At 44.3% G+C, this 115343-nt stretch carries 92 protein-coding genes, 3 tRNA genes and 3 pseudogenes (2 of these 98 running past the window's edge); 38 read left to right on the top strand and 60 right to left on the bottom strand.

Translation table 11 applies throughout. The features are described 5' to 3' along the window. Both DWB79_RS06910 and DWB79_RS06905 read right to left on the bottom strand, forming a co-directional pair. On the bottom strand, nt 1-300 hold the start of the coding sequence (locus DWB79_RS06910; protein WP_206180987.1) for a hypothetical protein. It extends 4644 nt beyond the left edge of the window; only the first 300 of its 4944 coding nucleotides appear in the window; its start codon is at nt 298-300; the stop codon falls past the left edge of the window. A 477-nt stretch (nt 301-777) separates the two neighbouring features. Continuing rightward, nucleotides 778-1935, bottom strand: coding sequence for an ISAs1 family transposase (locus DWB79_RS06905; RefSeq protein WP_016523315.1), 1158 nt, complete (start codon nt 1933-1935; stop codon nt 778-780). 295 nt (nt 1936-2230) lie between these two features. Between DWB79_RS06905 and DWB79_RS06900 the strand changes: the two genes are divergently transcribed. Continuing rightward, a complete protein-coding gene (locus tag DWB79_RS06900; RefSeq protein ID WP_016523314.1) occupies nt 2231-3502 on the top strand; it encodes a glucose-1-phosphate adenylyltransferase in 1272 nt (423 codons plus the stop codon). A 179-nt stretch (nt 3503-3681) separates the two neighbouring features. Here DWB79_RS06900 and DWB79_RS06895 read toward each other — a convergent pair whose 3' ends face one another. Continuing rightward, nucleotides 3682-3840, bottom strand: a complete 159-nt coding sequence (locus DWB79_RS06895) for a hypothetical protein (RefSeq protein ID WP_016523313.1) — start codon at nt 3838-3840, stop codon at nt 3682-3684. A gap of 35 nt (nt 3841-3875) precedes the next feature. Here DWB79_RS06895 and DWB79_RS06890 point away from each other — a divergent pair, with 35 nt between their 5' ends. Continuing rightward, nucleotides 3876-4154 (top strand): BrnT family toxin, encoded by a 279-nt coding sequence (locus tag DWB79_RS06890; RefSeq protein WP_016523312.1) that lies wholly within the window; start codon nt 3876-3878, stop codon nt 4152-4154. Beyond that, nucleotides 4120-4422, top strand: coding sequence for a BrnA antitoxin family protein (locus DWB79_RS06885; protein WP_016523311.1), 303 nt, complete (start codon nt 4120-4122; stop codon nt 4420-4422). The genes DWB79_RS06890 and DWB79_RS06885 overlap by 35 nt, the downstream gene beginning before the upstream one ends. A 516-nt stretch (nt 4423-4938) precedes the next feature. Here DWB79_RS06885 and DWB79_RS06880 read toward each other — a convergent pair. Continuing rightward, nucleotides 4939-5808, bottom strand: coding sequence for an alpha/beta hydrolase family protein (locus DWB79_RS06880; RefSeq protein WP_016523310.1), 870 nt, complete (start codon nt 5806-5808; stop codon nt 4939-4941). A gap of 97 nt (nt 5809-5905) precedes the next feature. Continuing rightward, a pseudogene (locus tag DWB79_RS12300) lies at nt 5906-6778 on the bottom strand (nuclease/transposase family protein). 194 nt (nt 6779-6972) lie between these two features. On the opposite strand from DWB79_RS12300, the gene uvrC reads away from it, so the two are divergent. Next, the gene (gene uvrC, locus DWB79_RS06865; RefSeq protein ID WP_016523306.1) at nt 6973-9120 is read left to right on the top strand and encodes an excinuclease ABC subunit UvrC; all 2148 of its coding nucleotides are present in this window, start codon (nt 6973-6975) and stop codon (nt 9118-9120) included. Between the two features lie 45 nt (nt 9121-9165). Here uvrC and DWB79_RS06860 read toward each other — a convergent pair whose 3' ends face one another. After that, nucleotides 9166-10065, bottom strand: a complete 900-nt coding sequence (locus DWB79_RS06860) for a radical SAM protein (RefSeq protein WP_016523305.1) — start codon at nt 10063-10065, stop codon at nt 9166-9168. 6 nt (nt 10066-10071) lie between these two features. Beyond that, entirely contained in the window at nt 10072-10854 is a 783-nt protein-coding gene (locus DWB79_RS06855) for a sulfite exporter TauE/SafE family protein (RefSeq protein ID WP_040859537.1), read from the bottom strand. A 542-nt stretch (nt 10855-11396) separates the two neighbouring features. On the opposite strand from DWB79_RS06855, the gene DWB79_RS06850 reads away from it, so the two are divergent. Beyond that, complete coding sequence (locus tag DWB79_RS06850; protein ID WP_016523303.1) at nt 11397-12581, top strand: hypothetical protein; 1185 nt, start codon at nt 11397-11399, stop codon at nt 12579-12581. On the opposite strand, the gene DWB79_RS06845 is transcribed toward DWB79_RS06850, so the two are convergent. The 4 genes from DWB79_RS06845 to asnA form a co-directional block, all read right to left on the bottom strand. Then, the gene (locus DWB79_RS06845; RefSeq protein ID WP_016523302.1) at nt 12563-13225 is read right to left on the bottom strand and encodes a hypothetical protein; all 663 of its coding nucleotides are present in this window, start codon (nt 13223-13225) and stop codon (nt 12563-12565) included. The two genes, DWB79_RS06850 and DWB79_RS06845, sit on opposite strands and share 19 nt — an antisense overlap. 25 nt (nt 13226-13250) lie before the next feature. Then, nucleotides 13251-14426, bottom strand: coding sequence for a tRNA uracil 4-sulfurtransferase ThiI (gene thiI / locus DWB79_RS06840; protein WP_016523301.1), 1176 nt, complete (start codon nt 14424-14426; stop codon nt 13251-13253). Nucleotides 14427-14487: 61 nt separating this feature from the next. After that, nucleotides 14488-15828: a hexokinase family protein gene (locus DWB79_RS06835; protein WP_016523300.1), complete on the bottom strand. Its 1341-nt coding sequence runs from the start codon at nt 15826-15828 to the stop codon at nt 14488-14490. A gap of 217 nt (nt 15829-16045) precedes the next feature. Next, nucleotides 16046-17083 carry an aspartate--ammonia ligase gene (asnA, locus tag DWB79_RS06830; protein ID WP_016523299.1) on the bottom strand — a complete coding sequence of 346 codons (1038 nt, stop codon included), beginning with the start codon at nt 17081-17083 and terminating at the stop codon, nt 16046-16048. A 198-nt stretch (nt 17084-17281) separates the two neighbouring features. On the opposite strand from asnA, the gene DWB79_RS12295 reads away from it, so the two are divergent. Next, nucleotides 17282-17407 carry a transposase gene (locus DWB79_RS12295; RefSeq protein ID WP_169558576.1) on the top strand — a complete coding sequence of 42 codons (126 nt, stop codon included), beginning with the start codon at nt 17282-17284 and terminating at the stop codon, nt 17405-17407. A 125-nt stretch (nt 17408-17532) separates the two neighbouring features. Here the strand turns inward: DWB79_RS12295 and DWB79_RS06820 are convergent, their stop codons facing one another. Next, nucleotides 17533-18612 carry an NAD(P)-dependent oxidoreductase gene (locus DWB79_RS06820; protein ID WP_016523298.1) on the bottom strand — a complete coding sequence of 360 codons (1080 nt, stop codon included), beginning with the start codon at nt 18610-18612 and terminating at the stop codon, nt 17533-17535. Between the two features lie 2 nt (nt 18613-18614). Then, nucleotides 18615-19970 carry a sodium/glutamate symporter gene (locus DWB79_RS06815; RefSeq protein WP_016523297.1) on the bottom strand — a complete coding sequence of 452 codons (1356 nt, stop codon included), beginning with the start codon at nt 19968-19970 and terminating at the stop codon, nt 18615-18617. A gap of 110 nt (nt 19971-20080) precedes the next feature. On the opposite strand from DWB79_RS06815, the gene DWB79_RS06810 reads away from it, so the two are divergent. Further along, entirely contained in the window at nt 20081-20392 is a 312-nt protein-coding gene (locus DWB79_RS06810; protein ID WP_016523296.1) for a helix-turn-helix domain-containing protein, read from the top strand. 351 nt (nt 20393-20743) lie between these two features. Then, on the top strand, nt 20744-21436 hold the full coding sequence (locus DWB79_RS06805) for a DUF2715 domain-containing protein (RefSeq protein WP_016523295.1): 693 nt from the start codon (nt 20744-20746) through the stop codon (nt 21434-21436). 201 nt (nt 21437-21637) lie between these two features. On the opposite strand, the gene DWB79_RS06800 is transcribed toward DWB79_RS06805, so the two are convergent. From DWB79_RS06800 to DWB79_RS06770, 7 genes are all read right to left on the bottom strand, one after another. Continuing rightward, on the bottom strand, nt 21638-22537 hold the full coding sequence (locus DWB79_RS06800; RefSeq protein WP_245541306.1) for a hypothetical protein: 900 nt from the start codon (nt 22535-22537) through the stop codon (nt 21638-21640). Between the two features lie 80 nt (nt 22538-22617). After that, on the bottom strand, nt 22618-23550 hold the full coding sequence (locus DWB79_RS06795; protein ID WP_016523293.1) for a LysM peptidoglycan-binding domain-containing M23 family metallopeptidase: 933 nt from the start codon (nt 23548-23550) through the stop codon (nt 22618-22620). 679 nt (nt 23551-24229) lie between these two features. Next, on the bottom strand, nt 24230-24400 hold the full coding sequence (locus DWB79_RS06790; protein ID WP_016523292.1) for a DUF362 domain-containing protein: 171 nt from the start codon (nt 24398-24400) through the stop codon (nt 24230-24232). A gap of 328 nt (nt 24401-24728) precedes the next feature. Continuing rightward, nucleotides 24729-27371, bottom strand: a complete 2643-nt coding sequence (mutS, locus tag DWB79_RS06785; protein ID WP_016523291.1) for a DNA mismatch repair protein MutS — start codon at nt 27369-27371, stop codon at nt 24729-24731. 1 nt (nt 27372) lies between these two features. Further along, on the bottom strand, nt 27373-27891 hold the full coding sequence (locus DWB79_RS06780) for an OmpH/Skp family outer membrane protein (protein ID WP_016523290.1): 519 nt from the start codon (nt 27889-27891) through the stop codon (nt 27373-27375). A gap of 12 nt (nt 27892-27903) precedes the next feature. After that, entirely contained in the window at nt 27904-30345 is a 2442-nt protein-coding gene (gene bamA, locus DWB79_RS06775) for an outer membrane protein assembly factor BamA (protein WP_016523289.1), read from the bottom strand. A gap of 152 nt (nt 30346-30497) precedes the next feature. After that, complete coding sequence (locus DWB79_RS06770) at nt 30498-34910, bottom strand: translocation/assembly module TamB domain-containing protein (protein WP_016523288.1); 4413 nt, start codon at nt 34908-34910, stop codon at nt 30498-30500. 531 nt (nt 34911-35441) lie between these two features. On the opposite strand from DWB79_RS06770, the gene tmk reads away from it, so the two are divergent. The 6 genes from tmk to DWB79_RS06740 all read left to right on the top strand — a co-directional run bounded on the left by tmk (nt 35442) and on the right by DWB79_RS06740 (nt 40130). Then, nucleotides 35442-36071 (top strand): dTMP kinase, encoded by a 630-nt coding sequence (gene tmk / locus DWB79_RS06765; RefSeq protein WP_016523287.1) that lies wholly within the window; start codon nt 35442-35444, stop codon nt 36069-36071. A gap of 3 nt (nt 36072-36074) precedes the next feature. Beyond that, nucleotides 36075-36689 (top strand): hypothetical protein, encoded by a 615-nt coding sequence (locus tag DWB79_RS06760; RefSeq protein ID WP_016523286.1) that lies wholly within the window; start codon nt 36075-36077, stop codon nt 36687-36689. A gap of 469 nt (nt 36690-37158) precedes the next feature. Beyond that, on the top strand, nt 37159-38184 hold the full coding sequence (locus tag DWB79_RS06755; RefSeq protein ID WP_016523285.1) for a M23 family metallopeptidase: 1026 nt from the start codon (nt 37159-37161) through the stop codon (nt 38182-38184). 2 nt (nt 38185-38186) lie between these two features. Continuing rightward, entirely contained in the window at nt 38187-38612 is a 426-nt protein-coding gene (locus DWB79_RS06750) for a bactofilin family protein (RefSeq protein ID WP_016523284.1), read from the top strand. A 9-nt stretch (nt 38613-38621) separates the two neighbouring features. Continuing rightward, the gene (locus DWB79_RS06745) at nt 38622-39149 is read left to right on the top strand and encodes a YaaR family protein (RefSeq protein ID WP_016523283.1); all 528 of its coding nucleotides are present in this window, start codon (nt 38622-38624) and stop codon (nt 39147-39149) included. A 51-nt stretch (nt 39150-39200) separates the two neighbouring features. Further along, on the top strand, nt 39201-40130 hold the full coding sequence (locus DWB79_RS06740; RefSeq protein ID WP_016523282.1) for a PSP1 domain-containing protein: 930 nt from the start codon (nt 39201-39203) through the stop codon (nt 40128-40130). Between the two features lie 33 nt (nt 40131-40163). Here DWB79_RS06740 and DWB79_RS06735 read toward each other — a convergent pair whose 3' ends face one another. Both DWB79_RS06735 and DWB79_RS06730 read right to left on the bottom strand, forming a co-directional pair. After that, complete coding sequence (locus DWB79_RS06735; protein ID WP_016523281.1) at nt 40164-43250, bottom strand: right-handed parallel beta-helix repeat-containing protein; 3087 nt, start codon at nt 43248-43250, stop codon at nt 40164-40166. 438 nt (nt 43251-43688) lie between these two features. Beyond that, nucleotides 43689-44138, bottom strand: a complete 450-nt coding sequence (locus DWB79_RS06730; RefSeq protein ID WP_016523280.1) for a metal-dependent transcriptional regulator — start codon at nt 44136-44138, stop codon at nt 43689-43691. Between the two features lie 265 nt (nt 44139-44403). Here DWB79_RS06730 and DWB79_RS06725 point away from each other — a divergent pair, with 265 nt between their 5' ends. The 3 genes from DWB79_RS06725 (at nt 44404) to DWB79_RS06715 (ending at nt 48048) form a co-directional block, all read left to right on the top strand. Then, complete coding sequence (locus tag DWB79_RS06725; protein WP_206180984.1) at nt 44404-45096, top strand: Crp/Fnr family transcriptional regulator; 693 nt, start codon at nt 44404-44406, stop codon at nt 45094-45096. Nucleotides 45097-45264: 168 nt separating this feature from the next. Continuing rightward, a complete protein-coding gene (locus DWB79_RS06720; protein ID WP_016523278.1) occupies nt 45265-46410 on the top strand; it encodes a hypothetical protein in 1146 nt (381 codons plus the stop codon). Nucleotides 46411-46605: 195 nt separating this feature from the next. Further along, nucleotides 46606-48048, top strand: a complete 1443-nt coding sequence (locus DWB79_RS06715) for a sodium:solute symporter family protein (protein WP_016523276.1) — start codon at nt 46606-46608, stop codon at nt 48046-48048. A 221-nt stretch (nt 48049-48269) separates the two neighbouring features. On the opposite strand, the gene DWB79_RS06705 is transcribed toward DWB79_RS06715, so the two are convergent. Genes DWB79_RS06705 through DWB79_RS06695 form a run of 3 tightly spaced genes read right to left on the bottom strand, consistent with a single transcriptional unit; the run spans nt 48270 to nt 51286 of the window. Beyond that, nucleotides 48270-49565, bottom strand: coding sequence for a glycine/betaine/sarcosine/D-proline family reductase selenoprotein B (locus DWB79_RS06705; RefSeq protein ID WP_084762283.1), 1296 nt, complete (start codon nt 49563-49565; stop codon nt 48270-48272). A 29-nt stretch (nt 49566-49594) separates the two neighbouring features. Beyond that, nucleotides 49595-50881: a glycine/sarcosine/betaine reductase component B subunit gene (locus DWB79_RS06700; protein ID WP_016523273.1), complete on the bottom strand. Its 1287-nt coding sequence runs from the start codon at nt 50879-50881 to the stop codon at nt 49595-49597. A gap of 15 nt (nt 50882-50896) precedes the next feature. After that, entirely contained in the window at nt 50897-51286 is a 390-nt protein-coding gene (locus tag DWB79_RS06695) for a GrdX family protein (RefSeq protein WP_016523272.1), read from the bottom strand. 530 nt (nt 51287-51816) lie between these two features. On the opposite strand from DWB79_RS06695, the gene DWB79_RS06690 reads away from it, so the two are divergent. The 5 genes from DWB79_RS06690 (at nt 51817) to DWB79_RS06670 (ending at nt 57864) form a co-directional block, all read left to right on the top strand. Continuing rightward, on the top strand, nt 51817-53292 hold the full coding sequence (locus DWB79_RS06690; protein ID WP_040859525.1) for a type I 3-dehydroquinate dehydratase: 1476 nt from the start codon (nt 51817-51819) through the stop codon (nt 53290-53292). Then, nucleotides 53285-54016, top strand: a complete 732-nt coding sequence (gene rpiA / locus DWB79_RS06685; RefSeq protein WP_016523270.1) for a ribose-5-phosphate isomerase RpiA — start codon at nt 53285-53287, stop codon at nt 54014-54016. Before DWB79_RS06690 ends, rpiA begins: the two co-directional genes overlap by 8 nt. A gap of 263 nt (nt 54017-54279) precedes the next feature. Further along, nucleotides 54280-54996, top strand: a complete 717-nt coding sequence (locus DWB79_RS06680; protein ID WP_016523269.1) for a 5'-methylthioadenosine/adenosylhomocysteine nucleosidase — start codon at nt 54280-54282, stop codon at nt 54994-54996. A 435-nt stretch (nt 54997-55431) separates the two neighbouring features. Further along, entirely contained in the window at nt 55432-56022 is a 591-nt protein-coding gene (locus DWB79_RS06675; protein WP_016523267.1) for a YggT family protein, read from the top strand. Between the two features lie 84 nt (nt 56023-56106). Beyond that, nucleotides 56107-57864: an ATP-binding protein gene (locus DWB79_RS06670; RefSeq protein WP_016523266.1), complete on the top strand. Its 1758-nt coding sequence runs from the start codon at nt 56107-56109 to the stop codon at nt 57862-57864. 688 nt (nt 57865-58552) lie between these two features. Here the strand turns inward: DWB79_RS06670 and dnaE are convergent. From dnaE to DWB79_RS06645, 5 genes and pseudogenes are all read right to left on the bottom strand, one after another. Then, nucleotides 58553-61984: a DNA polymerase III subunit alpha gene (dnaE, locus tag DWB79_RS06665; protein ID WP_016523265.1), complete on the bottom strand. Its 3432-nt coding sequence runs from the start codon at nt 61982-61984 to the stop codon at nt 58553-58555. 94 nt (nt 61985-62078) lie between these two features. Then, nucleotides 62079-63065, bottom strand: a complete 987-nt coding sequence (locus DWB79_RS06660; RefSeq protein ID WP_016523264.1) for a glycosyltransferase family 2 protein — start codon at nt 63063-63065, stop codon at nt 62079-62081. Nucleotides 63066-63073: 8 nt separating this feature from the next. Beyond that, on the bottom strand, nt 63074-65587 hold the full coding sequence (locus DWB79_RS06655; protein WP_016523263.1) for a hypothetical protein: 2514 nt from the start codon (nt 65585-65587) through the stop codon (nt 63074-63076). Between the two features lie 269 nt (nt 65588-65856). Then, a pseudogene (locus DWB79_RS06650) lies at nt 65857-65997 on the bottom strand (glycosyltransferase family 2 protein); the annotation flags it as partial. A 9-nt stretch (nt 65998-66006) separates the two neighbouring features. Then, nucleotides 66007-69606 (bottom strand): hypothetical protein, encoded by a 3600-nt coding sequence (locus DWB79_RS06645; RefSeq protein WP_016523262.1) that lies wholly within the window; start codon nt 69604-69606, stop codon nt 66007-66009. Between the two features lie 264 nt (nt 69607-69870). Between DWB79_RS06645 and DWB79_RS12290 the strand changes: the two are divergent. Further along, nucleotides 69871-70104 (top strand): annotated as a pseudogene (locus DWB79_RS12290) (hypothetical protein); the annotation flags it as partial. Nucleotides 70105-70482: 378 nt separating this feature from the next. On the opposite strand, the gene DWB79_RS06635 reads toward DWB79_RS12290, so the two are convergent. Then, nucleotides 70483-71649, bottom strand: coding sequence for an ISAs1 family transposase (locus DWB79_RS06635; protein ID WP_016522120.1), 1167 nt, complete (start codon nt 71647-71649; stop codon nt 70483-70485). A gap of 81 nt (nt 71650-71730) precedes the next feature. On the opposite strand from DWB79_RS06635, the gene DWB79_RS06630 reads away from it, so the two are divergent. Next, nucleotides 71731-71943 (top strand): hypothetical protein, encoded by a 213-nt coding sequence (locus tag DWB79_RS06630; RefSeq protein WP_016523259.1) that lies wholly within the window; start codon nt 71731-71733, stop codon nt 71941-71943. Nucleotides 71944-72103: 160 nt separating this feature from the next. Here DWB79_RS06630 and DWB79_RS06625 read toward each other — a convergent pair whose 3' ends face one another. From DWB79_RS06625 to ligA, 3 genes are all read right to left on the bottom strand, one after another. Further along, a complete protein-coding gene (locus DWB79_RS06625) occupies nt 72104-72847 on the bottom strand; it encodes a YebC/PmpR family DNA-binding transcriptional regulator (protein ID WP_016523258.1) in 744 nt (247 codons plus the stop codon). A 270-nt stretch (nt 72848-73117) separates the two neighbouring features. Then, nucleotides 73118-73291, bottom strand: a complete 174-nt coding sequence (locus tag DWB79_RS06620; protein ID WP_206180982.1) for a hypothetical protein — start codon at nt 73289-73291, stop codon at nt 73118-73120. A gap of 65 nt (nt 73292-73356) precedes the next feature. After that, nucleotides 73357-75282 carry an NAD-dependent DNA ligase LigA gene (gene ligA, locus DWB79_RS06615; protein ID WP_040859110.1) on the bottom strand — a complete coding sequence of 642 codons (1926 nt, stop codon included), beginning with the start codon at nt 75280-75282 and terminating at the stop codon, nt 73357-73359. Nucleotides 75283-75909: 627 nt separating this feature from the next. Here ligA and DWB79_RS06610 point away from each other — a divergent pair. Both DWB79_RS06610 and DWB79_RS06605 read left to right on the top strand, forming a co-directional pair. Continuing rightward, a complete protein-coding gene (locus DWB79_RS06610) occupies nt 75910-76728 on the top strand; it encodes a transporter substrate-binding domain-containing protein (protein WP_040859523.1) in 819 nt (272 codons plus the stop codon). A 16-nt stretch (nt 76729-76744) separates the two neighbouring features. Continuing rightward, complete coding sequence (locus tag DWB79_RS06605; protein ID WP_016523255.1) at nt 76745-77575, top strand: substrate-binding periplasmic protein; 831 nt, start codon at nt 76745-76747, stop codon at nt 77573-77575. A 27-nt stretch (nt 77576-77602) separates the two neighbouring features. On the opposite strand, the gene DWB79_RS06600 is transcribed toward DWB79_RS06605, so the two are convergent. Beyond that, complete coding sequence (locus tag DWB79_RS06600) at nt 77603-78994, bottom strand: MFS transporter (RefSeq protein WP_016523254.1); 1392 nt, start codon at nt 78992-78994, stop codon at nt 77603-77605. 130 nt (nt 78995-79124) lie between these two features. Here DWB79_RS06600 and DWB79_RS06595 point away from each other — a divergent pair, with 130 nt between their 5' ends. Next, nucleotides 79125-79811, top strand: a complete 687-nt coding sequence (locus DWB79_RS06595) for a class II aldolase/adducin family protein (protein ID WP_016523253.1) — start codon at nt 79125-79127, stop codon at nt 79809-79811. An 84-nt stretch (nt 79812-79895) separates the two neighbouring features. On the opposite strand, the gene rpsG is transcribed toward DWB79_RS06595, so the two are convergent. The 20 genes from rpsG to DWB79_RS06495 form a co-directional block, all read right to left on the bottom strand. Then, nucleotides 79896-80366 (bottom strand): 30S ribosomal protein S7, encoded by a 471-nt coding sequence (rpsG, locus tag DWB79_RS06590; RefSeq protein ID WP_016523252.1) that lies wholly within the window; start codon nt 80364-80366, stop codon nt 79896-79898. 12 nt (nt 80367-80378) lie between these two features. After that, the gene (gene rpsL / locus DWB79_RS06585; protein WP_016523251.1) at nt 80379-80753 is read right to left on the bottom strand and encodes a 30S ribosomal protein S12; all 375 of its coding nucleotides are present in this window, start codon (nt 80751-80753) and stop codon (nt 80379-80381) included. A gap of 87 nt (nt 80754-80840) precedes the next feature. Then, nucleotides 80841-85175, bottom strand: coding sequence for a DNA-directed RNA polymerase subunit beta' (rpoC, locus tag DWB79_RS06580; RefSeq protein ID WP_016523250.1), 4335 nt, complete (start codon nt 85173-85175; stop codon nt 80841-80843). A gap of 18 nt (nt 85176-85193) precedes the next feature. Beyond that, nucleotides 85194-88691: a DNA-directed RNA polymerase subunit beta gene (gene rpoB, locus DWB79_RS06575; RefSeq protein WP_016523249.1), complete on the bottom strand. Its 3498-nt coding sequence runs from the start codon at nt 88689-88691 to the stop codon at nt 85194-85196. 276 nt (nt 88692-88967) lie between these two features. Continuing rightward, complete coding sequence (rplL, locus tag DWB79_RS06570; protein ID WP_016523248.1) at nt 88968-89357, bottom strand: 50S ribosomal protein L7/L12; 390 nt, start codon at nt 89355-89357, stop codon at nt 88968-88970. A 140-nt stretch (nt 89358-89497) separates the two neighbouring features. Next, the gene (gene rplJ, locus DWB79_RS06565; protein WP_016523247.1) at nt 89498-90031 is read right to left on the bottom strand and encodes a 50S ribosomal protein L10; all 534 of its coding nucleotides are present in this window, start codon (nt 90029-90031) and stop codon (nt 89498-89500) included. 1 nt (nt 90032) lies between these two features. After that, nucleotides 90033-90713, bottom strand: a complete 681-nt coding sequence (gene rplA / locus DWB79_RS06560) for a 50S ribosomal protein L1 (RefSeq protein ID WP_016523246.1) — start codon at nt 90711-90713, stop codon at nt 90033-90035. Continuing rightward, nucleotides 90713-91144, bottom strand: coding sequence for a 50S ribosomal protein L11 (rplK, locus tag DWB79_RS06555; RefSeq protein WP_016523245.1), 432 nt, complete (start codon nt 91142-91144; stop codon nt 90713-90715). The genes rplA and rplK overlap by 1 nt, the downstream gene beginning before the upstream one ends. A gap of 100 nt (nt 91145-91244) precedes the next feature. Next, nucleotides 91245-91799 carry a transcription termination/antitermination protein NusG gene (gene nusG, locus DWB79_RS06550; RefSeq protein WP_016523244.1) on the bottom strand — a complete coding sequence of 185 codons (555 nt, stop codon included), beginning with the start codon at nt 91797-91799 and terminating at the stop codon, nt 91245-91247. A gap of 9 nt (nt 91800-91808) precedes the next feature. Then, nucleotides 91809-91988, bottom strand: a complete 180-nt coding sequence (gene secE / locus DWB79_RS06545) for a preprotein translocase subunit SecE (protein WP_016523243.1) — start codon at nt 91986-91988, stop codon at nt 91809-91811. A 21-nt stretch (nt 91989-92009) separates the two neighbouring features. Beyond that, nucleotides 92010-92082 (bottom strand) — tRNA-Trp (locus tag DWB79_RS06540). 46 nt (nt 92083-92128) lie between these two features. Further along, nucleotides 92129-92299, bottom strand: coding sequence for a 50S ribosomal protein L33 (gene rpmG / locus DWB79_RS06535; protein ID WP_016523242.1), 171 nt, complete (start codon nt 92297-92299; stop codon nt 92129-92131). A 25-nt stretch (nt 92300-92324) separates the two neighbouring features. Then, a tRNA-Thr gene (locus tag DWB79_RS06530) sits at nt 92325-92397 on the bottom strand. Nucleotides 92398-92906: 509 nt separating this feature from the next. Continuing rightward, entirely contained in the window at nt 92907-93704 is a 798-nt protein-coding gene (locus DWB79_RS06525) for an Rpn family recombination-promoting nuclease/putative transposase (protein ID WP_016523241.1), read from the bottom strand. Nucleotides 93705-94191: 487 nt separating this feature from the next. Next, on the bottom strand, nt 94192-94401 hold the full coding sequence (locus DWB79_RS06520) for a hypothetical protein (protein ID WP_245541302.1): 210 nt from the start codon (nt 94399-94401) through the stop codon (nt 94192-94194). Nucleotides 94402-94743: 342 nt separating this feature from the next. After that, nucleotides 94744-96558, bottom strand: coding sequence for an SUMF1/EgtB/PvdO family nonheme iron enzyme (locus DWB79_RS06515; RefSeq protein ID WP_016523238.1), 1815 nt, complete (start codon nt 96556-96558; stop codon nt 94744-94746). Between the two features lie 784 nt (nt 96559-97342). Then, nucleotides 97343-98872 (bottom strand): hypothetical protein, encoded by a 1530-nt coding sequence (locus tag DWB79_RS06510; RefSeq protein WP_016523237.1) that lies wholly within the window; start codon nt 98870-98872, stop codon nt 97343-97345. An 87-nt stretch (nt 98873-98959) separates the two neighbouring features. Then, nucleotides 98960-99433: an arginine repressor gene (locus DWB79_RS06505; RefSeq protein ID WP_016523236.1), complete on the bottom strand. Its 474-nt coding sequence runs from the start codon at nt 99431-99433 to the stop codon at nt 98960-98962. 284 nt (nt 99434-99717) lie between these two features. Continuing rightward, entirely contained in the window at nt 99718-100758 is a 1041-nt protein-coding gene (queA, locus tag DWB79_RS06500; RefSeq protein ID WP_016523235.1) for a tRNA preQ1(34) S-adenosylmethionine ribosyltransferase-isomerase QueA, read from the bottom strand. Nucleotides 100759-101129: 371 nt separating this feature from the next. Beyond that, on the bottom strand, nt 101130-102035 hold the full coding sequence (locus tag DWB79_RS06495) for an RluA family pseudouridine synthase (protein WP_016523234.1): 906 nt from the start codon (nt 102033-102035) through the stop codon (nt 101130-101132). A 176-nt stretch (nt 102036-102211) separates the two neighbouring features. Between DWB79_RS06495 and DWB79_RS06490 the strand changes: the two genes are divergently transcribed. Both DWB79_RS06490 and DWB79_RS06485 read left to right on the top strand, forming a co-directional pair. After that, entirely contained in the window at nt 102212-102631 is a 420-nt protein-coding gene (locus tag DWB79_RS06490; protein WP_016523233.1) for a hypothetical protein, read from the top strand. 284 nt (nt 102632-102915) lie between these two features. Next, nucleotides 102916-103908 carry a DHH family phosphoesterase gene (locus tag DWB79_RS06485; RefSeq protein WP_016523232.1) on the top strand — a complete coding sequence of 331 codons (993 nt, stop codon included), beginning with the start codon at nt 102916-102918 and terminating at the stop codon, nt 103906-103908. A 562-nt stretch (nt 103909-104470) separates the two neighbouring features. On the opposite strand, the gene DWB79_RS06480 is transcribed toward DWB79_RS06485, so the two are convergent. Beyond that, nucleotides 104471-105670 (bottom strand): integrase catalytic domain-containing protein, encoded by a 1200-nt coding sequence (locus DWB79_RS06480; RefSeq protein WP_016523231.1) that lies wholly within the window; start codon nt 105668-105670, stop codon nt 104471-104473. 174 nt (nt 105671-105844) lie between these two features. On the opposite strand from DWB79_RS06480, the gene rpmB reads away from it, so the two are divergent. From rpmB to DWB79_RS06445, 7 genes are all read left to right on the top strand, one after another. After that, nucleotides 105845-106036 (top strand): 50S ribosomal protein L28, encoded by a 192-nt coding sequence (gene rpmB / locus DWB79_RS06475; protein ID WP_006189625.1) that lies wholly within the window; start codon nt 105845-105847, stop codon nt 106034-106036. A 96-nt stretch (nt 106037-106132) separates the two neighbouring features. Then, entirely contained in the window at nt 106133-106789 is a 657-nt protein-coding gene (locus DWB79_RS06470; RefSeq protein ID WP_016523230.1) for a DUF1007 family protein, read from the top strand. A 64-nt stretch (nt 106790-106853) separates the two neighbouring features. Then, nucleotides 106854-107852 (top strand): nickel/cobalt transporter, encoded by a 999-nt coding sequence (locus DWB79_RS06465; RefSeq protein ID WP_245541301.1) that lies wholly within the window; start codon nt 106854-106856, stop codon nt 107850-107852. A gap of 4 nt (nt 107853-107856) precedes the next feature. Further along, the gene (locus DWB79_RS06460; protein ID WP_016523228.1) at nt 107857-108828 is read left to right on the top strand and encodes a helix-turn-helix domain-containing protein; all 972 of its coding nucleotides are present in this window, start codon (nt 107857-107859) and stop codon (nt 108826-108828) included. Between the two features lie 91 nt (nt 108829-108919). Beyond that, entirely contained in the window at nt 108920-109507 is a 588-nt protein-coding gene (locus DWB79_RS06455; RefSeq protein ID WP_016518357.1) for an MptD family putative ECF transporter S component, read from the top strand. Between the two features lie 2 nt (nt 109508-109509). After that, nucleotides 109510-110169 carry an energy-coupling factor transporter transmembrane component T family protein gene (locus tag DWB79_RS06450; RefSeq protein WP_016523227.1) on the top strand — a complete coding sequence of 220 codons (660 nt, stop codon included), beginning with the start codon at nt 109510-109512 and terminating at the stop codon, nt 110167-110169. A 2-nt stretch (nt 110170-110171) separates the two neighbouring features. Further along, nucleotides 110172-111629 (top strand): ABC transporter ATP-binding protein, encoded by a 1458-nt coding sequence (locus DWB79_RS06445; protein WP_016523226.1) that lies wholly within the window; start codon nt 110172-110174, stop codon nt 111627-111629. 136 nt (nt 111630-111765) lie between these two features. Here the strand turns inward: DWB79_RS06445 and DWB79_RS06440 are convergent, their stop codons facing one another. The 4 genes from DWB79_RS06440 to DWB79_RS06425 all read right to left on the bottom strand — a co-directional run bounded on the left by DWB79_RS06440 (nt 111766) and on the right by DWB79_RS06425 (nt 113835). Continuing rightward, nucleotides 111766-112242: a hypothetical protein gene (locus DWB79_RS06440; protein WP_016523225.1), complete on the bottom strand. Its 477-nt coding sequence runs from the start codon at nt 112240-112242 to the stop codon at nt 111766-111768. A gap of 21 nt (nt 112243-112263) precedes the next feature. Next, nucleotides 112264-112911: an RNA polymerase sigma factor gene (locus DWB79_RS06435; RefSeq protein WP_016523224.1), complete on the bottom strand. Its 648-nt coding sequence runs from the start codon at nt 112909-112911 to the stop codon at nt 112264-112266. Between the two features lie 3 nt (nt 112912-112914). Then, entirely contained in the window at nt 112915-113286 is a 372-nt protein-coding gene (locus tag DWB79_RS06430) for a hypothetical protein (protein ID WP_016523223.1), read from the bottom strand. Nucleotides 113287-113352: 66 nt separating this feature from the next. Next, a complete protein-coding gene (locus tag DWB79_RS06425) occupies nt 113353-113835 on the bottom strand; it encodes a flagellar basal body-associated FliL family protein (protein WP_016523222.1) in 483 nt (160 codons plus the stop codon). 81 nt (nt 113836-113916) lie between these two features. Here DWB79_RS06425 and DWB79_RS06420 point away from each other — a divergent pair. Both DWB79_RS06420 and sppA read left to right on the top strand, forming a co-directional pair. Continuing rightward, nucleotides 113917-114000 (top strand) — tRNA-Leu (locus DWB79_RS06420). Nucleotides 114001-114159: 159 nt separating this feature from the next. Continuing rightward, a protein-coding gene (sppA, locus tag DWB79_RS06415) for a signal peptide peptidase SppA (protein ID WP_016523221.1) crosses the window boundary here: on the top strand, nt 114160-115343 show its 5' portion. 637 nt of this gene lie beyond the right edge of the window; only the first 1184 of its 1821 coding nucleotides appear in the window; its start codon is at nt 114160-114162; its stop codon lies beyond the right edge, outside the window.

Here is a 115343-nt window from a genome sequence, read left to right as displayed (position 1 = left end):
CCACTCTACCGAGGCGCTGCCTTTGCTAAATCCTCCGACGTCATATACTTGGCTCTTTTGTTTCGTTTTGATGTTTTCAAAAACAACCGAAATCGATTGGATACCATCGTCATCGCTCGCTGTCCCCTTTAAGACAAATGAACCGCGTATTGCCCCTCCCCCATCAGGATAGGTAATTTCCCCAATCGGCGGAAGAATATCTATCTGACCGCCTAAACCGATATTGTTCTTACAAGCAAAGCCTGTAATAGCCGCTAATACAATCAGTACAAGGAATACTGCACGATCCATCTTTTTCATAAGCATTTTCTCCACTTCATTTAGCAAGCATTCTTAACACACTCCGGTGGTAAAAACGCACTATAATAGACCTATTCGATAAATGCGCTTTCGAATAGGTCGACGAGTTCTAAATCGCACAAATAGCACGATTTAGAACATCGCATTTCAAGGTACCCTGTTCAGAAACGGAAGTTTCCGAACAGGTTTAATTTCTTCTGCTTCGCTTCTCTGCGACAGACTTTACCGTCTTGCTTTCCCGTTTGAGCGGTAACGACATGACCGGCACAACTTTCTGCTATCCCACCTCTCATATCGACAGTAAGACCTTAGAACTTTATTCTTGTTAATGATAGACTTTTTGTACAATTACGTTTATGGATAACTTTTAGAGGACGGCACAATACCGCATAGATTACTAAATATCATTTAATGATATATCGATAATTCAATACTTTGTCAAGCGCAGGGATTCCGCATTATAACGACTGCAATACTCTATCGAGGCAATCTTCTCGTTTGTTGCTTATGGAGAAGCGGCATTTTCTTTGCTTTTATGATATCCGAAAAGTCAACCTGTTTGAGTATATTCAAGACAATTTTTCGTAAGACGCTTAAGTTTGCTGCCGCATTGTCTTTTCGTACAAGACAATAATCCTCATCGAGAATTGCATCGAGAACCCAATGCAGGTTATTTTCTATCCCCCAATGAGCCCTCATCGCAAATGCTGCCTTGTGCACATCTGTCAGTGAGGTCAAAAAATATCTTTGTTCAACGGATTTCTTCCCAGTCTTCTTTACCGTTCTTTCGCACACGAGCATTCCAACGCCATTGAGATTCTTCCATTCATCTTTTTCTGAAAGCCAATCAATATTCCCGCAAAGATAACAGGTGCGTTTTTCAATTCGTCCGTGTCCAATTTCAAGGCTATATTCTCCTCGCTGAATATTGTAATACTGACAATAAGCGTCATCACAAGGGTGCTCAAAAAACTCTTTTACATCCCGATGGATCGATTGCTGATTTCCTTTCAGAGAAATGACATACTCCGCTTCCTTTTCTGCTATTTTCTCAACGATTTTTTTCTGGCAACCCATCGCATCTATAGTAATAATCATCCCTTTTAAGTCTAACAGATCCAGAAGTTCAGGAATGGCGGTGATTTCATTTGATTTTTCTTCTGTTTTCACCTGCCCAAAACACACACCCAGAGAGTGCGCCCAAGCCGAAACAACATGAGCGGCTTTATGGGCTCTTTTATCTTCGCCGGTTGGTGCATATTCAGAGCGCCGGATAGTTTTTCCGTCAATCGCCAATACTTCATTTTCTGCAATATGCTTGCCGAATGTCTCTCGTGCATATTCTATGAATACTTTTTCAAGCTGCTTTGCATCAATCCTTGCAAGCACTCGCAGAATCGTATCGCTGCTGGGGATGCCATTTTCCAGTTTCAGATATTTTTTAAGGGTTTGTTCGCTTAATGTCGCATAAAATTGTATTTGTTCTATGCTTTTATACCCGCACAACACTCCCACAAACACGAGCATCAGTATATCGACGAGATTGTGTTTCTTGCATCTTTCGATTCTTTCGTCTTTAATGTTCTCAAATGATTCTTGTAATGTCATTGTTCCACCCCAAGAACATTTTACCATCTTTTATACCGTGTGAGCTACTGTTTTTTTGACACTATTTATAATGCGGAATCCCTGTTGTCAAGCGGGCGCATTGCATCACGTTAAATCTAACCGAAAAAGAAGCGGTGCATCACATAAAAATCAAACCGAATTTTTAAAGATAGCCAAGAATAATTCTTATTTATTTTATGGCAAAAAATAAAAAACTCGTTTATACTTATAGTAGAACAACGCTTAAATCTCAGTGTGTTCATAGATACTTCTCTCGGTTTTTGCGGAATGCGCCCCTGCAAATATCATAAAAGGAGGATATATGCCGAAAGTATTATCGATTATCTTGGGAGGCGGAAAAGGAACCCGTTTATACCCGCTTACTCAATCCCGTTCAAAGCCGGCTGTACCGTTCGGAGGGAAACACCGTATTGTCGATATACCTATCTCCAACTGTATTAACTCTGGTCTTAGGCAAATTTATGTATTGACTCAATTTAACTCCGCATCGCTGCATCTGCACATTGCACGGGCATACCGTTTTGACAGTTTTTCAAACGGTTTTGTTGAAATCCTTGCTGCAGAACAGACATTTGAGCATTCGGGTTGGTACGAAGGAACCGCGGATGCAGTAAGAAAAAACTTTCCTCACTTTAAAACGCAAGATCCGAAATACTATATCATCCTTTCAGGCGATCAATTATACCGTATGAACTTAAAAGAGTTTTTAGCGCAGCACGAAGCTTCCGGTGCAGACATTACCATCGCCTGTACGGCAGTAAACCGCCGCGACGCTTCCGGATTCGGTATTATGCAGATTGATAAAAAATCGAATATTACCGCTTTTATGGAAAAGCCCGGTCCCGATAGAAACATTGATGAATGGAAGATCCCTGCACAGTCGGGTATTTCGGTCGCAAGCCCCGATAAAGAATATCTCGCGTCGATGGGTATTTATATCTTTAATGCAAAGGCGATGGAAGACTGCTTAAACAACAACATGACCGATTTCGGAAAAGAAATTATTCCCGCTTCAATTAAAGATCATAAGGTTTCGGCGTTTGTGCATAACGGTTATTGGGAAGACATTGGTACTATCCGCAGTTTTTACGAAGCAAACCTCGATTTAACGGAAATTACTCCACAGTTTAACTTTTATGATGCGGAAGCGCCGATTTATACTCACTACCGAAATCTGCCGGCTTCAAAAATCAACGGGGCGCAGTTGGATCGCGTTACCTGTAGTGAAGGCTGTGTTATTACCTATGCGACAATTACCCGCTCCGTAATCGGTATCCGAACCATTATCGAATCGGGCAGCGTATTGGAAGGGGTTGTCTGTATGGGAGCGGACTACTACGAATCCGAAAGCAGCAAGGCAGGAGATGAAAAGGCCGACATTCCATGTGTCGGTATCGGAAAGAACTGCCATATTAAAAAAGCGATTATCGATAAAAACGCACGTATCGGGCATAATGTCTCTATCGGTATGGGAGAAATCCCGCCCGACGGCGATTACGGCTATTATCACGTTGTTGACCGCATTTACGTTATCACCAAGAACGCAATTATTCCCGACAACACCGTCATTTAACAAAAAGGGCAGCCGCATCAGGCCGTTTTTAGTAGCCCCGCAGAATAATTGAGGTTGTTCAAGTAGAGTTGAACCTCTTCGCGGTTCAAATGGTCTCACAGCCTCACTCATTCTGCGATTCTTATCTAATCTACCTGATTCGACTGCCCTATTCTGTGCGACCTTTTGCTTTTATGCGTTTATAACGTCTTTTTAAACCATGCAATCGTTTCACCGGTAAGGGTATGCAGCATACTTAAATCGCCGGAGAATACAAGGAACGTATGATCAGCGCCTTCCAGAATAAGGGCGCGGCTTTTTTTGTTCTTGGCACTGTTTACGATATTGACAACACCCATTTCATGATGTACATTATTTTATGGAGTAACCTTTCATGTATTTTGAATGGGACGAGAAGAAAAATAAGACAAATATTAAAAAACATGGCATCTCTTTTGAAGAGGCGTGTCAGATATTTACTGATCCTCACCTTCTTCTTATTCCAGATCCATGTGATTCTGAAGAACGGTGGAATGCCATTGGGTTTGTCGAGACTATCCTGTTTGTTGTCTATACAGAGAGGAATGACGGTACACTGAGGATTATATCAGCTCGCAAGGCGAACAAGGAGGAAATAAATGGCTATAAAAACAATGACTTTAGACGAAATTAATAAATCACCTAAACTATCAAAAGAGCGTATAGAAGAAATAATAGCTTTCGATGAAAAATTTGATGATCCTGACTGCCCTCCGCTCACGTCGGAGCAGCTGGCACAAATGAAACCAGCCCATGTAATACATCCAGAATGGTACAAAGTGAAAAAAGCTGATGTTCATATCAAAATTGATATTGATGTTTTGGAAGCGTTAAAAGCAGGCGGTAAAGGGTATCAAACAAGAATCAACGAAATTTTGCGCCGTGCTGTTATGCCTCAGTAAATCACTCTTGAGATACATCAACAGGCAGATTTAATAGGGTTTAATAGGGTATGAATTTGGAAGATCGAAAAGAACCGTCATTTAACAAAAAGGGCAGCCGCATCAGGCCGTTTTTAGTAGCCCCGCAGAATAAGTGAGGTTGTTCAACCAGAACTGCCAAGGATGGCATCGCTAAAAAATGTACATCCTTGTACATTTTTTAGCTTCGAGTTTTCCTGATGAAAAACTCGATACTGTTTGGAACCACTGACTTCCTGTCAGTACAGCGAGATTTGTGTACGCACAAATCTCGCCTTCAATGCGCCCAAGGATGGGCGTGGGATAGGTCAGAAACAAGTTTTGGAACAAAACTTGTCCTCAACCGATGTACATGGACGTACATCGGTTGAGAGGTACACGGATGTACAACAGTCGAAGATGGTTCAAATGGTCTCATAGCCTCACTCATTCTGCGATTCTTATCTAATCTACCTGATGCGACTGTCCTATTCTGTGCGACCTTTTGCTTTTATGCGTTTATAAAGTCTTTTTAAACCATGCAATCGTTTCGCCGGTAAGGGTATGCAGCATACTTAAATCGCCGGAGAATACAAGGAACGTATGATCAGCGCCTTCCAGAATAAGGGCGCGGCTTTTTTTGTTCTTGGCGCCGGCGGCTATCGTCTGCGCTACGGAAGGCAACACTACATCATCTTTGGAGCCTGCGATGGCTAAAATCGGGGCTTTAATCGCAGCAAGTTCCGCCGGATAATTGATTGCTATTGCATTTTCATAATAAGCGGGGCTTTGTTTAAGCGGCGGCCGCCATGAATAGGTTACTTCATAATAACCGTTTTTCTTTGCTATTTCGTATTGTTCTTGTTCTCCGCTTTTCTGATCGTAGGCACCTGCCCATGTAAGCACACTTTTAAAGACATCATTCCGTGCAGCCGCTAAAAGAGCGAGCCTTCCGCCTTGACTCCATCCCATAATCCCGATTCTTTTTGCATCGATATTCTTCAGTGCGCAAAGATATTGATAGCAGCTCAGAGCGTCTTCGATACCTTTATCATAGGTAAAGTCGATATAATCGCCCTTGCTGTCGCCGTTTCCGATGTAATCGAACCGAATCGTCGCAATACCGGCACGTGCCATTTCAGGCGCAGTGTAATCGTAAGCCATACCTGCCTCATGGCGGTTTGAACCGTTTCCATGCAGCATCACCACTGCAGGAAATTTTTCGTCGGCTTTTCCTTTAGGAAGTGTCAGCGTAGCAGGAATTTCATGATCTCCTGCGGTGATAAATATATCTTGTTCGGTATATTCATACTCTTTCGCACCCGCAGAGGCAAAAACCGGTATCAGCATTGCAGCCGATACACATACAACACAGAGCAATTTTTTCATAACATCTCCTATAAAAAATCGTTGCCGCGAATTGTAGCATATTTAATTATCGCTCTACAATATCGCGCTGCCATCTGCAATACTAGGTAAAGGTAGATTACAGTGCTTCAATATCTTCTTTGGTAAGCCCGGTTGCCTGTGCTATTTTTTGTACAGATAAGCCGAATTGCAATAAGTTCTTTGCCGTTTCAAGCGCTTTTTGGCGGGAACCTTCGGCAAGACCAAGAAATTTACCTCTCGCTTCTCCTTCGACTCTGCCTTGTTCAATACCTTCGTCAAAGGCATCCATCAGGGCTGCCGGTAATATGTGGTATTCTTTCCGTGCTAATTCGTTGTGTTTTACCGTCTGTATCATCTGCTCTATCCTCCTCGTGTAATCGGTTGTTGCTTTGCCTGTTTTCACATACTGTAAAAAACCTTGTAACTCTTGATTGTCTGTTTCTTTAAATGCTTTTGCGTTCTCAATATAATCTTTTTTGTATCTTTTGAAAATATGCGGGTATCTGCGTTGTCGCTTAACAAAAAACAGTCCTCGACGTACAGCAAGTACGCCTGCGGGTGTTTTTTGTACGCTCCTAGCATCTACTCCGCCTATTTACAAAAGGCTAACGGAAGGCTTTTTTAGACAAGTCTGTTTCAGCAGCGGCACGGATGCCGCTGGTTCCATGCAGCAGCGATGTTTTGACACAAGGCAAAACTCGTTTTTCCGATAGGCACGGATGTCTATCGGAAAAAACATTTCTATGTCGTAGGATGTACCGTCTTCATCTTTTACCAGTACATCAAGGCGGACTGTTTTTGCGCCCAAATGAGTCGTAACTGTATTTTGAGACGAAAGATATGTGATTTTATCGATCTGTGTACTAAAGAGCATTTCAAGAAACGGCCGGCACAGCGATTCGTGTTCCATGACTTTACAAAACATAAAGTCATCGGAAATGGTTAGTTCTTCAAAGGGTTTCCTAGTCATTCACATCTCCTACAGTCCTTATACGACCTTCGGAGGAAAATGGCTGGAAAAAGCACTATAATTCACATCAAAAATTCATCATTTCTTAATTAAATCTAACCGAGTATTTGGAATAATCCATAAATTATAAAAACATCCGATTATGTTCTATCAATATTGCCATTACGCACCGGTCTTAGTATTATCCTTACGATATGAGTGAACAAGCGGACGTACGTGAAGCGCTTCATCAATATGCGCTGTCGGCGCCTAAAACCAGCGGCGTGTATCTGTGGCGGGATGAAAAAGATATCGTTATTTATGTCGGAAAGGCGAAATCGCTCAAGAATAGATTGAGTTCATATTTTGCGTCAAAGCGGGATATTAAAACCCGTATTCTCGTTTCGCGTGCGCGCCGTATCGAGTATATTCAAACCGATAATGAGTATGAGGCGCTGCTGCTTGAAAATAATCTGATTAAAAAATACAAGCCGCGCTACAATATCAATCTCAAAGACGGGAAAACCTATCCCGTGCTCAAAATTACCAATGAACGCTATCCGCGGCTGTACCGAACGCGGCGGATACAAAACGACGGCGCCCGCTATTTCGGTCCCTTCCCCAATGTGCCGGCTGTTGATGATTTTTTGTCGCTCATTAAACGGACCTATACACTGCGGCAATGCAAGCGCTTAAAGAAGCGCGAGCCCTGTCTGTATTTTCATATCGGCCGATGCAGCGCTCCCTGTGCGGATAAAATTTCCGAAACCGATTATCGAAAGGATATTGATGAAATTGCGCTGCTGCTTGAAGGAGACTTGAAAAAACCGCTCGCCGAATTAACGGAAAAGATGAAAGCCGCAGCAGCAGCCCGTGAGTTTGAAAAGGCCGCCCGTATCAGAGACGGGATGCAAGCAGTACGGGCGCTTCGAGGCCAAAACTCCGTTGAAGATATGGATCCGGAAGCTCGCGACTATATCGGCTGGGCGGCTGAGGGAGCGCTGATTACGTTTACGGTATTTAAAATGCGGGGCGGCAAGGTTGTCGGACGGGACTTATACCGGACGGAAAGCCTCAAAGATGAAACCGAGGTATTACCTGAATTTTTAATTGCATACTATACCGACCCGAAGCAGATTCCGCCGCATATCTTTGTATGTGCAGGACAAGAATACGAACTCGCAGAACAATGGTTTGCCGACCGGCTCGGTGTTAAAGTTACTATCACGGCGATTCCGTTGGAAGATCGGAAACAAGCCTCTGCAACGGACACGGAAAGCCTCACCGCTGTGAACGAACATTCATATCATATTGATAACACCGAAGCGGCAGCCGCTGAAAAAACTCCGGTATATGGCGCCGTTACACCTGACATAAGTGATGCCGAAAGCAGTACTGCTAATAGTTTCAAAACAACCGGCACCCTAGGAGTATCCAGTACGGCTGAAACGGCACCGGTATCCGACAGTGCAAGCGAACCGAATGTATCAAAACAAACAACAGCTGCATCAGATGGTGTAGACCACCGAAACGTACCGGAGCGGTTTGCAGTAGACCGGCTGCCTCCTTCCGTACTTCGGCGGCATAAAGCGGCGCTTGCAATGGCACAGTTTAACGCAAAAGAGGACGCTGCCCGCCGCATAAAGGAGCTGGGAGACTTCCCTGCCTTGGAAGAACTCCAAAAGATATTATCGCTTGACCGGCCGCCCCACCGTATCGAAGGTTTCGATATCGCTCATTTGCACGGCAAGTACACGGTTGCAAGCCTCATCTCGTTTAAGGACGGCAATCCCGACAAAAAGAACTACCGGATTTTCAGGCTACGCACCACGGACGGCATTATCGACGACTATGCCTCCATGCGGGAAGCGGTGGCGCGGCGGTATACCCGTTTGCTGAACGAAGCGGCAGAGCTGCCCGACCTAATTATGATAGACGGCGGCATCGGGCAGGTAAATGCGGCCAAAGCGGTACTCGACGCACTGGAGCTGGATATTCCGTTGGTGGGGCTTGCAGAAAAAAATGAAGAACTCTACCGGCCGCATATCAACAAGCCGATTGTACTGCCGCGGCGGAGCGCAGCCTTACGGGTACTCCAGCGGGTACGCGACGAAACGCACCGGTTTGCCAACACTCGCAACAACCGGTTACGCTCAAAAGAAGAACTGCACTTACAGTTTGAACAGCTGCCCCACATCGGGGAAAAACGGGCTGCGCGTTTGCTGCGCAGCTTTTCAAGTATTGAAAAGCTTGCCGCCGCTTCCGTGGAAGCGGCGGCCGCCGCGGCGCGGATTACGCAGGCTCAAGCGGAAGAAGTCATTGCCGCCGCCCGGAAAACGGCTGCACGGTCGGCCACCTTATAAAGGAAATATACATTCGATCGCCGAAATGCGGCTCTTAAAGATGCCCTATAAATAATATTTCCGGTGTTCAGGATATACGCCCCGCTCCAAAACGCGGTTGACTTGCGCGAGCATCGCGTCCCTATCCTGCGGCAGCGTCCCTTTCAACGTTAAAAAGTTTGAGGCGTGGTTGGAGCGGAAAATCACCGGAGCGGTCATCTCTTCAACATGGATATTCTCTAAAATCAGCTTTAATTCTCTTACAACCTCTTCAATCCCGACAACCGTGTATTTTCCTTCGGCGGCGGCTTTGGTAAGATAGCTGCCGTCTTCAAGCCGCAAGGTGAGCAGCCCCGCATACGTCAAATACATTTTGGAGATAATCTCACCGGTTTTAATCGCATGCTGCGTATTATCCCGTTCGGCGCCATTAATCCCTAAAATAAAGGTTGCCGACAGTTCCATCCCCGCATCTTTCACCTTGTTGGAAAGTTTGATCAGCTCCACCGCCGTTGTTCCCTTCCGGATAAACTTGAGCGTTTCATCGTCGCCGCTTTCCACACCGAGATACAAAAGCGTCAACCCCTTTGAGGCCAGCAGCTTTAATTCTTCCGGAGATTTTTGTCTGATATTGAGATGAGTTGCATAGCAGGAAACCCGTTTGCACTGCGGAATAACGGCAGCAATCGCGTCCAACACCGCGGCCAAGTATTCCGTCGGGGCGGTTAACGCATCGCCGTCAGCCAAGAACACCTTATCAACACGGCGGTAGTGTTCGGCAAACATCACAAGTTCCTGCTTCACCGTTTCAATCGGCTTAATCCGGAATTTTTTTGTCTGATACATTCCGCAAAAGACGCAGCGGTTGTACGAACAGCCGAGTGTTACCTGTAAGATTAAAGAATAAGCCTCGCTCGGCGGACGATACAGTGGATAGTCATAAGGGTCGTAAAGCGTATAGTTCATAAGCGCCTATGAGAACAGAAATGTCCCGAAAACATCGTAAAAGAGTTTTCCGAACAGCAGGATAATAACACAGATCATCAACGGTTTGATAAACGCAGTGCCTTTTTTTATTGCAAACCCCGCCCCGATATAGTTTCCAATGATGCCGAATACGGCGGCAGGAATTGCAATGGAATAGATGACCTTGTTGCCGGTTATGACAGCAATGAGCGATGCATAATTCGATGCGAGATTCATAACTTTTGCATTACCGGAAGCGGTTTTGAGATCATATTTCATCCCTGCGGAAAAAACGATAATCGCAATGGTACCCGTTCCCGGCCCGATCAGTCCGTCGTAGAATCCGATCACTAGACCGGTACAGGCCGCCAAGATAAGCGCTTTCTTTTTCGGAATATCGGCTGATTTATTCTCAGTACCGAAGTTGCGTTTGAATAAAAGAAGCACAGCGACAATCGGGAGAACGATAACCAATACGGTTTTAAGCGTTTCCTGATTGATCATCAATGCGATTCTGATACCAAGATATGAAGCGACAAACGAACAGACAGCGGAAACTGCCGCGACCTGCCAGTCAACCGCGCCGTTTTTAAAAAACCGCGCTGCGGAAAGTGTGGTGCCGCACGCAGATGAAAACTTATTACACCCGATTGCGGTATGCGGTGGAAGCCCGACAAATAAATAAGCAGGCAACGAGATTAACCCTCCGCCCCCCGCCGCAGAATCGACAAAGCCCCCTAAAAAAACAAAAAACCACAGAGCTGCGAGCGCCCAAATACTTAAATGCATGATCATATTCTATCATCCTTTTGTTCTTTTGAAAATATACGGGTAATTACTTTGTCGCTTCATAAAAATTAATCCTCAACGTATCATTTCCGCCAAGGACGGCGGTAGTTCCAAGCAGCAGTAAGTTTTTCGGTAGAAAAACTTATCGTTGACCAGTGTACACGGACGTACACTGGTCAACAGCGCCACGGATGGCGGGGATGTAAAGCTGTAACGAGTTTAGGCGTAAGCTAAACTCGTAGCCACAGAATGTATAGGATGTACATTCTGTGGCGTGCCTCCGCTTTATTTTTGTTCGCGCCTTGTAGTTTCAGGACGGACACGGATGTCCGTGGTTATAAGCAGTAGCAACGTTTTTTTGCACAGCAAAAACTCGCGTTCAAAAATTGACAAGGAGGTCAACTTTTGAACTTGGCACTGATAGCGATGTTTCCAGTCAGTAGCGTGTTTGAACCGATGATATAGTATTTTTTACGATAAACGTATATATTGATAGTGTTCTCTTAATCTTATATTCACGGGATGAACAAAGGCGGTTTTGTATGGATAATCTGAAGAAAAATTTAGCGGACAGAAAAAAAGATCGGGAAAATTTACAAACAATGCTTAATTCATTGTACAGAGAATGCGGCGAAGCCCAATTCGAATATGTTTTACAGCGTAAAGAACCGACGCCTCACATCGACGAACAAGATTTTGAAGCGTGGAAAATGCTGAGGGAATCTCGCCGAAAGGATTCGGATACTATTTTGAGCATTAAGACAGCACAATCACGGCAAAATGAATTAAAAGTTTTTTCTAAAGAAGTTGATAAACTATTACATGAACAGCAGCGTACCTATCAGAACACGCGGAATGATTTTATTTTACTGTTCTTCCAAACCTATCAAAATAATTCACTTCCCCAAATTGCACACATTGCACAATCGATTGAACCGCTCAAAGAGTCTATCGAAAAGGTACAGCAAGAAAAACAAGAACTTGAACACAAAAAAAACGATGCACATTTTTTCAAAAAACTGACATTGAGTCCACAGTTGCTGTCTTTAAAAAATAAATTGACCAGCCTGCAGAAAAAAATGAACGAACAAATTATTGAGGCAGGAGAGGAGTCTCTAACAGATGAGGTTATAAAAGAAGTACGCGGTGCATCCTTTCCGGAACAACTCGAAACAGCATATCTTTCCTTACAAGCAATCGTTTCAAAACAAGATGAGATGGAAGACAGAAAGGAAACCCTGAATACCGAGCAGAAAAAACTTGAAGAAACGCTAACGGAATGCGGTGTTGCCGATACTCCTCAGAAACGGATCAATATTCTGACAGACATCATAAAAAATACGGATGAAAAAATTGAGGAAGCCGAAAGACAACAAGGTTCACAGTATAGCGATATCTTTTATACCGAGGCAGGAGAAAAAACCGACGAACCTCTTACCGGCATACCGGAACTGTTTAAACCGTATTTAGATGCTATTGCGGAGTATCGTGTAAAGCTTGGGAAAAATGCGATCGACATCGAATATATCGAAAACGAAATCGCCCTTGCCGGTGAGGTACATAAAATAGAAACCTTACAAAAAGCGATCGCCGGATATCGAGAAGGGATTACACAATATGAAAAATTAATTGAAACCGCTGAGCGAGATATTGCGCGCGAAGAAGAAATAAAACTGGGTCTTGAGGAAAGAAATAATGAGCTGAAATCTCAAGGTTCGGCGGACTGAGAAGGAATTCGACTGATAGCTCTCAGCTCCCATTTTTTCGGTTTAAAGAAGCCTTGAGCGTATACAGCGCCGAAGCCGGGTTCATACAGATGGATTTTTCGTATCTGTTTTGTAATGTTCCATTTTTTAATATACATACCATAAGATTCCAGAAAATTAAACGGCTGCAATTTAGTAAAACCGCATCGAGTATCATAGACAGCCGTTGCAATTTCAATGTAAACGCTGTAAGGGGCATCAAGCTCCATTTCAAGCGGATTTTGGTTTTGATTAAAACAAGCCCCAACCTGTACGCTCACGAGATTATCTATCGGTAAAAGCTGTTCGACAGGATATCCTCCATAACTAAACAATGTTCGTGCGTTACGGAAGAGTATCCCCGAAATTTCAAGCCGTTTGTTATTCATCGCAAGATAACGGTACATACAATCGATCAGTTCAAACAAGTTAATACTCGTCTCTGCTGCTGCGCCGAGTATGAGTTGTATATCTTCATCGTTTACATAATAGATACTGTTCTTCCGCATCGGCATAGTCGAAATTATTTTTTCAATAACAGGATATGCCTCATCAGCGCTCATGCCCACTAAGTGAACAGAAGAAAAAATCAAAAGATATAAAACAGGTAATAACTTTTTATGCATTAAATAATATCCTCTCTTCACGTTTTTATAGCAGCGTCCATTCTATTTTTTTTGTCTCACGCTGCTCGAAGGCTTCCATAAGCAGCGGCTCTATGTCTATACGCGCATAGATATCTTCGGCATCCTTCTGCCGTGTATGCAATACCGGATGCTTGGGAGAAAACAACACACAGCAATCTTCGTACGGCAATATGGAAGTTTGATAGGTACCGATATCAACCGCATAGCGTATGATTTCTTCCTTGTCCATACCGATAAGCGGACGTAGAATCGGAAGTTTTGCACAGCTGTCGGTAATTGTAAGGTTTTCGATTGTTTGGCTTGCCACCTGCGCGAGACTCTCTCCCGTAACCAAACACTGTGCATTGACCTTTTCGGCCAGCATTTCGGCCGTGTGCATCATACACATACGGAGCAGGAGCGTCAAATAGGCTTCCGGCACCGTCCGCTTTAGGTGCTGCTGTACCTTGGTAAACGATATGACGGTAATGTATCCGCCAAGCCCGTAACGAGCTAAAATACCGGCTAAGGTTTCTACCTTTTGCTGAGCTTCCGGCGATGTATACGGATGGGAATGAAAATACACGTAATCGACTTTCATACCACGGAAGAGCATTTTGTATCCGGCAACGGGGGAGTCGATTCCGCCCGAGAGCAGCAGCAGCGCCCGCCCCGAACAGCCGCATGGAAGACCTCTCCTGCCGATATGCTCAACGCCGTAAATGAAGGCTTGCTTTTCGCGCACTTCGATACTGATAACCGCATCGGGGTTATGCACATCGACGGTTAAAATCCCCGCCGTATGGATGGTGCCTCCTACTTCCCGCGCAATGTCATAGGAAGTAAGGGGAAATTGTTTATCGGCGCGGCGGGCTTCAATTTTAAAGGTGCGTGCACCTTGCGCCTGCAAAGCTTTTGCTTCGGCAACAGCCGTTTCGGAAATAGCTTCGAGTGTTTTATCTGCCGGTTTTGCCTGCGCCCAGCTCGTAATACCGAAAAGGTGATTTAAAGCCGCTTCTACCCGCGGCTGCAAGGCCTCATCAGCCCGTACATACATCCGTCCGGCGCGTACCTGTACGTTCGGCACCGCTCCGTCAAAATAGCTTCTGAAGTTTTGCGCAAGCCGCCGTTCAAAATCCTTTAGGTTCCCTTTTTTAAGATTGATTTCTCCGATTTTTGCCAGATAAAAAAGCTCCGCCATGTGAGTTTCGTTAAACCTCCGTTAAATCCGCTAAATTATTACATTATTATATATTATATTGTTAAATCGTGCCCGCGATGGCGGTACCGAACGTAATTGCATGGTCGAGGGATACCACATCAAAATAAAGGCCTCGCTCTTGCGTCAGCACCGTATAGAGATGCGCAATGACGGCATCATGCAACCGGTACGTTTTTAAAAACGTTGTACCCTCTGCAAGGATACAAACCGGCAGCGCAGGATTTTTTCCCTTGCCTGTTTTAATGACAGCCGCTGCGATATTTCCCGCAGCAAGCCGCGCCGTACGCATAATCAGCGCATCCAATATTCGGCAGAGAACCTCGCGGTCTTCTTCCGTGCCGCCTGCTAACAGCAGTCCGAGCGGAGTTTGATCGGAATATGGCGCTTGCAAAAAGCGGTTTACATCGATGAGCGGAAGGTCGGCAATGGAAGCAAACGCTTTTTTGACGCCTGCGGAAAAAAGATTGTCCGCAGCGGCTGCCCGTATCATCACCGAAGCAACCGATCCGAGGTAGGCGCCGGAGCACATTTTTTCAAACCAAAACATCTGCGGCTGGTCGGTCTTTTTGGCAAACGCTTCGTCAAAATCGCTGCGCGGCTGTTTGTTCGACTTTCCCGACTCGCAGACGACAATCTGCGCGGGCAAGGTGACCGTACCGGAGCTGTTCGACGCAATTTTCGGAATGTTCTGATATTCGATATACGCGGCGTTCATTCCGGTTCCGAGGATAAAGCCCACATACGAATCGTATTTTTTTCCGCCGACAGCAGTCGATGCCCCTGCGAGGAGCGCCGCGACCGTATCATTTAACAGCACAATGCGTTTCAGCTTATTCCAGCCCCGCTGCATCAGCGCCGCTTCCAGATTTTGACCGACTAATGAGCCGATCACTTCGGGCGCTTTGATTTCCTTAGAGAATTGCAGCACTTCGCCGTCGCCTGCCGGAGTAATTTTCATCGCATACGAAAAGCAAAATGCGATAGAATCCGCAGCGTTTTTCAAATGGTCTAAATAGGAGGCGATGGTGTCAAAAAACTCCGCTTTGGAATATTCACGATCGGTTGCCGGCATCGGCTTCCGCTCAAGCTGACTGATGGACGGGATGCTGTTTTCGTCAAAGGTAACCAAGCATGAGCGGAAATTGGTTCCGCCCGCATCGATAACGATAACCGAAGTATTTTTGGGCGGCTGTTGAGGCGGCATAAACCACGTAGGAATCATATCAAGAGCCGGTCCCGTACCGACGGGAATGCTCGGATCCCGTTTCAGCCCTTCTTCCATATCATACAGCAGCGTATCGATAACCGTATTGACCGTGGGGCCTTCCGCATCAAAATTATGCCGCCCGAAAAACGCAGCGACCGAATGCCGAATGTCCATCGTAATACCTCCCAATAAATTCATTCACAAATATTCGGGAACCTCTAAAAACTTCCGTTTTTAGAGGTGAGCTTTGCTCACCGGTTTTCCCTTAGATTTATTTGCGATGTATTTTTTATAAATTATTACAGTATAAAAATTTATAAAAAATACTCGTTATCAGCTATGCTGATGAAGCATCTTCTAAAAGCTAACCGAGTTTTTAGAGATGCCCATTCTATAATAACAGAATACTTCGTCCCGCGCACTGTGCCCGCATATCATCGGGCCATACCGAAACCTGCGTTTCACCGATATGGGCTTTCCGCAAGAAGAACATACAGAGCCGCGACTGCCCGATTCCCCCACCGATAGTTTGGGGCAGCTCTCCGTTCAGCAGCTTGGTATGAAAAAACAGCGATGCCCGTTCCATGCAGTTGCGGGCGGCAAGCTGTTCCCTCATCGTTTTAGGACTTACCCTGATTCCCATCGAAGAGAGCTCAAGCACATCCTCTAATACGGGATTCCATACCAGTAAGTCTCCGTTTAATCCGTGCCGTCCGCCGCCGGTTGCAGTAATCCAGTCGTCATAGTCGGGCGCCCTGCCATCGTGCGGTACTCCGTTCGCAAGTGGGGCACCAATGCCGATTAAAAAAACAGCGCCGTACTGTTGGGCGCACTTTCGTTCTCGTTCCTTTCCGGAAAGATTGGGATACTGCGCATAGAGATCTTCTGCATGGATAAAGGTGATATGCTTCGGCAGAATCGGCTCGATTGCTGAATAGTTATCATAGATAAAAAACTCGGTACACTTTAAGCAATCATATATTTTTTCTACGGTTGCCTTCAGGAAATCGAGCGTTCGGTCAGCCTTCTCCATCGCAAGCTCCCAATCCCACTGATCGACATACAGCGAATGGATATTATCAAGTTCCTCATCAGCTCGAATCGCATTCATATCCGTATAAATACCGAAGCCGGACTTTAATCCCATTTCCGCTATTTTGACTCGCTTCCACTTTGCAAGCGAGTGTACAATCTCAAGTGCCTGCTCGTTCATATCCTTTACCGGAAAATGCACTGCCCGCTCCGTGCCGTTCAGATCATCGTTCAAGCCCTTTCCTCTGGGAACAAAGAGCGGCGCTGTAACACGGGTTAAGTTCAAACGGGTCGATAAAGTGAGCTGAAAAAAGTTTTTGATACGGACAATAGCCTGTTCTGTTTCTTTACCGGTCAAAACCGGCCGGTAGTGTTCGGGAATATAAAGATGCGGCATAAGCTCTGACTTTCCTTAATGATTTTTGTGAAGAATATATCAATCTATCTTTTTTTTAGGGAAAAAACAAGGGTGTGGTTGTATCCCTTTTGTGCGGAATTGTGCTCAAAATTTCAGACGGTTTATTTTAGAAGAAGGGTAATCGTATCAAACAGATAGACAGATCAAATTCCGCAGAATGTCTATGGGGCGGAGGTTTTGCCCGAATTGATTTTTCGGGTAGCAGAATCCGTCATTGAGGATGTTCGGCAGCGGCGCAACCGTCCGCTGGAGAAATTATACCCAATACTTTTTCTCGACGGACTGCGAATGAATCCAAGATAGAACGGCAAAAACCTCAACAAATGACATCCTCATTACCTGTATGGACGAACTTATGGACACACCGACGCAGAGTGTCGGAGATATTGAGCACCTCTAAAAACTCGGTTAGATTTTTAGAGGTGCCCCTATGTATAATACGGTAATTGTTCTTTAAAGTGATCTTTACCGTTATTCAACCAGAATACAACATGGTTCATTGCTTCCGCAGCTTTTGTCTTTGCTGCTATATCCGAATTGAATCCTTGATGGGGCTGTACATAGAAATTCGATTTCCTTGCCAGTGCTTCATCGATAATTTCTTTCGCTGCTAGAATATTTTCATTTTGGCACCCAGTAAAATCGTTTGCCCGCAAGTAATCCGTTAATTCAGACTCTTGGCTGAACACATCTGCCGCGACACCGATAATCTTCCCTTCTCTGTAGAGCTTCAGCAACGTTGCTTCAGGAGCAATTTCTCCTCTTGTAACATTGATAAAAATCAACGGTTTTCTTGCTTTTAAAAGATACGTTTCATCAAAGTACCCTGCATTATAAAACCTGCTGTTTTTATCTTTTGTTAAATTCATTACATTGATGAGTATATCGGAATTTACAATAGCAGTATCGCGATCCGTAAAACGGCAGTCTTTGTATTCTGCCATCTCCTTCAATTCATTTTCACGAATATCCACTGCTTGAACGGTTACGCCGTTTGCCTCAAGGTCTTCATAAATCCGTTTACCGATCTTTCCGACACCGTACACGGTGGCAACCCTGTTTTTTCTCAGTTCAATAAAAGATTTGGTATTTTTTCTTTCAAAAATCTTTGTGTTATCCGAATACTCATTTAAATTGCCTGTTGTGCAATACAGGAATTTTATTGCGGTTTGTGCAACGGCATCAATGCAATATTCTCTTAAACTTGCTAAGTTAATCTTGTATTGCAGATGCTCAAAATGGTCATACCCGGCACTTCGTGTAATAACGCTTTTTTTAATTCCATTATTAACATACGTATCCGGCAATTTCGAATGCGTTTTCGTCGTGATGATATCGGGTAAATCAACAGTATTTTCTTTCAAGTACTCTTGAATAGTCAACGGCGTAATTAAAGAGGTAAAAGAAGTAGGCAATGCGCCTTTCTTTTGCAGTTCTTCTGTTATATTCTTTAAAAACTCCGCTTCCTTACCAAGAGCTTCAAAATGCATTATATCGTACTTCATCATACTCATTCATCTCCTTTTGAATACTGCATCTTTCCGGGTGTCCACCACTTAAATGCTAAGGCTACAACCGTTAACACGATAAACCCTGCCCACATAACTAATGTTGTATACATCGGATATACTCCGCCCATCGCAATAAAGATAGGAGGTAATGCCTGTAAAGCGATTGCAATAGGTCTGTTAAGCAAGTCCGTTATACCGGTATCTTCCAAACCTCGCGATTTTTGATCAGGGTCAACAACCCTACTGAGCAATACACCCGTTGCGATAACACCGTTTGCACGGCCGTAATTCATAATAGCCCGCTCAAACCAATCTTTAGACGAACTATATTTACCGACATACAGAAACCATACAATATTAAGGATAAGGCCGAATACAAAACTGATTAAAAGCGGCCCGAAGTTTGCGGCAATAACATTGAGTTTGAGCCCGACAATGGCGGATATAACCAATAAATCCGTTGAGGTACTGCTCATTCTTTGTACGGTGTATCTGTCAACATATTTGGCGGCGCCGGTTTTCTTTAAAAAGAACTGCATGATATATCCGAAGAGTAATGCGGAAACGAATACCGGAATGGAAAGCCAGCTCACTTGACGCTGCACCATACTCGAGAACCATTTACCCAACATAGTAGCGATCATAATGATTCCTATATGGAATGCGAGCGGATCCAAAGACATATTTGAAATCGTGATTTTTCCGCCGCTTTTTTGCTGACTTTCAGGAATAAGCCCCGTACGGATATATTCGGGAAGCTGCTTCGGCGATTCAACATAGTTTGTATAGCCTTTCCGCGTTCCCCAGTTGATAATAATCATACCGATAACAATACCGCCGACTAATCCGACTGTAGCCGATGCGTTTGCTAAATCGAAAAATTCAGGATATCCATGCTCTTTATAAATCGCACCAACAGCAGCGGCAGTCCCGTGTCCGCCGTAAAATCCGGTTGCCATCAGCAAACCGAAACCATCGTTCAGCCCGGGCCACAATTTATTGAGTATTCCAAGCGCTAAAGCCATTCCTGCTGCATACTGCAACATCAGGATGCCCGTATTTTGATAGAAGAAACCGCCTACGCCTTTTATCTCTTTTTTTGAGATAGGCTTATCTCCGATGGGCGTACAGGCGAACACAACTGCGATAAGCACCCCTGCATACTTTGTTAATTGAGCTGAGAACGGCAATATCTGAAAACCGCTCGGCCCAAGAGCCAAACCGATAAAACCTCCTATCAGCGAAGCCGGCATCAGTATGGACTGAAAAAACTTGACCTTAGCTCTTAAAAATTGACCGACAAGCAGCAGTGCGCCTAAAAGTCCCGCATCGGTTACAATATCCCATAAAGACATAGATTCCTCCTCTCTCGGTTTGCATCAATATTTTGATGTTATAAATAAATATTAAACAAGATATTGATTTTGTCAAGTCTTTAACATCAAGATTATGATATTCTGCGGCTATGAGCTTTAAGGATAGGCTTAGACAAGAGATTGAATATAAAGGATTGCTCGTAAAAGAACTCTCCGCGGAAGTAGGAATCAGTAACAGTACATTTTTGTCGTATATAGATGCGCGCGGAGTTTTACCGAATGTGGAAACAGCCGTTAAAATAGCGTCGGTACTTGGCGTTTCTGTTGAGTATTTGGTTACGGGAAAGGATCCGATTTATAATTCAAAGCATAGCGATATACAGGATATCACGCATGATCTTATAAAACTCACCCCTTATCAGATGGAAATCATAAAAAAAATGGTACATGCACTGGTATAGCGGATTTGGAGGTGTTGTAGACGGTCTGTTATTGGTGCGGAGACTTTAATGTTTGGATGCTCTGTGTCGAGGCATGTTAATTTACAGGGGACTCCAAAGAATGCCTGATGTATTTACCCTGATATACCTTTCTTTCTTCTCTCCTGATTTTGATATTTCGCAACCGCCACAAAACTTCCATTTAACCCCTTGACTTTTCATAGCAGACTATTTTCAAAAGGCAGTTCTAATGTCTTTACCCTTTTCGTTTCATTGACTGAAACCGGTAAAAGTGCCATACTTGATATGAACATTGCTAAAAGCTAACCAAGTTTTTAGCGATGCTCATACTTTTTTAGGAGGATGAACTATATGAAAAAAAGAATTTGTATTCTCTGTTTACTCACCGTATTTTCGGTAGGCTTTCTTTCCGCCAACGTAAAGATGAGCCTTGATGTGGGACCGGTCTATACCTATTTTAGCAGCCACACCACCAACAGCAGCGAAAATAAAACTTCATGGGCAACCCATACCGGCGGTCTGAATGTCTTATTCGGTGTTGAGTTCGTTCAAAATTTCGGGGTATATGGATCAGCCAACTTTGCGTTCGGACAAAAAATTATTGATAAAAGCCGTATAGGAAACTATAACGACAAGACAATTACTATAAAAAGATGGAAAGGAGACTTGACGTATGTAATCGACAGCCAATTCGGGTTTTTCTATGTATTTCATCCTGTAAAAAAGATGGATCTTACACTCGGGTTCGGTCTTGGCATCGGTGGAAGCGGGCGAAACTACACGTATACTAAGCTTTTAGTAACAACAAAAGAAGAAAAATCGCAAGTCAATATCGGCGGCGGCGTCAATCTGAATGTTTCCTATATGTTTACCAAAATGGTAGGAATCTACGGCGGCATATCTGATACTTTATATGCCCCTGTATACATGAAAACCAAAACAAAAATTGGTAACACTGATCCCGTCATAACAGAAAATTCAAACGCATCAGGGAAAATTGCACATTCGTTAAATATCAAAGCCGGTGTTCAATTCGTCTTTTAAAAGACACCCCCGACGCAAAGCGTCGGGGTATTAAACCCTCCGCACGAATAAATCTGCGGTAAGTTTTGTTACACAAAAAAAAAGCCGGTTAAAGAACCGGCCCGCCGTCTGGCTATCGGTCGATTAATGGGTGGGAGGGGAACTAACCGACCGATACTTTATATATCGGCTTCGATGTGCTAAACCTTAATGCATTTTATTTTAATCTGCAATTTCCTGCAAGAGAACATCCATCGTCATTGTCATTTCGTAGGTCTTTCCTTCCTCAACGGTAATTTGACGGGTTAGTTCATACGTTCCCATCTTAAAGACTATGGTATGCCCTCCCACAGCAACCGGCAGCGGTTCCTTTGAAAGCGTTATCTCTTGATTATCAAGGAATACTGCCACATTTTCCGGCGCTTGTATGTGCAGTAACGGCGTAATAGATTTCAACTGAACTTCCAGTTGCGTAATTTTACCTCGCTCAATAATACAGGAGCGCATTTCGGTTCGGTATGCATCCGAACTGATACTTATCGAATATGTCCCCGGCAATAACAGCTGCAAATCTTCGAACTGCGTAAGATATTCGTTATTCAGCTGCACAGTAACAGGTTTCTGTTCCTTTTCGGGGAATTGAAGCTTCAACTGTAAGCCGCCCTCAGCAATCAGCAAGGGACGAATAATAACCGTAAAAGAGGCTCGTTCAAAATCGTCAGGCAAGCCTTTCATAACCGGATTCAGCCGCAGCATAACAGGACTTACAGCGACCCTACTGCTATACGGTAAAAGTTCACTATTTTTTATATGTTTAAAATTGTAGTCTTTTTTTACGGGAATTCTCAGAATATGCGAAAACCTATTCGGCAGCAGTGCTGTACTGATTTTTTTTGCAGAATAGTCGATATATTTCTTTGAAGGTTCAGGTTTAATATCGGTATACACCGTATAAGCGATGGAATTGGGATAATTCATACTTATCTTATCCTGCTTTATTTCAAGTTCTATCCCTTCCAAAAACAAAAAATCACTTTTAACCGCAAATGAAACCGCATCATTATAACCGATGCTGAGCGAAACAGGCGCAAATACTTCCCTGTCAAAGACATACGAATGCATATTGCTGACCCTAAAACTGTCAGGGTAAAAAAAAGAAATGGAAAAAAAGAAAAAATATGATGTTATACACAAGAGCTGTTTCATGACTTTGCTTTCTTTGTATCGATGAAAAGGGACGGATTTTTCGCTTTTCCTTGCTCGCGTACCTCAAAGTGTAAATGCGGTCCCGTGGAAAGTCCTGTAGAACCGACATACCCTATCACTATACCTGATTTTACCTTTTCATACAAGCGGGCTTGAACCTTGCTTAAATGACCGTACAGACTTTCCCGGCCGTCATCATGGCGAATAAGAATATAATTGCCGTAGATGTTGCTATATGCGATTTCAATAACCGTGCCTGCAGCACAGGCATAGACAGGACTTCCGGTTGGGGCGGCAAGATCAATACCGGCATGGTAAGTTGATTTTCCGGTAAAAGGGTTTTTCCGCATACCGAAGTCAGAAGTAACAACGGCATGCTGCAACGGAAACCGATAGAACGGAACAAAAAAGAAGCTGCGCACGGTGCTGTCAAGCATTGCATTCGGAAAGCATTCCACCCGTATTTTTTTTCCGGGGTTTGCAGCAGAAGGAAGCGTAATTGAAAAGGACTCGGTTTTAAGCTTTTTACTCAGCGCTTCGGTCAATTTTTCGATATCCGAAACCGCTTTTTCGGGGAGATAGAGCGCCGGTAAAGTCGGTAGCAAGAGCATTTTACCTGAAATATTGGTTTTAACGGATTCGATACCGTTTAAAGTGATCAGCGCATCATAAGGGATACTGCATCGGGCTGCAATCCGGATAACGGTATCTTCTTTTTGTGCTTTATAGCGATAAAATTGCAGGGGCAATTCACGAGCGGTTTTTCCCGCTGCAAGCGCCTTCCGTGCATAGAGGACATCATCGCTATATTGCTGAAAAATATGATTTTGAGGAGATAGCTCCGGTATAAGTGGCAGTTCCGCGTACTCGGCTGCCGCAATAATATGAATAAAAAGAATAAGTGCACAGCAGAGCGGAAATTTTTTCATCACAGAGAACGCTATATCCGGTCTTCCGAAAACCCAAAGGCTACGAAACCGTACAATACAAGCGAGAGAATAAGCACCGATAAGGCCAAGATACGATGATAAGCAAAAATAAATATAAAGAAGAGGATCAATCCCCCAAAGAGAATGAGCTTTTTTATGAGTGAATGCAGAAACCTTCGTGGATGAGCTTTATAGCTTTTTATACTGCGCTTAACAATGAAAAACAATAGAAGCGCTAAAAAAAGCAAGAGACTGATAGCCGTATAAGCCTGTGTGTACCGAGTTGCCAACAACCAGAGTGGATAGACAATACAAAAACTGAAAAGAAGGCAAACTCCTAAAAGCAAAACAAATGTACACGCCTTTAAAAATAGAAACTTATAACCAGCCGCCAGTTTGTGAAAATACTCTTTCACGCTTAAAACCTTTTGTAATCAACATATCCCAATGCAGAGACTCGGGCTATGATTGTTCTTATAAAGTGGTTTGCAGTTAGCTTTAATACCCTTTATTCCGGCAAAGCGCTGGGGTATTAAACAATCCGCACGAATAAAATAATAGCGGCAGCCTGTGCATACCGAACCGTCTTGCATATAGGAATCTCTAAAAACCGAAGTTTTCAGAGGTTTTCCTTAGATTAAATTTGCGGTTCCAGAACTGCCGCCAAGAAACCTAAACGTTATTCTTCGGAAATTGCTTCCGTAGGACAAACGCCGGCACATGCACCGCAGCTGATGCAAGCATCAGCATCGATAACCCGTACTCCATTCGCTTCACTGATAGCGCCTACGGGGCATTCACCCTCGCATGCACCGCAATTAACGCAAGCATCGGAGATCTTATAAGCCATAATCATACTCCTTGATATGTGTGATGCCCCTATCATAATCAGAACGACCGAAAAATGCAAGTATATGGGCAGGGCAAATGCATCAGGCTTTTTTTAGTTACCCCGCAGAATCATTGGGGGCTATTCAACCAGAACTGCCAAGGATGGCAGTGGTTCCATATAGTAGCGATGTTTTGTGCGTGCACAAAAGTCGCCTTCAACTGTTGTACATGGATGTACAACAGTTGAAGATGGTTCAAATGGTCTCACAGCCCCCAATGATTCTGCGACTTGTATCTATTTGGTCTGATGCGGTTGCCTGCAGTCGAGATAAGGACTGTTGTAGCTTTTAGTCGCAGGGCAGAAGCGTTTTTTTCCAGCGGGTAATCATCTGCAGCGCTTGGAGCGGAGTGGTTTCGTCGGCGTTTGTAGAAAGGATTTCGTTTATAACCATTTCTTCATCACTAAAGAGATTATTTTCCAGATGCGTTTTCTGCTTATCCGGCACAGTAAAGTCTGTAGGTATGGTAGTACCGGGCACCTGTGCATTAAGCAGCTCTGTTGCGCGCCGTATAACCGTTTCCGGCAATCCGGCAAGTTCCGCGACGTGTACTCCGTATGAATGGGCTGCGATCCCTTCGATAACCTTCTTTAAGAATACGATTTTTCCTTCGGTTTCCAATACATCCAAACAAAGCTTTTGCAGCCGCGGATGGACGAGTTGAGCTAACTCGTGATAATGGGTTGCAAAGAGGGTTTTTGCACCAACCGTATGCAAAAGGTATTCGCTTACCGCCCGCGCAATTGAAAATCCGTCCCCCGTCGAAGTTCCTCTGCCGATTTCATCCATAATAACGAGGCTGTTAACCGAGGCGTTACGCAAGATATATGCAGTCTCGGTCATTTCGACGAGGAAGGTAGACTCCCCGCGGGCGAGATTATCGCTTGCACCAACCCGACAAAAAATACAATCGACAGGGGTAAGCAGCGCTTTTTCCGCCGGCACAAAAGAACCGACCTGTGCAAGCAGCGTAATGAGAGCAGTCTGCCGCAAGAAGGTGCTCTTACCTGCCATATTGGGACCGGTAATAAGTGCAAACGAGGGTATATCCGAAGCGGCGGAAGAAGAAAGCCGTATGCTGTTGGGCACGAATTCGCCTGTCGGCAGATGATTTTCTACAACGGGGTGCCGACCTTCACGGATATCTAACAGGCCGTCGGCGGAAAACTCAGGCTTTACCCATGCATGAAGGGCTGCCGTATATGCAAAGGATTGTAGCACATCCAATTCTGCGATTTCTTTTGCAAGGAGGTGCATCAGTTCAATTCTATTGTATACTTCCGTATGTATTGCAAGGAAAAGCTCTTTTTCACACGCGATAATGTTTTCGCCGACATCGTTCAGCTTTGTTTCAAGTTTGCTTAATGCTTCCGTTGTAAAACGGTCGGCAGTTGTCAGCGAACGCCGTCTAATAAAATGCTGAGGGATCTCCGCCGTTTTAAGGCTGCCGTGGCTTACCTCAAGAAAGTAACCGCTTAACCGGTTGTATTTGATTTTTAAGTTTTTAATCCCCGATTTTTCCCGCTCTTTTTCCAAATAGTTTTCTAAAAGCTTATTGGCGTTATCCCGCGTATCGCGCAGTTCATCCAGTTTTTTTGACCAGCCCTGCTTAATTAAGCCGCCTTCGGTAAGGACAATCGGGCAATCTTCGGCGATGCTGTTATCCAAAAGCGTATAGAGCCGTTCCATATCATCGCTCAGCTTTTGCGGCAGCTGTAAAAAAAAGAGGCCGTTACTTCTACTGAGCTGTGCAAGCTCGATACAGGCTTTAAGGCTCTGCTTAATTCCTAACAGATCCTTTCCGTGCGCCCGCTGCATGGCAACCCTACCGGTAAGTCGGTGGATATCAAGCACTGCAGCAAGTGTGTTCCGCACGGCAGCGAGCGCTTTTTCATTATGGAAAAGCAGCGCCGTTTTATCAAGCCGTGCATTTATTTCCTCAGCGGTTCGCAGCGGATGATAGAGCCAGTGCCGCAAAAGGCGCGTTCCCATCGCCGTCTTTGTATAATTGACGGTTTCAAACAGGGTAAAAGAATCCGTATTGTCATGCAGGTTTTGGAGCAGTTCAAGGTTTTTACGTGTCGCATCATCCATCATCACAAAATCGGAGTCGCGGTATACCCTTATACCTGTAATATGGGGCAGAGCCGCTCCTGTCGTTTGATCCAAATATTGAAGCAGCAGCCCCGCAGGCGGCAATTCGGGTGAAGATGCCGTTAAAGAAAACGATTTAAGTGTTTCGGTACCGAAGCACGCACACAGCCTCTTTTCTGCGGACGCAGCGGAAAAATGCCAGTCGGGATAGAGGTTTTGCAGCATCTGCGGATATTCTCCGCACAAGGTTTTTAAGGCCGGCACCGAATCGGCAAGCGATATTTGAATAAGGATTTCCCGCGGCTGTATGCGGCCGAGTTCTTTTTTAAATTGCTCTGCAAATTCCGAACGCGGAAAAGACGTAGCAAAAAATTCTCCGGTACTGACATCAAGGTAGGCAAACCCGATAAACACATCCGTAATAGTACCGCAGGTAATTTCTTTCGGTGTACAGTACACAGCGGCAAGGTAATTATTTTGCCCTTGCTCAAGGAAATCTTCCCCTGTAGCGGTGCCGGGGGTAATTACTTCTACAATCTTTCGTTCTGTCAGTTCACCGGGTACGACATCCGAAACTTGCTCGCAAATCGCAATTTTTTTTCCGGCACGCAACAGACGCGCAATATAAATACGCGAAGCATGATAAGGAATGCCGCACATAGGACTTCCCGTCCGCTGTGTCAGCGTTAAATTCAGCAGTTTACTCACCTCGATTGCATCGTCATTAAACATCTCATAAAAATCGCCTAAGCGAAAAAAGAGCACAGCATCTTTATACTGTGCCTTTATTGAGAGATATTGCTGCATCATCGGAGTGAGAGACGCCGGTTTTGTCATATTAGTTTGAACTGAGTTCTCGGATAACGGTTTCTGTAATATCGACAGTCGGGCTATACCAGATAATTGCTTCACCCTGTTGTAAGTTCAGAACCATTGTATAGCCCTGACTTTCTGCGATCTTTTTAATTGCGGCATAAAGACGAGAATAAAATACATCGTCGCTTACCAAACTCTTCCGCAGCATTGCCAGTTCATCATTGCACGCCTTAGAATACTCAAGCAAAAAACTTGTCTTTGCGTCGATTTCAGCCTGATATTTTTGAACGGCATCGGATCTTCCGATTGCTTCCGCATCCACCTTTTTTTGGCGAAGGGCAATAATCTCATCGGACATTCGTTGTGTTTCTGCCTGATACTTTGCCTGTTTCGCCTGATAGTCGCGGACGGAACGGGAATCTCTCAAAAAAGTAGCGTAAATGCGGGAGGTGTCGACAACCGCAAACCGGGTTATCTGTTGCGCCGATAATGCAACGGCACCCGTCAAAAGACAAAACAATATAAAAGCATATTTTTTCATCATTTACTCCTTTTATAGATTAGGCACATTAAACGATAATACAAAACGCCAGTCGGCGCCTTTACCATTCCCCCAAACCAGCTTTCCATTCTTCGCTTTGAAAGTGTTTGCAAACATTAGTCGTAACGGGAATTGAGGAATAACAAAACGCAATCCCGGTCCAAAGCTAAAATAGTAATCATCGATTTTAAAGGTCTTTAAATCAGTCAAATCTTTTTTGACGGCTGCAGCATCCGCAAAAAAGTCAAAGGACAGAATACCGTGCGCTAATGGCCATCTAAACTCTATCCAATGGTTAACCAGCACATTTCCTTTGCCGGTCGATCCCAATGTCAACCAGCCTCGGCCGGTAAACATCCCGTCAATAGCGAGTTTACTGCTATCTCCGATGTGACTGTTCGGCATCGGTATCTGGAACGAGAATCCTGTATAAAAGGCCAGTACAAATTTGAGGTTCCAAATTTCAGAAACAGGATAATCGACAAGCGTAAAATATGCTTCTGCTTTTGTTTCGGAACGGAAGAAATATTCATCCTCAACTTTTGGTATAAGACCAAAGAAAGAGATCTGTTCACTCAAGAACCAGCCTTTGCCCGGGTCATAGGTAATATCGCGTCCGTCAAGCGAGAGACGCGTCCAAAACGAGTTGCTGAGTCGCCATTTAGCTTGCTGCTGTCGTATCGTCGGATCAGCTGCACGATATAACTTAGTATCGTAGAAGTTCTTGACCAATGAAAAGTTCACACCACCACGCAGTGTAGTTGTAAAGAAACGGTTATACCACCGATAGCCGGTATGGATGCCGAACGTTGTTTCAAAGCGGTCATAACGCATCCGATACGCATTTGCCAAATCTTTATTTTTTTCAAATTCTTCTTTATTCTTAAACGGTCCGTAAGGGAATACCATATCTTGATAATCAAACAACGATTTATGCGTAAGCGATAGATCAAACCCAAGCGTCAGCGGATAACCGAGAAACCAGTTTTCAGCATAACCAAGTTGGAGCGTTTGATTATCCGTTGCCGCAGTCGCATTAACCGATAGTTCGTTCCCGCGCCCTGCAAGATTTCGTTCCTGCCACTGAACAAATAACGAAAGCGGGAAACTGTCGGCATCCGAAACGCCCGAAAACGTAATTCCAAATTGAATGCTTGCCGTCGACTGCTCTTCAACATTGAGGATGACATCTATCAGATCCTGCTCGGAACCGGGTTGTACATCCGGCACAACCGTAGAAAAATAACGCAGGTTAAATAAATTGCGCAAACTATTGGTAAATTTTGATTTTGAAAAAACATCTCCCGGTTCAAATAAAAGCTCACGGCGTATCACATAATCTTTTGTTCGTGCGTTACCTCGAATAATAATATTTTCAATATGACTTCTACTTCGTTCCACAATAGTGATTACGAACGATACTTTCTTAGTTGTCGAATCGCGTTGCATTGCTTTTGCAATATAATTTGAAGTATACCCGTTTTCAAAATACATATCGGCAATGGCTTGAAAGCCCTGCTCAAATCTGGTCATATTCAAAATATTGCCCGGTGTCAGTCTTATTTTTGCACTCAAATCCTCAGTAGAAAAAATCTTATTTCCCTCAAAAGAAGTTCCGTCGTAAGTATACTGCTCTCCTTCCATAATGATATAGGTTAGCTTTACCATGTTTTTTTGCGGATCGGATTCTGAATCTATATCTTGAACAATATTTTCAACATGAGCATCGATATAACCGCGTTCGCCGTAGAATTGCTGTATAGCCGTCTTATCTTCTGCGAGCAGTCTCTCTTGAAAAATTCCCTTTACAAGGAATTTTGCCGGTTTGGTAAGGAGAACGCCTTTCAGCGCCTTCTCTCCGACGGCGGTGTTACCTTGGAATGCAACTTCGGAAACGATTGTTTGCTTTCCTTCCGTAATGGTAAATTCAAGGATAACGCCTCCTTGCGGGCTATCGGAAACGCTTGAGCTTACGACAGCCGATGCATACCCTTTTTCTATATAGTAATTTTTGATGGTTTGTTCGTCGGCATTCTTTTTTATCTCATTGTAGATATCGCCTTTTTTCAACACTACTTTGGATAAAATATCGCCGCGTGAAATTTGATAATTTCCCGTTACTTTTATCAGTGTAACAACGGGCTTTTCGGTTACTTCAAATTCAAGCCGAACATACTGATAATCGATGTCGGCAGGAACCGCCTTGGGTACAATGTCGGAAAAATAATCAAGCGCATACAATTTTTGCAGTATTTCCGAATACGTTGCATCAGAAAAGGGTTTCCCCTTAAATGAATCAAAAATACCGTCCATTTCGGTTTTTGATACGCTATTCAATCCCTGAAAAACAATGGTTGTTATCGGTTTATTTTCATACCAATTATCGGGAGCTTGTGCCCATAAAAAGCAGAAGGATAACATGAGCGCCGTTACGGCTACCATCTTTTTTAACATTAAAGACTCCTCTGGACATCTCTAAAAATCGAAGTGTTTAGAGATGTCCTTCTATCTCATTTACATTATCTTATCAACGATAGTATTATCGAGTATTATCGCTCGGCATCCTTTTTGCACTACACGGTAATACCCTTTTCGGGGCATTGAGTTTAATATGAATATTTCCATGAAAAAGTCAATGCAGTATCTCCTACAAATAAGGTATCCGGTTTTGTAGGGGCGACTGACCAACGCAGCAAAAAGAAGGGAGTTGCCATTTCCAAACCGATTTCAGGCTGAAATAAAATATCCTTATAAACAGGACGCTTTGAGCCGCCGTTCTTAAGCGATTTTGAATCATAGTGGCTTAAGTGCAGCAGCGCATCCGCATAGATAGCCGAACCGAAATATTTCCCTATATAAACACTCGTATTATCAAGATAGTTACTCATTGTTAAAGTAGTATTCTGATTCGCACTGAACAAGTTACCAAAAATGGCATTTTGCAGCAACAATGTACGGAAAGAAAAAGCATCCAATCCTAAGAAATCCCTAACTTTGCTCTCCGCTTTTTTGAGAAAGCCTACTTGTGCAAGAATATCGGAACTGGAAACCAGCAGATTTTGCCATAGATTATCTTTTCCCGTATCGCCGATAGCCACTTGTCCCAATAGCTGCATAATTTCATTCGTAGAACGCGGCGGATCCGAACTGATTTCCGGATTAAAACTGAATAATGACTGATCCTTTGCCGTCAAAACAAGCCGCAGCGGTTCACCGTTACTGTCACGATCCCGAATTTCTGCCCTTAAGGTTACCAACGGTTCAATTTCATTAGCAACATCCGCAAAAGTAATAGCCCCTTCACGGATATAGAAACTGCGCTTAATATAGAACACCTCACCGCCTCGCATCTTTATGTCACCTTTCATTGTAAAGTTACCGGTTCCGGCATCAGCAATCAGCGAAAGCGGAGAATCGGTAGGCACAAGCGTTCTTAAAATTGGGAAATCTGCAGTCGGCCAACGGAATTCAGCTTTATGCCCGAACTGTAAATCTAGCTTCATATCAAAAGCGGTATCGCCCTCACCTCCATATTGGGCATTGAACTTATCAAGATTATCAAATTTAAACACAAAGTAGCCTGAATCAAATATTGCGGAGCCGTATACGCCGACAAGCGTAGGTGTTACCTTTATCTCAACAGTACAACCGGCAAGACCGTCCGCTTGAAACAAGATATTGTCGGTCTTAAATACTCCCTTCTTAGTTCCGAGTGTTCCACATTGGACTGAAATATTGTTAGGAATCCACCCTGAAAATTCCGCAGTACACCGCGCCCAAATATCCGTCGACGGGCCTTTCAATACGGTATACGGTACCTCCAGCCCCGTACCGTCCGCAATGATGTCGAGCAAAACAGGGCCATAGATCTCCGGTGCATAGTGGGGAGAATTAACGGTTATATTCTGCCCAACTAATTTTCCGTTAAACTCAGGCTCCATCGGTTTGCCCCCGATCGTCAAATCTCCGGTAAGCGTTCCGCCGTAAAAGAGTACATAATCCAAGCCGGTTATATCCCAGATTCGTTTAACGTCAGCACGAATACCTGACACTTGTATATTTAAAGCATCTTTTTTTACCGTACCGTCCAAATTAAGCTTAAGCGGAAGCGACTCCGCCAATTGAAGCGAAACAACACCATCGTCTAAAATAAAGCCGGTTATATCATCATTCTTTCCGGCATAAAACGCGGTAACGCCCGGATCACGGATCAGTGAAAGCGGCACAGTGTTCTTCCCTGTGAAATTACCGAACTGCCAATTACTCAAGTAAGTGTTAATCGTAAAGCGCTCTCCAAGGTTTTTCAGCCGAGAAAACAATGCGCCTTTCGTTTTTTCATCAGGTTGTACACCGGTGTACACAGTACCAATATGCGCTTTCAGCTGTTTGTCGGCAAGCATGCCGGCATAATCGGCATCAAGCTTTCCGGTCATCTCAGCTAACGAAAAACTGCCCGTTACATTAGAAGCTTCATGCGCGCCCCACCCAAGCTGCGTAATACTCAGTTCCGCTTTTTCATCTTCAACCACAAGGGAACCGACTGCATTCAAATCTTCACCCTGTACAAACATCGAAAGTTGAGACAAATCCAATCGAGCTAAAAAGGAATCCGGATCGACTGAAAAAGCGGCATCAGCCGACACACTATGCTTCTTTCCCTGACTATATAAAAAACGATCCAACGAGATATTATCAAGCTTAAGCGATCCGTCGGCACGGATATCTCCGCTAGAAAGATCAACCTTTGCTGCAAACTCAAACTTTTCGGCGGCATCGGGTGAAACGAGATTCATCGCAGCAGTGTAGCTTTTTTCACCCTCACTATCAGGTACAGAAACTGCCGTTACAGCCAACGTACCGGTCAGCGCTTCGTCATCACCAAGTTTAACTTGAGACAAAAACAGTCCTGAAGGATCTGCTTTTCCCATAAAATTAAAACCAACCTTTGCCGGAGTCAATGACGCAGGTGTTCCATAACTGACATATCCGTTATCAATAGTATAAAGCCAGTCTGTACGATTATGGTATTGAAACTCCGAATCCAGAGTTAAAAAGAGGGGCAGAAAAGGCAGCGGTATTTCATTAGTCTTAATGGTTCCTTTGAAGCCGGTACCTTTTTCATAAAGGGCACTGATTGCAAGACCATAGTCGCCGTAAATATTGAGAACATTTTGAGAAAAGAAGCCCTGTATCTGATAACCGATCGAGTTAATCGCTAAAGAACTGGTAAAAATAATGTCGCTTAAACGATCAAAATCGGCATTGATATTTCCACGAACAGACATGTTTTTATAGGATAGTTCGATATCGGTCAATGCAAAGGAAGATTGATTACCTTTTACCGATAACAGCGCATAAAAGTCGTTCAATATATTTGAAACTAAAACGAACCTGATGCAGTTATATGAGAAACTGCGTAAATCACTCGAAATATAAAATTCGGTTGTACATTGAAGCGATTCAACAGCCTCCTGCGGTATATCAATGCCGGGAACCGCAGCTTGAACAAAGTTGCAGATCGTACCGATACCGACGGCATCGAATGCCCCATGCAGTTCTACAAAATGAGGAGAAGAGGAGACGCTACCGCTGCCTTCGTTATAAATATAAGATCCGTCAAAACTATACTTTCCATATTCGTCTTCTGCAGAGAGTACATAATCGATCTTTTCAGATGATGGATTAACGGTTAATCCGATATTACGGAGTACACCGTCGCCGGCAGTCAGCTTCGGTATTTTGCAGAAGAACGATTTTCCTTGTTTAAAAAACTGAAAATTTGCAGCCGCTGAAGCGCCGGATGGAAGGTTAAACCGTTTTACAACAGCCTTCCCTGTAGGGATCTTAGTGTCGAGGTCAAAAGTAAATTCGGAAAAAATATCCGCATCTTTCCCCAACAGCGAAAGCTGTGAAACGTTGATTCCCGTATCGGTTCCTTCCGCTACAAGATTCAGTTGAGCAGCCGCAAAACGATATGAAGGGAACACCAACGACGGCAATGCAAAACTTAAATCGGTATTCCATTGGATATGTTGCTCCGAAAGTGCAAATTGAAAGTTGCCGGACATTGTCATAGAAGCAAATTGGGTGAGACTTTTGGGCGCATTATATACCCTAATGGACTGTAAGGGGGCAAAATCTTTGCAGCTGAACCTTCCATTTATATCGTTTGTTGCAATATTCCAGCTTGCGGTAAAATCGATCGGCTGAAAATCTTGCATAGTATTAAAGGTAAACACCTTATCTCGATAATCTGCAAATAGTTTTAACCGGTATATTGCAAACCGATCAGTAGCAAGATGCGAAAAATCGGCAACTACTGAACCGGCAGTTAAATCTTTGTTGAATTTTCCTTCTATAGTAAAGGCTGTTTCAGCTTGACCGATAGTCGTATAATCGATATTTCGATAAGAGGCGGTACTGCTAAGACTTACCGTTACGGCATCCGAATCGATAGCGAAATATCCATCCGTTATCTTTGCGTTGATATCATGTACGGTATTTCTAAATCTTAAACGAACATTTTTAATGCGGATGTTCAACAGCTGCGAGGAGAAAAAAGAAAGAATCTGTTCGGCATTTACGGAAGATTGAGCGGAACTTGGGGATTGCAGCATTGAGTTGAGCTTTTCGGCAAGCGATTTATTTTCTATAAAGTCTATATCAATAAAGCCGTTGGCAATATTCACGGAATCTAAAATATCAGTAGTCTTTCCGAAGATGAGCACCCAAAAACGGTACTGAACAGAGAAATCCTCAAAAGCAGCAATTTCTACATTATGTTCCGCATCAAAGATTTTTACATTCTGCAATGAAACCGACCGCAGTATTGAAGGAGAAAGCGATTCGTATGATAGGCGTACATTATACGTTTGCTCCAGCTCCGTCAGAATCAGTGAACGCACCGCCGACAATTTTTTTTCAAGCGTTTGCATCAGAGGGCGAAGCACCGCAAAAGAGAGGATAAGTATACATAAAAATAGCAAAAACTCTACTTTAGACCGTGCGGCAGGTTTCATCGGAGGGCTATTATATCAAAAAAGAAATTGTTATGATAGATAAGGGCGTTGGGTAAACGCATCAGACTTCTTTAAATTTCCCCGCAAAATCAGGATGTCGTTCAAGCAGAGTTGAACCTCTTCGCGGTTCAAATGCTTGCCCAACATCCTGATTTTGCGATTTATATTTATCTGTCTGGTACGATTGCCCTCTTTTTAAAATAAACCGCATGAAATTTTGCCTAAAATTTCATGCAAAAGGAAGATAAACGCATCAGACTTCTTTAAATTTCCCCGCAGAATACTGAGGCCGTTCAACCTTTCCTTTTGAAAATATGGGGCATCTACTTCGTTATTTCACAAAAATTAGTCCTCGACGTGCAAAAGCACGCCTGCGGGTAATTTTTGTTTATGCCTTGTATCTGCCTCCCATATTTCCAAAAGGCTAACGGAAAGATTATTTTCGAACACCATAGTCTCATTTATTTTGCGGTATTTGATTTATTTGTCTGATACGATTATCCTCTTGCTAAGAATAAGGAAAAACTTTAGATGATTTTGAAAAATTTTGTGGTTTTTGAGGGGCTGGACGGGACAGGGACGACGAGCCAGATACGGTTGTTACAGGAAGCGTTTGCTTCCCGCGGGCAGCAAGATGCCGTGTATTTTACCTGTGAACCCACCGGCGGCTCCATCGGGAAGTTAATCCGCGAAGCGCTCTCAGGCGCAGCAGGATTCGATGCTCAAACGATTGCCTATCTTTTTGGAGCGGATCGTTGTGAACATATATATGGTAAAGAAGGTATTTTAGCGCAACTGCAAGCGGGGAAGGCGGTTTTTTCCGACCGGTATCTTTTTTCCAGCCTTGCCTATCAAGGTTTGGCTGCCGGAAAAGAACTGGCACGGGCAATCAATGCGCCGTTTCCGCTCCCTGAATACCTCGTTTTCTTTGACCTGCCGGCAAAAACCGCGATGGAACGGATCGAAAAACGCAATATCCCGCGTGAAATATACGAAAAAGAGACGTTTCAGCAAAAAGTTGCAGACGAATATCAGGCTATTTTTAGGTATTACGCGGAAACGGCGCCGGATATGCAAATTATTCGTATCGACGCTTCTAAAACCATAGCGGAAATTCACGAAAAGATCTGGAGTATTGTCTGCAATCTGCCGATAGTATGAGAGATGAAAAAGCGTTTTTGCTTATCCGCAGTGTTACTTTTTTTCTCGTTCGCGCAAACGGCATTACTGCCTGCGTACTTTGTAACGTATAAAGAGCAGTATTATAAGCTCTATCATATTCACTACCAGCAGTATCCCGACGATACGCTTGAGAATATTTATTGGCTTGAAAAGGCAATAAATGCGGACTTCTGTAATCCCTTGTATGCGCTGGGAAAGATCAACGATAAAACGGATTGGGAAAAATACCGGTACCTGTTTATGATGCACTTAAACCTGAAAATGGTAGAACAACACCTCCGGCTCGGTATGAAATATGATAAGCAGGTCGCATATTTTTATAATGCGCCGTGGAAAGAGCAAAACATCGAAAGTTTAAAAATGGCCGAAGATTGTTATAATACCGCCTTATTTTATTGGAAAGAAGCAACGCTTTGGGCGGAAAAGGCAGATGTGCGGAAGTTTCAGTTTCTTTTCTTAACCGACCTACAGTATTGGGAGGATGAACGGGAGCGAATTGCACAAAAAAAGCTCAATTACGAACGCACGATAACACGGGAATTGGAACGGCTCGCCAAAGTCCGCGCCGAATTTATGCAGATGGAGGACACATACTGATAATTCAAAATTGAATTATCAGTATGTGCGAAATTTTTTATTAAAATTTCGCATAGTTTATTGTGAAAGAAGGGAAAACGTAGCAGGCCAATGGGATAAATACCGCAGAATAATGGAGATTGGGCAACCATTTGAACCATCTTCAACTGTTGTACATCCGTGCACAACAGTTGAAGGCGAGTTTTGTGCACGCACAAAACATCGCTGCTGTAGGGAAACACTGCCATCCTTGGCAGATCGGGTTGAACGGTCTCCATTATTCTGCGGGAAACGCGAACATTGTACTTCCTTGTACAATGTTCGTGTCAAGTTTTTCTAGCGAAAAACTTGCTGCTGATTAGTATCACCGCCATCCGTGGCGGATATGAAAAAACAGTATGCTACGTTTTCCCTGAATGCGAATGCTGGACAGGTAGCCCGTTAATTGGTATACTTTTCCAATAAGTTTTATATAAAGAGGGGCAAAAAAGTGTCTCGAACACGAGGATATAAGAAAACTGAAAACAATATTGTACGATATATCTCCAAACAGATAAAGAAAGCAGCCGAAGCGGTTTTGCATTTTTTTCAACGGATTATTGCGGGCGGTCGGAAAAAACTAACCATTATGATCGTCCCCCATTCGCAGAAAAAAGTATTAAACTTTCAAACCAGTATTTTTAGCTTACTTTTCACTTTGATTATCGCCATCGGCTTTTTCTCTTCATTCTTTTGGTTTGCACACAAAACAGCAGTATCGGTACAAGATCTTTCCGCTACAAAAGAGGAAGCCCGTAAAGCACAGGCAAGTCTGGATGTATTACGAGATGAAACAAATGAGCTTTTAAAAACAGCACGGAATTTTCAAACGGCGCTTACCTCGACGTTTTCTTCCCTCGGTTTAAAGACCACAGCACCAGCCGGACAAACGGCAAACGGCGACTTGTCCTTTCTATTTAATATGCATGAGGTTGCAGAAGGCTCTCTGAAAGAAGCTGCGGAGCTGCAACAGCTTACCTCATACCTTAACGATGCTGTTTTACCGGTACAGGAAATGGGGAAGCTTCTTAATATGCAGACAACCCTCTTTTCCGATATTCCGAGCCTCTGGCCGATTAAAGGCGGTATCGGACATATTTCGATGGCGTTCGGGCAAAACCGGCACCCTTTTACCGGGCAGTGGTATATTCATAAAGGTATCGACCTTTCCACCTATCGTTCGGGAGACCCCATCGTTGCAACTGCCGACGGTCAGGTTGTTACCGTAGAATTTGATCCGGGCTGGGGAAATTATATTATCATTAAGCATAAGCACGGTTTCTATACCCGTTATGCACATCTCCAATCCTACCGCGTAACAAGAGGCGAATATGTGCAGCAGGGACAAACCATCGGATATATTGGAACAACCGGTATTTCGACAGGCCCCCACTTACACTATGAAGTACATATCGGTTCCGATGTTGTAGACCCGATTAAATATCTCAATATTAAAGCTTCCAATACAAAGCAATAATTATGGCAAAAAAAAACTTTATCGATGATATTTCGGTCAACACCATTGTTGGGTCGGGATCGCTGATAAGCGGAAATGTAACGGTTTCCGGACTTTTGCGAATCGACGGTGATATAGACGGCAATATACAAACTATGGGACGTGTCATTATCGGAGAGGAAGCCCGAATACGAGGCAATATCCGTGCAGCTTCGGTTAGCGTAGGCGGAATTGTACAAGGCGATATTATTGCGCCGGATTATGTCGTCGTTCTTTCATCGGGTATGGTTATCGGATCGGTTCTAACAAAAAAGCTGCGGGTTGATGACAATGTTATTCTACACGGCTTCTGCTCCGCAATCGGCGATCAAAACAGCTTTGAGGAAGCGGAAAAGAAATATTCAAACCGACAAGCGTTGCATTCCTCCACTTTTTCTTACTCAAAATAAAGGAGAAAGATGGGAAATCAGATAGAAAGTTCAACTTACGCAGCAGGGGTAACCGTTCAACCGTCCTTACAAACCAAAACGGCACAATCAGAAAAAGACAAAAAAAAACTGAATAAATTTAAAGAGATGCTGCGAAGCGTCTTACCCCAAACCCAGCCGGGAAACGAAGCCGATATCATCGAGCAGCTGAGCAAATTACCACAAGAAGAAGCAATCGCTCTGTTGCAAGACGATGTACGATCTGCAGGGGATACATTGAGAACTCGCCAAAATCCTGAAACAATTTTACGGTACAAACAGGCCGTCAAAAACTTTATCAGTTATGTCGCGCGCGAAGCATATACGGTTACAACACGAACTCATTTACGACGTGATAAGACCAATCATTTACGGCCGCGCTCTTTCACCCAAATTGTTATTATCAATGAAAAGCTTGACAAGTTTGCAGGCGAATTGCTCTGCGACCAAAAAAGCCAACTTTTTATTCTTGAACGGTTAGAGGAAATATACGGCTTGATTATAGATTTGATTACATAATCGACCTGTTCAGAAACGTAAGTTTCCGAACAGGTTTAATAGGAGTCAAAAATGGATATTGAATTTGTAGAAACATATACCGAATACGAAGAAATAGATGATTTAAGCGCTTTGGAAGATAACGATGTACCTCAAACGGAAGAAACTATACCGGAGGGTGCTTTTCCTCAACCGCTCTATCAGTTAAAGCTTGAATATTCACAAGAGACTTTTTACGCAACAGCGGCGGAATTAAACTTACAAAACGGTGATTATGTGATTAGCCCGACACGCTACGGTGATGATATGGCTCGTGTAATGGGTTTGGTACAACATCCGATTAGGGTAGCCATTAAAGATATCGTTACGGTTACGAGAAAAGCAACGGATGAGGATTTTCAACGGCAAAAAGCAAATCTTGAAAAAGAAAAAGAAGCAAGCGCCCTTTTTAAAGAAAAAGTTCTTATTCATAAACTTGATATGAAGTTGATTGATTGCCACTACTTGCTCGAGGATCCTAAAGTGATCTTCTTTTTTACGGCAGACACCCGTATCGACTTTCGTAAGCTGGTTAAAGACTTGGTTGCTATTCTGCATCTCCGTATTGAGCTGCGGCAAATCGGTGTTCGCGATGAATCGAGAATGGCTGGCGGCATTGGCTGTTGTGGGAGACCTTTTTGCTGCCATGCCGTAACAGACAAGCTGCGACCGGTATCCATCAAGATGGCAAAAGAACAAAATCTTTCGTTAAATTCGCTTAAAATTTCAGGACAATGCGGCCGCCTGCTTTGCTGCCTAGCGTATGAGTATGACTGGTATGTGGAAACTCGGAAAAAACTACCATCAATCGGTACCAGCCTCTACTATGATAATACGCTGTTCCGAATCAGCGAAATAAATCTGATTACCGGTATTATTGCGCTTGCAGGAGAAGACGGGCGGGTTATCTCCATACCTGCACAGCGCTTTTTTCAACAGCACGGAAAATGGAAAATCAATTAACACCGTGCCGGGACTGAAACCCGGCCTTACCTTCTACGGTGTCCCCTTTTTCAGCCTGAGCGCATTGCTGCTCAGTTCCGTCGTCCATTCCTGCTCGCTTGGCGCCGTCTGCTTGGTTATGGGGAACTTGTTGATATAGGCTAACGTAAGCGGAAATCCGTCTCCTTTTACAACTTCCCGCCCCGCAGTATAACCAAAATCGCTTCTCACTGTGAGCGTTGCCGCGTGTTGTTCTGTAAGCGCTCCGGTAACGGTGATATACGCATAGTTGCTAGAGTCAAAACCGCCCAAATGCACATCATTATTTTCATTAACTGTTGCACTTCCGGACATCTCAACCTTCGTACTCTTAGCTTCCAGATACATACCCTTTCCCAAACCGGGCAGAGCGGAAACGGTATTACCGGTTACAGTGCCTCCGGTAAAGTTTAGTATATTATTGTAGCGGAGATATATTCCGCCGCAAATAGAGTTTGCGTTATTCTCCTTTATCGTAGGTGTTTTAGAAGCATATTCTTTTATAGAAAGTTTATACTCTGAAGTAATTCCGCCGCCACTGTCTGCGATATTATTGGAAATAGTAGAATTGCCGGACACGACAATTTCACCATTATTGCTACCATGAGCTTTACCATGAATACCACCTCCGTATCCGGCTTCATTGCCGTTAATAACACCGCCCGTCATATCCAATATACCATGAAGCACAAAAACACCTCCGCCACTTCCCAGTTTTTTATGGGGTGGATTTTTATCTTGATATGAGGCCTTATTCCCGGAAATTTTACTATCATCGCCGCTCATCTTAAACGAGCTATTGCTCGTAACGGCAACACCGCCGCCGTATCCGGCTTCATTATCGCTGATGGTACCGCCTGTCATCGTAAAGGTAGCACCGGAAGTACTGCCATCTACACTATCCCCTACGCATACGCCGCCACCTGTATGTCCAAAATATTGCTTATCCCCCTCAAGCGCTTTGTTATTTTCTATGGAGCCGGCCTTCATCTCGAATATTGCGCCGTCACACACGCACACACCACCGCCTATTGTCGAAAGGTTCGAGCCGCTGCCTGCCGTTTTAACTTTGTTGCCGGTAATTTTAGGGGAATGCTCTTCCATAATGAACTTACTTCCGCTGTCGCTGACACAGACCCCGCCGCCCATGGCCTTTGTACCGGAGCTTCCTTGTGTAGTTGCCGTATTACCGCTTATCGTGCCGCCTTTCATCGTAAATGTTGCACCGACGCTAACGAATACGCCGCCGCCCCTCGTCTTCGGAGCCGTCGATTGCACCGTATTGCCGTTGATGGTACCGCTATGCATGGTGAATGTCCCTCCGGAGGTTGCATACACGGCGCCGCCGTCAGTCGCCGAGTTGTTGGTAAGCGTACAGCCGGTTATGGTAACGGTTCCTCCCTGACTTCCAATGGCTCCTCCGCTGCCCCCATTCGCGTTGCAGCCTTCAATCGTGCAGTTTGAAAGCTCTGCCCTTCCGCTGCTCTGAACAAAAATGGCACCGCCGTCTCCGCCTGAGGGAGCCGTAGCATTTTTGAGTGTCAGACCGCTTAGGGTGAGTGTTTTACCTGTTTGCACGTTGAAAATACGGTGCACAGGTTTACTGCCCGTATTGCCGTTTGCGTTCAGAATATCGGTATCCTTGCTGCTTTTGCCCCGTATCGTGAGGTCTTTGTTGATGATAATTTCGTCATAGTTACCGGAATCGTTCGTTGCCTTGATTTCTCCCTTTATGGTGATGATGTCGCCTTCGGTAGCATTTACCACAGCCTCTCTCAACTTTTTCCATTTTTCATTCTCATTGAGTGTACTAGCGTCTATAGTTACGCCTCCTGCACGGGTCAGTGTGTAGTACACATCACGGGTGTCTTCGGTAAATCCCGGCGCCGTTGCTTTAAGGGCAACTTTATACTTCTTTGTTTGCCCAACAGTGCCGGGCGTGATAAGCCGTATCCCCGTAAGCGGCGAAGCACCCGAACCCTTGCTTGTTTCTACCGCCATACCGCTTGTTATGTTGTAAACCGTGTACGAAATAGTAACGCCGGGCGTATTGCATGTTGCTTTGAGCGTTGCACCGTCTTCATCACATCTTATGCTATACGGATAAGCCTGTTCGCCGGTTTCTCCGGATTGAGGAATATACGAGGATGGATTTGTTACGACAAGGTTTATGGCTCCAACTTTCCTTTTAACGGTACTGCATTTAACCTCGTTTGAACGAAGCCCCGCCGCATCGCTGAGCTGTGCGGTGTATGTTTTTGCCGCCGACGAAGGAGATATTTCGATATCCGTTTTATAGTATATGAGCCATTTATCCGTAGCCGCCGGGAAGTTAGGCGCGGCTCCCTCATAATCACCTGCCTCCAACTGCATTGCAGTCATTAAAAGTGGATCACCAGGCTTCCAGTTGAATGTTTTAGCCGCAGCATTGATGTTTTGTATGGTGTAAACGCTGCTTTCTCCGCTTTCCTTTGTTATATGCAGCGTTTTAATATCCCCATGCAGATGCGAAAGAGGAGACGGCAGAGGAGCGTTCATATTCTGTGCTTGGAATATGAGCACATAGTACCATTTGCCGTCTGCCTGTGTTTTCCCGACACCTTTGTACTCCAGAGCAGGGGGAGTGTCAGCCTTGAGGTTCATACTGAATCGCTTGTCGAACACTCTATTGTCATCAGCAATGAAGGTAATCTCGGCTCCGATATCGCCGTTACCCCATTCGTGCGCTTGTAAAAAATCTTTCTTATATGTGAGGATGAGTTTATTGCTTGTCGTTTGCGTGAGGGTATAGTCTTTTTCTATACCGTACTGAGGTTGAGTAGACAGCCCCGGAAAACGGATAACCTTATCGGAGGATGTCGGCATCTTGAGAGTCAATTTTTTGGGATTTCGCAGTTTAATCGTAACCGTTACGTCTTCCGCCGACGATACATACAGCATCTCTCCCATACTGATATATGGTTTATCGAGCGTAAAATCCGTAGCGGCAACTTCCGTCGACCAATAACTCAAATAGTCTTCTATGTCTGCAGTAAACTGCGTACAGGTTGTACATAAGAGGATTAAACATATTCCGGTTAGAATGGCATAGACGTTACGCATACGTCCCTCCGTTTTGAGAATAAAGGTCTTTTTGATTCTGCATAAAATGTAAAGGAGTTTTTATAAAAAAATACGCAGCAAACTTGTTTCGTTCTTTGCGTGTATACTGATGAGAAAAATTGATGGCGGATGCATGTAAAAAAGAGAGAGCTATGTTTGCACAGAGACTGTGAGACTGTGAGACTGTGAGACTGTGAGACTGTGAGACTGTGAGACTGTGAGACTGTGAGACTGTGAGACTGTGAGACTGTGAATTATGCGGAGCGTGTGTCGGCGTGTCAAGCCCGTTGTCTCATAGTTACGTTTTTTGTGAGAAAGTATACTGCTTTTATCAATGCATTTCTCTACCATCACTGTATACTATAACCCGTTTTCATACGGATTGTAACTTTTCGGGGATGGCGAAAAAGAAACAAACTTTTAGAATATCCCCTTTCCCTACTTAATAAGACGGTCGTAAGAATTTTGAACTCTTTGGGTTTTAGAGACCTTATCTTCCGGCCCGGGCGCCTTATTGAGTTTGCTGAGGTATGCATACAGCTTATCTGAAGTATCTTGGCTGATTGCATGTTCCATTTCACACGCCTCACGATCGGCGATTTCTTCGTCTACGCCCAATATATCGGTTAAGAACTTATACAGCGTGTTATGCCGTTCGCGAACATTTTTTGCGACAGCACATCCACTTTCGGTAAGGTGCACCAACCCATACGGTTCATGTTCGACAAAACCGGCATCCTTTAAGAGGCTTAGGCGCTTATTTACACTTGCCCTCGAAACTCCCAACAAATGAGCAATATCGATTGAACGGACAGCCTCAGTACCGTGTGATAAATCATAAATAACTTCTAAATAATCTTCTTGCGAAGCAGAAACTCTTGCTATCATAAGCTTATTATATACCCCTTTACATTTGTTGGCAAGTTTTAATTTTTTTCATTCTCTTATTCTATAGGGCATCTCTTTCTATAGGGCATCTCTAAAAAACTGATTCGCAGTCCGCAAAGTGGACAAGTTAATGAATTTCCTTACAGAACAAGCCGATAGGCTTGCAGTTTTTAGAGGTTCCCTATAGAAATATTCACACAATAGTCTGATGCAGTTGCCCTATTCCTCGATAAACTTATCCTTGCAAAATGAACAATACTACACTATGATTATTAGTATCGGTATGCACAACAAAGAAGAAACAGACATTCTGAATTTAGATAGATTCAAGATATTTGACAACATTTCGGAAAAAAGCCGACAGCGGTTAAATATGTTACATATAAAGAAGAAACGGTTTGCCGCAAACGAGATAGTAAAAAGGCAGGGAGATAAACTTACGGCCGCTTTACTTATTGATTCCGGTTGCTTAAGAACAATCGACTATACTATTGACGGGCAAGAAAAAGTTTCATCATACTACTCGGCACATGACGCTTTCCCTTTTTATTTGTATTTTGGAAAAACGACGAATTTCCCCTATGATGTTTATGCACTCAAAAGCTCGGATGTGTTTTTTCTACCGTTTGCAGAAGTTAAAGAAATAATTAATGACGATATTGTTTTTATGCGAAACATAATGGAATTTATTGCAGAATATACATGTTTTTACCGGCTTTTATTGCGCGCAACGCAATATCCGAAAGTTGTACAAAGAATTGCATATTGGCTTTTACATATAGATGAGATTGATCGTTTGAAATATCCTTCAAACCAAAACATGCTCGCAAATATGTTAAGAGTTAATCGCCCAAGTTTAAATCAAGAATTAAAAAAATTACATCAAGACGAAATTGTAAAAATAAAAGGCATGCATTTTAAAATAGTGGACAGAGAATTTCTGGAAAATTTAATTTAAAATCCCATGCTTTATATTACATATTAAAAAATCTATACATTTCATTTATATATTAAAAAATTAATCACGTGTTAGTACTCTAACTTTCTTTCCCATAAAACCGCTTATATAATGTTTTTTAGTAAATGTTTATCGACATTACACTACTATTTCGTACGGAGGTACACTATGAAAATCGTTAATTCATGGAATGATTTTGATCCATTGAAACATGTTATCGTCGGAAGAGCCGATAACTGCTGTATTGCGCCGTCGGAACCTGCTTCTAAAGCAAAAGTTCCACTGGACAGTCCGATGCGAGGTATGACAGGGCCGCGTCCTTTAGATACCGTTGAAAAAGCAAATGCCCAACTGGATAATCTGGTTAAGATACTTGAAAGCAGAGGTGTAAAAGTCGATAGACCTGAACCGATGCAATGGAATCAGGCCGTTGTTACACCGCATTTTATGACCGGTAGTATGTTCGGTTGTATGCCGCCGAGAGATGTATTGCTTACCGTTGGAAGTGATATTATTTGTGCTTCCATGTCTTTCCGCTCCAGATTCTTTGAACATTATGCTTATGCAAAAAATTTACGGGAATATTTTGAAAAAGATCCCGATTTCCGCTGGTTCTACGGTCCCAGACCTGAGCTCGGTGATAAGAGTTATGATATGCACTATTATGACGGGAACATTACCGAAGACATCCTTCTTGAACGGACTGCAAAACTCCAGATGGTAACAACCGAGCATGAAATTTTATTTGATGCCGCTGATTTTATGCGCTTAGGTAAAGACGTTTTTGTTCAGCACGGTCTGACCACAAACCGAAAAGCAATGGATTGGTTCCGCCGAATGTATCCTGAGTTGAAGGTACACGCTGTCAACTTCCCCGGCGATCCCTACCCGATTCATATTGACGCAACGTTCGTGCCGTTACGCCCCGGTCTTATTTTGAATAACCCGCACCGAAGATTGCCGAAAGAGCAACGGAAAATTTTTGAAGCGAACGGCTGGGAAATTGTAGATGCCGCAATGCCTGCCCATAAAGAGCCGCCGCCCCTGTGCTATTCCAGCGTATGGCTTTCTATGAACTGTTTAGTGCTTGACCACAAAACAGTATTGGTTGAAGCAAGTGAAACAGCCCAACTAGAACAAATGGATAAGTTAGGAATGAATGTCATTCCTGTTCCCTTCCGGGATGCGTATCCGTTCGGCGGCGGTTTACACTGTGCAACTGCTGATGTTTACCGTGAAGGAAAATGTGAAAACTACTTCCCCAAAGAAGTTGACGATCCTACATTGGTAACGTATGAAAAGAGGCCGTGGTAAAAAATTTTAATTTAACAGGGATTTGGATATGTCTCAAAAGTTGGTTACTTTCGGGACACCCCCAATCCCTGTTTTTGTATGGGAGGTGTGTATGACAGGTTCATGGACATTAGATGCGTTTGCAATCGGTTCTGTGATTTTAATTGTGTATCCGCTTTTGGTATACATTATAAGAAATAAAAAAGAGAGAACGTGATGATTAACTGGATAATATTTGCAATAGCGGCGATGGTTTTAATTGCTGTCGGTTTTTTCTCAAACAGAAAAATTAAACAAGATACAAATGCCAGCGAAGGTTTTTTATTGGGAGCAAAACAAATCGGTCCCTTTATCGGAGCCGGAACGCTGATGGCAACAGGATACAGCGGATGGGGGTTTATCGGATCACCGGGAACGGCCTACGCATTCGGTACTATTGAAATTCTTGCCAACTTCTTTTTTGCACCGGCTATTACTTTCGGAGCGCTCTGGTTTGCCAGCTATATGAGAAAAAATGCTGAAGCGATGGGAGGTTTAACGGTTCCCAGCTATTTAGCCAAGATTCACAGAGGTACGGAAAAAGAACAAAGAGCGATTCAATTTATAAGCGGATTTGCAACGTTATTGTTTTTGACTGTGTATATAGTCGGACAGATCCGTGCAGTAGGGCTTGTCGCTGCTGAATGGTTAGGAGTTTCGCAGCAGATAGCATCAATACTCTTGTTGTGTTTAGTTGTGGTGTTTACTATGCAAGGTGGGCTTCTTGCCGTTGCCATTACCGATACGATAATGTGTATTGGCATGCTCGTTGCGGCGACAATTACGTTCGGTGTAATTCTAAAACAAACCTCTATCAGTGAATTACTCACTCAGTTGAATAACATTGATCCTGAAATTGCCAATCCGACGACATCGAATCCGTATGGAGCAGGAAAATATCAAGTGTTTTTAGTATTTATCTATGCTTTATTATTTACCACAACACTGCCGTATATGTCAGTTCGTTTTTTGTCGTTAAAAGAAGACTTAAAAGTGCATAAAATGGCGCTTTATATGGCGCCAATGGGGTTCATTTTAAGTTTTATCCCCTTTGTAGGCATTTTTATGCGTTATTATAAGCCGGGACTGGAAAACCCCGATACGGCAATGCCGGTTTTTTTAAACACATATATCCCTCCTGTTATCGGCGGATTGATTACGCTGTTTATTCTTTTTGCGATGCTGTCAACAATCAGTTCCGTATTGCAAGCACAGGCATCAGCCTTAACGCACGATATGTATACGGCATTTAAGAAGGAAATTTTTAAAGGGAATCTTATCAATCGGCTCGGCGTATTGGTGATAGCAGCTATTTCTTTATATCTAACCTTTGTTGCACCGCAAGGTATGCTCAATCAGGTAGCTTATATTGGAACAGGTGGACTTATCGCTATGTTTTTAGGACCGACTATTGTTCAGGTAATTGTCAAAGGCAATGCAAAAACGTGTATAGTGGCAATGCTTGCAGGACTTATTACGGACATCTTGCTTATGTTCCGGTTTAATGCAGGCTGGGTTGAAGCTCCTATTCTGGGCGGTCTTGCCAGTGCGACGGTCTATGTAATTATGGGTTATATTACAAACGGAATGAGTTTAAAACCTAAGGCTGTAGCAGTTTAAATTAAAAAAACTTTATAAAACATAGCGATATATATTGTCGTTATGTTTTATTCGATTTAATTTCTTAAAATTCAAAAAACAATCGCCTCATATACTCATTCATGCATTTATAAAAAAAGCCTACGCTATTTGTAACACAAATTGCGTAGGCTTTTTCGAAAGCAATGGGAGCCTTTAAAAAAACGATTGATTTTTTACGGCTCCCAAATCATTGTTTCAGATTATTCAAATTCCGTTACACCGCTTACCGCTGTAGCTAAGGATTGGACTGCTTTCTGCGTGAGAGAACGGCGAAGGGCACGTTCATCTTCCGGAGACAGACGGGGATTCCCGACAGGATACGGAATTGCAATTGTCGGAACAATTCTATTTGCGCCGACGGATTTTGAAATAGTAGTAATAGTTGCCATGTGAACAACCGGAATACCGAATCGTTCAATTTCTTTTACCATCGTTGCACCGCAACGAGTACAGGTGCCTCACGTGCTTGTGAGAATTACCCCATCGACACCGGCTTCACGGAGCTCTTTTCCTATTTCTTTTCCGAACTTTACTGCGTTTCCTACAGACGTTCCCGTTCCCGTAGTCGAATAAAAATACTTATAAATTCCGGCTATTTCGCCTTTTTGCTTCATTTCATAAAGTATATCGAGCGGAACAACTCTATCGGGAAGCTCATTTGCATAAACGGGATCGTACCCGCCGTGAATGGTTTCGTAGGTTCCCTTTAAGGCGTCGAGAGAAGAAATATCATGCTTAATCCAAATCCGGGCGGAAGCCGACTGTAATTTGTCGGGGTTTCCTCTAGGTACAATACCACCGGTTGTTACAATCGCGATAGAGGCCTTCGATAAATCCTTAATGGGTAAAGCGGGTTCAACCGTATCAAAGTGCGGCATGGGAAGTTCGGTTTCAAACTTTTCGTTATTGATACGCTTTAAAAGCATTTCAACAGCTCGCCGTGACCCTCGTTTTTCGACCAAGACGGTGTTTCTCTTTCCTTGCGGAATATACCCTTCTTCGGACGGTTTTCCGATTTTTTCATTCTGCAAAATCTTTTTTGCAAGATTTGCAAGACACGGCAGCGCTTTACGCATTCCGCCTGCCGTATCGCTTGTTTCTACAATGAGCGCAGCTCCTTTTATTGCATCTACGCCGGGATTTTCAGGGTACATTGCGGTTAAAGCAGGGATACCCTTTTGGGTTACCGGTTCAATCACCCCTGCGCACGCCATACCGTAACGGCCTGCATTAAAAGCAGGGCCCGCGACGACCAAATCAGGTTTTTGCGTTTCGAGGATGTTTTCTATAAATGCAAGCGCTTCTTTTGTATGCTCATTAAAATAGTTATCGCCGCAAATGATAGTACCGATCACCTGCGCTTCCGGTTTTAATTTTTCGTCAAGCCCTAATGCGGAGCCGACAGCGCCTTCCCGATATTCAGGAGCAATCCCCGCTTTTTCTTCACCGCCGATTTGCCCGAAAAATTGGTTTATATAACAAATCACCTTTTTCATTGTCTTATCACCTCCGATAAAAAAACAATCTACATAGCCTCTACCGAAACGGTATGGTAGCCTATCTCGCTTGTTGCAGCGATTACGGCATTAAGTTCTACTTTCATAGAACCGTCTTTCCCTATACATCCTTCCCAGCCGCCGGCTACTGTTTGTACCGCCTTGTCATTACCGATAATCTTGTCTGCAGCTTCTAAGTTGAGTACATGGCTCACATTGCCTGTGGAAATTACCGCTACGGCTTCAGGCGCAGTGTCGGCAAGGGGTTGGCTCATACCGTCCCAACCGGCACATTCATCGGTTATTAAAACCGTTTTAATGCCGTTCTTTTCGCATCGTGCGCAAATCATAACCAAATCGGAATCGGGGTTACCGTATCCCTCTTCGGAAACAATCACACCGTCCGCACCTAAACTGCTGATTAATTTTGCGGTAAAATTACATGTCCGTACTTTTCCTTCGAGTGTGGTTAATTCAGGCATGGGAATAACACCTAAAAAATTAATGGTTTTTCCATGTTCTTTGTATAGATCAAGAATTACGGAATTGTTTTGATGCTGATATGTTGTAATCTTATCACATGCTGCAACACAGTTACCCGAAATGACGGCATTGTCGAGCTCTTCATTCGGATGCATAAGCGTGGGAAGAATTTGCGAAGTATTGACGCCGTAAATATAGCTGTCGTGTAACAAACCTTGGCTGATAAGCATCTCGACATAAACAATTTTGGGGAGGTTGGGATATTTTTCAGTTTCTTCTTTCAGGTTCCCTAAATCATAGTGCGTAATTTCATCGCATTCAATGTCAATTCCCGCCTTGCCTACTATTTCAGAAGCCTTTAAACCTGCAATCCTTACAACCTCTTCATGGGTATGGGGATTAAGCCCTTCAACAACCGAAATGTCTACAACCAAATTGAAGGTTTTTGAAAAAGGTGTGTATTTGGCACATTCGCCCCACATATCAATAACCCCTTCTTGGAAACCGACCATGTCACCTATGGTAACTACGGCGGCGCCTTTAAGACACTTCACAAAGCCTGATCCCTGCTGCGACATTTTAGCAGTAAGCCCCGGAAAACCCGATTGACCGCCTTCAATTTTGACCCGCGGTTCAATAACATCTTTTACCGGAATAATCCTTGTTTTATCACCGGGCCGCGCAATATCGATTTTGATGTCTTTAATTCTCGAATCTTTTAACAGTTCGGTTTTAAGGTCATCAGGATTCACATATAAAATGTGATCTTTAATCTGCGTTTTATCGGCCAATTTGATATCAGCTATTTTGATATCCCCCAGCTGTAATTTCATGTACCGCACCTCCATCTATAAAATTAGGTCTGTCTCGAAAGCACCCGACTTTTGTGACATTCCCAGCTCGCTTTGAGCATGATTAAACAACTGTAAATCGAGTATTTTATAATCATCAATATGTTCGAAATCACATGTTCTGTTTTTAATAAGGTTTTTATATTTTAGAATGGCTTCTCCTATTATGACTAAAGAATTTTCATTTTCTTTCATTGATTTTTTTATATCCGATAATATTAATGTTTTTACAGGACTTAGTAACATACGGATGCTTGCAAATAAAGGATGCATTAACAGTTCATGCCCCTCGTACACTAAGTCGCGAGCCTGTAAAAGAACGCTATAATAATCTCCTTCTACAAATATATCGGGAGCGGGAATTAAGTTATTATTTGTTACAATCAAATTAATACCTTTTCATCGTAGGAAACCTCTAAAAACAGATGTTTTGAGAGATACCCTGTAATTAAAAATTCACCCAATTACGTTGCTATAAATATATACTTTTTCTGTAAAACGAATAGTTCGCATACTAACACATCGGGGTATCTGAAAAAAATTCGATTAGATGCCCTGTCAGCGAATGTACATCCTGAGTACATTCGCTGACGGCGAGTTTTTGCCAAGCAAAAACATCGCTCTCGTTTTATTTCCCGTCCATCCGTGGCGCTGTTGATCAGTGTACGTCCTTGTACACTGGTCAACGTCGAGTTTTTCTAGCGAAAAACTCGCTACTGTTTAGCACCACCGCCATCCGTGGCGATTTTGAATAGCCCTTCCGTAAGTCTTTTGAAAATAGACGATGCAGATGCTAGGAGCGCACAAAAAACACCCGCAGGCGTACTTACTGTACGTCGAGGACTGTTTTTTGTGAAGCGACAACGCAGATGCACCGTATATTTTCAAAAGGACGCGCTTTGTGCTATACTGCTGGTATGGTACCTAAAATATGCCTTGTATTGACGGAAAATACAATCGACAAGAACATTCAGCTGATCGAACGGTACCGTCCGTGGATCAATATTGTCGAACTGCGGGCAGATTTTCTTGATCCGCAGGAGCTGCTGCATATCCGTATGTTCCCGAAGCTTGCGCATATACCGGCTATTTTAACCATACGCAGATTTCTGGACGGCGGAGCATTCAAAGGCGGGGAAGGCTCCCGTATCACACTGTTTGCCCGCGGCCTCGCCTTTGCGGATACCGAACCGCTTAATAATTTTGCATATCTCGACCTCGAATCCGATGTGCAGGCGCCAAGTTTGGAAGAAGCAGCGCAAGCCTTTAATATCGGTATTATCCGCAGTGTTCACAGTATCAAAACTCCGATTAAAGACATCGCTGCTAAAATACGCGAAATTCGGCGGACGGACGAAGAAATTGTAAAAATTGCATATAAGGCCGATAACCTTGCAGATGTAACGGCGCTTTTCAAACAAGCACCGCAGTTTAACGGACAAAATATCTTGATTGCGATGGGCAAGTACGGTATTCCTTCTCGTATTTTAGCGGCAAAACTGCATTCTCCAATTGTATATACCATGCCGCGGGAATATATTATACAACATCATTTGGAACAAGAATTCATCGATCCTATTACGCTCAATGAGCTGTATCGCTTTCGCACAATAAATGACGAAACACGCATATACGGGGTCGTCGGTACAGATACGACAAGGAGTCTCAGTCCTGCTATTCACAACAGCGGTTTTACACGAAAAAATATCAACGCCGTTTATATCCCAATTTCGGCCGCAGACAGCAAGGAAGTTATTCCATTTGCCGATTGTACCGGAATAGCAGGGCTCTCGGTTACTCATCCGTTTAAATTCGATATTATTCCTTTTTTGGATTCGATCGGGCCTGCTTCGACTGCCTGCGGTGCAGTGAATACGGTACTGTTTGACGGCGGCAAACGACGGGGCTTCAATACCGATATCGACGGTTTTTCGCGGGCTTTGCAAGAATTTTTGCACGTTCAGAGCCTGAGATTTAAACATGTTGCTATTATCGGTACCGGCGGAGCGGCGCACGCAATCGCCAATGCCCTACATCTACTGCATGGGAAAGCCTGTGTTTTCGGCCGTTCTGCGGAAAAAGCAAAACAGCTGGCAGAACGATATAACTTTCGATGGGCGGTATCGGACTTAGCCTCTGTCCGTATACTTAAAAAATATTCCGACATTATTATACAGGCGACCTCCGTCGGTATGCATGAGGATGAAGATCCGCTTGAATTTTACAGTTTTTCGGGCGCCGAAAAGGTATTCGACGTTATCTATACTCCCGAAAAAACCGCGCTCTTAAAACGTGCCGAAGCTGCCGGCTGCGATATTTGTAACGGATACAATATGCTTCGCTACCAAGCATATAAACAATTTGAACTATTTACAGGAGGTTCCTATGAGTAATACGATAAGTGTTGAAGATCAAAAAGTATTGGTTGCACACGCTGCTATTGACAAACTGATTTCCGAAGGGCTCATCCATTCCGGCATGAAGATCGGTCTTGGAACCGGCTCTACTGCGATGCCTGCAGTAAAACGCTTGGCTGAGTATATTGCAAAAGGGAAGCTAAAAGACATCGCCGCCGTTCCCACCAGTTTTCAGACATCGATAGCGTGCGAGGAATTCAACATTCCCATTTTTTCCCTCAGTTCGGGACGAATTAACGGATCGTTAGATCTTACGATCGATGGAGCGGATGAGATTGATCCTAAAAAAAATCTGATTAAAGGCGGCGGGGCGGCTTTGCTGCGTGAAAAAATTATTGCGTATAACAGCGAACTGTTCGTTGTTATCGGCGATGAAACAAAAAGCGTCAAAACATTGGGCATACATTTTCCGCTCCCCATCGAAATTGTACCGGAAGCACGGCTCAGTATTATGAAAAAACTTGAAATCTACGGCGTTTCGATGATTATCCGTGACGGTATCCGGAAAAAGGGGCCGGTTATCACCGATAACGGAAACTTCATCATGGATATAAAATGGCCGCCCAATGCAAAAATCAATCCCGCTAAATTGGAAAGCGAATTAAATGCCATACCCGGCATTATCGAAAACGGATTTTTTACCCAAAAACAGCCGCGCGTCTTTTTAAGCCGCTCAAACGGAACCGTCGAAGAATTCTAACGAGTGAGAGGATAAAAATCAGAGCAACCGCTCCGAAAGTTAAGCGATTGCTTTCCTTTTGCACAAAATTTTGAAAAAATTTTGTGCAGGTTATATTATGAAGAAGGGCAATCGTATCAGACACATAGATAAAAATCGCAGAATAAGTGAGGCAGGGCGACCATTTGAGCCGCAAAGCGGCGAAATTCTGGTTGAACAGCCTCACTTATTCTGCGGGGTAGTAAAAAATAGTCTGATACGATTGCCCTGATATGAGGGTAGAAATGAGAATTGGTATATTTGCGGCGGAGCAGCAAGAGATAGAAAATATTCAGCAAAGTCTGCAAGGACAAAAGACTGAAAGAGCCGGACTCGTGTTTTATGAAGCGGAACACGGTACACATACGGTTATCAGTGTATGCGGCGGAATCGGTAAAGTGAATGCGGCAATTTGTACGCAGTTGTTGATTTCGGAATTTCATGCGGAAATAATTATCAACACCGGTACTGCCGGAGGGTTAAACGATTCTTTGCATGTATTCGACTTGGTTGTTTCGACCGATGCGGTACAACATGATGTGAATGTTTCGGTATTCGGTTATGCGAAAGGGCAGATCGCCGGTACAGCGTCTCCGTTTTGGAAGGCAGACGACGGTCTGCGTACCGCTTTCATAAAAACTTTTACGCAGCTGAAAACCGACCGTGCGGAAGATTTTGCAAATACCGACAGCATGATTGCCGGACGCATCGCTTCGGGAGACCGCTTTATTGTAGACCCTGCAGTAAAGCAGGAGATTATCTCGACGTTTAAAGCCGACTGCGTTGAAATGGAAGGTGCCGCAGTTGCTCAAACCTGCGCAATGAACGCCATACCCTTTGTGATATTGCGCTGTATCTCGGACAATGCGGGGGAACCTGCTGCGATCTCATATCAGCAATTTTCAAAAGAGGCATCCCGTATCTCCGCTATGCTAGTACTACACACGATTGCCCTCCTATAACTTTTGAAAATATGCACACCGTCTACGGCGTTGCTACACAAAAATAAATGCTCGACGTACAACAAGTACACCTCCGCTTTATTTTTGTTCGCGCATTGTAGTTTCAGAACGGACACGGATGTCCGTGGTTTCACATAACGGCGACGTTTTTGCTCCGCAAAAACTCGCCATCAATGCGTCCATGGAGGGACGGGGTGCTAATCAGCAGCGAGTTTTGTGCGTGCACAAAACTCGTCTTTTCCCGACATACACGGATGTATGTCGGGAAAAAGTGTACACGGAAGTACACTTCTGGACAGGCTATTTGCAAAAGCGCTGGAAAGGCGAGGCATTTATTACTTCGTCGCTAGGGGCTTTACGGTTTGAATTTTAATCAGTATGTTATACGGAAATGCTAATCGGCAAAAGATTGTCGATTGATGTGAGGAGCCTGCTATGATGCGTTCATTATTATTAACTGTTAGGCAGCTTATCAATGCCTATCTCTTTTTGTGCTTTATTAAAATTTTGTTGTCGTGGGTTCCTTCTGCGGCGTATTCATCATTTGGCAGGGTGTTGTCATCCATCTGCGATCCTTATCTGAATTGGTTTAGACGCTTCAGATTTACCCGCATTGGTATGGTCGATTTTTCACCTATTTTGTCGCTCGGTATATTGTCCATTGCAGCGCAGCTTATCACTTCCATCCTTGCGACTGGGACGATTTCTCTTTGGGTAGTATTTGTGAGCATCATACAACTGGTATGGTCGTTTATCGGTTTTATGCTCAACCTGCTGATCATTTTCTTGATTATCCGGCTGGGGTACGATCTTTTCGGTTCGTCAAACAGCTCTCCGTTTTGGTATAACTTGGATAAATTTTTAAGCCCCGTTATTGCGAAGGTTACCGGTTTCTTTCCGCGAAAACCGCTGCAGTATCGCACTCGACTGATCTTGACGATTCTTATGATTCTTTTACTTCGTATTGTGCTTGGCCTTTTTGTCGGTTCTCTGTTATTTCAGTTTAAAGTGATAAAAATCATCTAGGAACCTGTCCGAATAGCCTCCGCATTTCTATTGTGTTTTTATCGGTTTTTGTATATGGTATTATAGAAGAGGGGGGATGGGAAATTGTCTTCGGGAAAAAAACTGATTAAATACAATAGCGAGCTTATCCACGATTTGCCTCCGTGGGCACAGGAGCTTGCAACCAAATATTGTACCGAAACGGTCAACCTTTATTTTGTACATGGTAATATCCGTGATTTTTTACCGCATAATCATCGGGCAAGTGCTCATTTCGTTTTTGTAAAGATATGGGACTATATTTCGGAAGTTATTTTCGGTAATAAGGATATTATCGTATTTTACGATAAATCGAGCGGAGTGTCTTTTTGTATGCAAGAGATGGAGCAGACCTATATTGCAACAATGCACAGCCGCTATCCCGAAGTCCCCATCGAAGATTTTTATTCCCGCGATCCCGTTAAAGCCTTTGCATACCTTGAACGCTATTTTACGCTGAATATGGGCAGCGGCCGTAGAATGGTGCTTATTATCGATTATGCGGAAACGGTTATCCCTGCGGAGGAAATAGGGAACCTTGATGCAGTCGACCGTTACTGTTTGGTTACCTTGAACCGATGGTCTCACGATCCTCAGTTTACAAATGAAGATATTTCGATTGTTATGTTGACCGAGAACCTTGCCGACGTGAACTCACGGCTTGTCGCCTCTCCTTCAACGGTCAAAGTCGCTATCCCGCTCCCATCGGAAGCAATCCGTATTCATTTTTTAACGTATTTGCAGAATAAGGAAGAGCTGTTGTTGGAGCGGCTCCTCAATGCTGAACGGGTCGGAAAACTGACGTCGGGATTAAATTTATTAAACCTTAATCAGCTGGCAAAAGAATCATATAACGAAGATGTGCCGATTACGTTTGAATATCTCCGCAAAAAAAAGCAGGAAATTATCGAAAATGAAGCGGGCGGCTTACTGGAATTTTTGGAAACAGAACATGATCTCTCATTTATTGCAGGGCATGAATTTGTAAAAAAGCGCTTTAAGTCGATGGCAAAGGCGCTCAAACAGGGAAGAACCGATGTACTCCCAATGGGCTATTTAATTTCCGGGCCGATCGGTACGGGTAAGTCTTTCCTCGTTTCGGCATTTGCCGGAGAAATCGGCATCCCGATGGTGCGGCTTAAAAATTTTCACACACAATGGCAGGGGACAACCGAATCGAATTTAGAAAAAGTGCTGAATATTCTGCGAGCAATGGCGCCTGTTGCCGTGATGATCGATGAAGCGGATGCCGTTTTAGGAAACCGTAAAATGCAGGATGGTGTCGGTTCCTCCCGCGTATTTGCGCAAATTGCAAACTTTATGGGCAACACCGATTACCGCGGAAAAATCATCTGGTTTTTAATTACCAGCCGTCCCGATTTATTGCCGATAGACTTAAAACGGCAAGGAAGAGCAGAGGAACACTTAGCGCTGTTTTATCCTGAAACGTTGACAGAAAAAGTTGAGATTTTTGAAACGCTGCAACGAAAGCTGAAAATTAAAACAAAAGATATTTCTTTTTCTAATATTATCAATAGAAAACTGAAATTTCCTATATCCGGTGCGGACATTGAGGCCATTTTGGTTAGGTCGAAAATGAATGCAAGTGCTGACAACCGTATGATGTTGACAGCAGAAGATATCGAACAGACAATCGACGATTTTATCCCGCCATCCTATCCCTATGATATTGAATTACAGAATTTAGTCGCCGTACTCGAGTGTACCAGTAAAGAGATGCTGCCCAAGCAATATCAGAATATTCAGCGCTCAAAACTGGTTGCAGAGATACAGGAATTAAAACAACTCCTTGGGGAAAAGTAAACAAGGCGAATTTTACAATTTATTTGTGCGGAGAGTAGAGTAATCCCCCCAGCGTTCTCCGTTGGGGGCTGTTGATTACTCAGAACGGTTTAAACTGCATTTCGATTACACAGCCGTTTTGGCTTTGTACCCAATTATTTACCGGTGTTTTGCTCTTCCAGATTTGACCACGTCAGAACCTTGGAGCTTAACTGGGCAAATTCTTTTGCAGCATTTTTTGCATCGCGAAGCGGAACGCCTGCTTCCTTATACAATAAAGGTATAGGCCATCTTTTTATAAACTACAACCTTTCGCACACAGGGTAAACGCATTAATTATTTTCTTTAATATCCCCGCAGACTAAAGAGGCGTTCTGATATGTTGAGGATTTTCAGTAGCAACGTTTTGCCCTCGGCAAAACTTGCAAGTTTAAGCGGCAATGCCGCTTAAACGTTGACACGGATGCCGCTGGTTTAAACAGAAGCGATATTTCGGCTTTGCCGAAATTCGCCATGAAAAGTGTACACGGACGTACACTTTTAATGATGCGACGCCGTAGACGGTATGCATATTTTTGCCGTAAGCCTTTTGCAAATAGGCGGTACAGATACAAGGCGCGAGCAAAAATTAACCGCAGGCGTATCTTTGATACGTTGAGGATTAATTTTTGCGCAGCAACGCAGTAGATGCCCCGCATATTTGCAAAAGCTATTCTTTCCAGACTTGAAGAACCCCAGATTGCTTCCCCAGCTGTTCGATAAATTCATCGGAAGAGGATACTTTCAGCTGTGAAGAGCCCTTCACCTGATAGACGGTATCGTTATCGGTAATATGGATAAAAATATCGCAGGTGCCTTGCGCGCCGAAGAGGAAATCCTTGAGCGGCTGGAACTGTAAATCGGTTTCGATGAGCGGATCAAGCTCAAGGTGCACCTCTTTAATCGAACGCTCTTTCAGCTCATCGATGCTCACCATCGATTCAACGATAAACGACGGCGTATCGCGCGAGCAATCTACTTTCCCGATAAGGCCGCACACTGTTTCAGGCAGCGCATTGGCGCGGTTTTCTTCCCACACCTTGGAAAAGAAGGTTAAATCGATGGTTCCGGTACGGTCTTCAAAGGTGCCGAAGCCCATCCATTTACCGTTTTTAGTCTGATAGGGACGGATGCCGGTAATCATCCCGACGATGGTATACAGCTTTTCTTTCTGCGCACGCCGGAAATTAATCAGCTCCAAAGTAGCGCTGCGGTCAATCGCCTTTTTGTACTCATCGAGGGGATGGCCGGAAATATAAAAGCCCATCAGCTCTTTTTCGATACGGAGCTTTTCCTTTTGCGGCAAATCGTTGACCTGCTTAAAGGTAAAATCGGAAAACTCTTTAATGCCGGTGTCCTCAAACAGGCTGGTTTGCCCGACTGCCGATCCCGCCTTTTTCTGCGCGCTGAACGCCATTGCCGCTTCAAGATTATCCAGCAGTTCGGAGCGGTTCTGCCCGAGCTTATCGAAGCATCCCGTCTTGATAAGCACTTCCAAGTTCTTTTTATTCACGGTGTGTAAATCCAGCCGGTCAAGAAAATCGATAAACGACTTGTAGGGGCCGTGCGCAGTGCGTTCAGCGACAATATCGCGGGCAGCCTGCTCCCCTACCCCCTTAATACCGAGCAGCCCGAATACGATATCTCCTTCATAGACCGAAAAATATTCTTCCGAGGTATTGATGTCGGGCGCATGGAGCGCAAGTCCCATCTTATTCGCTTCGCTGATATACTCCGGCAGCTTATCCGTCGAGGTAATTTCGTTGGTGAGGTTGGCTGCCATAAATTCCGCAGGGAAATTCGCCTTGAGATAGGCGGTTTGATACGCCAGTACCGAATAAGCGGCGGCGTGGCTCTTGTTAAACCCGTAACCGGCAAAAGGAATCAGGATTTCAAAGATACGGTCGGCGTCTTTTTCCTTAAAATTATTCTTTACGGCGCCTTCGATAAACCGTGTTTTCTCCTTCTCCATAACCTCTTTTTTCTTTTTTCCCATTGCGCGCCGCAGCAAGTCCGCTTGACCGAGGCTGTAGCCGCCGATACGCTGCGCTACCTGCATAACCTGTTCCTGATAGACGATAACGCCGTAGGTTTCCGACAATATATCTTCGAGGCAGGGGTCGGGATATTGAATTTTCGATGCATCGAATTTCGATTCGATAAACTGATCGATATAGGCCATCGGCCCGGGACGGTAGAGGGCGTTTAACGCGATGAGATCTTCTATTTTATCGGGCTTTGCGCGTTTCAAAATATTCTGCATACCCTGACTTTCAAACTGAAAGACCGCGGCGGACTTTCCTTCGCCGAGCATTTTAAACGTCGCCGCATCTTGTTCATCGATCTGAGCAATGGAGAAGTTCGCGTACTCCCCTCCCCGCTTTTTGATGAGATCTTCCGTATGCTTAATTAGTGTCAGCGTCTTGAGCCCGAGGAAGTCCATCTTTACCAAACCGCAGTCTTCTATTAAATCCATCGTAAACTGAGAGGCGGTCTTGCCTGTCTTGGAATCCTTGTACAGCGGGACATAATCGGTCAGCTTCGTTTTACCGATAACGATACCTGCCGCATGGAGGCTCGTGTTCCGGTTGAGGTCTTCAAGCTTTTCCGCAATGGAAAAAAGCTCCGTGTACCGCGGGTCGGAGCGCATTTCGGCGAGTTCGGGAACATCCGCAAAAGCTTTTTCAAACGTGAGCTTGGGATCAGAGGGCATCATTTTGGTGATGGCATTTACCTCGCCGAGCGGAATTTCCAATACCCGCCCGACATCCTTGATTGCGGCTTTCGGCTTCAATGTTCCGAACGTGATAATCTGACCGACGCTTTCATCACCGTATTTTCTGCGGACATAGTCGATAACCTCCTGCCGCCGTTCGAAGCAGAAGTCAACGTCAAAGTCCGGCATGGAAATACGTTCGGGATTAAGAAAGCGCTCAAACAGCAGCTTATATTTGAGCGGGTCGATATCGGTGATCCGCATCGCGTAGGCAACAATGGAACCCGCCCCGGAACCGCGACCCGGCCCAACCGGAATGCCGTGCTCCTTCGCCCAGTTGATAAAGTCCCATACGATGAGGAAGTACCCGACAAAGTCCATCTTCATAATAATACCGAGTTCATAGTCGGCGCGTTGGGTCATCTCTTCGGTAACGGGATTGTAGCGTTTTTTTAAGCCCTCGTGCACGAGGTGGGTGATATACTCTTCTTTTGTTGCAAAATCTTCCGGTATCTGATACACGGGAAGAAGCGGCCCCGGCTGCGGAATTTCAAAGTTACAGCGCTCCGCGATACGGCAGGTGTTGGACAGCATTTCGGGATAACCGGGGAACAGCTGTTCCATCTCCTCCGCCGATTTGAGATAGAATTGATCGGTTTCAAACTTCATGCGGTTGGTGTCGGAGCGGTTCTTTTTTGTGCCGATACAGAGGAGGATATCCTGCGCAACCGCATCCTTTTGCTCCGCATAGTGAGCGTCGTTCGTTACCACCATCGGCACGCCTATCTTGCGTGCCATCTCAATCAGCATCGGCGCAACCTTCTCCTCATCGGCAATACCATGCTTTTGCAGCTCGATAAAGTAATTGTTGATGCCGAATATGCTGCGGTAACGCCTAACATGCGCTTCAGCCTCAGCCTTTTTGCCCTGCAACAGCAGCGACGGCAACTCCCCCGCAAGACAGGCTGAAAGGCAGATAAGCCCCTCCGAATACTGTGTCAGCAGCTCCTCGTCAATGCGCGGTTTATAGTACATGCCCTCGGTGTAACCTTTGGAACACAGCACCATCAAATTCCGGTAGCCGGTTTCGGTTTCGGCAAGCAGGATAAGGTGAAAGTATTTGCGAACACCGGTATTGGTATTCTCCGGCTTTGCGAACCGGCTGCCGTTCGCAACATATACTTCGCAGCCGATAACCGGCTTTATCCCCTGCGCCTTACATTCACGGAAAAAGCGCAAGGCGGCAAACATATTGCCGTGGTCGGTCAGCGCAAGAGCTGTTTGTCCAAGGCTTTTAGCAGTTGTTACCAGTTGTTTTATGGAAGAAGCGCCATCCAACAGCGAATAGTCGGAGTGTACGTGTAAATGAACAAAATCTTGAGGCATAGCTAAAACTATAGCAAAAAAGGCGCTATATGATAAGAGGCGGAAAACAGCAACACATCTAAAAAGTTTGACATTTATAATTCACAATTCTTAATCAATAATCCCCCCACCATTCATCCAGCATTGCCCGCGCTTCCGCCTGTAATGAAGGAACTACGCAAACTTCCAGCTGTTTGAGATTATCGGCATAGTGCGCACGGCCTAAATCCTGTACGGCTTCGCGGATATCGCTGCCGATAGAGGGGTGTTCTTTCAAATACAAAAAAATGATAGTAAAAACCGAAGTAACGGAACATACCTTTTGCCATTCGGTAAGATCGGTGATTTGACGGCGGGAAGATATGCCGGTATTGATGCGGTAGTTGTATACGGTATCGGGGATACCGAGATATTTATCGGCATGTAAAGCGATAAAAAAGTAGAGCAGCATATCTTCCGCCATTGTACAGTAGGTAAACGGAATTTCGCTATATGCTTTTTGAACAAGGGCTGTTTGAAAAAGCTTACCCCACACAAAGCTGCTATATGCATTTTTAAGAATACATTTACGGAGAATTTCTTCGCCGGTTAGAATACCTTCGTATACGTTTTGCGCTCTTCGCTTAAAAGTTACTGTGCGCGCTTCCGGTTCTCCTTCCGTATCCGGTACCGCAGCCTTTCCATGTACAATGTCCGCGCCGGAGGCACAGGCAGCATCGTATAAGGTACGGAGAGCACTGGGCGGCAGTTCATCGTCAGGGTCGGCAAAGGCAAGGTATTTCCCCGATGCCGCAGTAACCGCTGTCCGGCGCGCTTCGAGCGTACCGAGGTTTTTACTATGTTCCAAAAATACGAACGGCACCCCCTGCGCTTTAAACCGCTTTGTGTATATTTTAACAATACTCCGCAGTTCTTTTGTGCCGGGGCTGCCGTCGTTTACGATGATAGTTTCAAAAAGCGGTGCATCCGCCTGCTGCAACACACTGTCTAAAAACCGCCCGACAAGCCCCTCTGTCCCGTACACAGGAACGCAGAGACTGACAAGCGGCTTGTGCTGCGCAGGACGCCGGAAGCGAGCTGCACAGCGTGAAATCAAGTTCATCGTAGATACTACCAGTAAAAACCGGTTCCACCTATTACCGTTAAAGTTTTGGAAAAACCGCCGCCTGAAGTTTTCTCACTTTGCAACTCTGCTTGTAAATCATACTCCAAGACTTTGTCGGTATTATTTCTCAAACTACCGTCTAAAGCGGTACTACCGCCTGTATCACATGCGCCGTCTGAAGCGATTACAAGCTTTTTCGGTTTAACCGCGATAAAGCGGTAAAAACCGTAGCCTGTTTTCTCTCCTGCCGTATCTACGGCATTTTTTACTACTGACTTAGCAGGGCTTGCGGGCAATGGGTCTGCCGTCTTACCGATTTTATACAATACGCTGCTGTTCTTAAAAGCCTCTCCTTCATGATGAGAAACTATGTATTTTTGTAATTCGGTTGTCTTTGATGTAATACCATACAGCACACCCTCGATAATCTGCAAGTTTCTAACGGCTTCTTTATAGTGCGTATAATCTGTGGCAGAGGGCTTCGGGTACGGACTTAAGGCAGCAACTCCGGAAACGATGGGCGTTACCCCGTCCTGAGTAGGAGGGCTATCCTTCTTGTACTTTGTTACCTTGAGCGTATAGGACTTGGTATCGTCACCGCCACCGATACCTATTTGCTCTTTTATAGCAACAAATAGTCCATCCTTGTTTGCAGCAAGCGCGGTAACGGCAACATCATTCGCATTAAATGGCACCTCATATCCATAGACATCTGACGCAGTACTAAACGCACTGCCTACATTCCAGCTCTTTTTTTGTATGTATCCATAGGAACCATACGCATACGTATAATACAGACTGTTCTGCCCATCGGAAATATCAACAGCAATTGCAGAAACCTCATGGGATGTTAGAGAAATATCCTCTCCCTGCTTCTCGTACGAACCGTCTTCTTTCAGTGCAAATCGTCTAACCTTGTAATCTGGACCGTATTTCCACAGTATATACAGATTACCGTCCTGGTCATAGCAGAAAATATCGGTAGGAATTACAGCCCATTGGTCAGAAAACCAGATCTCATCGGCAGAACTTACTGGGTGCGATGTGTTCGCGGTATCGGCAACCCAATATTGCATTCCATAATAAGTATAGCCATCCCCCTTCTCCCACAACAGAATCTTTGTATTGGGGGCTTTGTATACGGAACGCTCTTCAATCCATGTTGCATTTGTACTTCTGAAAGAAAGGTTGCCGGTTTTGCGGTTAAACACTGCAATCCGGTTTTTATTGCCCTTGATGCGCCAGTTTTCGTTTACATACTGAATATCCAGTCCATCGTCAGCAATATAGATATTTTCTTTGTCATAGCCGATAAAACCAATCGGATTGGAAAAATACCGTGCATTAAAAGCGATGGCGTTTTCAGTTGAAGCAACCGGATTAAGCCCCGCCTTGATTTTCTCGGTAAGCGCACTGCCGGAATATGTATAATGGACAAGCTGCCCCTGTGCATACATCTTTCTTCCGTTACGCAATTCTTGCTCTTTAAGCAGGCAGTACGCCCCATCCTCGTCAGCAAATAGACCGATACACTTGGTGCTATTATTGCCAAAAGAAGGAGCTGTGCGAAGCTTTTGAAGCGGCTTCGTATCCATTTTTGTCAGATTCAATGCAGGCCCCGACAGGTCAGCCTTACAAGCCATCACCTGAAGGGGTTCGGAGCCTGTCTTTGTTACCGCTAAGTACACTATACCATTATATGCTGCAACAGCATGGATATCAGATACGGTAGGATCAATCCGTGCTATAGAATCAGGAAGTAAAGGAACAAAACTGTTTTCTTTATTAGTGTAATAAATTTTCCATCCAGATGGTGTTCTTGCCACAAGGAACAACGTATCCGTTTTTATATCAACCGCAATATCGGTACAGTCGAGAACTGCCGTTAACAATGCCGCGCCGGGAAATGAAGTATCTTCCTTCCCCTCTACATCAAAGCGTTTAAAATGGCGAACGGAAAATCTATCTTGATAAAAAAGGTATAGTCTGCCGATACTATCCCGTGCGGTAAGCGGTTTTGCGCTGTTATTGATCAGAATTCCGTCGAGCAGTTTTTTACCCATGCTTAAGGACACGATATTACTCCCCGAATGGTGTTTTCCCGTGATAGAGAGCAGCAGATTGGCAACATCTTTCGGCGCTTTGGAAAGCTTTACGGTAACATCATTATTTCCAGCAGTAACGGTGTGTTCCTCTGAACCACGCCACTCGCCTGCCGCCGTTGTAACCTTCACTTCTACGGTAATTTTCTTTCCAACAGCAACTTGAAGCGTGAGTGATGTCCTTTGTTCTTCATCTACCAATTTACTTCCATCTTCTTTGGTAACGGTAATTTTCGTATTATGTTCATCAAAAACAGGCAATCCTTCCCCATCAACGGAACGGGCAGCTCCGCCCCCAATGACAATTTGCACAGTACCGGTCTCGTTTCCGGCGGTCATACCTTGATTACAAGCCGTAAACGCAAGACACAGCGCTGCAAAAAGAATGCTTACAGAGCTTATATGCAGTTTTTTCATATCTTACCTCCTCGTAAATACCATTTAGACCTTATCATAGAATAAAACATGGTATCTTTTTAGGTAATCACACCTTACCTATTTTCTTGAGTGTAGTATACACCGGTTCCGATAAAAACACAAACACTAATCGCGATTATTCGGTGGCAACCGCACCAGACGCATCGTTGAATATCCTTGCTTACTTTGCGATTTTACCTCTTGGTCTGGCGCGGTAATTGTAGACGGATGGGATACGCAGGGGGATTAACCCCTGCGCACGAATAAAGCGCATCCTTTTGCACCAAAACACTGTCTAAAAACCGATCCACCGGCCCCTCCGTCCCATATACCGACACGCAAAGGCTGACAAGCGGTTTTTGCTGCGCCGCACGCTCGAAGCGAGCAGCGCAGCATTGAAGAAAACTCATGTTACGGGGTTATTCCCAGTTAAAGCCGGAACTACTGCGCTGCAATTCTTTGGAGAATTTTCCGGCGGTATCCTTTTCCTCAGGTGAGTTCAAGTTTCCGTCTAAGTCGTATGTTAATACTTTGTCATTGTCAGCTTCAACATGCGATGCAGAATTCCCCTCTTTACCCCAAGCGCCGTCCGAAGCAATCACAAGTTTTTTCGGCTTAACGGCAATAAAGCGATAGAACCCATAGCCGACTCCCGGATTTGCACCCGCCGGAGGTACGGCTCTCTTTTCAGCGAGCTTATCTGCGTTGCCGGAGAAGCCATCCGCCGTCTTCTTACCGACTTTATACAGGGCGCTGCTCATCTTAAATTCATCAATGGTGCAGGCGTCCTCAACAGTGTTGTATTTCCTGATTTTTTCCGCCTTCTCCATAATGGCATATAGCGTACCCTCAACCACTTGTAAGTCGCTAATTGCTTCTTCGTACTCGATATACGGATCATGAGAACTGCTAGCCGGTTTCGGTATCGGGGTATGAGGATTGGTAGACCCCGGCGCGCTTACATACAAAGGATCGTTTTCTACAACAGTAACCGATCCGTTGGCATGCGTTCCTTTCAGAAATTTTTTTACCTTTAACCGGTATTTAGGAATCTGATTGACTCCTACACTCTCTTCGTATATCTGCTTTACACCGACGAATACCCCGTCCTTGTTTGCGGCAAGTGAGGTCAACTCTTCGCGGGTAAAGGAAGTAAAGGGCTCCGGCGCTCTTTCTCCGTCAAAAGAATCTTGCCATTCTATCTTCTTTACAGCCCACTTCAACGGACTATAATCGTTAGTGCCGTAATACAAGATATTGGTGCCGCCGGAAACATCCACTGCAATCGACACAGGCTGTTTCTGCTCGTTCTTTATTTTCATATCTCCCGTGCTATTCAAGCCGGTATCCGTAGGCGTAAAGCGTTTAACCTTATAGTCCAAGCCATCACACACCACGATATACAGATTACCGTTTTGGTCATAGCAGAACACATCGGTAAGCTGTTGGCTGGGAGTGGTACTAAGTGCAGAGGATGAAGAATAGGCCTCCGTTCCGTTGTCACCTACCCAATATTGGCTGCTGCCTTTCTCCCACAGCAGCATCTTCGTTTCGGGATATGTGTACTTATCATAGCTTTTAAACCATGTTGCACCGTCCAAATCCAAAGAAGAAGCGCTCAAAGTGTCGTTTTTACGATCAAAGGCCATAATGCGATCTTGATTGCCGTTGACACGGTGATTTTCGTTCAGCTCTGTGATATCTACACCGTCATCCGCAATGTACAGATTATCCCCGTCATAGCCGAGAAAGCCTGCCGGATAGGAAAAATACTGTGCATCATATCCAATGGAACCGGGGGTTGCAGCAGCAGGGTTAAGGCCGCTGTTATTGCCCGACAGTGCGACCGGCGTTAATTGTGTAGAACCGTCGTACGTGTACCGTACTATTTTGCCCAGCGCATAGAAGGCTGCTCCCCCAATGACATTTTTTTGGGCAAGCATGCCGTAGACACCCTTTCGGTCGGCAAATAAGCCGGTGCATACCATTGGGTTTTTGTCATCATCACGAAGTTTAGACAGCTCCGTTTCGGTTTTATCCGTAGTAAATGCAAAAATTCCTGCCGTTTGCATTTTATATGCGTACAGCTTTTTAACATTGTCCGAGCCAACCTTCACATCCATTGCAAAAAAGAGCGTACCGTCAAACGCGGCAACGGCATCGATAGTTACCGCCCCCCGAACATCGGGCATAGTAACTGTCGCGGGGCCGCTGAAAGAAGCATAGCCGGTATCAGCCTTTGCCATATATGCGGTAATCACCGTATCCGTGAGGCCTGCTGCCATAGTGCGTTTGAGCAAAAAGACATCTGCCGTTTTAAAATCTACGGCAAGATCGGTTATATCGGTATCGGGCAAAGTAAATCCCGTCTTTGCAGTTCCGAAGTTATTATCTTTTGTACCGTCCGCGCTAAAGCGTTCAAGATGAAGCTGTGCAGTCGGCGTACTGTCGCAATACAACACATAAACATTCCCCGCGCTGTCCCGCGCGGTCATCAGCTTGTCCTGCTGCCTTGTGTTGATATCCTGAACAAGCTCTTTTACGCTGCCGTCCAAAGTTTTCAGCTTGAGGGTAACATGGCCGTCCTCATCGCGGCTCCACAATAAATGCGGTATCTTCGTTGGAGGATATTCACGGTATTCCGCAAACCATGTTACGTCGGAGGCGGAATCTTCAAAGGTCAAGACCTTGGTATCACGATTGACCTTTGCAATACGGTTTTTGTTGCCGGCAATACAAAAGTCTATATAGGGATTTTCGCTTATTTCAGCACCGTCATCCGCAATGTAGAGGTAATCCTCATCATAGCCGATAAAGCCTACGGGATTAACAAAAGCCTTCTCCTCAAAGGTAAGGGACGGATCGTTTCCTCCTGCTTTGGAATGGAGCCCTTTCACGGTTTTATTTGCAAGCCCCCCTTCACTATATGTATAATGAACAAGCGCTCCTACCATATACCACTGAGGACTTCTCAATGAACTTCCATACAGCAGACAGTAGACGCCGCTTTTATCGGCAAAAAGACCGGTACATGCAGTCCACCCGCCTAGAGAGCTGGGGCGGAGATTTTCCAACGTTTCTATGGCTCTTTCAACCAGTGTCAAGGATGTACCGGATAACGTTACATCGCAGGCAATCAGTTTATTTGCACTTGTTGCTAAGAACAGCACGCCGTTATATGCAGCTGCTGCGCTAACAGGGAGAGCAGTAGCTGCCACGGGCAACGTACTAATGTCAAACGGACCTGAACAGGTAAAGACATTGGGGCTGCTTTCTGTTAGCGCGTATACATTAGGAGAAAAAGTATCAAATACAAAAATGGTATTGGTTTTAGCATCAACCGTCATAGTGCGGATGCGGACAGAGGATGGCAGTACACTCGTAATAGCGGTCTCAAAGTCGGCATCCTCATTCCCTTCGGCATCAAAGCGGGTAAAATGTCTTGAACTACCCTTGTCATAGAGCACATATATTCTGCCTTTACCGTCACGTGCTATGACCGGATACCCCTGATGATTGCCGCGGATTTTAACATCATCAATAAGCTCTTTCCCGTTTGCCAGCTTGAGCGTAATTTCAACATCTTGAGGCTTGTTCCGTTTAACCTTGGAAAGAACATTCCCTACACTCTTCGGTGTTTTAGACAGCTTTACGACAACATCATTGTTTCCGGCCGTAACGGTATGTTCTTTTGAACCGCGCCATACGCCTGCTGCCGTTGTAACAACGACCTTTACGGTAATTTTGGTATCGATATTAAGCGTCAACTCAACAGGCGTTTTGCCGTTTCCTTTTGCCAATTCAGTTCCATCTTTATCGGTAACGGTAATTTTTGTATTTGTTTCGTCAAAAACCGGCAGGCCTTCCCCATCAACGGAACGGACAGCCCCCTCCCCTCCGATAACAATTCTTACAGTACCGGTCTCTCCACCGGTAGTCATACCTTGGTTACATGCGGTAAATGCAAAACACAGCGCTGCAAAAAGAATGCTTATAAAGTTCACATACTGCTTTTTCATATCCTACCTCCTCATACCTACACATAAGTCTTTATCATAGAATTCAACTTGCTATCTTTTTAGGTAATCACACTTTACCCTTTTTCGCAAGTTTATTATATACCGTCTTTTAAAAAAATACAAATAGAAATGCTGTTATTGCATTCTTTGCCGTCTTCTTTGTGCAATTCTCTTTTTCACTGTTGTTCATAAGAAATAAAAAAAGAAGGATTTTTTTCAAGCCAAAAATCTCCAAAAGTCGCATAAGGACTGTAGGAGATGTGAATGACTAGAAAACCCTTTGAAGAACTAACTATTTCCGATGACTTTATGTTTTGTAAAGTCATGGAACACGAATCGCTGTGCCGGTCGTTTCTTGAAATGCTCTTTAGTGCACAGATCGATAAAATTACGTATCTTTCATCTCAAAATACGGTTACGACTAATTTGGGCGCAAAAACCGTCCGCCTTGATGTATTGGTAAAAGATGAAAACGGTACGTCCTACGACATTGAAATGTTTTTTCCGATAGACATCCGTGCCTATCGGAAAAACGAGTTTTGCCTTGTGTCAAAACATCGCTGCTGCATGGAACCAGCGGCATCCGTGCCACTGCTGAAACAGACTTGTCTAAAAAAGCCCTCCGTTAGCCTTTTGTAAATAGGCGGAGTAGATGCTAGGAGCGTACAAAAAACACCCGCAGGCGTACTTGCTGTACGTCGAGGACTGTTTTTTGTTAAGCGACAACGCAGATATCCGCATATTTTCAAAAGATACAAAAAAGATTATATTGAGAACGCAAAGGCATTTACAAGAACAGATAATCAAGAGTTACAAGGTTTTTTACAGTATGTGAAAACAGGCAAAGCAACAACCGATTACACGAGGACACGGAAATCAATTTTTGTCTAAAAGCGGTAATAAGTCGTGAGGATTCATAAGCGCGCGGAACATAATACCGTTCAAAGCCAGTTTTGATTGAGTTTCCCGCTTGTATATGCGCACGATATTAAGCGCTACTTTATGGAGCATATTCAGATTCTGCTGTATATTCTTACTCTGAATCCTGCATTTATCTTCGTCAAAATGAACATCAAGCAACCAGTGCATCGATTCTACCGACCATTCAGTTCTCGCATGATGTAAAAGCTCCTCGGCACTCAACACTTTACTTGAAATATAATAGTGCCATTGCTCCGTTACCCCTTTGTCTGTCTCAAATCGTGTATGCACCACTCCAATGCATTTAACAGCCGGCCATACCCTGCCTCCCGGCTGCCATTCAACATCATCAGTAGTATACGCACTTCTCGTTTCTATCCGTCCGTGTCCTTTTTCCGTTTGGGTAACGCTATCCATCGTTGAACGTAGTTTTTCATCTTGGACATACGCTGCTATATCGTTCATCAACTCTTTCTGATTACCTTTCGCACTTAATAAATAGTCGGCTTTTGCATCGATAATTGCCTGTGCAGTCTGTATTTGACAGTTTAAAGCATCGGCAACTACCATGCATCCTTCTATCTCAAGTGTCTTTATCAGCTCTTGTACCGCCGGTATCTCGTTACTCTTTGATTGCACTGTTTCCTGCGCAAGAGTGAGCCCTAGTTCGCCTATCTGCGCGCTGACAATGTGTAACGGACTGTCATACTTCTTCATTTTCCCTGTCGAGCGGATTTCTTTCCCGTCTATTGCAATCGTCAAGCTTTTTTTCTTCTTCTTATTTTGCTCTTCTTCTTCCGCTTCAAGCTTTTCCGCAAGATGCGGTACCAATGAGCTTACCCAGTTTTTCATACACCGATTAAGTGATTCAGGGCTTACCATTGCCAAAAGACTTAACAGCCACCAGTAACACGGTATTCTTTTTATACCGAATTCTTTTTCAAGAAACACTTTTACATGCTCACTCGTTGCCCACGCATGTATTTTCTTTACGCTTTTCAGATCGCAGAGGCTTCCCAAAATAACGATGATAACCGCATCTTTTATGCTGCAAAAATATCCGTCGTACTCCCGCTCGCTTTGAAGCACTTCAAGTGCATCTTCTAATTCTTCCCACCTCATGCTCTCACTTTAGCATTTTTTCTTCTGTTTTAATACCTTCACTCAAAAATTGATTTCCGTGACACGAGGAGGATAGAGCAGATGATACAGACGGTAAAAAGAAATGAATTAGCACGGAAAGAATACCACATATTACCGGCAGCCCTGATGGATGCGATGGATGAAGGCCTTGAACGCGGCTCCCGTCAAAAAGCGCTTGAAACGGCACGACTGATGAAGCAAGCCAATTGCGAAATACCGTTTATCGAAAAAATGACAGGATTGAGCAAAGAAGAAGTGGAAGCGATTAACTAATTAAATATTCTTCATTAAGAATTTTTAATTAGCGAGACCACGGGAAGTGCCGCGTTGATTCTATGGCCGCAATAAAACAAAAACGCCATAACAACCGCTGAAAACAACGATAGTATGGCGTTTATATAGTATAAGATATTAAAAATTACAAAATATACCGTTATTCCTCAGGTTCAAAATCATCGGGAATATCGAGGTTTGTGTATACGTTCTGGACATCGTCATCTTCTTCGAGACGTTCAACCATTTTTAACACTTTACGGATTGTTTCTGCTTCCAAACTCATATACGTTGCGGGAACCATAGAAATTTCTGCAGAAACGGATTCAAAGCCTTTTTCCTGTAAGGCTTCAAGCACGGAAGCAAAGTCGTTGGGATCAGTTGTTACGGTGATAATACCGCCTTCGGTCTGAATATCTTCCGCACCGGCTTCCAAAGCTTCTTCCATCAATTTCTCTTCGCTGACAGCTTCAGCATCATACTCTATAACGCCTTTGCGGTTAAACATATACGCTACCGAACCGGTTGCACCGAGATTACCGCCGTTTTTGGAAAAAAGGTTTCGCACATTGGCTGCCGCCCGATTTTTATTGTCGGTCAGCACTTCTACCAATACCGCAACTCCGCCCGGCGCATAGCCTTCATATAACAACTCTTCGTAGCTTGCACCACCTAATTCACCGGTGCCTTTCTTAATAGCTCGTTCAATATTATCTTTCGGCATGTTAGCCGCGCGTGCTTTTAATATTGCAGTTCTTAACCGGGGGTTACCGTTCGGATCCCCGCCGCCCATACGTGCAGCTATAGAAATTTCTTTAATAAACTTTGTAAACATCTGACCGCGCTTTGCGTCAGCTGCCCCTTTTGCGTGTTTAATTGTAGCCCATTTACTATGTCCAGACATTATATACTCCTTCCGTCTTAAAAGGTTAAAAAACAAGATATGCGCAAAAGGTATATCATATAAACACAGCTCTGTCAATTATACGTCTTTTGAAAATATGCGGGGCATCTACTGCGTCGCATCATTAAAAGTGTACATCCGTGTACACTTTTAATGGCGAATTTCGGCTTTGCCGAAATATCGCTTCTGGTTGAACCAGTGGCATCCGTGCCACTTCTGAAAATACTCAACGTACAAAAAGTACGTCTCCGCTTTATTCGTGCGGAGGGTTTAATACCCGCCGTCCTCGGCAACGCTCTGCGTCGTAACAAAGGGTATTAAAGCCGACTGCAACCACCTTATGAGAACAACAACCCCGACGCTTGCGTCGGGGTTGTTGATTTTTGCTCGCGCCTTGTATCCGGTATCACTATTTTCAAAGGCTAACGGAAAAGTTAATTTCAAAAGCGCTGGAAGGGCAGAACGGAAACAGATGTACATTTGCTGACGAGATATCTACGATGCCATACTTAGAACAGTTTCAAAAATTCCTCTTCGGTGATAATCTCAGTGCCGAGTTCCTGCGCTTTCTTGTTTTTTGACGAACCGGAATCGGGGGTATTGGTTACCAAATAGGTAAGCCCCTTTGTTACCGATGATTTTACTGTTCCGCCCTTTGCTTGCACCATCGCTTCCGCTTCTTTTCGTTTAAGCGTATTCAGTTCTCCGGTAAAGCAGAAGCTTTTTCCTGCGAGCGGAAGCTTTCCTTGAGCGGCGGCTGGCGCTTGAATAACGATAGTCCCTGAACCGGTAAGGTGCAACATTTCTTCCTTTGCATCGCGGAGACCGAGCGTAAGCGTATGAGCAAGAATGCTGCCGAATTGATACACAGCGGCAAAATCTTCCTCCGTGGCAGCGAGTAGTTTTTCGAGAGTATCAAAGCCAGCCTCAACCAGTTTTTCAACCATGGTGCGGCCGATGCCTTCGATATCAAAACCGGCAATAAAGGTCGGCAGGGAGATTTCGCGCTTGGCGTGCAGTGCGCGGTACACTTTTTCCGCCGACTTTTTCCCCATGCGTTCGAGGGCTGCGAGTTCTTCAACGGTCAGCGTATAAAGGTCGGAAATAGAGCGGAGACGCTGCGCGTCAAAGAGCTGTTTGAGGAGCACCGTCCCGAAGTCTTGAATATCGAGGGTGTTGATCCATTTTTCTATCCGGTGATGAATAAGCTTGGGACACGCAGGATTGGGACAGTACAGGCGCGTACCTTCATCAAGGAGCGCAGCGCCGCAGCTCGTACACCGGCAAGGCTGTTCGATGGACACGCTTGATGCAGGGTTTTCGATAAGCGCTTCTATCTTGGGGATAATCTCCCCCCGTTTGGTTACCAACACACGGCTGCCGATCTTTAAGTTCAGTTCCGCAATCATGTTCGGGTTGCAGAGGTTTGCCCGCTTAACGGTTGTGCCCGCCAGCTGTACCGGATCGATGAGTGCAATGGGGGTGTAGGTAACACCGGACTCGCTCCACTCGACGCTGCGCAGTACGGTAACCGCTTCTTCAAGACTGAACTTAAAAGCAATTTGTTTTTCCGGTCGCGCCCTGCTGAGGTCTGCGGTATCAATATGATCGTTTTTAACGACAAGACCGTCGATGTCGTAGGGAATAGTGCTGCGGATATCCATAACATGGGCGCGGTAGTCGATAACTTCCCGGACGCCGACGCACCGCGTAACCGGTACCTGTAAAAAGCCCTGCGCTTCAAGCCAGTTGAGTTTTTCCGTTTCCGTGGTGAAAGGCGCCGTTTCGGTAAAAGGCTTTCCGACTGTTCCCGCGGCGGCATCGTAGCAAATAATTTCGAGGTGCTCGCTGCCGCTGCCGTCCTTTCGCTTCATCAACCCGTTTGCCGCATTCCGGCAATTCTTTTTATCGGGATAAAAACGGCGCAGCACCTCTTTGGTCATCAACACTTCGCCGCGGATACCGCCGGAAAAGGGAGCTGTGCCGGTGGGGGCGGAATCACCTTTCAGTTCAAGTACGACTCCCTGCATCTTTTTAACATTCGCGGTAATATCGTCACCGATTTTGCCGTCGCCCCGTGTTACTGCCCGAACGAGCCGTCCCTTTTCGTATTGCAGCTCCATACTGGCGCCGTCCAGTTTGTATTGTACCAGAAAATCGGAGAACGGCATCTTTTCCGCCCATTTTTGAAAACTTTCGGGATCCGCCGCCTTGTCTTGGCTCCCCATCGGGATAATGTGTTCCGCTTTCGGGAAGCCGTCGGCGCTGTCCTTAGGTACCGTTGCAAATAATGTATTCCGAGGGTCGAGGCTGCGCAGCTCATCCCACAATAAATCAAAATCCGCATCAGAAATTTCCGGTTCCGCGTTATAGTATAAGTCCTGATGCTTTTTTATCAGCGCTTCAAGCTCTTGTATCCGTGCATTCTTTTCCATAAATCGAAAGCATACTACATTTCGCACATTTTTTCCAACAGAGAGGCAACAAGGTAAACGCATCAGATCGATTTTTAACATCCCCGCGGAAAAATTGATACTATTCGACCAGAACGGCCAAGGATGGCAGTAGTTCCATAAAGCAGCGATGTTTTGTGCGCGCACAAAACTCGCCTTCAACTGTTGTACACGGATGTACAACAGTTGAAGATGGTTCAAATGGTCTCACAGTCTCAATTTTTCCGCGATTTATATCTGCTCTGTCTGATGCGTTTACTCCTTGGCTGGAAAAATGTGCGAAATTTTGAGTAAAATTTCGCACAGAAGGAAGGCAACCGCTAAAAATATTTTTGATGCGGTTGCCCTGAATAATTTATCTTTACAGGACACATAAAAAATGGTACTGTTTGTATACCTATTCGGTGGTTGCAGTCGGCTTTAATACCCTTTGTTACGGCGCAGAGCGTTCGTCAAAACTATACGTCCGTGTATAGTTTTGACTGCAAGTTGTGGCTCTGCCACAACATTGCTGCTGTTCGGAACCACCGCCGTCCGTGGCGGTAGAGGTACGGCGGGTATTAAACCATCCGCACGAATAAAATGTTGTTGAAGGTCGTAAAAACTGATATGAAAAAACGGATAGCTGTATATGCGGCGCTATGTATACTATTTATTTTATTTTCTTCATGCCGCCGCAATACTAAAATTGAATATATTGAAGATCCATCTTGGTCAGAAGTTCAGGTAAAAGCCGCATTAGTCATCGGCATTTCAGATTTCGTTCCCATCCTCTCTTTTAGAAATGAAAAGAATGAAATAGTAGGATACGATATCGATATATTTACGGAATTATGCCGCCGCCTCGGTATTCATCCGGTCTTCTATCCGATAGATTGGACACAAAAAGAAATGCTTTTGAATACAGGAGTGATCGATTGCATTGCAAGCGGTTTTAGCCTTACGGAAGAACGTAAGCAACACTATCGAATGTGTACACCATATCTTCAAAATGCTAAAATTGTTGTAACGCTTGCAAGCAAAGGATATCAGACATTGGCACAGTTGCGGGATAGAAGGATAGCGGTTGAGGCAGGCACCGGCGGCGATGAAGCATTATTGGATATAGAGGTATTGAAAGACCATGTGAGTATTCGGCAACTGAACTCCATTGATCGCCTATATGAAGCTCTCAATGCAGGAACTTGCGATGCCATCGTATTAGACCTTATTTACTCATGCAACACGCTTGATAAAAACCCGCACTACAATATTATAAACGAAGCGATTGCAACCGAATATTACACGTTTGCCTTTCGGCAAGCGGATGGCTCACTTGCTGCTAAAATCGAATCCGTTTTGGTTGAAATGGATGCCGACGGCACTATTCCTGATTTTTCCAGAAAATGGTTCGGTTCCAATTTATCCATACTTAATGTCGGACTGTAATAAGGCTGAGGTAAAAATGAAGATAAAAAGTTTTTTTGGCATTTTTTTGCTATTTACAATCCTATCCTGTACCGGCCACCAGACGGATAAAGCAGGAATAAACGATCCCTCATTGGCGAGAATTATTGTCAAAAATGAGCTTGTGGTCGGCGTTGATCCGTCAATTCCGCCGCTCAGTTTTTACTCCAGTACAGGAGCAATTGCCGGATATGAATCGGATGTAGCTCAAGTTATTGCCGATAAGCTCGGCGTAAAACTGCGGCTTGTACCTATTACGAGCATCGCAGACAGAATCCTAGAGCTCGAAAACAGGGGAATTGACTATATCGCAAGCGGTTTTATCAATAATGAGACAAATGCTGAACGCTTTTTATTAAGTACACCGTATTTACGAGATTCGCTGGTAGTTGTCGTACTTCAAAGTATGGACGGTACCACGACGTTCAATCAATTTTCCGATTTACGGAATAAACGAATCGGCATACCATCCGATCAGGATATGTTTGAAGTTGTAATGAAATCTCCCCTCTATATTAATAATGGTCGTCGGCCATATCGTTATTCCCGACAGGAAAATATGCTGCTTGCATTGGATTACGACCAACTTGATGCGGTCGTTATGAACTTGTTGACATATTACAGTAAAATTACAATAGAAAAGAAACCATACAAGGTCATTGAAGATCCGCTCAACATCACCTCCTATAGCTACGCATTTAGGAAAGAAGACGGAGAGTTGGCGAAAACAATAAACGCTTTTCTTACCGATATGGCACGAGACGGAACCCTGCGGGCAATATCCACAAAATGGTTCGGCGCCGATGTTTCGATGGTTGGAAAATACTGATGTAAAACATCGGTAGTATAGGTCGATCTATTCAATAGCGGAAACCTCTAAAAAATCGACCGAATTTTTTAGAGAAGTCCGGTTATTTTTTTGTCGCATGATAAAAAGGTAGAATACAATACCGGCGATCGGGAATATATTGAACAACAAAAACAACGCCGGATACCCTAAATATTCGATAACATACCCGCCAACTATACTTCCTATTACGTAGGCAATACCGTTTGCTGCAGTAAAAAAAGTCATAGCGGTAACCGTTTTTCCGTAACTGTGCAAAACGCAGAGCAGTACTCCCAACGGATGGAATAAGCCAAAGCTCAGCGAATGCAAGAGCTGCCCTACAACCGTACCGCTGATTCCGGGAATAAAAATATAACAGCAATTCCGTATAATCACGCTCAGTAAACAAACAGCAAGGAGCCGCTCTTTGCCAAAACGCCGGATAAGTTTTCCGGAAATAATAAGCAACGGTATTTCCGCCATTGCTGACAACGCCCATAAACCGGCAGAAGCTTCCACTTTAATATATTCTTCAACATAGAGCGAAAAAAAACGCTGACAGGGAACCAAGCCTAAAAAGGCAAGAAAAATCAATAATAAGCATTCCCAAAATAACTGAGGAAATCCAGCGAACAAAGAGCGAACATCAACCAATCTTTCTCCTGCTGTTTTTGCTCGTTCATTCGGCTTTATAGAGTTGTCGGAGAACATCTCTACAGAACAGGATTCTTGCGATTTTACCGGTTCGCCTGAAAACGCCCCTATAGCGAGCGGTTCTTGTTCATCCTGTATCGATATATTTGATGTATCATCGGTTCCAGTGTGGAATTTTTCACCTGCCGAAATACCTGTTAATCCATATAAATCAGGTACCCACCGGAGCGTTACCACAAACACAAGTGCAACTACACTGACAGTCAAAATCATTGAAACAGGATTTTTCCCTGAAATAAAGGAATGCATCTGTAAAAACAGATTCATACCGACAAAACCGGCAGAGCCGAGCGCTCGTATTTTCCCATATTGAGCATCTTGCTGTCCGAGAGCCTTTGTCGTAAAACCGTCCAACACCGGCACCATTCCCTTAAAACCTACAGCAAAAATACCGAGACAAAGTGCCGTAACTAAAAATGAATGAAAGCGAAGGAGAGGCAGCAGTAATAGTGCAATATCAAACCCGAATATGCACATTACCAACCCGTAACGGCCGGTTTTATCAAGCTGCCGCGTAATAAAAAAAGGCGCACATACGCCTACTATTTCGATAATACCGAGCAGAATACCGATTTGGGCGGTTGAAAAGTCGAGTACTCTAAGCATAATCGGCAAATAGGTATTGATTATCGCATACAGTGAAAATAGCAAAAAGTACGGAACACCTCTGCGCACTATCAGCGGTTGCTCTATCAATTTTCCCATACGATTTATACTCCTTACGACCGGATTGTGAACATACCATCCGCACGAATAATACAAATATGCATAGGTTTTGTCAAAATAATAAGCGGGCGAAATTGACAGAAAGAAATTCCGTAGTATACTAAACGCTATGAATATTTTAGAGATGAAAGATCAAATGTGTGACATTTGCCATAAAATGTGGCAGCTCGGCTGGGTTGCTTCAAATGACGGAAATGTATCAGCTCGGTTAGAAGACGGAATTTTTTTGGTAACGCCGACAGGTATCAGCAAAAGCCTCATCACTCCTGAAAAACTGCTCATCATTACGAAGGACTGTGAAATTATCGAAGGCACCCCCGGTTATAAACCTTCGTCGGAGATTAAGATGCATTTACGCTGCTATCAAGACCGCGATGATGTCGGCGCCGTGGTGCATGCACATCCGCCTGCCGCGACCGCCTTTGCAGTCGCTCACCTGCCGATGGATCGCTATACTACGATTGAATCGGTTATTACGATCGGCGCCGTACCGCTTACCCCCTACGGAACGCCGTCAACCGACGAAATCCCCGAAGCGATTGCCCCCTATTTGCCCGAACACGATGTACTTTTACTTGAAAATCACGGCGCACTTGCCCTCGGTCGCGATATTCTAACTGCGTATTACCGCATGGAAACCTTGGAACTTTCGGCAAAGATCAGTATCTACGCTCATATCCTCGGCGGAGAAAAAGAAATCTCCCGCGAAAACATCGACCGGTTATGCCGTATGCGCGCCGACTATAAAGTATGGGGCAAACATCCCGGATATAAGCATTACCGAAAAGATGAATAAAAAAAAAGCCTTGAAACAGTATGTTTCAAGGCTTTTCATGCTACACTGTCTCACCGATAACAATCGATACCGGCAGTTGTAAAACTACCAGCGGTAGTGAGCAAAGGCTTTGTTCGCTTCCGCCATACGGTGGGTATCTTCCTTCTTTTTGAAAGCAGTACCGGTATTGTTGTATGCGTCGATAACCTCGGCAGCCAAACGTTCAGACATTGCATGACCGTTCCGGTTGCGAGCAGCACCGATAATCCAACGCATTCCGAGCGCCTCGCGGCGTGATTCGCGGATTTCGATCGGTACCTGATAGGTAGCGCCTCCGACGCGGCGTGATTTTACCTCAACAAGCGGCTTAACATTTTCAAGCGCCTTAGTAAATACGGTAAGCGGATCTTCGCCGGTCTTTGATTTAATCACATCAAAACTGTCGTAAAGAATAGCAGTCGTAACGGATTTTTTTCCGTCGAGCATCATACGAGCAATAAACTTTGAAAGCACAACGCTGTTGTAACGAGCATCAGGGGCAATCGGTCTATTGATAGTCTTCTTTTTCCGTCCCATAATAAACCTCCCTTACGCCTTAGGCTTCTTAGCGCCGTACTTTGAACGAGCGCGCTTACGATCGGCAACGCCGAGCGTATCCTTTGTTCCACGGATGATGTGATACCGCACACCCGGTAAATCCTTAACACGACCGCCGCGAATTAAAACAACGGAGTGTTCCTGTAAGTTATGTCCAATACCCGGAATATAGGCAGTTACTTCGATACCGTTGCTCAAGCGCACACGGGCAACCTTCCGCAATGCGGAATTCGGTTTTTTAGGCGTAACCGTCATTACACGGGTGCATACACCGCGCTTCTGCGGGCATGACTGCAATGCAGGGCTCTTGGTTCGCGAGACGACCGCTTTTCGACCCTGCTTGATCAATTGATTAATTGTAGGCATTTGCCCTAACTCCTTATATCTCTCCGCCAGCACTACGGATTAAGTTCTAACAACGATTATCTATTCTAATGTAGTATACGCAGCCTGTCAATCCTCGAAATCACCTGTAGATTCGTCACGCGATGATTCATCATAAGAAGGTTCGGCAGATTCCGTATCCTCGTAGCCGAGCTCATCATCCGTATCAAAATCTTCTTCGTTCATCTCCGCTTCGGCTTCGGCAGCTTCCGCTTCTTCCAACTCGCGTCTGCGTCGCTCGAGGATTTCGTTGACCTGCTCGTCTAAGTCACTCATATTCTTATCGAAGAGCTTGACCGACCGATACTGCGGCATACCGGTACCGGCAGGAATAAGATGCCCGATAATAACGTTTTCTTTTAAGCCGCGCAGCTCATCGGTTTTACCTGCAATCGCAGCATTCGTTAAAACCTTTGTCGTCTCTTGGAACGAAGCTGCCGAAATGAACGAGTCGATATTCAACGCCGCCTTGGTAATACCTTGGAACATCGGACGTGCAATAGCAGGCTGACCACCTTCCGCAGTAACGCGCTTATTTTCCGCATGGAACTGATACTTATCAACCTGCTGACCGTAGATAAAGCGGGTATCGCCGACAGAGACCACCTCAATCTTGCGGAGCATCTGGCGAACGATAACACCGATATGTTTATCGTTGATGGAAACGCCCTGCATTCGGTAGACGTCACGAATCTCATTCATCAAATAATTCTGAAGTGCATTTTCACCCAAGATTGCAAGAATATCATGCGGATCAAGATTACCGTCGCACAGCCGTTCGCCCGCTTCAACCGTATCGCCGTCTCGAACAAGCAACCGTTTTGACATCGGAACCAAGTGCTTATAATCCTTGCCGTAATGGTCGCGTACAATAACAATCCGCTTACCTTTCAACAAGCCTTTAAACGAAACGGTACCGGCGACCTGAGCCAGTACTGCAGGCACTTTGGGACGGCGAGCTTCAAAGAGTTCTGAAACACGGGGAAGACCGCCGGTAATATCCTGCGTTCTCGCAGCGGCTTTTGCAAGTTTTGCGATAACCGTACCTGCTTTAATCTGTGTATCTTCTTCTACCATGAGCTGAGCGCCGTCCGGCAGGTAATAAAAGCCGAGCGCATTACCGGATTCATCCGAGATAAATACACGGGGCTGTAAGGTCATATCCGATTTCAATTCGGAAATATGGCGTTCCACAACGCCGGTTTCATCGTTTACATCTTCTTCAAGGGTTGAACCGGGGATAATATCCTCAAATCGGACAAATCCGTCTTGCTCCGCAAGAATCGGTTCATTATATGGATCAAATGTTGCAATAATCGAGGAAGCCGGTACATAATCGCCTTTTTTGACAACAACGGTAGAACCGTTTCTGATTTCGGTTTTTTGTTCAGGCGCCGTCAAATACAACGTCGAACCGTTCAAATAGGCAAAAGCGTTCAGCGGGCTTTTTACAACCGTGCCGTCCGCAGCGGTATACAACACATCATCACGCAAGATGCGGACACCCGTTTCTACTGCCACGGAATCTCCTGCGGCCAGTTTGTACTCTTGAAGCACTTTTTCAAACACCAGCGTACCGCGACGGGTAAACAGCAGATTACCATCATCAAGCGGAATGGAAGTTCCCAAAATATCTTTGATGATGACGGGATATTTAAAGGTGATATGATTCTCTTCGGTCGTACTGCTTGCCGTACCTCCGACGTGGAAGGTACGCATCGTCAACTGAGTACCCGGCTGACCGATGGACTGCGCCGCAATAATACCGACCGCTTCGCCGATTTCGACAATCTTATTGCGGGCAAGGTTGCGGCCGTAGCACTTGACACAAACACCGTGTTTGGACTCGCAGGTTAATACCGTGCGGAGTTTAACAGTCTGTACGCCCGCTTCTTCAATCTTCGCGGCAATCTCATCGGTGATGTATTCGTTTACGTCGATTAAAAGTTCATGCGAAATCGGGTGTTCTACCCGCTCGAGCGTATACTTACCGACAATCCGTTCGCTCAAAGATTCGATAACCTCGTCTCCGGATTTTACCGCCGAGTATTCGATACCATTGATAGTACCGCAGTCTTCTTCATTGACAACAACATCCTGCGCAATATCGACAAGACGGCGCGTCAGATAACCGGCGTCTGCAGTCTTCAATGCAGTATCGGCAAGACCCTTACGGGCGCCGTTCGTAGAAATAAAGAATTCGATAACGTTCAAGCCTTCTTTGAAGTTTGAACGGATAGGCAACTCGATAATGTCGCCGCTCGGCTTAGCCATAAGGCCTCGCATACCGGCAAGCTGACGAATCTGGTTGCGGCTTCCGCGCGCGCCGGAGGTAGCCATCATATAAATCGTATTAAAGCCGTCTTGATCTTTCGCGAGCGTATCCATCATTATCGAGGTCAACTCTTCGTTTGTCTTTGACCACACCTCAACGACCCTGTTATATCGCTCTTCCTGCGTAATATGACCGCCGCGATACTGACTATATATAGAAAGAACTTCGCTGTTTGCTTTTTCGAGCATGGCTGATTTTTCCTCTGGGATAATAATATCGTCCATACTCAGCGTTGCGCCAAAGAAAGTCGCATAGTAATAACCAACGGATTTAAGCTTATCCAACATCTGAACAGTAACCCATGTTCCCTTCGTGCGGTACACAGTTTCGATCAACTTGCGGATTTGCTTATCATCCAGAGCGGTATTGACAAACGGAACACCTTCGGGCATCTCTTCGTTGAAAGCGAGGCGCCCGGGCGTAGTTTCAACTTCTTCACCGCGGTAGTTTATCTTAATAAGCTCCTGCCAACCGACGGAGCCAGCCTCTGCGGCCATCATCACCTCGGAAACCGAAGAATACCGGCGGACATGCTGTCCTTCTTTTAAAGTCCGCTGCTTGGTTAAATAGTACAAACCGAGAACCATATCCTGCGACGGATATACGATTGTCTTCCCGTTTGCAGGGTCGAGTAAGTTTCTACTCGATAGCATGAGTGTCCAACATTCCATCTGCGCTGCTTGTGTAAGCGGCACGTGGATAGCCATCTGGTCGCCGTCAAAGTCCGCATTGAACGGTTTACAAACAAGCGGGTGCAGTTTGATAGCCTTACCTTCGACAAGAACCGGCTCAAAAGCTTGAATACCGAGACGGTGTAATGTCGGCGCACGGTTCAGCATAACGGGATGTTCGCTGATAACCTCGTCGAGAACGGCAAAAACCGGAGCATCCTCCTGCTCAACCATAATTTTTGCTTTCTTGATATTGGAAACAATCTCTTTTTGAACAAGCTTTTTCATAATAAACGGCTTGAAAAGCTCCAATGCCATCTTAGTCGGCAGGCCGCACTGCCACAGCTTTAACTCAGGGCCAACAACGATAACCGAACGTCCCGAATAGTCAACGCGCTTACCAAGCAGGTTCTGACGGAAGCGTCCTTGCTTGCCTTTGAGCATATCGGAGATGGATTTAAGCGGACGGTTTGAAGAACCCTTAATAACGCGCTTCCGCTTCGAATTGTCGAACAAGGCGTCTACCGCCTCTTGCAGCATCCGCTTTTCGTTGCGGATAATGATATCGGGCGCTTTAAGGCTCATCAAACGGGTCAAACGGCTATTCCGGTGAATAACACGGCGATACAAATCGTTTAAATCCGAGGTTGCAAAGCGTCCGCCATCCAACTGCACCATCGGGCGCAAATCGGGCGGAATAACCGGAATAACATCAAGGATCATCCATTCGGGTTTATTGTTTGACGTTCTAAAATGTTCGACAATTTCGATACGCTTTAAGAGCCGTTTATCGCTTTTTGCGCCCTTCTCGATCATCTTCGTTCTGAGCTGGGCTGCAAGCTCATCCAGATTTAAGTTGCTCAATAAGGTTTTAACGGCTTCCGCGCCCATATTTGCGGTAAAGGCGCCGCCGTACCGTTCCTGAGCGTCGCGGTATTCATCCTCGCTTAACAGCTGATTCTTCTTTAAATCAGTTCCACCCGGCTCAATAACAATGTATTTTTCATAGTACAGTACCGAACGAAGCGCCGCAACCGGCAAGTCCAACAACAGCCCCATCCGGCTCGGTACTGATCGATAGTACCAGATATGAGAAACAGGTGCAGCCAATTCGATATGCCCCATACGCTCGCGGCGTACTTTAAAGTGCGTAACCTCGACACCGCAACGGTCGCAGATAACCCCCTTGTAGCGGATCGATTTAAACTTACCACAATAGCATTCCCACTCTTTTGTAGTTCCGAAAATACGCTCGCAGAAAAGTCCGTCCCGCTCAGGACGTAGGGTACGATAGTTAATCGTTTCGGGTTTCTTTACTTCGCCATAAGACCACGCGCGGATCACTTCGGGCGAAGCTAATTTAATCATAATATTGTCGAAATCTTGTATATCTCTCATAGCCCATCCTTATCTCAATTAAAACTTGGAGCTGTTTTCGGTAATCAATTCTTCATCACGTTCGGTCAGCGGGATTTGCTTTCCTTTTTCATCGTAAATTGTGAAGTCCAAAGCCAAACCGCGCAATTCCTGTACCAATACGTTAAACGATTCAGGAATTCCGGCGGCGGTTGCGGCCTGTCCTTTTACGATAGATTCGTATATCTTTGAGCGTCCATGCATATCGTCAGACTTAATGGTTAAAAGCTCCTGCAGCGTATTGGCCGCGCCATAGGCTTCGAGCGCCCATACTTCCATTTCTCCCAAACGCTGACCGCCGAATTGAGCCTTACCGCCGAGCGGTTGTTGAGTTACCAGCGAGTACGGGCCGGTTGAACGGGCGTGCATCTTATCGTCAACAAGGTGCGCAAGTTTCATAAAGTAGATGACCCCGACAAATACGTCGTTTTGGAAAGGCATTCCGGTTCTTCCGTCGCGCAGCTTTACCTTTGAGTTGGCAGGAATACCTGCTTCAACCAGTTTCTTTTCAATCTGCTCATTGGTCGGGGACTGGAATACGGGTGCTTCGTACCATTCATTAAGGCGCAACCCCGCAAGTCCGAGTTCCGACTCCAAAATCTGACCGATATTCATACGAGAAGGAACACCGAGCGGATTCAAGCAGATATCGAGCGGTGTACCGTCTTCCATATACGGCATATCTTCTTCCGGCAAAATACGGGCAACGATACCCTTGTTTCCATGGCGGCCTGCCATCTTATCACCCTCGCGCAACTTACGTTTTGTCGCAATGAGTACCTTGATAAACTCGTCAACGCCCGGATTAAGATCATCACCCTGAGAACGCTTCAAGCGCTGTACGTCGATAACCGTACCTTCAACGCCGTGCGGTACGCGCAGTGAGGAATCGCGGACATCTTTTGCTTTCTCACCGAATATCGAGTTGAGCAGCTTAAATTCAGGTGTTGTCTCCGACTCGTTTTTAGGCGTAATCTTTCCGATTAATATATCGCCGGAGCGGACTTGCGCACCGATACGAATAATACCTTCCGCATCAAGGTTATCGAGGCTTTTTTCCGACTTATTTGGAATATCGCTGGTAATCCGCTCTGCACCGAGCTTGGTTTCACGGACTTCCGTCGTAAATTCTTTAATATGTACCGACGTGAACATATCTTCTTTCAGCACACGGCGGGAAATCAAAATAGCGTCTTCGTAGTTATACCCGTTCCACGGCACAAAACCGACCAGAATATTGCGGCCAAGTGCAAGCTCTCCCTGATAGGTTGCAGGACCGTCGGCAATGACATCACCGACCTCTACGTGCTGTCCGACAGCAACAATCGGTCGCTGATGATAACAGGTGTCTTGATTGGTGCGCTGATATTTCAGCAGCGTATAGTCGCGGATTTTCTCTTCTGTTCCTTCCGGTGCGTCCGATTCGATGGAAATCTTCTCGGAAGAAACAAACGTAACCGTACCGCTCCGCTTTGCTTTGATTAACACACCCGAATCATACGCGCACTTACCTTCCATACCGGTACCGACACGGGGCGGTTCGGGGAATACGAGCGGTACACCCTGCCGCTGCATGTTAGAACCCATGAGCGCACGGTTTGCGTCGTCGTGCTCAAGGAAGGGAATGAGCGAGGCAGACACGGAGATAATCTGTTTGGGCGACACGTCCATGTACTGCACTTCTTTTGAACTGCGCGTCGTGTAGTCACCTTGATGACGGCAGGCGATTTGTTCGGCAGTAATCGTCCCATCACTCTGCACTGCGGTGGACACCTGTGCAATGTAATATTTATCCTCGTCCATTGCCGAAAGGTATTCAACCTCACGAGTTGCAACACCGTTCACAACCTTGACATACGGCGCTTCCAAAAAGCCGTAGTCGTTGACATGCGCATAGCTTGCCATCGACACGATAAGACCGATATTCGGGCCTTCCGGTGTTTCAATCGGGCACATCCGTCCGTAATGGGTATAGTGAACATCGCGGACTTCAAAGCCGGCGCGGTCACGAGAAAGACCGCCGGGTCCCAACGCATTCAGACGGCGTTTATGGGTAAGCTCCGCGAGCGGATTAACCTGATCCATAAACTGTGAAAGCTGGCTTGCCCCGAAAAATTCTTTAATAGTGGCAACGATGGGTTTTATAGAAATAAGCTCTTGCGGCTTAATCGTTTCAATTTCTTTTGACCCCATCCGCTCGCGCGCAATCCGCTCCATACGGAGGAATGCTGTTTTGAGCGTATTGGTCATCAGCTCGCCAACGGAACGGACACGTCTGTTTCCAAGATGGTCAATATCATCTATCGAAGCATCCCCGATGTAAACCTGAATCAGGTACTTCATCGTGTTTACGATATCGTCGAGAATAAGCGTACATTCTTCAACGGGATGCTCGTAATCAAATTTTTTATTGAGTTTGTACCGTCCCACACGCCCGAGATCATATCGGCGAGGGGAGAAAAACATTGAAGTTAAATCTTTTTCGGCAGCTTCTACCGTCATCGGATCGCCGGGCTTTAAGGCTGCGTAAACAACCGACAAGGCCTCTTCTTTTGTAGGCTCCTGCCCCTTTGCAGCATCGGCAAAGCGGATTTCCTCCCGTTCAAAACAGTTGATAATAACAGGAGAATCAAGACTGCCCTCTTTTTTAAAATCGATAACGGTAATTTCAGCAATATGATTTTGCTGCAATTCATCGACAACGTGCGGATGTATCTTTTCACCGGCTTGATAGAGCGTGCGCTCTCCGGATTCATCAGCTACGGTTATCCGCTTGGCAAATACGCGGCCTACCAGTTTATCGTACTCTGTCGTTCCTTCGGCAACCGGTAACACTTCGGTTTTATAAAAAAAGTCGATAATTTGTTCGCGGGTTTCATATCCCAATGCCCGTAAAAACAAGGTTCCTAAGATACGCTTTTTTTTATCAAGCTTTGCATAAATTAAATCTTTTTTCTGGTCGATTTCAAATTCAAGCCAACTTCCGCGATAAGGAATAATACGGCTTGAGTAGACGCCTTTGTCGTGAGAAAAGATAACACCCGGAGAACGATGTATTTGAGATACGACAACACGCTCGGCACCGTTGATAATGAAAGTACCACGTTCGGTCATCAACGGAATGTCACCCATATAGATACTCTTACGGCGTATTTCACCGGTTTGATTAAACACCAAGTCTATCTGCGCCTTCAACGGGATGGCATAGGTCAACCCTTTCTGCTTGCATTCGTATTCGCTGAATTTAATGTCATTTTCATCGAGCGTATATGATTGGTACTCCAACGTCATATCACCGTTCGGGCTTTCAATTGGGAAGGTCGTCCGAAACACATCCTCCAAACCAACTTCCTCCGAAGTATTTCCGCTCTGGTGTGTTCCGCGACATAAAAATTTTTCATAAGATGCGAGCTGAATATCAATTAAATTAGGCAGCTCCATAAAATTTTGGATATTTTTTCCGATATATTGGCGATTAACCGTTTTCCGCACAGGCATCCCGTCTTCCCCCTTCTCTCGCCCGAACAGTTTCGCGTCTCTACTAAAACTTAAGATAAACACGCCATACTGCACAGCACATAATTCGTCTTACAATCGACCCATTTTTAAAACAGACTTTTTAAACAGCTTTTTATTTTTACTACCGTATTTTTCACCTGTTAAAACTACAAAAGCCTCCCCTGTTCACGAGGAAGCTTAACGTAGCGTTTGAGAAAAAATCATAGAATCAAACAATAGCCAACTGCATTACACAGTCGGCTCATATAAAAAGAATTAAGCAATCGTAATCTCTGCACCGGCAGCTGTCATTGCCTCTTTAATCTTCTCAGCTTCTTCTTTAGAAACATTCTCCTTCAATACTTTCGGAGCGCCTTCTACGAGCTCTTTTGCTTCTTTAAGACCAAGACCTGCAACAACGTTTCTAACCTCTTTGATTACGCCGATTTTCTTGCTGGGATCAGCCAAACCTTTAAGCGTTACGGTAAATTCCGTCTGCTCTTCAGCGGCTGCAGCACCGCCTGCAGCACCTCCGGCAACAACTGCAACGGGAGCTGCCGCTGTTACGCCGAATACTTCTTCCATCGTCTTAATCAATTCGGAAAGCTCGAGAATGGTCTTCTCTTTGATTGCCTCAATAATTTGTTCATTTGTTAATGCCGCCATATTATCTTCTCCTATAAATTAAAATTTTACAGCTCATACAAGCCGCAGTAACGGTAGACAGGAAGACAGCGCGTGAAGCCTGACTACCGCATTTGGAATTGGGAACTCTAAAAATCTAACAAAGTTTTAGAGCTACCCAATTATGCTTCAGTCGATGCAGGTGCAGCGTCGGAAGCGCCACCTTCTTTATCAACAATAGCTTGAAGAGTACGCACAAACTTCGCAGTCGTTGCATTGACCGTAGACATAAACATTGCAATAAGTTCTTTCTTGCCGGGCAATTTAGAGAATGCTTCGATTTTTGCAGCATCATAGAATTCCCCGTCAACTACTGCGCCTTTTACAACCAACGCAGGAGTTTCTTTTGCAAATTCAAACAACGTTTTTGCAGCAGCATTTGCATCTTCGCTCATCATCGCAACTGCAGTAGGACCGACTAAATAGTCTTTAACATCCAAATTCACGGAGTCAAAAGCGATGCGTGCAAAATTATTGCGTACGACTTTGTAGGTACAATTATTTTCGCGGAGCTTTGCGCGCAGCTGTGTAATCTGCTCGACAGACAACCCGCGGTATTCTGTAAAAATAAAAGACGAAGCAGCTTTTAACTCATTCGTAATATTTTCGATAGCAGCCGTTTTTGCAGGCTGCGGTTTATGTGCTCGCAGTGCCATCCTATTCTCCTACCTTATAATCTACCCAGACACCCGGCCCCATCGTAGAGCTGACAGAAACCGATTGGATAAAATCAGCCTTCGCATCGGCAGGCTTTTTTCGTCCAATTTCAGTCAAAAGGATCGTAATGTTTTCGGCTATTTTATCCGTATCCATCGAAACTTTACCGATTGCAAGATGAACAACGCCGGTTTTATCGGCACGGAATTCAACACGACCTTTTTTAAGCTCATTGATAGCAGCGCCAATATCAGCAGTAACCGTTCCTGTTTTGGGGTTAGGCATCAAACCTTTCCGACCAAGCACCATACCAAGCCGCCCGACATCTTTCATCATATCAGGGGTAGCAACAGCGATATCAAAATCAAGCCAACCACCCTTAATTTTTTCGATATAATCGGCAGCGCCGGCATACGTAGCTCCGGCATCCAAAGCTTCTTTTACGCGGTCTTCTTTACAGAACACCAATACACGTTTTTCGCCTCTGAATTGATGCGGTAACACAACGGTATCGCGAACACTCTGATTTTTACCCAGCTTCAGGCTAACATGAACCTCAACCGTTTCATCGAATTTCGCAAATTTCAACTCTTTCACCAATTCCACAGCTTTAGGAACAGAGAAAAGAGCAGCATTATCGTATTTTTTTAACGCATTGCGGTAATTTTTTCCGTGTTTCATTAGCGCTCTACCTCCACACCCATACTCCGTGCAGTTCCCGCAATAATCTTCTTTGCAGCTTCCAAATCATTTGCAGTAATATCAGGCATCTTCACCTTAGCAATTTCCTCAAGCTTTGCTTTTGACAAAGTTGCAACCTTCTGGGTTATCGAATTTGCAGAACCCTTCTGGATATTACACGCCTTTCTGATTAAAACCGCAGCAGGCGGAGTTTTCAAGATAAAAGTAAAGCTTTTATCCGAATAGACCGTAATAACAACAGGAACAACCAAGCCCGGCTCCATCGATTTTGTGCGGTCGTTAAATTGCTGCACAAACTGAGGTGCGCTTACACCATGCGGCCCAAGCGCAGGACCTACAGGCGGAGCAGGCGTTGCCTTTCCGGCAGGACACTGCAATTTAATAACCGCAGCAACCTTTTTCTTTGCCATAACTATCTCCTTCTGGTACTAACGGGAAAACATTCCCTCCCATAAAATAAAAAACCAAAAAAGGCACATCGGCAGCTCTAAAAGCCGATATTTCATTTTTTTAGATTAACTCAACTTGAAGCATATCAACTTCAACGGGGGTAGTTCTACCGAATATAGCAACCATCACCCGCAGTTTATTGCGGTCTGCCATAACTTCTTCTACAGTGCCGGCAAAGGTATCAAAAGGCCCCTCTATAATTTTAACCTGTTGACCGGGAGTAAACATCTGTGCAGACCGAGCCCTTTCACCCTTAATCTCCCCTGACTTCTGCAAAACACTTTTCGCCTCATCAGCTGAAATAGCCTGAGGCCGAGCATCCCCAACAACGCCCAAAAATCCGGTAACGCCATGTATTCTTCTAATCGGAGTACATACCCCTTTCCAGTTTACAGCAGGCAAGTCCATTTCAATAAGAATATAACCGGGCAAAAACTTTCGACGGACAACCCGTTTTTTACCGTCTTTCACCTCAGTCAATTCTTCTTCAGGAATTTTGATTTCAGAGATAACCCCCGCAGGAATCTCACCGTTTTCCATTAACAGACGTATCGCGCGCTCTACCCTCTTCTCATAGCCTGAAAAGATATGCAGAATATACCATTCTTTCGCCATAACCGTCCCTTAAAAGAACCAGCCAAGGCACGCAACAAAGAAAGCATCAATAATACCAAGGAAAACAGCAACAAGAATGGTAGAAACAATAACAACCTTTACAGCAGAAACAACGTCATCACGAGTCGGCCAAACCACCTTACGCAGCTCAGCAACACATTCTTTTCCAAAAGTAATTATTTTTGTCATATCTACCCCTTATTTATGAAACAGGCCAGGAAGGACTCGAACCCTCAACATTCGGTTTTGGAGACCGACGCTCTACCATTAGAGCTACTGACCTCTATTCAAAAGTCGCAGGCCATTAGAATCGGTCGGACTTCAAATACTTATTTAACTTTTGTTTCTTTATGTACGGTATGCTTACGATCAAACGGACAGTATTTACTTAATTCAAGTTTACCTTGAATATTTTTCCGATTTTTTGCGGTTGTGTAGTTCTTCCGCTTACATTCAGTACATTGTAATGCGATAAGCTCAACAGATGTTTTCTTAGCCATCACAAACCTCCTATAAAAACAAAAAAGCTTCCGAGCGGAATCGAACCGCTGACCCCAACCTTACCATGGTTGTGCTCTGCCGACTGAGCTACAGAAGCATAAAGACGCTTGAGAATACCAGAAGAATAAGAAAGTGTCAAGGACTCAAGGAAAATTTTACAGGGTAAACGCATCAGGCCGTTTTTTAGTAACCTCGCAAATCATTGAGGCTGTTCAACCAGAACTGCCAAGGATGGGCGTGGGATAGGTCAGAAACAAGTTTTGGAACAAAACTTGTCCTCTACCGATGTATATGGACGTACATTCGGTAGAGAGGTGCACGGATGCACAACAGTGGAAGATGGTTCAAATGGTCTCACAGCCCCAATGATTCTGCGCTTTTATCTACCGGTATTCCTTAATACGCTTTTTGAGGCGTTTCTTCTTCTTTTGTGAAAAGTATATCCCTTTCGGCTTTAACAAAAAGCCCAGAAATGGAACACCACTTGCAGTTTTGCCGATAAAAAACTGAACTGTTAAGCTTTTTGCACAACTCCGTTTCAGTAGCGACATTTTTGCCCCCACCCCCGTAAGTCAATATCGATCAAGTATATACAGTCTTTACAGTTTATTTTTTAAGCGCTTCGACCTCTGCTTTGGAAAGCCCTGTCACTTGCGCGATATTTTCAACGGACAACCCGAAGTGTAAGAGATTCTTTGCCGTTTCGAGCTTTGCTTGGCGGAAACCGAGTGATTTACCTCGCTCAAGTCCTTCATCCATCGCATCCATGAGAGCTGCCGGTAATATGTGGTACTCTTGCCTCAGCTGTTCGTTCTGTTTTACTGTCTGTATCATCTGCTCTATTCTCCCTGTGTATGCCGTAGTTGCCTTGCCTGTTGTTACATACTGCAAAAAGCCTCGTAACTCTTGATTGTCTGTCTCTTTAAACGCCTTGGCGTTCAGTATAATCTTTTTTGTTCCATCGTGTAAGGGGATCGTCTTATCCTCTATACAGATATTTTCAAATGTGTAGACCGCTCTATCATTCCCTATCGGATCAAACAGACAGACAAAAATGATAACGCTGTTGTTGAGCGCCTTATAGGAATAGCCTTTATCCAAGAATGCAACATCCAGCACCGCCTGATAGTATCTCATCCGTTTTGGGAGGTTATATTGGTTAGCAACTTGCATTTCAACATCGTAGGAGATACCGGCATCGTCTTTTACCAATACATCAAGGCGGACGGTTTTTGCACCGGAATTAGTCGTAATACTATTTTGGGACGATAGATATGTGATTTTCTTGATCTTGACGCTAAAAAGCATCTCAAGAAATTCTTTACAAATAGGTTCATGTTCCATGACTTTACAGAACATAAAATCATCGGAAATAGTTAGTTCTTCAAAAGGTTTCCTCGTCATTCACACCTCCTACAGTCCTTATGCGACTTTCGGAGTAAAATGGCTAAAGAAAATCGAAAAAATTTGAATTTTTTAATTACAAAATCCTATTGTAAAACTTCCTACACCGGCTGATTGCGACGTGCGCAAGTACAGGTGTAATGTGCAGGGCGTACTCTTCTTTTGAAAATATACGGCGCATCTACTTCGTTGCATCATTAAAAGTGTACATCCCTGTACACTTTTAATGGCGAATTTCGGCTTTGCCGAAATATCGCTACTGTTTAAACCAGTAGTGGCATCCGTGCCACTGCTGAAAATCATCAACGTATCATCTCTATCACGGATGGCGGTGGTTTTAGTCAGTAGCGTATTTGCCCTGCAAACACGCAGGTAAAAAACAACCTTTTACCTTTAACCACGCTTTTGCATAGTGGGCAAAAAACTGAGGTATCTTATATTTCTCAAGTGTAATATAGCGTTCTATAAAATATGGAAAGCTTCGCTTTCAGGCTCCTTCTACATCCGCTTTGCTTAATCCGGTAACCTGCATTATCTTTTGTACAGAATCGCCAAGCTGTTTTAATAACTTTGCAGTTTCGAGCTTTGCCTGGCGGGAACCTTGCGATATTCCTTGCTCTCTGCCCTCCGCAAAAGCTATTCTGCCTGCTTCTGCTCGCTGTACTGCAATATCGGTATCGTAATCATATTCGGCCACTAAGATATTTCTTACCTCCTCTCTTTTGAAAATATATAGCGCATCTACTGCGTCGTACGGCAAAAAAGTATCCTCAACGTATTAAAATACGCCTGCGGTAGTTTTTGGCCTAACTCCTTGTATCTACACCATCTATTTCCAAAAGGCATTTCAGAAGCGACACGGATGCCGCTGGTTCCATGCAGTAGTGATGTTTTGGCAAAGCCGAAACTCGCCGATGAAAAATGTACAAGGACGTACATTTTTCATCAGTACCGCCACGGACGGCGGTGGTTCCACGCAGCAGCGACGTTTCGGCAGGCAGAGCCTACCGAAACTCGCGTCCAAGAATTGACAAGGACGTCAATTCTTGGACATAGCCACACGAAAGCCAAGATCGTCGTAGCTGATGTCGGGGTTGAAGCTGATCCGAAAACCGACGACACAGCCCTCCGCGTCATTGCGCCAACAACCTCCGCGTAAGACGCGGCCAGAACCGGAAGCAGCAGGTGCACCTTGCGGGTCCATAACATCTTCAGCTTCGATATTACCATACCGGTCAAAACACCATTCCCAGACGTTCCCGCTCATATCGTGTAAGCCAAGTGCATTCGCTTTCTTTGTTCCAACTGGATGCGCTTTACTATCTGCATTACCGCTATACCATGCAACTTCTCCCGTTTTCTCCGCATCTTCCCAGTTGCCTTTCGCTCCGCTTGCACTGTTTAGTTTGATAAGCCATACTTCTCCGTATTGTTCAGCATTTGTGCTATCGTTTTGCCACCGAGCTGCATATTCCCATTCGGCTTCTGTAGGAAGTCTAAAACCTTTTTTACTCATATCGGCATAGGCGGCATCGCAAGCAGCTGTATCAGTCGCGTCTTTTAATACCGTAGTATGATCATCGCTTTTTCGGTAAACGCATTCGTCTGCACCTTTTTCTTTCTGGGTATACGCATTGCACCATACAACGCAGTCCCGCCAACTTACCGTCGTTACCGGCTCTTCTTCGCTCCCGCTTCCGCTGCTACCTTTTTGCCCTTCATTAGCAAACCTATACCCGTTTTCAGCTTTTACCGCCCAGTCGTATACTTCTTTCCACAGCTTATACGGCACTTCCGTTTTGCCAAGCTTATAAGGGCTCAATTTTACCTTCCGCCCTGCACGGAATACCCCTTTCCAATAATCTTCCGTTCCCGGCAAAGAATATGTCGGATCCATACCGGTAATCCCCGCTGCAGGCGGGGTTATCGTTACAAAATCGCCGGCAGGCGGTGTCGGCGGTGTGCTGTTGCTTTCAAAGCTCACCTTAACCTCGATGCCCTTTGTAACGGTAAACGAATAGGAATCGTTTGTGCCGTTTACGGCTTCTCCATCACGCGTCCAGCCCTTTACCCTGTAGCCCGAATCAGCCGTTGCCGTAAAGGTTACGGTTTTGTCGTGCTCAACGTTTATGGGACTGATCGTTGTTTCCGCTATGCCTTCCGCCTTTGCTTTGAGCGTGCCGTTCCCACCTTCTACGCTGAAGGTTATCTTGTATGTTGTCGGAGGCTTGGCTGTTACGTTTACCTTACAGCTCGCTGTTTTACCGCCGTCTTCGGTTGTTACGATGATAATTGCTTCACCGGCTTTATGTGCCGTTACTGTACCGTTCTTATCAACGCTCGCTATCGCAGGCTTATCGGAACTCCACGCTACTGTTTTGTTTGTTGCATTTGCAGGCAAAACCGTTGCAGTCAGTGTTGTACTAGTTCCTGCTACAAGACTTACCGTAGGCTTATCCAACGTTACACCCGTTACAGCGACGGCAGAAGGCGGCAAAGCCTTAAAGCTTACCTTTACCGTTACGGCAGCCGTTACTTTATGGCTATACGTTGTACTTACATTATTTGCCACAGCAGTACCGTTGACCGTCCACTTTTCTACTTCATAACCCTTTTCAGGCACCGCAGTAAACACAACTGTTTTGTCTTTTTCGACGCTTATCGGGCTTTTATTCGTTTCCGTTACGCCGTCCGCCTTCGCTTTAAGCGTACCGTGTTCCTCGGCGCTAAACGTTACCGCAAATGTTTCCGGTGTGCTGACATTCGTTTTACAGCCAATTACTAACGCCGCAAGCATCAGTACCACTGCTAAACCTAAAAGCACACCGCTCTTTTTATTTACATTTATTTTCATACGAATTTCTCCTCTATCAGGGGAGAAACGGCACTTTTTTCGGATAAAAGTTCCTTTCCTCCCCTACAACCTCTCCTTTCTTCAAAATATCCGCTTAGGGGTTTTACCCCTAAGAACTCCACCTAAAAGCCGTATATCCTTATCCACGCCTAAGAACGCACATTCTTACAGCTATTCTTCGACGGTAAGTTTATACGATATATTTCCTCTCTATTTATTTTCTCTACTCTTGCAATAAACCGTAGAGCATACTGTTTTTACAAGCTACCCGCTATCAAACCATACTGCCGGACGGCTTCGACGATAAAATGCTATGTTGATAATGTGTTTATTATGAAGACGTTTTTGCATACCTAACGCACAAAATATGCCCAAGGCAGCAAAGTACCGTCTGTGTGTAAAAGTAAAAACACTAGCACTGCTTGTGCCGTCTGCAAAAAATGAGAAAAAATAATGATGTTGTTGTCTGAATGTAAAAGCTGCCCGTTTTTCAGAGGTGTCAACTACCTTTTGAAAATATGCCGCTACTGAAAATATGTCAACTACCTTTTGAAAATATGCCGCTACTGAAAATAGCGGCTGCACTTTGGAGAGAGAGTTTTTATACTGCGGTAATAGTATACACTTATTCAGCATAATCATAAGTATAGGGGCAAATATTGAGAAATGCAAGGTCTCGCATTGCCTCACGTTAAATCTAACCGAAAAAGAAGCGTCACATCATCAAAAGTGTACATCCGTGCATCTCTCTACCGATGTATATAGATATAATTCGGCAGTGATTTTACGGATTAAACAAACCTTTCTCCGGAGCACGTACCCGCACCATTGCCGTATAAGAATCTTTGTTCTTTTCGATAAATTCATCAACCGGTATCAGCTCACCGTCTTCATATATATCAAGGTGAAATTCTCCCAAACTATCAAAATAAGGGAAAAACACAGCTACACGGTCATACATTCTCAGCTCCGTAGCCGAAGACACGGTGCTAATGCATGCAAGATAAAAATGATCAGGTTCGACGATGGTAAAATAATATAAAAGCGGTAAAAGATACGATGTTTGGTACCCTGCATATCGTTGGTACCCCAAAAACGCAGGTTGTTTTACCGCTCCGGTTTTTGCACTTAAACCCATCGGAATCGCTGCGTCGGTAAGCGCAAAAGGACAGCTGTTTACATCCAAACCGGAAGAGTCGGGATAAACGGTACGATTTAAATTTAAGCTTAAAGCGGCGGCGCCAAGATTTCGTATCCAATCTAATCCGAAAAAGATATTTTCGGTATCCAGATATGGCCTTGTAAAATGAGTTTTAGGCGCATCAGTCTCGCGTTTTAACGATTCAACAACTGTCCCCTGCCCTGCAATAGGACGGATAATCCCATCGATAACCCACTTTGCAAACCCCGCCGAATCAACACCGCCAATTATTTCAGAACGGATTTGATCGATATTCATTGCAGCTGTTATCTCCAATTCGGTTTGCGGCTGCGAGTTACTAATATGCACAGGTTTTCCGTTATGGTCAAAGCAACCGTCTTTCACCCGTACCAACCGATACCGGAGATTTTCGACTATACGCGACATCGTTTTAACGGAGCTGTTATCACGCGGCGGATTAAACAAATCCCATGGAATGATTGACTGGCTCAATGCTTTCAATCGTAAAAGCGAAATATGATAGAGCGTTTCAAAAGGAACACCTATAGCGATGTCTTTCCGCACATAAGCATTAAAAAGACATATATCGATAAACGACTTACCGCTATAAGCTTTTTGACTTGCAGGTCGAAGAGACACTGAAAGGGCAGGATTTTCACGCGGATATATCTTGATCAGCAAGGGGGCACCGGTATCAGCCTTTCGGTACAGCATCCATGTACCTTGCGGTACGAGATTATGTTCCGGCAAACTATAATCGGTAAGATTGGGAATAATAGAAATAATGTAGACGTCCTTACTGTCTTCCGCATACTTTCCCGATACCGTAAACATATTTCCTTTTGAATCCGTATGCAATTCGGGCGTCTTTTTGATGACTTTGTCAATCGGCGCAGAAAACCATGAGGCAGCAATCGCTTCTCTAATTTCAGCGGAATCCGGTATTTGATCAAAAGGATAAAGACGCACGGTTTTCGGGTTTTCATCGGCTACTGTCTCTACCGTAATAACAGGTTCTTTGCTCTCGACATCTTTTTTTACTGCCGTTGAATTCGGTGTGGACGCATCGGCTCCAAAAGCAGCCGCTATACTTATACATACGAGAATACTTCCTATCAGATAGGAAGGTATTCTAAAACAAACGCTTTTCATACTTCTATGGTATCGGCATTTCAGCATCATATCTTAAAGCAGTATCAAGCAGCCCCTAAAAACCAACTGAATTCTTAAAAACTGCTATCAGTCTTCCAGCTCGGGAATCCGGTCTTTCAGCTCACGCAAAAACTGCTCGCCGCTTACTCCTTCCCTCAAACAAATAAACACACAATTATCACGACCTGCAATAATACCGAGAATGGATTCAAACCCCATATTTTCAAGCGCCATCGAAATAAGCTCGGTATGTCCTGAATACGTTTTGATAACTGCCATATTACCCGAATAATCTATAGAAATATACCCACGTAAAAAATCTTGAATACCCGCTTGCTCCGTTTCATGAGGACGATCCTCGCTCGGCACCGTATAAACATAATCACCCTTTCCGTTGGAGACCTTACTCACCTTGAGCATTTTTAAGTCACGCGACAAGGTTGCCTGAGTAACGGAAAAGCCTTCACGATCCAAATAGCCGAGCAGCATTTCTTGAGATTCAATCGGATATGATTTTATCAGTTTTCTGATTGTTTTTAATCTTGTCAGCCGCTGTTTCACTTATATCACCTATGAAGTAATAGTGCATAAATATTCCAAAAAGTCAATAAAAATAAAAAATATTCGAGAAATATGCATGATTTTGCATAAATTCAGAATGAGCAAATAACAAACGCATCAGGCTCTTTTGAGGATATGCCCGCAGCATAAGTTTTTATCTACTCTGCCTGATGCAGTTGTCTCTACCGGAAAAAATGTGCGAAATTTTTTTAAATTTCGCACGGAAGGCAGGCAACCGCTTAAAATATTGCTAATGCGGTTACCCTAGTCGATTCCCATAGTTCTTAGAGAATGAGCATGGCATCGCCGTAAGAAAAAAAGCGATATTTTTTTTCTATTGCATGGCGATAAGCAGCAAAGATGTTGTCGCGGCCGGCAAATGCGGATACCAGCATAACGAGGCTCGACTGCGGCGTGTGAAAGTTGGTGAGCAGCGCTCCGGTAAGCCCGAACTGAAAACCGGGATAGATAAATATATTCGTTGCCTGCATTCCGCAGCTCAACTGCTGCGTATCGGATTTCCATGCGGATTCGAGCGTCCGCACCGAAGTTGTTCCTACAGCGAGAATGGTTTTACCGCTCCGGTGAGCGTTTTCTACGGTCTCCGCCGTCTCGTTGGAAATAAAGAACTTTTCGGAATGCATCGTGTGTTCTTCGACAACCTCAGTCCGCACCGGTAAAAATGTACCGAGACCGACATGCAGCGTTACGGCGGTTCGTGCAATATGCCGCTTATCCAGTTCCTGTAAAATCGGCTCCGTAAAGTGGAGACCGGCGGTAGGCGCTGCAACCGAACCGGTGTTCTGTGCGTATACCGTCTGGTACCGCGCGGCATCTTCATTCGTGTCGCCGCGCTTGATGTACGGAGGCAGCGGGATATGACCGTTGGCTTCCAGCCAACGGTCATCAATGCAGCGGTCAAAGCGTACATATTTGCAATCAGGTTCCGCTGCATTGGAGGAAGGGGGTGGAATCAGCACGGCACGGGTGCCGTCGTTAAAGGTGTACTCCTTCCCCTCCCGCTGCCGCTTGGCACGCTTTACGATGGTTTTCCACACAAAGCCTTCATCGAGCGGTTCAATCAGCAAAAATTCAGCCTCGCCGCTCGCGGTATGGGCATACAAACGGGCATGGCGCACCTTGGTATTGTTGAACACCATTAAACAATCAGGCGGTAAAAAATCAGGTAAGTCGGAGAACATCGCATCGGTTAATGCCCCCGTCCGTCTATGTAACACAAGCAGCCGGTCATTTCCGCGTTCGGCTGACGGATATTGCGCAATTAATTCTTTAGGAAGGTCAAAATCAAAATCTTTTGTAAACATAAGGCCTCAAAAACGGAAAGCACTATACCCGAAAACCTCTCCCAGTGACAAGGCAACCGCATCAGGTTATTTTTTACTGCCCCGCAGAATAATAGGGGCAGGGGTGATGGACTTTTCGCTAGCCTTTTGAAAAGAGATGGAGCAGATGCTAGGAGCCTAGCCGAAATAAAACGGAGACACGCCCAAAAACGGACATCCGTGTCCATTTTTGGGCTACAAGTTTGCAGGAGCAAACTTGCTTCTGCTTTGGAACCACGCCCGTCCTTGGGCGTATCTTTGATACGTCGAGGACTGTTTTTTGTTAAGCGACAACGCAGATGTCCGTATATTTTCAAAAGGAAGGTAAGCATTCGAAGTATTTCCAGTGCGGTTTATCTTGGATGTTTAACTGCACTGCGTCTATCTCCGTTCTTGACGCACATAAGCCATTCTTTCGGTTCAGGGATTTCAAATTTCAACTGTTCTCCCGTAAACGGATGATTAAATTCAAGCGTCCGTGCATGGAGAGCAAGCCGCCCGAAAGGATTGGTTTTCGCTCGGTAATTTTCATCCCCTGCAAGAATATAGCCTTTCGAGGCCAAATGTGCCCTAATCTGATTCTTTCTTCCCGTTTCAAGGCTTAATTCAAAAAGCGTATGGTGTGTTCCACGCTCAATTATTTTGTAATGAGTTACGGCGCTTACCGTTTTAAAGCGGGCTTTATCATGCGGAACAAAACCTCTATTGTGTGCATTGTATGCAATTTCATCGTTAATCGTACCGCTGTTTTTCATTGTGCTGAAATTTCCACGCGCAGCATTTCCCTGTGCAGGGTTTTCCGCAACGGCACGGTAAATACGTCCCGTTACAAGACGCTGCCAATTATCCATGATCTTTTTTTGAGCTTTTTCCGTCATTGCAAACATCATCACTCCCGATGTTTCTCGATCAAGACGGTGAACCGCAAATGGTCTATGAACTTGAGAATATGTTCCTTTTTTGCGCATTATCTGCTCAAGAACCCCAAGAGCAGTCTGTACCCTACTTCCCTGATAAGGAACGGAGAGCATTCCGTCCGGCTTATAAATCACCGCAATGTCCTCATCTTCATACAGGATTGTAATTTTCTCCCGCCCGAAATCTCGTTTGTGTTTCTTTTCAAATTTTGTTCCAGCTGTCTTTGTTCCGACTGTCATGATACGATTATCTATTTCTTTCTGCCCGCCTTTTCCGCCGGAACGTGAAAAGGTAAAGCGAGTATTACGTCCTATGGATTCATAGAAAGGGGTTTCATTCATACCGATAATAACATCACAAAAGGCGCAATGTGTACAGGGAGCCTATAAAAATCTAACTGATGTTTTAGAGATGCCCTACAGTGCGGATATTCTAGAGGCAATCGTTGGGCAATCGTATGCTTGCAATTTTTTATATCCATTGTTATAATTTCACTACTATATTCTGGAGGAATTTTATGAAAAAGATATGCCGTTATTTTGTTTTCTGTGTTTTACTGTTTGGAGCAGTGAGCGTATTTCCGCTGGCAGCCGAATCAAAAGAAGCTGATGTATATTATGTCAACACTCAGCTTTTGAAAATATTCTCCCATCCAAAGGGATACTATGTTATCTATCGACGGGCAGGATTAGAGACCGGAGAGGCGTTTATCCCGTTCACATGGTTCAGTCCGAAAGAAAACAAGGCGGATATTTCATTTATCAATACCCGTATTAATCCGTATCTGTCTTTCTTTATCCGCGACGGAAAATGTGAATATGTGAGAATTTCTGCCCCGCGACAAGATTTAAATACTTCAATATGGGGTCTCCTGCCGTATCCCCAACAATATAATGATAAATTTGACGGAGTAGATTCGCTCGCACTTGAGTTCTAATCCGTATCAAAAATAGGCGGAAACTTCTAAAAACTTCAGGTTTTAGAAGTTTTCTTTAGATGTAACTTCCGATGTTTTAATTTAAGTCATTATGTTATAAAGACTTAAATTAAAACTCGACGGGCGCCTCTATTCCAAAGGATGCGAAGCAAATCTAACCGAGTTTTTAGAGGTGCCCATGTATATAGAGTTCTAAAAATTCGATTGATTTTTAGAACTCTCCATCGGCTTAAAACTATAGCTTGGAGTTATATGCCTATTTTCTATTTTAAACTAGGTTATTCATGGCTAATATTATTACACCTGCCGTTCCGCAGAAATTAATCGATTTTTTGCATTCATATCCGATGTTCCTCATAGCCGGTCATAAAGAGCCTGATGGAGACTGTATCGGAAGCAGTATTGCGATGTCTCTTTTCTTACAACGACTCGGAAAAAAAACGCAGCTGCTTTCTGCAGGGCCGTTCCAACGGTCTGAAATACGGATATATGAATCGCTTTTTTCTGCGCAGGTACCGGAAGCGCTCATCACACACCCTGAAAACACAGGCGTCATCATTGTTGACTGTTCGGGAATAGATCGGACGGGCGACATTGCCGAACAATTAAAAAACTTTCCTTCAATCTGCATTGATCACCATGCTACTAATACGACAAATGAAGCAGGCTCGCTTGTATATGCAGAAGCTCCTTCAACAACATTTATTATCCAAACAATCATCGAAAAGATGACCGGCTCCGTAACACGGGATGAAGCGGAGATGCTGTTTTTCGGGCTTTGTACCGACACCGGTTTTTTCCGCCACTTGGATGAACGGAGCGGCGAAGTGTTCGCTCATACTGCACGGTTGGTGCAGGCGGGGGCAAACCCGAAATACACCTTTGCAGCGATTAACGGCGGTAAATCTTTCGGTTCACGGATACTTATCTCGCGTGTATTAGCCCGCATGAAGCCGTATTATGACGGGAGACTCATCGTTTCGTATGAAACGTACCAAGACAAACAAGAAATCGGCATCGAGAACAGGGATTCCGATATGGCATATCAGCTTATTCAGAGCATCGCGGGGGTAAAGGCAATTTGTATTGTCCGACAGGATACCGAAACGCATTGTAGTGTCGGTTTTCGCTCTCTCGATACTATCGATGTCAGTATTATCGCATCCTCTTTCGGCGGCGGCGGGCATAAGCAGGCCGCAGGGCTTTATATAGAAGGAATTGCCGAACAATTAATACCGAAGTTTGTCGCAGCGTTTGCCCCGCAGTTTCAAAATTGATATTTACAGGGCAACCGCATTATAAAGTATTTGCAGCGGTTGCCTTCCTTCTGTGCGAAATTTCATAGGTATAAGGTGAGCGTCTACAATGACACCGCTCACCTTAACCGTCAAGTTTTCTTTCGAAAACTTGCGTATTGATGTGTGCGCTTTTCGCGCACGAATGCAACAGTTTCCAAAATTCATATTTTGTTCAACTGTTGCATTTTAAGGAAATAAAATTTCGCACATTTTTCCAGCAAAGGGGGAAACGCATCAGGCAAAATAGATAAAAATCGCGGAAAAATTGAGACTGTGAGACCATTTGAACCATCTTCAACTGTTGTACATCCATGTACATCAGTTGAAGGCGAGTTTTGCGTTGCGCAAAACATCGCTGCTGTATGGAACCACTGCCATCCTTGGCAGTTCCGGTCGAATAGTCTCAATTTTTCCGCGGGGGTGTTAAAAAAACGGCCTGATGCGTTTCCCCTGTTGATATTCATTCACCTCCGTATTTACTCACGTAAAAATCTAACCGAAAGGATTGCGGTTACTCAAGTAAAAATTTAACCGTAGCACTCTATGTCCAAGGTTGAGCCATAGAGATAAGTTTACTTTGCAAGCTTTGCGTTGTTTCAAGCAGCTGTTGTAAATCCAAGTTGTTCTTCCTGCGGCACAGCTCAGCTTTTACCGCCTCGCTTACATCAGAGCTTTCCATCAGCCTGTAATACGGAGTCTTTGCCGTATCATATTTTTTTATGACCTTTGCGTCTATCCGTTTTTTTGAAATAATTTTCATCGAAGGAAAAAAGAAATTGACGAGCTTATTATACTGCTGATAAAGGTCAGCCATAACCGCTCGCGCAGCTTCTCCCTCAAAGCGATAGTAACCGACAATGTGCCTTACGACACTATCATTTTTCTGTTCAACAAAACAATTATCATTCTTTTTATACGATCGGCTCCGAGTGAAGATAATCTCATTACTTTTACACCATTGCAACAGCTGTGTATTTTTGAACTCACTTCCGTTGTCGCTATCAATACCTTTCATCTGAAACGGGAGCTTCTCTTTCACATCTTCTATTGCTTCTTTTACCCAACGATGAGCTTTGTTTAAAAGGGCTCTATTTTCCGTCCAGCCTGAATGGACATCAGTAAGGGTAAGCGTGCAAATATACTGTCCTTGGGTACTTATGCCGCAGTTGGCAACGGTGTCAACCTCAAAAAAACCCGGCTTCCGTTCATCCCAATCGAAAAAGGTACGGATGGGGATGAGCTTATTAAGATTCTTTACAGGTCGTGTTGTTGAAATACCGCGGATGGAATGTTTTGGGATTTCCGGTTTAAGAATCCTGCCGACTGTCGCGCTTGATATGCGGGCGAGTTTTGCTTTCAGTTTTTCATCATAGCTGAACTTTTGAGCAAAGTAATCGATATTATCCCGAATGAACGGCACGAGCCGTTTTGCACACAGATACATCGAAAAAATCCATAGCCGGATGACTTCTTGTTGTACGTCTTGACCGTAGTATTTTTCATAGTTCCGCTTTTTACGTGTCTTTGTAATAACCTGTACGCTCTGTCTTGCGACATTGTTAAAGTGCGTGAGTTTTACGTATGCACTGTTTTTCAGAACGTGAATGGCATACTTTCGATTGTAACCGGTTGTTGCGATGAACTCATCGAGGATTTTCGTCTTTTGTTTCTTTGCTGCCGTACAATACCGTTTGGCCGTTTCTTCGCTCAATTTCTTTTTCGTTTTCATGTCTAACCCCATTGTGCCCTTCCTTTGGGCTTCTATTTTGGGTTAGATTTTTACGTGATGCACCGCTTCTTTTTCGGTTAGATTTAACGTGAGGCAATGCGACCTCTTTACATAATATTCCTTTTACAGTATACTATCCTGCGTTTTATTTTGAATGCTGATAGATAAAGCTAAGGAAGGTGAACTATGGCACGCAGATGCGATATTTGTGGAAAAGGGCCGATGAGCGGTAATACGGTTAGTAAATCAATGAATCACCAACGCCGCGTATGGCGCCCCAACCTTATCGACGTAAAAACGGAAATTGATGGAAGAACGTTAACCCTGAAACTGTGTTCCCGCTGCTTAAAGAGCAACTATGTTGTTAAGAAAGTCTAAGCACCCGTTTTTTATTCTTGTTAAAAAGAGTCCTCAGTAAGGACTCTTTTTTTATATCTGCTCGATATTCCAACAAAATCACCTGAGGTATAAGGAATGATACGGTATAGATACAAAAAAATAGTATGCATTTCGATTTTATTGACTACCCTGCTCTTTATCGCCCATGTTCAACTGGTAGCCCATCCGCATCTTTTCGTTTCCACTCAAACCGAGTTCGTATTGAACAACGGAAAAATTCAAGGCGCGTATGAGACATGGACATTTGATCGTTTTTTCAGCGCGGATATTATTCAAGGATATGATCTGAACCGAGACGGTCTTTTTGATAGAGCTGAAACAAAGGATGTCTATGACAATGCCTTTATCAACACTAAAAACTATTCGTATTTTACCTTTATCCGGCAAGGTGATAAGCGGGAGAGCCCTGCACAGGTGAGCGATTTTTCGGTACGTCAAAAAAACGGTATCGCTTCGTATCGATTTTATGTTGATTTGTCAAAATACAACGGCAATTTCTACTTTGCTGTATACGATTACACCTTTTTCTGTGATTTCCGATATGATGAAAAGACGCCGGTGGTTTTTACCGGAGCTTCCGGCAAAACGATGCCGACATACACGATTGTCGAAAATAAAAAATATCCGGTATATTACGACCCTTTTGATACCGCCGATATGACAATGACATACAATTCGTGGAAGCCGGGATTACAAACATATTATCCTAGAGAAATTCATATTACCTACTAAGGAACACCACATAATGCGATACGGAGTAATGCTGAAAAATCAATATAAATACGTTTTATATTATTTGAAAAGGAAACACATAGGAGTAGAAACGATACGGCGCGGAATTATCCTGTTTGTATTCTGTATTATGACCGTCGGGCTCTGGGCAAACCCCTTTACCGGCAAAAAAGATACGCCTGCACCCATCCGCACGGAAAAAACGGCTGATTTTATTGTGAACCGGCAAGCTCAGCTGCATACAAAACTCGGCGACTCCATCTATGAGTGGACACAGACAAATTCTGCACAGGCATTCTGGACAATTATCGCACTTGCTTTTTTTTATGGGATTGTACACGCACTGGGACCGGGACACCGGAAAACACTCGTGTTTTCATTTTATCTGACACGCCAAGCCCCTGCGTGGGAACCTGCCGTCACCAGCCTTATCTTAGCGGGACTACACGGCATAATGAGCATCCTATTGCTGTTGATCTTCCGCAATGTGAGCGGCGCATTATCCGCACATACCGACTCTGCAGCAATTTACCTTGAAGGTTTTTCCTTTATTCTGCTGATGCTGCTTTCCGTAGCTTCCATCCTCCATTTGTTGTCCGGTATATTTCCCAATCGTTTTCCCCGCTTTCGTTTCAGCCGCCGCTCACTCGCACCCGGGCAAAGCAGCAAACCGGCGTATAATACCGGCAGCTACGGTTCCGCACGGTATAAAAACCACCGCCCGCAGTACAGCAGCGCCGGAAACATACAATGGGGTGCTTTTTTACTCAGCGGCATATATCCCTGCCCCGCTGCCTTACTTGTACTGGTACTGGTTTCTACGTTGGATGCGGCAGGTATCGGCATCATCGCGGTTATCGGTATGTCGATAGGCATGGCAATTCCGATTACTGTCGCAGCATACCTCGCATGGACAGGACGGCAGCGTTTGTTTAAGCGAATCGGCAAAACGCAAAAATATGCCGAAACAGCCGCATTAGTACTCTCGCTGGCAGCCTACAGTGCAATCTTTATCTTTTCACTTACCGCAGTACTTCCCTTCATCAAAAGCGTGATAGGGTAATTCTATGGACTACCTAAACCACCTCTACGGCAGAGATATAAAAACCGTAAAAAAATTACAGCACGGAACAGTGCATACCGTCAAAACACGGAACGGAATGTGCTACGTTACATCGTATCGTATTTTCCCCGGTGTGAATGTTATGTTTAACGACATCCATACCGATACATTATGTCCACCTTCCGCTGCGGATCTGCTCAATAACAATATCAAGCAATACGAACTGAACCATTGCAGAGAAGGCGCATTTGAATCGATATTAAAAGACGGAACACAGGTCAGCATGAATGCCGGTGACTTTGCAATCAATCCTTTAGAAAATTGTTCGCAGCATTCTCGGTTTCCGATACGGCACTATCACGGTATCAGCATTTACATTATTCCGGCGGAATTAGGAGAAGAAGCCCGCACCTTGCAGCAGTATTTTTGTATCGATTACGGAATCATTTTAGAACACCTGTGTAAGAACGGAACCCTCTTTTTGAAACGAGCAACGCCCGAACTTGATCATATATTTCACGAAATGTATCACGTGCCGGAAGAAATTGCCGTTCCGTATCTAAAAGTAAAAATACAGGAATTGTTTTTGTATTTAAGCATATTAAAAAGCGGCATCGATTTTATCGACCGTGAATACGCGCAAAAAAACAATCGGGAAATTATCAAACGCCTCCATCAGTTTGTCATAAAAAACTCAAATAAAAACTACAGTTATGCGCAGCTTTCCGCCATCTTTCATATTAAAACGACAACAATGAAAACCTGCTATAAATCGGTTTATGGAACAACCATTCACGAAGCGGTCAAAAAAGCGCGGCTTCAAAAAGCAATCGATCTTCTTAAAAACTCCTCCGCAAACATTACGGAAATTGCTTTGGAAATCGGCTACTCAAGCCATGCAAAATTTTCGGAAGCCTTTAAGCAGACCTATAACCTGCGGCCGAGCGAATATAAAAAAATAATCAAGCACGAATAAAACCATCCGACTTATCGGGTACAACTTGTCCGATTCGGAAAGAACAATAATGTAAACCGATGGTAATATCTTCCTACCTGGAGGTATTATTATGTCAAATAGGTTATCCGTAAAGGATTTGGCGACGATCGGTATTTTTTCGGCAATAATGATCGTTGTGTTTATTGCATTCTCGATGATCACCGGCGCGTCCTTATTTTTTAATATGGTGTTGAATGCCGTGTTTGCAGCGTTTATCCTCGCACCGTTTTTTGTGTACATGGCAATGAAGGTCAATAAGCCGGGCGTAGTTCTTATTTATAATACGCTGCATGCCGTTTTAACAACCGTCTTTATGGGACCGTTTATGTTTCCTTGGTTTTTTGTCGGCGGAATTATCGGCGAACTTTCCATGTGGGGTAAAGACAGCTACCGGAACTGCAAGCGAATTACCATAGCGTGGATTATTACTTCACTTACACGAGCCACACACGGTATGAGCGAAATTTGGTTTTTCTATAATGCTTTTGTAAAGACCGGTGTTTCGAAGGAACAAATCGATATACAGACACAATACTATACCGATCCTAAATGGGTTGCAATCTCATTAATCCTTACCGTTATTGCTGCAATGCTCGGTTGCTATATCGGCAATAAAATGCTTAAAAAACATTTTATAAAAACAGGGTTGTTAAATTAGGTATGGATTTCCGTACTAAATTAGCGGTATTCTTTTGTACGGTATTTTTGGTATCGGTTATTTCCAAGAATACCGTATTTTTCTGTTTAATCGGTTTAGTGGCAGCGTATGGCGTTTTTCAAAAACACTATCGCAGTATATTCCGCTGCGTTTTTGTTTTACTCATTGTCGAAACAATACAGCTTATTTCAAAGGGTAACGGATTAGGCACAATGCTGCCTGAAATGTTTTTATTTATTATCACTCGAATGATCGCTGTGCTTATATCGGTTATTCCAATCATTAAAACACCGCCGGGAGAATTGACCGCTGTTATAAACAAATTAAAAATCAATAGAAATATTGCGTTGTCTTTTATTTTTATGATGCGTTTTTTTCCGATTATCGGAAATGAATTTAAAGAGATTATCGAGTCTTTAAAATTGCGCGGATTATTTACCTTAACAAAACCACTGCAAACAATGGAATATGTCTTTATCCCAATGATGTTTTCCGCTTCTAAAACAGCGGAAGAATTAGCTGCTGCTGCGGAAGTACGAGGAATATCCGCTGCCGGAGTACACACCTCTAAGCGGGCTATCGTATTTACCACCGTCGATTGGGCTATCACACTGATCGCTCTTGTTATATCCGCGGGATTATATTATTGGGAACTGCATTAAAAATGATTACATTAGATCATATCTACTATTCATATCCGCAATCGTCAAAAGAAAATCTTGATGATATAACGATGGAGATACAAGATGGAGAAGCTGTCGCTTTAATCGGATTGAGCGGATGCGGAAAAACAACGATAACACGAATCCTCAATGGGCTCGCCTATACATTTTTTTCAGACAAAATGGAAGGCAGTATATCGCTTAACGGCATCGACCCGATCAAAAAGGAATTATATGAAATAGGGCGGATGATCGGTTCTATTTTTCAAAATCCCAAAAGTCAGTTTTTTGCAGAAGTTGTAGAAGATGAAATTGCATTCGGCTTGGAAAATTACGGTATCGAACGTACCGAAATTGTCAAGCGTATTACCGACTCTCTACGTATGATTAACGGCGAAACCTTACGAACAAGAAATCTGTTTCAGCTTTCAAGCGGCGAAAGACAGAAAGTCGCGATTGCATCAATCAATGCACTTGATCCGCCGGTCTATGTATTTGATGAACCTTCTGCAAATCTCGATATGGCAAGTGTGGAAGCGCTAAAACGATTAATGGCTTTGTTAAAAAAGAAAGGAAAAACGCTTATCGTTTCCGAACATCGAATCTACTATCTCAAAGATATCATCGATCGGTATTATTACATAGAAGACGGAAAAATTATCCGCTGCTATACAAAGGAAATATTTGAACATTCACCGGTTGAATTTTTTCGGCAGCAGGGTTTACGCTTATATTCCCTTGACCGTATTGAACCGCACGGAAAAACAATATCCGGAACACGGTGCCTAACAATCGATAACATCTCTTTTTCATACAACAGACAATCGTTACTGGAAAATTTAAGCTATTGTTTTATAAGCGGCACGATATACGGCATCATCGGCGGTAACGGCGCCGGTAAAAGCACCTTCGCAAAAGTACTGAGCGGACTGCTGCGTGAAAAACACGGCAGTATTTCTTCGTGCGGAAAAGACAGCTGCAATGACATAAAACTCAACTGCCGTACACGGAGGAGAACGATATACTATTTGTCAAATAATCTTGACAGTAATCTTTTTGAAGTTTCCGCTGCAGAAGAACTGCGATTAAACGCTCCCGCCGCCGACACTGCTGAAATCCTAAAAGACTATTGCTTGGACACCGCTGCGGATGCACATCCGCAAATCCTCTCCGGCGGACAAAAACAACGGCTGGCAATCGCCGCCGCCTCATTATTAAAAAGAGACGCGTATATTTTCGACGAACCGACGAGCGGCTTAGACGGAAAGAATATGCGCCTTATAGCCGATAAAATGCGGGAATTGCAAGCACAAGATAAAATCGTTATTGTTATTTCTCACGACTATGAATTTTTAATGGAGATTTGCAGTATTGTGTTACACTTAAACGGAAATTCATTTACGGAATACATTGCTGCAAGCGATAAAGACAAGATATTGAAGATTTTGCAGCAGGAATAAACACCAAACCTGTTCGGAAACTTCCGTTTCAGAACAGGTCGACTCTGTATTAAAGCCGCGGATTATAAATACAGCTCATAAAATCAGCTAGGTGCAAAACGAATTCTTAAAATCGGCTTACCTTGTACTCCGCCCCTTACACTTGCCGCGTAAATTTTTCGGTAAAAAATACCAAGTTCTTTGCAAGGAATACGGCAGAATAGGTAATAATACTGCCCGCGCATAAAAGCGCGAATGAGATGCAGAAAGAATCGCCGAATTGGCTTAAACCGATTTTTCCGATATCGCTGAACGGCAAAAAGATAAATCCGGTAATCAAAAAGACACCAACAGCGAGCCACGGAAGCAGCGACTTATTTTTCTCCTGCCGAGAGACAGCTGGAACAGTCTGTTTATTCAGTAAGTGTATTGCGTTCATTGTCGCAGCAAACATCCGCTCATCCGCTGCAATAGGTGTACGCAATATCTGCCGCTGAACATTCTCTCCAGCAGCCATCCGATTAACGGCTTGCCTACATGACGTACAGCATAAAAGATGCATCTTGAGCCCTGTCGGCAACGATTCGTTTTTATCAAGTAAAAGATACTGATCTTGAAAAATATCACAATTCATAGAATCTCCATCCATTAATTGCTAATTGTGCACAACAACCGGATACGGGAACATCGTATCCCGATGGGTGTACTCAAAAATCGTCCGGTCTTCTTTCAAATATTCCCGTAAAAGTTTCTTTGCACGGAAGATATGAGATTTTATCGTATTCAACGGCAGTTCGGTAACAGCCGCGATGTCGGTATAGCTCATATCGTAAAAAAAATAAAGGTCGATACAAATACGGTAATTATCGGGTAAATTGTTGACTGCCTCACGCACTGACAAAATGATACATTCATTCAAATGCTTTTCTTCGGGATTATCTCCCCGGTACTCAATTTCAGTACCATCAGCAAGCGACATATAACTCCGTCGTTTTTTAGCCGAGTTAATGGCAGTATTATAGGCGATACGCATCAGCCATGTTGCAAACGGAGCCTCAGCGCGGAACGTCCCAAGTGCAGCGTATGCCTTCAACATCACGTCTTGCACAAAATCTTCACAATCATCGGTATTGTCAAAAAAACTCAGCCCAAGCATATAGACCCGTTTTTGATATTGCGCCACTAATACGGCAAAGGCTTGCGTATTGCCGTTTAATACCGCTTTGCACACTTCGTAATCCCGCAGCGTTTGATTAAGCCCTTCTTTTTTATAAACGGCGGCATAATCGGTTGTCATATTCATTGCCTATCCCTCCGTTTTTCCTTCCGGCAAAGCAACAGGCTTTCGTACTTCACTACCCCAACTGCAGCGGGTAATTACATAAAAGAGCGTAAGGCTAATACCAAGCGCGAGCGGAATTAGACCTCCGAGTAAAATATACCCAACTCCGGCAATAAAATAGAACAAACCGAATAATACACAGCCGATAACGGTCAGCATAATACCTAACAGTAAGCAAAAAAGGCGAATATTAACGGCAGGACGGATATAGGTATTTGTCTTAATTTGAAGCATAATCTGCTTATGCCGCCATAAAAAATAAAAGAAGACCAAAACGCTGCCCATCACAATCCCAACAATCGGAATAACGGCGATAATAATCTGTACTGCAACCATTTTTACTGCTTCCTCCGCAAATAAACACTCAAAAACTCACCGAAGTTTTTAAAGGTTGTTCTTGCTTTAATAAAGAATAACAAATTCTTCAAAATAGATATTATGTATCTTTCCCAATACGAGCTGCTTGTTTATCCGTTCCATAAGCGTCTGTTTTATATCCTGCGGTAACTCGCTGCTGAGCCGATATGCGCTTTCGAGCGAGAACCAGTCGAGTATGCTTTTTTTTAGCGCGTCTTTTTTGGCAACCAATTCTTCCTGAAATGCAGTATCCGAAGCCTTATATTCAAGGAACGGCTTGAGAATAACCGTAATCGGCGGATTATCGGCTGTAACGGCGCGAAGCTGGCCAAGGTCGCCATACAATGCATATTCCTTAGGGGGAATATAGGCAGCTCCTCCTGCCGGTTCTTCATTCTGCCGTTCTGAAGCTCGCTCTTTTGTTTTTTTGACAAAGGCGATAACTGTCCCGATTACAATAATCGCAATCAAAACAATGATAATGCTTCGCAACAATTTAAATAGTTTGTCCGACGGATATACGCTCATATTTATGATGAGTATATCAAAAAAAAACGATTGACAAAAGCCTCTTTTTATCTATAATATGTTCATTGCAATGCGCTTTTTGCCCCGGTGGTGGAATTGGTAGACACGCTAGTTTCAGGTACTAGTGCTTTCACGGGCATGGGGGTTCAAGTCCCCCCCAGGGCAGTCCTTCTATTAGATATGGAACGTATATAATAGATACCGCCGAATAACCGTTCACCGATACATCTTCTCAGTCAAAATGACACCATACAAATTTTTTCTACCGGTAATGACTGTAACAAATCGCTTTTGCGAAAGCGCTCTGCATCGGAGGAATTCACTATGAAAGATAAAAAACGCGGCTTCTTTTATTCGTTCTTTCGCGGCTTGAATCTTATCCGCTTAATTATTATCAATCTTATATTTTTCATTTTGCTCTTTTTATTTATTGCAGGTCTTTATAAATACAATGACAACACCGGAAAGCAAAAGAATACCCGTATTACAGTTTATGCCGATTCTCTTTTATTGATTAATCCTGCCGGACGCCTTACCGAAAAACCCGATGAATTTATCTGGCGGAATTATCTACTGTCGGACACAGCCTCCGATGCAATTCTTTTATCGGATATTACCGATGCGTTACGGCATGCAGCGCACGACCGGCGTATCACGGCGGTTTTGTTCGACCTTAGCGGACTCTACGGTATTTCCACAGGGCATTTTACCGAATTAAAGACTGCGCTGCTTGAATACAAAGACGCCAACAAACCGCTCTACGCATTTTCAACAAATTATGGATTAGGACGCTATTACATCGCCTCTTTTGCCGACCATATCTACCTTGACCCGATGGGCGAAGTGGACTTATCGGGATTTTACACCGAATCGCTTTTCTACGGCGAAATGGAACATAAACTCGGGGTTCAATGGAATGTTGCTCATGCGGGGGCTTTCAAGTCGATGGCGGAAACTTATTCACGTACCGAGATGTCTGCCGGCGTGCGTAACAATAATCTATCCGTACTGAAAGACTTATGGCACATGTACTTACAGGATATAGCCGCAAATAGAGCCGATGATGCGAACCGCTTTGAAACCTATACGGTGAACTACAATGATGCACTGCGGAAAGTAAACGGCAACAGCGCTCAAGCGGCACTTGATGCAAATCTGATCACCGATATCGGTACGTATGAAGAATGCGGTGTTGAACTCGGTGTACTGGATGAGGAAACATACAACCTTTCTTCACGGGACTATATCAATTACTATAGCTATAATAAGTCTTTTAAAAAGAAAGAAACGGATAATCAAATCGGCGTTATTTATTTAACCGGCTCCATTACAGGAACTTCCGATAATACATCCGATAATGCGGACAGTCCAACCCTCGTAGACTTATTCGACGAAGCAGCTGATGACGATTCAATTAAAGCAGTAGTATTGCGGATTGATTCAGGCGGCGGAGAGGTGAACGCCTCTGAGGATATACGGAGAAGTTTGGAACGGCTCTCAAAAAAAAT

It is taken from the genome of Treponema medium, assembly GCF_017161265.1.
GTDB lineage: Bacteria > Spirochaetota > Spirochaetia > Treponematales > Treponemataceae > Treponema > Treponema medium.
This window is presented reverse-complemented; position numbering and strand designations above follow the sequence as displayed.

What these genes read in the sequence shown, in the direction of transcription:
- DWB79_RS06905 (WP_016523315.1), bottom strand. Translation starts at nt 1,935, where the DNA reads ATGGTAAAATGTTCTTGGGGTGGAACAATGACATTACAAGAATCATTT.
- DWB79_RS06900 (WP_016523314.1), top strand. Translation starts at nt 2,231, where the DNA reads ATGCCGAAAGTATTATCGATTATCTTGGGAGGCGGAAAAGGAACCCGT.
- DWB79_RS06895 (WP_016523313.1), bottom strand. Translation starts at nt 3,840, where the DNA reads ATGGGTGTTGTCAATATCGTAAACAGTGCCAAGAACAAAAAAAGCCGC.
- DWB79_RS06890 (WP_016523312.1), top strand. Translation starts at nt 3,876, where the DNA reads ATGTATTTTGAATGGGACGAGAAGAAAAATAAGACAAATATTAAAAAA.
- DWB79_RS06885 (WP_016523311.1), top strand. Translation starts at nt 4,120, where the DNA reads ATGGCTATAAAAACAATGACTTTAGACGAAATTAATAAATCACCTAAA.
- DWB79_RS06880 (WP_016523310.1), bottom strand. Translation starts at nt 5,808, where the DNA reads ATGAAAAAATTGCTCTGTGTTGTATGTGTATCGGCTGCAATGCTGATA.
- uvrC (WP_016523306.1), top strand. Translation starts at nt 6,973, where the DNA reads ATGAGTGAACAAGCGGACGTACGTGAAGCGCTTCATCAATATGCGCTG.
- DWB79_RS06860 (WP_016523305.1), bottom strand. Translation starts at nt 10,065, where the DNA reads ATGAACTATACGCTTTACGACCCTTATGACTATCCACTGTATCGTCCG.
- DWB79_RS06855 (WP_040859537.1), bottom strand. Translation starts at nt 10,854, where the DNA reads ATGCATTTAAGTATTTGGGCGCTCGCAGCTCTGTGGTTTTTTGTTTTT.
- DWB79_RS06850 (WP_016523303.1), top strand. Translation starts at nt 11,397, where the DNA reads ATGGATAATCTGAAGAAAAATTTAGCGGACAGAAAAAAAGATCGGGAA.
- DWB79_RS06845 (WP_016523302.1), bottom strand. Translation starts at nt 13,225, where the DNA reads ATGCATAAAAAGTTATTACCTGTTTTATATCTTTTGATTTTTTCTTCT.
- thiI (WP_016523301.1), bottom strand. Translation starts at nt 14,426, where the DNA reads ATGGCGGAGCTTTTTTATCTGGCAAAAATCGGAGAAATCAATCTTAAA.
- DWB79_RS06835 (WP_016523300.1), bottom strand. Translation starts at nt 15,828, where the DNA reads ATGGACATTCGGCATTCGGTCGCTGCGTTTTTCGGGCGGCATAATTTT.
- asnA (WP_016523299.1), bottom strand. Translation starts at nt 17,083, where the DNA reads ATGCCGCATCTTTATATTCCCGAACACTACCGGCCGGTTTTGACCGGT.
- DWB79_RS06820 (WP_016523298.1), bottom strand. Translation starts at nt 18,612, where the DNA reads ATGATGAAGTACGATATAATGCATTTTGAAGCTCTTGGTAAGGAAGCG.
- DWB79_RS06815 (WP_016523297.1), bottom strand. Translation starts at nt 19,970, where the DNA reads ATGTCTTTATGGGATATTGTAACCGATGCGGGACTTTTAGGCGCACTG.
- DWB79_RS06810 (WP_016523296.1), top strand. Translation starts at nt 20,081, where the DNA reads ATGAGCTTTAAGGATAGGCTTAGACAAGAGATTGAATATAAAGGATTG.
- DWB79_RS06805 (WP_016523295.1), top strand. Translation starts at nt 20,744, where the DNA reads ATGAAAAAAAGAATTTGTATTCTCTGTTTACTCACCGTATTTTCGGTA.
- DWB79_RS06800 (WP_245541306.1), bottom strand. Translation starts at nt 22,537, where the DNA reads ATGCATTCGTATGTCTTTGACAGGGAAGTATTTGCGCCTGTTTCGCTC.
- DWB79_RS06795 (WP_016523293.1), bottom strand. Translation starts at nt 23,550, where the DNA reads ATGAAAAAATTTCCGCTCTGCTGTGCACTTATTCTTTTTATTCATATT.
- DWB79_RS06790 (WP_016523292.1), bottom strand. Translation starts at nt 24,400, where the DNA reads ATGGCTTATAAGATCTCCGATGCTTGCGTTAATTGCGGTGCATGCGAG.
- mutS (WP_016523291.1), bottom strand. Translation starts at nt 27,371, where the DNA reads ATGACAAAACCGGCGTCTCTCACTCCGATGATGCAGCAATATCTCTCA.
- DWB79_RS06780 (WP_016523290.1), bottom strand. Translation starts at nt 27,891, where the DNA reads ATGAAAAAATATGCTTTTATATTGTTTTGTCTTTTGACGGGTGCCGTT.
- bamA (WP_016523289.1), bottom strand. Translation starts at nt 30,345, where the DNA reads ATGTTAAAAAAGATGGTAGCCGTAACGGCGCTCATGTTATCCTTCTGC.
- DWB79_RS06770 (WP_016523288.1), bottom strand. Translation starts at nt 34,910, where the DNA reads ATGAAACCTGCCGCACGGTCTAAAGTAGAGTTTTTGCTATTTTTATGT.
- tmk (WP_016523287.1), top strand. Translation starts at nt 35,442, where the DNA reads ATGATTTTGAAAAATTTTGTGGTTTTTGAGGGGCTGGACGGGACAGGG.
- DWB79_RS06760 (WP_016523286.1), top strand. Translation starts at nt 36,075, where the DNA reads ATGAAAAAGCGTTTTTGCTTATCCGCAGTGTTACTTTTTTTCTCGTTC.
- DWB79_RS06750 (WP_016523284.1), top strand. Translation starts at nt 38,187, where the DNA reads ATGGCAAAAAAAAACTTTATCGATGATATTTCGGTCAACACCATTGTT.
- DWB79_RS06745 (WP_016523283.1), top strand. Translation starts at nt 38,622, where the DNA reads ATGGGAAATCAGATAGAAAGTTCAACTTACGCAGCAGGGGTAACCGTT.
- DWB79_RS06740 (WP_016523282.1), top strand. Translation starts at nt 39,201, where the DNA reads ATGGATATTGAATTTGTAGAAACATATACCGAATACGAAGAAATAGAT.
- DWB79_RS06735 (WP_016523281.1), bottom strand. Translation starts at nt 43,250, where the DNA reads ATGCGTAACGTCTATGCCATTCTAACCGGAATATGTTTAATCCTCTTA.
- DWB79_RS06730 (WP_016523280.1), bottom strand. Translation starts at nt 44,138, where the DNA reads ATGATAGCAAGAGTTTCTGCTTCGCAAGAAGATTATTTAGAAGTTATT.
- DWB79_RS06725 (WP_206180984.1), top strand. Translation starts at nt 44,404, where the DNA reads ATGATTATTAGTATCGGTATGCACAACAAAGAAGAAACAGACATTCTG.
- DWB79_RS06720 (WP_016523278.1), top strand. Translation starts at nt 45,265, where the DNA reads ATGAAAATCGTTAATTCATGGAATGATTTTGATCCATTGAAACATGTT.
- DWB79_RS06715 (WP_016523276.1), top strand. Translation starts at nt 46,606, where the DNA reads ATGATTAACTGGATAATATTTGCAATAGCGGCGATGGTTTTAATTGCT.
- DWB79_RS06700 (WP_016523273.1), bottom strand. Translation starts at nt 50,881, where the DNA reads ATGAAATTACAGCTGGGGGATATCAAAATAGCTGATATCAAATTGGCC.
- DWB79_RS06690 (WP_040859525.1), top strand. Translation starts at nt 51,817, where the DNA reads ATGGTACCTAAAATATGCCTTGTATTGACGGAAAATACAATCGACAAG.
- rpiA (WP_016523270.1), top strand. Translation starts at nt 53,285, where the DNA reads ATGAGTAATACGATAAGTGTTGAAGATCAAAAAGTATTGGTTGCACAC.
- DWB79_RS06680 (WP_016523269.1), top strand. Translation starts at nt 54,280, where the DNA reads ATGAGAATTGGTATATTTGCGGCGGAGCAGCAAGAGATAGAAAATATT.
- DWB79_RS06675 (WP_016523267.1), top strand. Translation starts at nt 55,432, where the DNA reads ATGATGCGTTCATTATTATTAACTGTTAGGCAGCTTATCAATGCCTAT.
- dnaE (WP_016523265.1), bottom strand. Translation starts at nt 61,984, where the DNA reads ATGCCTCAAGATTTTGTTCATTTACACGTACACTCCGACTATTCGCTG.
- DWB79_RS06660 (WP_016523264.1), bottom strand. Translation starts at nt 63,065, where the DNA reads ATGAACTTGATTTCACGCTGTGCAGCTCGCTTCCGGCGTCCTGCGCAG.
- DWB79_RS06655 (WP_016523263.1), bottom strand. Translation starts at nt 65,587, where the DNA reads ATGAAAAAACTGCATATAAGCTCTGTAAGCATTCTTTTTGCAGCGCTG.
- DWB79_RS06645 (WP_016523262.1), bottom strand. Translation starts at nt 69,606, where the DNA reads ATGAAAAAGCAGTATGTGAACTTTATAAGCATTCTTTTTGCAGCGCTG.
- DWB79_RS06635 (WP_016522120.1), bottom strand. Translation starts at nt 71,649, where the DNA reads ATGAGGTGGGAAGAATTAGAAGATGCACTTGAAGTGCTTCAAAGCGAG.
- DWB79_RS06630 (WP_016523259.1), top strand. Translation starts at nt 71,731, where the DNA reads ATGATACAGACGGTAAAAAGAAATGAATTAGCACGGAAAGAATACCAC.
- DWB79_RS06625 (WP_016523258.1), bottom strand. Translation starts at nt 72,847, where the DNA reads ATGTCTGGACATAGTAAATGGGCTACAATTAAACACGCAAAAGGGGCA.
- ligA (WP_040859110.1), bottom strand. Translation starts at nt 75,282, where the DNA reads ATGGAAAAGAATGCACGGATACAAGAGCTTGAAGCGCTGATAAAAAAG.
- DWB79_RS06610 (WP_040859523.1), top strand. Translation starts at nt 75,910, where the DNA reads ATGAAAAAACGGATAGCTGTATATGCGGCGCTATGTATACTATTTATT.
- DWB79_RS06605 (WP_016523255.1), top strand. Translation starts at nt 76,745, where the DNA reads ATGAAGATAAAAAGTTTTTTTGGCATTTTTTTGCTATTTACAATCCTA.
- DWB79_RS06600 (WP_016523254.1), bottom strand. Translation starts at nt 78,994, where the DNA reads ATGGGAAAATTGATAGAGCAACCGCTGATAGTGCGCAGAGGTGTTCCG.
- DWB79_RS06595 (WP_016523253.1), top strand. Translation starts at nt 79,125, where the DNA reads ATGAATATTTTAGAGATGAAAGATCAAATGTGTGACATTTGCCATAAA.
- rpsG (WP_016523252.1), bottom strand. Translation starts at nt 80,366, where the DNA reads ATGGGACGGAAAAAGAAGACTATCAATAGACCGATTGCCCCTGATGCT.
- rpsL (WP_016523251.1), bottom strand. Translation starts at nt 80,753, where the DNA reads ATGCCTACAATTAATCAATTGATCAAGCAGGGTCGAAAAGCGGTCGTC.
- rpoC (WP_016523250.1), bottom strand. Translation starts at nt 85,175, where the DNA reads ATGAGAGATATACAAGATTTCGACAATATTATGATTAAATTAGCTTCG.
- rpoB (WP_016523249.1), bottom strand. Translation starts at nt 88,691, where the DNA reads ATGCCTGTGCGGAAAACGGTTAATCGCCAATATATCGGAAAAAATATC.
- rplL (WP_016523248.1), bottom strand. Translation starts at nt 89,357, where the DNA reads ATGGCGGCATTAACAAATGAACAAATTATTGAGGCAATCAAAGAGAAG.
- rplJ (WP_016523247.1), bottom strand. Translation starts at nt 90,031, where the DNA reads ATGGCACTGCGAGCACATAAACCGCAGCCTGCAAAAACGGCTGCTATC.
- rplA (WP_016523246.1), bottom strand. Translation starts at nt 90,713, where the DNA reads ATGAAACACGGAAAAAATTACCGCAATGCGTTAAAAAAATACGATAAT.
- rplK (WP_016523245.1), bottom strand. Translation starts at nt 91,144, where the DNA reads ATGGCAAAGAAAAAGGTTGCTGCGGTTATTAAATTGCAGTGTCCTGCC.
- nusG (WP_016523244.1), bottom strand. Translation starts at nt 91,799, where the DNA reads ATGGCGAAAGAATGGTATATTCTGCATATCTTTTCAGGCTATGAGAAG.
- secE (WP_016523243.1), bottom strand. Translation starts at nt 91,988, where the DNA reads ATGACAAAAATAATTACTTTTGGAAAAGAATGTGTTGCTGAGCTGCGT.
- rpmG (WP_016523242.1), bottom strand. Translation starts at nt 92,299, where the DNA reads ATGGCTAAGAAAACATCTGTTGAGCTTATCGCATTACAATGTACTGAA.
- DWB79_RS06525 (WP_016523241.1), bottom strand. Translation starts at nt 93,704, where the DNA reads ATGACGAGGAAACCTTTTGAAGAACTAACTATTTCCGATGATTTTATG.
- DWB79_RS06515 (WP_016523238.1), bottom strand. Translation starts at nt 96,558, where the DNA reads ATGAAAATAAATGTAAATAAAAAGAGCGGTGTGCTTTTAGGTTTAGCA.
- DWB79_RS06510 (WP_016523237.1), bottom strand. Translation starts at nt 98,872, where the DNA reads ATGAAAAGCGTTTGTTTTAGAATACCTTCCTATCTGATAGGAAGTATT.
- queA (WP_016523235.1), bottom strand. Translation starts at nt 100,758, where the DNA reads ATGTTTACAAAAGATTTTGATTTTGACCTTCCTAAAGAATTAATTGCG.
- DWB79_RS06495 (WP_016523234.1), bottom strand. Translation starts at nt 102,035, where the DNA reads ATGAATGAAACCCCTTTCTATGAATCCATAGGACGTAATACTCGCTTT.
- DWB79_RS06490 (WP_016523233.1), top strand. Translation starts at nt 102,212, where the DNA reads ATGAAAAAGATATGCCGTTATTTTGTTTTCTGTGTTTTACTGTTTGGA.
- DWB79_RS06485 (WP_016523232.1), top strand. Translation starts at nt 102,916, where the DNA reads ATGGCTAATATTATTACACCTGCCGTTCCGCAGAAATTAATCGATTTT.
- DWB79_RS06480 (WP_016523231.1), bottom strand. Translation starts at nt 105,670, where the DNA reads ATGGGGTTAGACATGAAAACGAAAAAGAAATTGAGCGAAGAAACGGCC.
- rpmB (WP_006189625.1), top strand. Translation starts at nt 105,845, where the DNA reads ATGGCACGCAGATGCGATATTTGTGGAAAAGGGCCGATGAGCGGTAAT.
- DWB79_RS06470 (WP_016523230.1), top strand. Translation starts at nt 106,133, where the DNA reads ATGATACGGTATAGATACAAAAAAATAGTATGCATTTCGATTTTATTG.
- DWB79_RS06460 (WP_016523228.1), top strand. Translation starts at nt 107,857, where the DNA reads ATGGACTACCTAAACCACCTCTACGGCAGAGATATAAAAACCGTAAAA.
- DWB79_RS06455 (WP_016518357.1), top strand. Translation starts at nt 108,920, where the DNA reads ATGTCAAATAGGTTATCCGTAAAGGATTTGGCGACGATCGGTATTTTT.
- DWB79_RS06450 (WP_016523227.1), top strand. Translation starts at nt 109,510, where the DNA reads ATGGATTTCCGTACTAAATTAGCGGTATTCTTTTGTACGGTATTTTTG.
- DWB79_RS06445 (WP_016523226.1), top strand. Translation starts at nt 110,172, where the DNA reads ATGATTACATTAGATCATATCTACTATTCATATCCGCAATCGTCAAAA.
- DWB79_RS06440 (WP_016523225.1), bottom strand. Translation starts at nt 112,242, where the DNA reads ATGAATTGTGATATTTTTCAAGATCAGTATCTTTTACTTGATAAAAAC.
- DWB79_RS06435 (WP_016523224.1), bottom strand. Translation starts at nt 112,911, where the DNA reads ATGAATATGACAACCGATTATGCCGCCGTTTATAAAAAAGAAGGGCTT.
- DWB79_RS06430 (WP_016523223.1), bottom strand. Translation starts at nt 113,286, where the DNA reads ATGGTTGCAGTACAGATTATTATCGCCGTTATTCCGATTGTTGGGATT.
- DWB79_RS06425 (WP_016523222.1), bottom strand. Translation starts at nt 113,835, where the DNA reads ATGAGCGTATATCCGTCGGACAAACTATTTAAATTGTTGCGAAGCATT.